The sequence below is a fragment of the Bacteroidales bacterium genome (assembly GCA_021648725.1).
GTDB lineage: Bacteria > Bacteroidota > Bacteroidia > Bacteroidales > JAADGE01 > JAADGE01.
Map to the genome: position 1 here is coordinate 57672 of JAKISF010000003.1, position 112597 is coordinate 170268.

Genomic DNA, 112597 nt, shown 5'->3' on the forward strand with positions numbered 1-112597 from the left:
GTAGGCAAGATGTAAATACAAAACCGATAAAAATTCTCAAATTGAATAACAAAAACATATCCGAAAATTATAATAATATTTCTTGCAATAAAGCAGGTTTAATTTATTTGTCAAAATCTAAATTGCCGCGTATTGTAATTATTGGTGGTGGTTTTGCCGGTTTGTCCTTAATAGAAAGTCTGAAAAACGCAAATGTTCAAGTAGTATTAATCGATAAAAATAACTACCATCAATTTCAACCTTTGCTCTATCAAGTTGCAACAAGCGGATTGGAACCGGATAATGTTGCATTTCCTTTCAGGAAACAAATTTCAAAATATAAAAATGTTACTTTTAGATTAGCAGAAGTAGAAGAGGTAAATACTGAATTAAAAACAATATACACTGATAAAGGTATGCTTCAATATGATTATTTAGTGTTAGCAACAGGAACAACTACCAATTTCTTCGAAATGAAAAATGTTGAAAAAAATAGTTTAGGAATGAAAAGCATACTCGACTCTTTGAATATACGACACATGATGCTGCAAAACTTAGAACAGGCAACAATTACTTGTAACAAAACAGAACGAGATACATTAACCAATTTTGTTATTGTCGGCGGCGGACCCGCAGGAGTTGAAATGGCAGGTGCACTAGCAGAATTTAAAAAATATATTCTTCCAAAAGATTATCCTGAATATCCACCTTCAATTATGAATATTTATCTGATTGAAGGGTCTGACAGACTAATCTCAGCTATGTCTGAAAAAGCATCTGTTAAAACACTATATTATTTAAAAGAACTAAATGTAAAAGTGCTTTTTAACGAAATAGTTACAGATTATAACGGTGAGGTAATAATCACAAAAAGCGGGAAAGAAATTCTTGCTAAGAACTTAATCTGGACAGCAGGTGTAAAAGGGCAATTGCCAAAAGGTATTGATGAAAAGCATATTGTAGCAGGAAATCGATTAAAAACAGATCAATATCTCCAAGTTGAAAAAATAAATAATGTATTTGCAACGGGAGATGTCGCTGCTGTTATATCAAAAGAAACACCAAAAGGACACCCGCAAGTTGCACAAGCTGCAATTCAACAAGGAAAAATTGCAGCTGTAAATATTGTAAACAGACTAAATAATAAAAAATTAATTCCTTTTAATTACAAAGATAAAGGTTCGTTAGCAACTGTTGGTAAACGAAGAGCGGTTGCCGATTTAGGCAAATTGAAATTTGGAGGTTATATTGCTTGGCTACTATGGTCGTTTGTGCATTTAATGTCGATAAGTGGTTTTCGCAATAAATTACTTGTAGGTATTAATTGGGCTGTCAGTTATTTTAGTTATGAAAAGAGCAATCGCATTATTATTAGAAAGTATAAAGAAAATTAATCAACAAATAATTTAAAGTTATGAAAACCACAATAAAAACAGCAATCGACCCGGTTTGCAACATGGTCGTTAAAACGGAAGATTCGTTAACTCTGAAACTGAAAGATACCGATTATTACTTTTGCTCCGATGGTTGTAAACAAAAATTCGAGAGGAAAAGGTCGGATACTCCGAATGACAGTAATGAGGAATTTGATTTAATTATTATCGGAGGCGGGCCGGCCGGGTTAACAGCCGGTGTATATGCATCAATTCTGAAATTAAAAGCATTCTTGATTACCAAAGACTTAGGAGGGCAAGCCATTGACAGCACTAAAATAGAGAACTACATGGGATTCGATTTTATTACCGGTCCCGAGTTAATTCAAAAATTCCATTACCAGCTTGTTAATTCACATTATATCGACCATCTTATAGGTGAAGCGGATTTAATTGAGAAAGATGACAGCGGCGGTTTTGTTGTTACTGCATCCAACGGAAAAAAATTCAAATCGAAAACGGTACTGGTTGCACCCGGAATGAAACGAAGGACTTTAAATATTCCGGGGGAATCTAAGTTTCAACGAAAAGGAATCTTTTACGGTAGTATTCAAGACTTATCTTATCTGCAAAATAAAAATGTTGCAGTTGTCGGTGGTGGAAATTCAGCTCTGCAATTAGTTGAAGACCTTCGTTCTATCTCAAAAAACATTTTTCTGGTTTCTGATACAATTTTAACAGGAGATGCAGTAATTATCGAACGAGTCAGAAAGTTAAAAAATGTTGAGATTTTTGAAGAACATAAGATTAATGAACTTTATGGAGGTAATTTTCTGACAGGTTTGCAAATCAGAAAACTCGGAACCGGTGCAACCAAAACATTAGCTGTTTCAGGAGCACAAATTGCTATAGGATTACGCCCAAATTCGTCTTTGGTTACCAAACTTGTAGAACTGAACAAAAAGGATGAGATAATTATCAATTACGATTGCTCTACATCGTGCCGCGGACTGTTTGCTGCCGGCGATGCAACCAGTGTTTACGGCAAGCGAATAATAATTGCTTCGGGTGAAGGAGCAAAAGCTGTACTGGCAATAAAAAGGTTCATAATAGACAGCAATAAACTTAAGAAAATTTAAAATACAATGAGCGATCTTGTCAGAAATAAATTATTGCTGCCAAACAACATCTTTATCAAAAACATGGTATGCAATCATTGCATATTGGTGGTCAGACAAATTTTCAAAAGTGCCGGGATTGAAGACGTAAATGTACAACTCGGGAAAGTAGAAGTAGAGCACGATATTCCTGACAATGTATTCCGGCAAATTGAGGCGAATCTGAATAAAGTTGGTTTCAAAATTATGAGTAGTCAGGTTATGCAGATGGTTGAACAAATTAAAAACTTATCTGTAAATTATGTATATTTGAACCGGACCGATAGGCAAAAAATTAACTTTTCAACTTTCCTTACATCAAAAATGAATAAGGATTACAACCACTTAAGCACCCTTTTTTATTCAATCGAAAACACAACTATTGAGCATTATTTAATCAACCTTAAAATTGAACGTGTAAAAGAGCTGCTTATTTACGGAGAAATGGTTCTGAGCGAAATTGCCTGCGAAATGGGATACAGTAGCGAAGCACATCTTTCCGTACAGTTCAAAAAAAATACCGGCTTTACACTTTCCTCTTTTAAACTTAAATTTCACCTGCAAAAAACATAATATAACAATAAAATCAACAACATCCATACCCTTTCAAAATTTCATTGTCACTTGCAATGTTTTCCGATAAAGATGAATCCTCCGGTTGCAAAGTTTGTAACTTCGATTTATTATAACAATAGCTTTCAGTTGCTTCTGCTTATTTAAGTTTACAATTTCGATTATTACCAATTAATTTCTTTTTTTAAAAGAAATGCATCAATACCTTTTTTGCAATCGTCTGTTTCTCTTGATTTTGCATTTGCTTCTGCTGCCAAGTTTAAAGCTTCTTCATAACCAAAACTTTGAATTTTGGCAATAAGTTGTTTAGTAATTCTTAAAGAGTCGGCAGAAGTTTTGTCAATAAGGTTTTGAGCAAATTTGTCAACTGCATTTTGAATCTCTTTTTTTTCTTCTATAAAATTAAAAATATTCATATCTGCCGCTTCTTGTGCCGAAATAATTTTGCCGGTAAGAAGCAGTTCTTTTGATTTTGCTTCTCCTATTTTTCGTATTAAAAATACACTTACAATTGCCGGAACAAAACCTATATTTACTTCCGTATAACCATATTTTGCTTCCGGAACTGAAAAAATAAAATCACAAACAGTTGCTAAGCCTGCACCGCCTGCAATAGCATGCCCTTCGACCTGTGCAATAAAGATTTTTTCTGAAGTGTAAATCATTTTATATAATTCCATCAAATTATTGGAATCTTGCAAATTTTCTTCATAAGAAAAGTTTTGTAATTTTTGGAGATACCCTAAATCGGCACCGGCACAAAAAGCTTTGCCTTCGGCTTTTAAAACAATAACTTTTATATTCGCATCATCTTCGGCAAGTTTGATGCTTTGTTTTAATTCATTAACTAATTTTTCATTAAGGGCATTTCTTTTTTCAGGACGGTTTAAAGTTATATAAACTATTCTGTTTTTATGTTCGTACTTAATGTATTGCATCTTTATGTTTTATCGTATTTAATAATTTTATATAAAGTTTTTAAATCAATCAACTTGAAAGTGAAAGCACTTAAAATACCTATTACCAGGGTTGTTGCAAGTGCAATCGGACGACTTATAATATATTCATTAGAAATATATGCAGTTAAAATAATCCAAGCCGTAAAAGCAATTATTGAGAGAATTATTTTATATCCGGGTTTAAAACCGAAAACTTTATGGGCAATATAAACTTGCATTGTTGCCGTCAGGGCTTGTGTTATAAGACTTGCGAGTGCTGCACCGTAAGCTTCCATTTTCGGAATAAGAAGAAAGTTTAAAAGCAAATTTAGAATTACGCCTATTCCTGCCATAATATTTAATTCTTTTAAATTTCCGTTTGCAGTTAATAATGTACCGAAAATATATGATACAGCAATAGGAATAAACCCGAGAATTAATATTCCGAAAACTTTTCCCGACTCCTTAATGTGTTCATTATATAAAACATAAACAATGTCATTTTTATAAAAGAAAAGATTTATTGCAATTATTAAAGCGGGAATAACTAATAGTAAAAATGAGATTTTAACTAATCGAGTAATATTTTCTTTTTTTACTAACATTTTTGCAAACATAGGCAGCAGCAGGGTTGCGAATAACAGAGCATATTGTGATGCAGCATCCAAAATCCTGAATCCGTGAGCATATATACCAGTCTGGGTATCACCGTCTTCCAGCAAGCGTTCAAGCATAACAGAATCTATTCTTGTGTAAGAAGTCATTAATAGTACCAAAAGAGCATAAGGATAACTTTTTCTGAGAATAGCTCTAAAAAACTGAACGTTAAAATAAAGTTTTAAGCCGATTGATTTTGCCCTTACTATTAAAAATGCAACTATTGCAGTAATAATATATGATGCAGATTGTGCATAAATTAACCAATCTACTTTAAAAATCTCTCTTTTATATAATAACAGGTAACCTACTATTAGAATCATTAATAATCTGTCGAGAACAGAAAGAATACTGTCGGTTTTGAAGAGATGCAAACCCGAAATATTTGAACGCATATATAAAATAAGAGAAAGAAGAAATTGATTTCCTGCAAGAATAAACAAAAACTTTATTTGTCTTTCGTTATAACCGATAAAAAATGCTCCGCCTAATATTAAAAAAACATAAAGTAGTCCTAATAAAAACTTCAGCCCAACAATGTTCGAAAAATGCTTGCTCAGAAGTTGATTATGTTGAGCAATATTTCGATTATTAAAATTCGTAATTCCGAGATCGAGAAAAATATTTAAAAGAAGTGAAAAATTAAAAAGAGCAAAATAAAAACCATATTCTGAAGCTCCGACTGTATTTTGAACCGTCATATCAATCCCGAAAATCCAAAAAGGTTTAATCAGAAGATTTAAGGAAACTAAAAAAATAAGGTTTATTATGAACTTTTTTCTCAAATCTGAAAATATTTACAAAATTAATGAACAAAAATAGTAATAATTTGACGCCTGTTTTTAATTTTGAATAATATTTAATATATAATATGAAAATTGCCGTTAATACGCGTTTGCTTATTGAAAATAAATTAGACGGAATTGGTTGGTTTACATACGAAACTCTGAAAAGAATTACAAAAAGCCATCCTGAACATGAGTTCTTTTTTCTTTTTGACCGAAAATATTCCGATAAGTTCATTTTTTCCGACAATGTTACTCCCATTGTTATAAATCCGCCTGCACGTCATCCGGTTTTGTGGTATTTCTGGTTTGAGTTTTCAGTTAAAAAAATATTAAAAAAAATAAAAGCTGATTTATTTATTTCTCCCGACGGATATCTTTCATTATCTTCAACTGTCAGGCAAATCTCTGTCATTCATGACATTAACTTTGTGCATCGTCCGCAGGATTTACCTTTTTTAACTCGAAAATATTACAATTATTTTTTTCCGAAATTTGCAAAAAAAGCATATAAAATAGCAACGGTTTCTGAATATTCAAAACAAGATATTATCCGGCAATATAACATTCCGAACAATAAGATTAAAGTTGTTTATAATGGGTGCAACGAAATGTATGCTCCTGTTTCGGAAGATATAAAGCAAAAAACAAAGCAAAAATATTCCGACGGAAAAAATTATTTTATATTCATCGGAACTTTGCATCCCAGAAAAAATATTGCACGATTATTTAAGGCTTTCGAAAAATTTAAAAGTGAAACAGATTCAGATTTTAAACTTGTAATAGTCGGGACAAAAATGTTTATGACTAAAGATATTGAACAGGCTTTTGCTGATTCAAACTTTAAAAATGATATAATTTTTACCGGAAGGTTAAGCCCCGAAGAACTGCATAATGTTCTGGCAAGTGCTTTTGCAATGACCTTCGTATCTTTGTTTGAAGGTTTCGGCATTCCGCTTATTGAGGCAATGAATTGCAATGTACCCATAATTAGCTCAAACACAACATCTTTACCGGAGGTTGCGGGAAGTTCCGCAATATTTGTAAACCCTTTTAAAGTTGATGAAATTAAAGACGCAATGAAAAAAATAACCGAAAATGAAGATTTGCGAAATAATTTAGTTGATAAAGGCAGAAAAAGAAAAGAGGTGTTCAGTTGGGACAAAGCGGCTGAGAAACTTTGGGAAGTAATAATTGAAAGCACAAAGTCAAAATGATTAAGCTAAAAGTGGAAAAATTTAAGTTTTTTATAAAGTATATTAGGTATAGGCTGTTTTCAAAGCATCGAAAAGGTTACGGTGTGCATTCACCTTTTTTATATCATTTTGTTCGAGAAATTTTGTACGGAAAAAAGTATTTTTATGCTTTTGAAACTATTGCCGAATTACGTTATGATTTACTAGGCTGCCGGGAAGAAGTTACGGTTAAAGATTTCGGAGCAGGTTCAAAAGTAATGAAAACCAATATTCGAAAAATAAAGGATATTGCAAAGCATTCAGCAATAAGTGAGAAGTTCGGTGAAATGCTTTTCAAAATAATTGAACATTACAAACCTCATACAATTGTAGAGCTCGGAACATCTTTAGGCTTGGGAACTCTATATCTTGCAACACCGAACAGCAAGGCAAAAGTTTATACAATTGAAGGCTGCCCCGAAACAGCAAAAAGAGCATTGCAAAACTTCAAAGAACTTAAAGTTAAGAATATCAGCCAAATAACAGGAAATATAAATGAAGAACTTCCTATGCTATTGAAAGATATTGAGAAATTAGATTTTGTATATTTCGACGGTAATCATCAAAAAAATGCAACATTAAGTTATTTCAATAAATGTTTAAAAAAAGCACATAATGATTCAATTTTTTATTTTGATGATATTCATTGGTCGCAAGGCATGGAAGATGCATGGAAAGAAATTAAAGCAAATGAAACCGTAACTCTAACAGTTGATTTGTTTTTTTCGGGTATTATTTTTTTCAGGAAAGAGTTATCTAAAGAAAACTTTGTTGTGAAGTTTTAAATATGTGCCCCAAATTACAAAAATTTGAAAAGCCTTAATTTTGTAGGATGCCCCCGAAATTCAAAAACATATTAAGTAACAGTTTAAGAGTAACGATGGACATTGCTGCGGAAACCGTCGGAAAGAATCCTCAATATTTCAAGGAAATTTTAAATATAAGTTTGAATGAAAAACCTCCGATTAATTGGCGAGCATCACGTGTTATTGCTTTATGTACGGATAAATATCCGGATTTATTTATTCCTTATGTAAATAAAATTGCACAACTTTTTCCAAGTTTTAAGAATGACGGCTTAAAAAGAAGTTATGCTTATGTTTTGTCAAAATATGTTAAATACTTTAATGAAGATAATCAGGCAGGCTTAATAGAAATTTGTTTTAACTATATGCTTTCGGATGAGAAAGTTGCAGTAAAATATAACTGTATGAAATTATTATTTGAAATGACCGAGATTATACCGGAATTAAAAGGAGAGCTGCAAGCAGCAATTGGTTTCAATATTTCGGAAGATATTTTTAGAATGACCGGAGAAATTAAGAAAATTTATAAGGCAATTGATGTTTAAATTTTAACAGTCTCCAAGGCAAATACAGCTGTTTTTTAAAGCAGCAACTCAATTGTTTTTTAATTTTTTGCAACTCTTTTTAATAAAATTGCGTTATTATTGTATATAATTTATTTGATATGCCAAAAAAGATTTTAAAAATAGCTTTTATTGCAATTTTCGTATTCCTTTCAGTAAAAAGTTTTTCGCAAATTGATCAAGAGCAAATTTATAAATTTAACCAAGTTATTGAAAATATAAATAATTTTTATGTTGACAGTATTGATGTTACGAAGTTGGTTAAAAGTGCTATAGTTGCAACACTAAAAGAACTGGATCCGCATTCGGTTTATTTTGATAAAGAAGAACTTGAAGAATTAAACAGAGGACTTGTAGGAAGTTTTGTCGGTGTAGGAATCACGTATGATATTATAAAAGATACTGTTCTTGTACTTTCTGTTACGCCTGACGGTCCTTCCGAAAAAGCCGGTTTACTTCCGGGCGACAGAATTATTAAGGTAGGGAAAGAGGAAATCGCAAACAACGAAATAGATGATAGCAAATTAAAAGATTTGTTGGCAGGAGAGGAAGGTACAAAAGTAACAGTTTTTGTAAAAAGAACAGGGCAAAGAAGATTGAAAGAAATTGAAATACAAAGAAACAAAATTCCTGTTAAAAGTATTGATGCTGCTTATAATATTAGTAATGAAATTACATATATTAAATTAAAGCGATTTTCTGCAACATCAGTTTCCGAGTTTAATGAAGTTACTGAAAAACTATTAATACCCGGTTCAAACAAAATAATTTTAGATTTAAGAAATAACTCCGGAGGATATTTATACGTTTCGGTTAAGTTATTAGAAAAATTTTTAAAAAAGAACTCCGTTGTTCTATACACAAAAGGGGAAAACAGTCCTGAAAAAGAATATAAAACACATTTAAACGGAAAGTTTAAGCATGCGAACCTCGTTGTTCTTATAAATGAATCATCAGCATCTGCCGCTGAAATTGTAAGCGGTGCAATACAAGATTGGGACAGGGGTGTTGTAGTAGGCAGAAGATCGTTCGGAAAAGGATTGGTTCAAAAACCTATTTATTTAGTTGACGGCTCAATGATCAGGTTGACTATAGCAAAATATTTTACACCTTCCGGAAGAAATATTCAAAAACCTTATGATAAAGGTATAGAAAATTATAATCATGAAATTATTGACCGTTTAGACAAAGGAGAGCTGATGAATAAAGACAGTGTAAAATACAAAAATTCATCTATATATCATACATTAAATAATAAAAGAATTATATACGGCGGCGGCGGAATTATGCCTGATATTTTTGTAGAACTGGATACTTCTGAATTTCCTCAGTTTTATAAAGAATTTATTAAATCCGGAAAAGTAAATGAATTTGTTCATTTGTTTGTGGATAAAAATCGTAACTTTTTTAATAAAAGTTATTCGAAATTTAAAGATTTTAGTGCGAAGTATAATGTATATATGAAAAACATCGAAGAATTAATAACATATTTATATGAAGGGGAAGAAGATAATGTATTAGATTATGTTGATGAAATATATACGAACGATTTGGCAATGACTCATATCAAGGCATTAATAGCTTATGATTTATACGGAAGAAATGAATATTTTAAAATATATAACCAAAAAGATAAAATTGTATTAAAAGCTGTTGAAATCTTAAATGATGATAAAAAATATTCTGAAATATTGAACAGTAATATAATCGGGGAATATGTTGAAAAATAAAAAATGTATTTAAACCAACGGATAAAATGCATCTTCAATATGGTCGATTTTAAATTTACCGTTTTCTTCAACTATTGAAATAATATCAAAACGAGCTTCAAAATCAATTTCAAATTTTTCAATATATTCATTTGCAGCTTTAATAATAAATTTTTGCTTCTTTTTAGTAACTGCTTGAAAAGGTTGCTCAAAGTATGTTCCGCTACGGCTTTTCACTTCAATAAAAATAATCTCGTTATTGTGTTCTGCAATAATATCAATCTCTAATTTGCCGAACCGCCAATTTCTTGCCTTTATCTTATAGCCTTTGTTTGCAAGAAAATCAACTGCTGCATCTTCGCCTTTATTCCCCAGTATGTTATGTTCTGCCATTTTAAAGCGAGTGGTTTTTATGTTTGTTTATCATAAGGTTGATTAGTCTTAGGATCTCTGCCGTGTAAACCTATTGTTGCCAATCCGCCCAAAGATGTTTCTTTATACAAACTCGGCAAATCGTGCCCTGTTTGTTCCATAACTTCAACAACGTTATCAAACGGAACGAGATGTCTTCCGTCGGAATGAATTGCATAAAGAGCTGAATCAAAAGCACGTTGAGCACCAAACGCATTCCTCTCAATACAAGGCACTTGCACCAACCCTGCAATAGGGTCGCAAGTTAATCCGAGATGGTGTTCTAAACCGGATGATGCCGCATATTCAATTTGGTAAGTTGTTCCGCCTAACAATTGAGCACAAGCACCGGCTGCCATTGCACAAGCTGTTCCTACTTCTCCTTGGCAACCTACATCTGCACCCGAAACAGAAGCATTTTCTTTTATTAAATTTCCTATTAAGCCGGCAACTGCCAGTGCTTTTATTATTCTTGTTTCGGAAAAATTGTGTTTTTTATAAAACAAATACAAAACAGAAGGCAAAATTCCTGACGAACCGCATGTCGGTGCTGTTACGACTTCTCCGCCTGCAGCATTTTCTTCCGAAACTGCCAGAGCGTATGCAAACAAAAAGGTATCATCTTCGGCAAACTTATTTTGCATTTTTGCTTTTACATAATATGAGGGGGCTTTTCTGTGCAATTTTAAAACACCCGGCAAAGTTCCGTCTGCTTCCAAACCTCTTTTTATTGCAGATTTCATAGTTTTCCATACTTTTTTGAGATATTCCGTGAATTTATCTCCTTCAACTTTCATAACATATTCCCAAAGTGTTCCGCCTTCTGCTTCTAAATGTTTAATAATATCAGCCATTGTTGTATGCGGATAAATATTTTCTTCTGCCGCTTCGCTGCTTTTATCGGCAATTGCTCCTCCGCCGACACTGTACACTTCCCACACGTCTGTTTTTTTGCCGGATTTATCATATGCCTCGAATATCATTCCGTTAGGATGAATCGGTAATTGTTCTTTAAATTTCCAAATAATCTCGGTCGGTTTCGATAATGTTTTTTCAATAATATAGTCTGTCATGTGTCCTTTTCCTGTTAAAGCTAAACTCCCGTAAAGGAAAACTTTAAAAGAAGCGGCATCTTTATTTCTTTTTGCAAATATTTCAGCTGCCTTTTTCGGTCCCATTGTATGGCTGCTTGAAGGTCCGTTTCCGATATTATATAGTTTTTTTATTGATTCCATTTTGATTATAAGTTTAAAGGTAAAAGTATAAAGTTTTTTAATATACTGAATAAATTAGGTCAGAAGTTTTCCGGTTAGTATTTTTATTTCAGTATTTTTTTTACCTTTGTCACATTAATCAGGGGTGCCTTAAATTACAGGCTGAGATTAGACCCTTTGAACCTGACACGGATAATGCCGACGCAGGAAGATAGCCTAATCTGTTCAAATATTATTTCCCTGATGTTTTAAATATTATTAATTTTTAAACATCAAACAATGAAGAAACTTAGTTTATTATTAATTATGTTGATTTTAGGTATGCAAATCTATGCTCAAAAAATCAACGGAATAATTACAAATGAAACCGGAGAAAAGTTACCCGGTGTTACACTTAAATTAGAAGGAACATACTTAATTACAGTGTCTGATAAAGAGGGATATTTTAGTTTTAATAATGTTTCAGCCGGAAATTATAAAATTGAAGCTTCTTATATCGGATATGAAACAGCAAAAAAAGAAGTATCCGTTTCCGGAAAAGATATACAAGTTGATTTTATGTTAAAAGTTTCGGATATTATGGCTGATGAAGTTGTTATAACAGCCTTAAGGGCAGATTTGAAAACACCGATTGCCTTCACAAATATTGAAAAAGAAGATATTGAAAAGAAAAATACCGGAAGGGATATTCCGTATTTGTTAGATATGACACCCTCTGTTGTCGTAACTTCAGATGCCGGAACCGGAATCGGTTATACATCAATGCGAATTCGAGGAACAGATATGACACGCATAAATGTTACTCTTGACGGAATTCCCTTGAATGATTCCGAATCGCATGGTGTTTGGTGGGTAAATATGCCCGATTTTGCATCTTCTGTTAATAATATTCAAATTCAAAGAGGTGCCGGAACTTCAACAAACGGAGCAGCAGCATTCGGCGCAAATATAAATTTTGTTACAAATAATTTGAATAAAGATGCTTATGCTGACGTAAATTGGACTTACGGCTCATTTAATACAAGAAAAGCAACTTACAAAGCAGGAACCGGTTTACTCGGGAATCATTTTACTTTTGATGCAAGGCTTTCAAAAATACATTCCGACGGATTTATCGACAGAGCAAAAAGTGATTTAGAATCTTATTTTGTTTCAGGAGCGTATGTTGATAAAAAGAACTTATTGAAAATAAATGTTTTCAGAGGAACGGAAGAAACATATCAAGCTTGGTATGGTGTTCCGAAAGATTCTTTGGTGTCGGGAAGAACTTATAATCCGTATTCATACGAAAAGGAAGTTGATCACTATACTCAAAAACACTATCAAATGTTCTACACACATACTTTCAATAAAAATTTGAATTTAAATATTGCTTTACACCATACAAAAGGAGAAGGATATTATGAACAATTTAAAGATAAACAGAAATTTGAAAAATACGGATTAGATGCTTTATTAATCGGAAATGATACAATTAATGAAACAAATTTAATTCGCAGAAAATGGTTAGATAATAATTTTACGGGAGGTATTTATTCAATAAAATACACAAATCGAAATTTAAATATTGTTTTAGGCGGTTCTTTGAATAAATATGACGGAAATCATTTCGGAAGAATAATTTGGGCAGAATATTCAATTAATATGAATAAGGGATATGAATGGTACCGAAATATCGGAAGTAAAATTGACATGAATGAATATTTAAAAGTAAATTATTCAATATTTCCTGAACTGAATTTATGGGCTGATTTTCAATTCAGAATTATTGATTATAAAATGGAAGGAATTCATGATGATTTGAGAAATATTACACAAGAGCATAAATACACTTTTTTTAATCCGAAAGCGGGAGTAAGTTTTGATATTTCGAATAATCAAATTTCATATTTTTCTTTTGCAGTTGCAAACAGAGAACCTTCAAGAACAAATTTCAGAGATGCTGCGGAAGATGAGATATTTGTTCCCGAAACATTATACGATTTTGAAGCCGGCTACAAACTTGCATTGAACAAACTTGCTTTAAACTTGAACTTGTATTATATGGATTATAAAAACCAATTAATCTTAACCGGCGAAATTAATAATGTGGGAGCGTATATAATGAGTAATGTGTCGGATAGTTACAGGGCAGGAGCAGAACTGTCGGCAGGCATAAAATTAACCGAGTTTGCGGAATGGAAACTAAATGTAACTTACAGTAATAACAAAATCGAAAACCTTATTGTTTACATTGACAATTGGGATACTTGGGAACAAGAAACTGAAACTTATGAAAAAACAGATATTTCTTTTTCTCCCGATATAATTACCGGAAGTGAGTTGTCATTTGATTTGTTTAAAGGCTTTAACGCAAGTTTAATGTCAAAATTTGTAGGAAAACAATATATTGATAATACTTCAAACGAAGAACGTTCGCTGGATGCATATTTTGTCAATAATTTGAGATTAAGCCACACAATACAAACAAAGAAAGTTAAAGAAATCAATTTATTCTTGAATGTGAATAACCTTTTTAATGAAATATATGAAACAAATGCTTGGGTTTACAGATATAAAACCGGAGGAAATGAATATGTCTTTGACGGCTATTTTCCGCAAGCCGGAATAAATTTCTTAGCCGGAATAAATTTGAGATTTTAGCAACAACTTAAATGTGGATTTTTTAAACCGTATTAAAAATTTAGAGAATATTTTTATTGATGAACTAAATCATTCAACATTTTCTCAATTGATTCTTTATATTTACTTTTCGGGGAAAGAATATACAGTTGCATTTCCTTTTGATTTAATAATTATTTGACCCGATGTCATTATTCTGTTTTGAATATGCTCATTTTTTGCATCAGATGCTTTGTTAATTATTTGAGCAAGGTTTTCAAAGTCAGTTTCAGATATATCCTTAACAACAACATCTCCCATATCATAATTACCGCTTGAGCTGAATTCTTTTTTTACCGGCAAAAACTCAATCTTATCTTTTTTGATTATATAAGAGTTTCCTGATCCGTCTGAGTACTTATAAGTCATGTTTTGTTGTGTATTGCAGCCTGCCGACAGTAATGTTATGCATAATGCTGAAATTAATATCCTTTTCATGGTTTCCGAGTTTAAAATATACTAAACAAAACTAACTAAATATTACGGGAATATCAATATTTAATTAGTTTGTTTTTTCAAACCTGCAATTGCCAATATCAACCCCAAAGCAATTCCTAATAAAGCTGCAAACAGAACCTGAAAATCCGGCGGAAGTAAAAATGTAACTGTATGCACGGGAATCCAAAAAAACGGGATTGTTTTTTTAAACACAAAATGCCATTGCACATCCCAATTAATACTTTTGAAAATTTCGGCAAATTTAATCCTTTTAACGAAACAACTTAATTTTCCGCCGTTGCTTATTATGTGAATATCAGTAACCTTATGAAAAGTCATCATAACAGGTGCATAAATCAGGTTCATTGCAAAACTTACAGAAAATGCGACCAAAATTTTATATGCACTAAGTTTGCCTTTCAACAAATTCCCGGCATTTTCAATTCCGATATATTCTAAAAATACCGGAGTTCCCGAAGCAAAAATTACAAATGCAACTTTAATAGTAATACCCAGAAAACCCCAAACAACAGCACGCGGTAATAATCCGAATCCTTTTCTGTTATAAACCCCTTCTTTTATTCGTAAACCTAATGCCTCCCCGAAAGTTGCCAAAATCGCAAATTTTATAAAAGCCGTTATTAAGCCGTGCTCCTTATTAAAATCGATATAAAAAGAATACACATTTTCAAACATAAAAAAAGGAGAAAGTAAGATTACTGCACCAAAGATAATATATATGTCTTGTCGTTTCATTTTGCAATTTTTCACAAAAGTATTAACCTAATTCGGATTTTATTCCTTTTATTCAACGAAATAATTTTTATTTTTATGCTAAAACTTATATATTAGATGTTTCGACCTTAATTATCGTTAAATTATTTATTGATTATATGATGTTAAAAGGGAAATAAGAAAAATACAATATATTCACAAAAAATAAAAATAATGAAAATAAAAATTATTTTACTGAGCCTGTTAGCGGTTTTTAGTGTAAGTTCAACGGCGTATGCAGATTCACCTCTTACATCTACACATTTTTCAAAAGCTTATGAGGATGAAGCAATTATTATAAAAGCCTCAAAAAGCAATGGAATTTTAACACCTGAGTTGATGAATTATTTAATTGATAAACAAAATCCTGTTGCCGTTAAAATGGCGGTTATTAACAAATTAAGTTGGGATATTAACGGAAAATCAAACACAGGTATTTTTATTGATTATTTAAAAAAGAAAAAACTGTATAAAAATGAGGATAAGTTTATAAAAAAAGGAAAAGGAGATGTTTTGTTGTGTGTTGCTTATTTAAAGGTAATGGATAATTATAACGACATTGATGATGCTCTGAAATATGCAGAATATGCTCTGAAAAAGAACTCGAAAAGTTATACATATAATATAATAGCTGCATTAATTAAAGCACAAAAAGCATTTAACAGCGATTGGTGCAAAGTTTTTAAACTTACCGATAATGTGAGAAACAATAACAGCTTAAAAATTGACATGAAAGTTGAAGCAATAACAATAATTTTTGACTATATGGATTTGTATGAAGCAGAGTGTAATTAGCACCGAATACGACAAAACAACAAATAAATTGATAAATAAATGCAAAAAAACCTTGATTATTAATAAATAGCATTAGCTTTGTCGCATTATATAATTTTTAAAACACAATAATGAATAAAGGAACAGTAAAATTTTTCAATGATACCAAAGGTTTTGGTTTCATAAAAGAAGACGATTCAGACAAAGAATACTTTGTACATGTATCAGGTTTAATTGATGAAATTAACGAAGGTGATGCAGTAGAATATGAATTACAAGAAGGAAGAAAAGGATTAAATGCCGTAAATGTTAAAATTATTTAATATACGCATTCAATTATTTAAAAGAGCCTGTCGTTTTTCGGCAGGCTTTTTTTGTTTAAAAAATAAAGCCGATTCTGAATGTTGTTCTATTATTAAAATAATGACGTTCATAATCTGAGTTCCATCGATCACCTAATACATAATCATAGCTTTCATACGTTTGCTGATGTCTGTATCCTATGCTGAATGTCATTGCAAATTCAGAAGTAAATCGTTTTTTTATTCCAATTCCGCTGCCGAACATAATTCCGCCTTTATATGTTGCAATATAGCTGCTGTTTTCTTCATCTCGAATAAGTTTAAAACCGTAACCGCCTCTGAAATATATAAAAGGTGTCGTATTTCTTTTAAAAATATCTGCTCTTAATTCTCCGGCAACAGGCAAAACAGGTATTTGAAAATATTCTATACCGCTTGTAATTCCTACATAATATTTTTCATTAAAATTATAAGTTCCCGTAATTAATAAACTGATGCTCGCATCATAGCTTCCGCCGAAACCTGCAATTCCCGCATCCATAGTTAAATTGTACGGTATTGTTTTATATTTCTCGTTTTTAGTTGAATTAATACTTTCTATTTTTTGCTTTTCGAAAACTAAAATATTATTGCATTCTGTTTTAATTTTAACAATACTGTCAGGAATATTTTCAATAATTTTACCGTAAATAATACTGCCGTTTTTTAGGTGTAATGAAGATTTATTTTGAGAAATAACAATATTAGTTAATGAAATAAAGAAGATTGTAAGAAATAATAAAGTCTTGTTCATTTGTTTTAATTTATTATCCGGTTTATAAAAGACTGTACGAACAGTAATGATAAAACGATGCAAGAAATATTTTTTTTCATTTTGCATCACATTGAAATAAACTGTCGTATGGTTTGATAAAGGAAAATAAAATCAAACATAAATTAAAAATTATGAACGCAAATAAAAAAACAATCAGTATTATATTCATGATGTTTCTTTTAACAGGAGGTTTCAGTTGTAAAGATAAAGTTTTAGAAACTCGTAAATTTACCGGAAATAAGCCTGTATATCTTTCTTATGAAGATATGCGAAACGGTGTTAAATTTTTGCCGGGAGAAGATTTAAAACAAACCGGCAAAATGTATTTCTACAACGACTATGTTTTTGTAAATGAATACCTTAAAGGAATTCACATTATAGACAATTCAGATCCGAGTAATCCGCAAAACATTAAGTTTATTGAAATACCCGGTAATATTGATATGGTTATTAAAGATAATTTTCTTTATGTTGACAGTTATGTTGATTTAGTTGTTTTAAATATTGCCGATATAAATAATATTGTTGAAATTAACCGCATTGAAGATGTATTTCCGTATCAAGTTCCCGAATATGATTATACATATCCGCTTGCAACTATAGACACAGAAGCCGGTGTTGTTGTAGGTTACACAATAGAAGAAATTGAAGAAACTTATGAAACAAACGGCGGAAATTGGAACTTCAGGTTTTATAAATATGAAACACTGGATGTTCAAACTGCAAACAGTTCATCAAACTATTCAGGAGGAGGTCAAGGGATTGGAATTGCAGGCTCAATGGCACGTTTCAGCATTTATGAAGATAATATGTATTTGCTTAACGAAACTATTTTAAATGTTTATGATATTTCAAATTTAAGAATGCCGACCTATGTTACCGAATTAAACACAACAACAATTGCCGAAACTTTATTTTTATACAACGGAAAGTTATTCATGGGAACACAAACCGGAATGCGAGTTTATGATTTAAGTAATCCTGATGCTCCTGTTTTTGTTTCTGAATTTTCACACATTCAATCTTGTGATCCTGTTGTAGTTGACAGCAACTATGCTTATGTAACACTTCGTTCCGGAAATGCTTGCGGAAGTTTCACAAATCAATTGGATGTTGTAGATATTAGTGTAATAACTTCTCCCGAATTAGTTAAATCTTATGAACTGACAAATCCGCATGGGCTTGGTATTCAAAGTGATAAAACTTTATTTGTTTGCGACGGCGAAGCCGGATTAAAAGTTTACGATGCAAGCGACCCTTTAAGAATAGATGAGAATATCTTATTCCATTTTCCTGAAATGGATGCTTTTGATGTAATTCCTCTCGGAAATTTAATAATGATGATAAGTGAAGACGGTTTATATCAATATAATTTTGAAGGCGGTGTAATGACCCAATTAAGTTTTATACCTATCGGAGAATAAACAATAATATTATGCTGAATAACATTAAAGGTTGCCGTCGGTAACCTTTTTTTGCTTTTGCAATAGTTGTATTTTATACATCTGCAAAAGCAACCGCAAGAATACTTACAATTACATTTTTTGTTTTTAAAAGCTCATTTGCACATGCAACTAATGTTGAACCGGTGGTTATTACATCATCAACCAATAAAATATGTTTTTCTTGAATTAGCTCCGAATTTATTACTTTAAAAGCTGAATTTACATTTTTTCTTCGCTCCTCTATATTTTTCTTAGTTTGTGTTTGTGTATAAATATGTCTGACAAGAACATTGGTCAGACTCTCTTTTTCTAATATTTCGGAAAGCCCTTTGCAAATCATTTCACTTTGGTTATATCCCCTTAATCTTTTTTTTGCAGGATGCAGAGGAACAGGAATAATGATGTCAATGTCTTCAAAAAGAGAGTTTTTAATTTCTCTGCCGGCCATTCTTCCCAACTCAACTCCTAATTCTTTTTGTTCGTTGTATTTTAATTTATGAATAAGAATTTGAAATTTGCTGCCTTTCTTGAAAAAATAAAAAGCTGTTGAATATTTTATTTTTGTTATTCCGTAGAATAATCTGTTTAAAGGATTGTCTTCTTGTTGGTGGAAATTTGTTTTCGGAATTTCATACAAACAGTCTGTACAAAGGGTAGTTTCTCCTTTTATTAAATTTGTATTACATGCTTCACAATTTTTAGGGAAGAATAATCTGAAGAAATGTATGGTATATTCAAAAAATCGATTCATGCTAAAGGTTAAAATCGGCAATTGCAGCCATTAATTTCTCCATCTTTTTTCGGGTATTAGTTGACGAGCCGTTATAATTATTTATTAAAAGCGAAAAAGCAACTTCTCTGCCTGATTTTGTCGTTACATAACCCGCATATGCTCTTACATTTTTTATAGAACCGCTTTTAGCGTGCATATTATTTTCGGCACTTGTTCCTCTGCAAATTCTCCTGACAGTCCCGTCTTTTCCCACTACCGGAATTGAGTTATAAAAATTTTCCGCATATTTACTCTTTGTTTTCATATACATTAACACGGCTGCCATTTGTTTTGCCGTTATTGTATTATATTTTGACAATCCGCTGCCGTCATAAATATTCATTCCTCCGGTATTAACACCCTTTTTTGCCCAAAATTTCTCGGTAAAACTCTTGTCAATTTTTTCAACATTAAAATTGCATGCTTTCAGTTGCGAATGTTTATACATATGTTCGGCAAATAAGTTAATACTTCGAAAATTTGTTTTTCCGATAATTTCAATAAGTTTGGGCGATTTTGTTATATATATCAAAGTGTGGTTTAAAGAATCATTTTTTGTAAGTTCGGGAGATTTTCGGAATGAAGTTGCAGTTCCCGAACTGACATTGTATATTTTTAATTTCTTTTTTAACTCAGTTGCTGTATAATATGCCGGGTCGGGTATTGAGCCTTTTACTTTGTATTCTTTTCTGTTTAACGGTAATTCACCGGAAATATATCTTGAATAAGTATATGGTGCTCCGAAAATATAAGATCTGTCTGAGTAAACAGCATCTGACTTAACGTGGTTTTCAAAAGTCATCCCTTCAATTTTCGGTTCAATTTTAACTATTTCTGTTTTGCTGCCTACTACACTTCCCGTATTAAAATAAAGTGTGTAAAAATTATCATAGACAGAAAGACCGCAAGCACCTGCACCGAAATAATTTCCTATATCTTCCCACGACCATGTCGGCGGAACAATATCATATCCGTAAATTCTTGCATCTGCAATAATATTACCGTTAATATATTTTATTCCTTTTTTTAAAGTTGCCTTTGTCCAATTGTCTAAAAAAGAATGTGTTGCAGTTGACACAAAGTATTTTGAACCTAAAGTAGGGTCTCCTCCTCCTCTTATAATAATATTTCCGTCTAAAATATTTGTGGTTAAATCTATCTTTCCTGTATATTCAACTCTTGTTTCAAATCTGTAACCGGGTCCGAATATTTCTAAAGCGGTTGCCGTAGTTATTAATTTTTGTGTTGATGCAGGAGTTAAAGCTAAATTTGAATTATGTGAAGCTAAAATTTCTCCTGTATTAATATCAATTGCAATAAAACCTATTCCGGCATTTTTTAAATCTTTGTCATATTTTAATATTCGCAATGCTGCATTTAATTCATGTTTTTGCTTGCTTAACTTTTGTGCATTTACCGAAACGACAAGTAAAAAAAACATAAATGACAGAAATATAAATCTGTTTATTTTCATACTGTTTTATTGTGTTAATCAATTTGCAAAACCTCAAATATAAGAACTAATGATTATTTTGCAATACATAAAACTTCTTTTTATTTGAAGGGTATAATTACATAATATATTTTAAATTTTAAATTTTTTTTATTATATTTACAGCAATAAGTTAATCATTTAAAAAATATTATTATGAAACAAACTATTTCTATTTTTTTAACAATTGTAATTTTTGCTTTCGTTTCTTGCGGCGATGGAAACAGTAAAAAAGCTAATTTATCCGAAAAAGGAGAACTCTTAACATCAGTAACCTGGAAGTACGACACAAATGCAAGCATTAAAGGTACAACTGACGATTTGAAAGATACAACCGGTATCACTGCTGATATTGAGTTGAAAGATGATGTTAAAGCAATCGGAGATTTCTTAACGGGAACATTAAGGTTCGGTGTTGATACAAATGACCCGTCTAAACTTTCTTATGAAAGAAAATACGGAAAAGGAATTTTTTCTATTTCAACTCTTGGTTGGTGGGAGTTTAATGAAGATGAAACATCTGTTATTATGAGAGAGTGGGATGATGTAAATAAAAAAGAATTACCTCCTGAAACAAAGCAAATTGTTAAACTTACAAAAGATCAACTGATACTTAAAGAAGAAAGTGGAGCAGAACATTTTTATATACCGCAATAAACTTCTCCTCTATACTATTTAAAGTGTTGATTTAATGGATATTTTGTCGAAGGACCGCAAATTCTTCCGGCAAAATATTCTATTTTTATGTAAGTTAATTGCTGCTTTTCAATAAAATACTAACCCAAAATACACAGGTATGGGAATTTTTAATAAAATTTTTTCAGAGTCAGATTCTGACAAACACCCGGAGAACATACCGAATATTCAATTCGGAAGATATACCGACAGGCATAAAACACCTGAACAAATAAGTTCTTGGGATAAATCCATTGCACTTTATAAAGAAAAAAAATATTTAGACTCTTATTTTGAGTTTTTTAATTATCTGCGAGACCCAAAGGTTGATAATGTAAAAATAAGTAAAGAGACAGATAAGATTAAGTTTGAAATTATCCAAGGATCAAAAGTTGTAAAAGGCTATGCAAGTAATGCAGAAGTTACAGCAAATTCTGAAATTGCTTCTTTCAAAGAAAAACCTCATGTGGCAGTTATGCGAAAACTTCTCGGAGTAAATTATGACTTGTTTTTCAGTAAATTTGCCATTAAAGATAATACATACGTTTTAAAGTTCTCAGCAAATGTTTTAGATGCACCAACGGAAGCACTTTATGCATCATTAAAAGAAGTTGCAAATCAGGCAGATAAATATGATGATGTATTGACCGATGAATTTAGTTTTTTAAAAGAAGTAAATATTGATCATATTGAAGAACTGCCCGAAAGTGAAAAAGAAGTAAAATATAATTATTTGATTACTTCCGTAAATGATACCATAAAAAGAACAGAAGAACTTACACAAAAAGATTTAGCAGGAGCAGGGTCATTTTTATTATTGCAGCTAACTTTTAAAATTTATTATTTACTTGCACCCGAAGGTGTGCTTTTAGATGATTTAAGATATATACAAGGTGTCTTTTTCAGACACGATAATTCAACAACAGCTGAAAAAAATCATCTGATGGTTGAAGAGTTCAAAAAGGTTATCACAAAACCAAAAGATAAGATTCTTAAATCTTTATATAAAGCAAAAGCGACTTTTGCTGTTGTAAAACCCACAAATTATCAAACAGTTGCTGATTTTATTTTTGGAGAACTCAAAAAAATAGAATGGTACAAAAACAACAACTATTTTGACGTTCAACAAGCAATTTGTGATTATATTGTAGCTTATGCTGAATTTTCCTACGGAATGGATGCTCCTGTATATGAACTATTTGAAATATATTGGAAAGCAACAAATGATAAATATTATAAAAATTTAGGTTTTAATGTTGAATATTATAATTCCGAAACAAAAGAATTCAAACAATCAAAAATAGAAAATGACATTCTTAAAATAATATCAAATGCAAAACGTAAATATATTAATTTAGATTTTAAAACACACCTTTTAAAATTTACAAGTCTTCATGAATTTTCAACATCATTTTTAACCGAAATTGAAAAGTTGAATTTTAACATTAAGCAAGCATAAGCCTAAATACTTTAATATAAAAAAATGGAAAATACAATTGATATATACAAAAATGCCATTGTTCAAATAGCAACTCCTTGGGGAACAGGAACAGGCTTCTTTATTGACGAATATAACGTAATTGTAACAAACAGGCATGTAATTCAAGGAACGATAGAGCCGGTAATTAACGGCAAGAAACTTAAAAAAACAATCTCAAAAGTTCTTTACACCGACGGTGTTTACGATTTAGCCTTTTTGGAAGTTCCCGAAGGCAAAGATTTCTCTCCTGTTCCTCTCGGCAATGCAAATGTATTACATGAAGGTCAACAAGTAATGGCTATCGGACATCCTTACGGACTGAAATTTACTGCTACACAGGGCATTATCTCAAAATCAAAAAGGCTTTGGAACGGAACAGATTATATTCAAATTGATGCAGCAATTAATCCGGGAAACAGCGGAGGACCTCTCATTAATGATAAAAATGAAATAATAGGTGTAAATACATTCATTGTTTCCGAAGGAAATAATTTGGGCTTTGCATTACCGGTTAATCTTCTTAAAGAATCTCTTGAAGACTTTAATTCTCTCGGAAAAAAAATATCAACAAGATGCACCGCATGTAAAAATGTTATTGCAAAAGATGATATTTATGATCATTATTGCCCTAATTGCGGACAGAAAATAAACGAGTTTGAATTTGTTGACAAACCTTACATTCCGTCGAAAGCAGGAAAAGATATTGAAGAAATTATTTCATCTCTCGGATATGATATCAGACTTGCAAGAGCAGGGCAAAATTTTTGGAATATTGAAGAGGGAAGTGCAAGAATTAAAATATCTTACAACCCTCAAAGTCGTTATATTTTGGCTTGGGCTGAACTTTGCAGATTACCAAAAACAAATATTGCTCAAATGTATGAATTCATGCTGAGAGAGAATTACAATTTAGAAGGACTGTCATTCAGTGTGATACAACAAGATATCATTTTAACTGCAATGCGAATTTATGATGCCGATTTAGTAATAGAATCAGAAAAGAAATTATTTGAAAATTTATTTAAAAAAGCTGATGATTATGATAATGCTTTACTTAATTTAGGAGGTATTCCGTACTATGAAGAAGAGTAATAAAAGTCAGAAATGAATCAAATTGACCGGTTAATATAAAAATATATTTTCCGGTCAATTTCTTTTTATACTTTTGCAATTATGGTTTTAACGGATACACATACGCATCTTTTTGTTAAAGAGTTTGATAACGACAGAGATAAAGTTATTAAACAAGCAATTAATTCCGGAATCACGAAAATGATTTTGCCCGGAATTAACTCATCATATATTGAAATTCAAAACCTGCTTGCAAAACAATATCCGAAAAATTGTTTCCCTGCAACAGGGCTACACCCTTCTGATGTTAAAGAAAACTATAAAGATGAAATTAGTGTAGTTGAACAACAATTAAAAACAAAAAAATATATTGCAGTAGGTGAAATAGGGCTTGATTTATATTGGGACAAAACATTTCTAAATCAGCAACAAGATGCATTCAAACAACAAATTATATTAGCAAAAGAACACAAATTGCCGATAATAATTCATGTCAGAGAAGCTTTTAATGAAGTTTTTAGAATTGTTGATAACCTGAACGACAACGATTTAACCGGAGTTTTTCACAGCTTTACAGGAAACACGGAACAAGCAAAAAAAATACTTGCTTACGGAGGATTTAAAATAGGAATTAACGGAATCGTAACTTTTAAAAACTCAGGATTAGACAAAGTTGTAGAAAATATTGATATAAAACATCTTGTACTTGAAACAGATTCGCCTTATTTATCACCAATTCCGAAAAGAGGAAAAAGAAATGAAAGTTCACACCTTATACATATCGCACAAAAAATTTCAGAAATTAAAAATATTCCGATAAATAAACTTGCAGAAATTACAACCGGAAATGCTGTTGAAGTTTTCGGAAACAGACTTTTATCTTAACTTTACAAACAACTTATAAAACTTTAGCAAATGCCGGAAAACAAAACTTCAGTTTTAATTATTTACACCGGAGGAACAATAGGAATGATTACAAATCCTGAAACCGGCTCGTATAAACCGTTTGATTTTGATCATATTTCAAAACAAATTCCGGCATTAAAAAGTTTCGGCTACAATTTAGAAACAATTTCTTTTGAAAAACCGATTGACTCTGCTGATTTAAAACCTGATACTTGGGTAAAGCTTGCCGAAATACTCAGAAAAAATCATAATAATTTTGACGGATTTGTTATTCTTCACGGAACAGACACAATGGCATACACAGCATCAATGCTGAGCTTTATGCTTCAAGATTTTTTTAAACCGGTTATTCTTACAGGTTCACAACTTCCGGTTGATATGTTAAGAACAGACGGAAAAGAAAATTTAATAACAGCAATTGAAATTGCTGCAGCACAAAAAAACGGAAACGCAATAGTTCCCGAAGTTTGTATTTATTTCGACAATAAATTATTCAGAGGAAACAGGACTACAAAACAAAATGCCGAATATTTTGATGCTTTTGAATCTCCGAATTACCCTTATTTAGCCGAGGCAGGAATTAAAATAAATTATTTTACAAAAAACATTAAATATCCCGATTATAATAAAATCCCGACTGTTCACACAAAAATTGATACAAATATCGTTCTTTTAAAAATGTTTCCCGGTATTAGTGAAAATTTTGTAAAGTCTGTTTTTAATACCGAAAACTTAAAAGCAGTTATTTTAGAAACATTCGGCTCGGGAAATGCAATTATGGACAATTGGTTTATTAATATTTTAGAAAATGCAAATAATTCCGATATCGTAATTTTAAATATAACACAATGTTTGGGAGGAAAAGTTGTTCCGGGAAAATATGAAACAGGAAAAAAAATGATTGATGCCGGTGTAATAAGCGGTTATGATATAACAAGCGAAGCTGCAGTTACAAAGTTAATGTATTTGTTAGGGTTGAATTTGCCTGTAAACGAAATAAAATCATATCTGCAAAAATCAATAGCAGGAGAACTTACAAAATAAAATTATTGAACCTGCGTTATCAGAAGAACCGATATTAAAACTTCACAGAGAACTGTTAGGGCAAAAATGTATTTTATCAGATTATTTTTTCTGTATTAAATTTTTTTGTTTATTTTCGGCACTTGAAAAGAAAACCGTTTCTCGGTATGTCTTTCTTTCGGAGAGGTGTCCGAGTGGCTTAAGGAGCACGCTTGGAAAGCGTGTGTGCATATTACGTGTACCGAGGGTTCGAATCCCTCTCTCTCCGCTTAAATAACGGATATTAATTAATTATTAAATAAAAATAAATTTAAAAGACATGAAAAAATTATTTGCATTAGCAGCAATTTTGGGAATGTTTGTTTTTGGTGTAAACACGCAAGTTTTTGCACAAGGTGAAGATTCAACAAAAGTTGAAACAAATCTCACTACTCCGGGCGATGACATTCCGGATGATGTTACACAAGCAAACGAAGATGCAGAACAAGGACAATTACACAGAAAAATTAAAGAAAAATTTATTGAAGGGGGCCCTTTCTTTATGAGTTTTGTATTATTGGCTTTGATTCTAGGTCTTGCTCTTTCTATCGAAAGAATTATATACCTTAATTTAGCCGACGTTAATACAGAAAAATTGTTGCTCAATGTTGAAGAAGCATTGGAAACCGGAGGTGTTGAAGCTGCAAAAGAAGTTTGCAGAGACACAAGAGGACCGGTTGCAAGTATCTTCTATCAAGGCTTAAGCCGTGCAGACCAGGGTATTGATGTAGTTGAAAAATCAGTTATTTCATACGGTAGTGTGCAAATGGGATTGCTTGAAAGAGGATTAACTTGGATTTCATTGTTTATTTCTCTTGCTCCGATGTTAGGTTTCATGGGTACGGTTATAGGTATGATTTCTGCATTCGACAGTATTCAAGCAGCAGGTGACGTTAATGCCCAATTAGTTGCAGGAGGTATTAAAGTAGCCTTGATTACAACAGTTTCAGGTCTTATTGTTGCAATGATTCTTCAAATTTTCTATAACTATATTGTTTCTAAAGTTGATGCAATTGTTAGTGAAATGGAAGATACATCAATTTCATTGATTGATATTTTGGTAAAATACCAAAATAAATAAGAGTTTTTTTAAATTTTAAAATATAAAGCTATGACAGATAATATAGCAAAAATAACAAAAATATTACTATGGGTATTAATTGCTCTGTCTGTTTTCTTTGCCATGATGTTATTTATTAACACCTCGGATGAAGATACAACTTGGGTAGCAAACTCACTGTCATTTACGGAAGTATTATTATACCTTACGGCAGGTGCAGCGGTTTTGTCTTCATTATATATTTTTACAATGAAATTAATTGCAAAACCTAAACGTGCTTTAATTTCCTTAATTCCGATAGTATTATTGCTGGTTATTTTTATTATTGCAAAATCGCAAGCAAGCGATGCGATATTAGATATGCCCACTTATGACGGAGATGCAAATGTACCGAGCCAATTAAAATGGTCAGGCACTGGATTAATAATGATGTATGTACTTTTAGGGCTTGCTTTTGTATCAATTATTTATGCGGAAGTATCCAGATTTTTCAAATAAAATAATAACAAGCATGCAGCATATATAATTTGTTGCATGCTTATCTCGTTTATTAATAAACAAATATAATGGCACGAAGACAATTATCCGAAATAAATGCAGGTTCAATGGCTGACATTGCCTTTCTGTTGCTCATTTTCTTTTTGGTAACAACCACTATGAGTACAAATACCGGTATGCAAAGAAAGTTACCTCCGATGGAAGATGTTGAAAATCCTCCGCCTGTTAAAGAAAGAAATGTAATGGTTGTATTGGTTAATCAATATAATGTAATTGCAATTAAAGGGCGACCGATTGCTTTAAGTCAAATTACGGAAAAAGCAAAAGAATTTTTCTCAGGGCAACGAAGAGATGATTTGCCTGAACTTAAAACAAAAAATATTCCTTTTTTCGGTGATTACCCTGTTTCAAAGGGTCTTGTTTCTCTTCAAACAGACAGAAACACAAGCTATGAGAAATACCTTCAAGTTCAGAATGAATTAGTTAGAGCAATAAATGAGTTAAGAGACGAAAAGTCTATGGAAAAATTCGGAATGCACTTTGAAGATCTTGATGACGAAAAACAAGAAGCTGTCGGCAAGGCAATTCCGCTGGCAATTTCAGAAGCTGAACCGAGAAGAATGACAAAATAATAATATTGAAATTATAATATCAGTATAATGGCAAAATTTGCAAAAAAAGGAAATAAAGGAACACCGGCAATATCAACAGCATCGTTACCCGATATTGTATTTATGTTGTTATTCTTTTTTATGACAGTAACAACAATGAAAGAAATTGATTTGAAAATAACAATTCAAAAACCGACTGCTACTGAAATTAAAAAGTTAGAGAATAAAGCATTGGTTAAGTATATTAATATAGGTCCTCCGAAAGAACAATTTCAATCTAAATTCGGAAATGAAGCGATTATTCAATTAAATGATCAGTTTGCAAAAGTACGAGATATCGGACCGTGGGTAAATGCCGAAAGAGGAAAAATGGAAGCTTCCAATCGTTCTAAAATGACAACCGCATTAAAAGTTCATAAAGAAACTAAAATGGGAATTGTTACAGACGTAAAACAAGAACTCAGGAGAGCAAAAGCATTAAAAATAACTTATCTTGCAGATAAAACAACAGAAAAATTAAGATAAAAAAGAGCCTATTAAGGCTCTTTTTTTTATTAAGTAAGTTTAATATTAAGCTATTTATTTTCAGTTATAATAATTTTAGAAAAAAGTTAGCTTTATAAAGTAAAAAACTCTAAATTTGTGTTGCAAAACACATATATAAAAAATCATGTTAAAAAACGTTGATTGCCAGAATTGTTCCAAAGATAAAGATTCTATTTTCAATTTATTGAATAAAGAAGAGCGAGAATTGTTTGAAAAGCATAAACAATGTACCGGGTATAAAAAAGGAGAAATAATTTATAAAGAGGGAGATATGCCCGGAGGTTTAATTTGCCTGTGTGCCGGTAAAGTTAAAATTTTCAAAGAAGGTGTCGGAGGCAGAGACCAGATTATACGAATGGAAAGACCTGTTCACTTTATAGGATTCAGAGCTCTTTTTGCCGGGCAACATTATATTGCGTCAGCTGTTGCTATTGAAGATTGCTCATTGTGTTATCTTGAAAAGTCAGTACTTGAAAAATTAATTAAATCAAACGGTAATTTTGCTCTGAAAATAATTAATATTTTAGCTACCGAACTCGGTTTTTCAAATGAAAGAACAGTTTCTTTAACCCAAAAACATATAAGAGGCAGATTGGCAGAATCATTACTGGTTATGATAAATACTTTTGATTTTGAAGAAGACGGCAAAACAATAAAAGTATATCTTTCAAGAGAAGATTTAGCAAATTTATCGAATATGACAACATCAAACGCAATACGAACTTTATCAACCTTTGCATCTGAAGGCGTAATTTCGATTGACGGAAGAAGAATATCAGTTGAAAAACTTGATGAATTAAAAAGAATAAGTAACTTAGGCTAATTTTAATATAATTAATAATTTTCTCACACCTTATAAAACTCAGTTTAATAACTGAGTTTTTTTATTAATTTTACGATTAACAGGTAATAATCTAAATGTTCAACAAATTATACAGTTTATACAAAACACATTTTTATGTTTTCTATATTGCAACACTTGTTGTAATAGTTGCCGTAATGCCCCATTCGAGAGGGTTGTTAAGTTCTTCGCAAATAGGTTTGGCTGTATTATGGCTTTTAGAAGGTAATTTTAAACGTAAATTTGATAATTTAAAGGCTAATAAATCAATACTTATTTTCAGTTCAATATTTTTTATACATATAATCGGAATTATTTATTCCGAAAACATCGGCTATGCATTAAAAGATTTGAAGATTAAATTACCTCTGCTGCTTTTCCCTGTTGTAATAGGAACATCTGTAAAACTCGGATTTAAAGAAATAAAATTAATTGTTACGGTTTTTACAATTTCGTTATTACTAAAAACGATGTACGGCTTAGCTGTTCTTGTCGGCATTACCGGAAAGGAAATAAGTGATGTTCAGGAAATTGCAGGTAAGTTTTCGCATATACGTTACGCATTATTGCTGAATATTGCTGTTTTTTCAAACTTTTACCTTTTCTTTTTTTCTCCCGAAGATGAAAAGCTAAGAATAAAGGTTTTTCAAATTTCAAGCATTATATGGTTAAGTATTTTCTTGTTTATTTTGCATTCGGTAACAGGTTGGGTTATATTTTTTGTATTATTAATATTCACAAGTCTATTTATTGCATTTAATTCATCCGACAAAAAGTTGCAAATAATAAGTATTTTATCTGTTTTAATAATTGCGGGCGGCTCGTTTACATATTTAGCTTATTCTGCAATAAAATTCTATAAGTCTGACTTTGTTGAAGTTGGAAAAATTAAAAATTACACAAAAAGCGGAAATCCGTATGTAAATAATTTTAAAAGTAATGAGCGAGAAAACGGTCATTTTGTAAATCTTTATTTATGTGAGAAAGAAATAAAAGAGGAATGGAACAAAATAAGTGATTTTAAATATGACGGAAGAGATAAAAAAGACCAACCCATAAAATTTACGCTTATAAGATACCTGACATCTAAAAATTACAGAAAAGATAAAGAAGGAGTGCAAGAACTTACCGAGAAGGATATTGAAAATATTGAAACTGGAATTGCAAATTATATTTATGAAAGAAAATATGCTCTATATCCAAAAATATATGAGATTTTATGGCAAACTGAACAATATATGCATGGTGGAAGTCCTGAAAATCACTCTGTTACTCAAAGAATAGAGTTTATAAAAATCGGAAAAGAAATAATAAAGGGAAATCTTTTTTTCGGAGTAGGAACAGGCGATGTAAAAGATGAGTTTTTGAAACAATATGAAAAATCAGCTTCACAATTATCTAAAAAAAACAGACTCAGGGCACACAATCAATACATTACGTTTTTTATTACCTTTGGAATTGTAGGTTTTATATGGATTATTTTTGCATATATATACGCACCGTTAAAAGAACGCAAATTTAAAGATTACCTTTTTCTTATCGTGTTTATTACCATGTCGCTTTCAATGTTAAATGAAGATACGCTTGAAACACAAATGGGAGCAACAATATTTGCTTTTTTCATGTGCTTGTATTTGTTCAGCAATCCTTTGGAAATTTTAAGGGATTCAGATTAATCTTTTTCTTGTTTTTTTAGCTGAATTGCTTTTGAATATTTAAGAAAGGTTTCAAAAGAAATAATAACGGAAATTAAAAATGTTGTGTAACCTCCTAAAAATCCAAGTTTTAAAAAATAGTTTTTAAAGAACCTGAAAGTAGGGTTTACAATTGCTTTGAAAAGCAGATGTTTTTTATTTTTCTTTACTAATTGTTCTGCTCCTATGGTGCTGAATTTATTCACTTGTAATAAATGTTCTTCAATTGTATTAAAAGAATAATGCAACAAGTTTCCTTTCAAATGTTTTTTCTCGACACCTTCTTTCAAAATAACCGTATCATGAGGATTTATACCGCCCCAAGCACCTTTTCTCTTATTCCACAATCTAATTTTCCTGTCAGGATACCAAGCACCGTGTTTTATTTCTTTTCCGCAATAAATATTTAATCTGTTAAAATAATATGCGTCATATTCAGGTTTTTCTTTTATTTTCTTAATTGAAGTGATTAATTTGGAAGATAAAATTTCATCAGCATCAAGCGAAAGTACAAAATCATTTTCGGCAAAAGTTATTGCTCTGTTTTTTTGTTCAATATGTCCGTCAAATTTATGTTTGAAAAATTTTACATTGTAAGATTTGCAAATATCTTCGGTTTTATCCGCAGAAAATGAATCTAAAACAATTATTTCATCTGCAACATCTTGCAATGACAGCAAACATCTTTCGATATTCTTTTCTTCATTAAAAGTTATTATAACAGCCGATAATTTTATCATTTTTAAATATTAATGTTTCCTGCCGGTTCGTATATCTTCCCGGGTAAACTTCTTACCGCTCCTTTAAATTCCATTTCTAAAAGTAAAGAAGAAACTTTGCTCATATTCATATTTAAAGTTTTGCAAATTTCGTCAATTACTATTTTTTTATGTTGAGATAAAACTTTAAAAAGTTCTTTTTCATCTTCCGAAAGTTCAATAAACAAACTTTTTTGATTGATTTTATTATTACTTTGCTCCCAATTTAAAATATATTCAATGTCGGCGGCAGTTTGCAACAAAAAGGCTTTATGAGTTTTAATTAACCAATTTGTGCCCTCTGAATACTTATCTTCGAGCCTGCCGGGAACGGCAAAAACTTCTCTGTTATATGAATTTGCAATATCAGCAGTAACTAAAGAACCTCCTTTTTTTGCAGATTCCACAACAACAGTTGCTTGTGATAAACCGGCAATTATTCGGTTTCTTCTTAAGAAATTTTGTCTTTCAAATTTTGAACCGCTTATAAACTCTGTTATTAATGCTCCTTTTTCTTTAATTTCTGTTGCTGTTTTTTTATGGTTAGCAGGATAAATTTTATCAAAACCGTGAGCAAAAACTGAAACAGTATCTAAACCGTATTTTAATGCTGCTTTATGAGCACATATATCAATTCCGTATGCTAATCCACTTATAATTATTGGATTATGGCTTGTCTCCGATAAAGATTTAATTAAGTTCTCACAAATTTCTTTTCCTTGTATTGTTGCATCTCTTGTTCCTACAATGCTTATAATTTTTCTGTTATTAAAATCAATATTTCCTTTAACAAAAATCATCAAAGGAGCATCCGGACATTGCTTTAACAGAAACGGATAATCTTTATCTAAATAAAATACCGGCTTAATTTTATTCTTTTCAATAAATCTAATCTCTTTTTCAGCTTGTTTTAAAAAACTTTTCCCTTCAATAACTTTAGATGCCGTGAACGAACCGATGCCGGGAGCTTTCATTAATTGGCTTTTTGTTGCTTCAAAAACTTCTTTTACTCCACCGGTATATGAAATTACGCTTTTAGCTGTAACAGGTCCTAAGCCCGGAATTAAGCCGAGTGCAATTTTATATTTTAACAGTTCATTGTTCATTAATTTTTCGCTGCAGGCTAAACAATAACTTTTTTAACCTCATAATTGTCAATAATAAATGCTGAAATTACGTTATTATCTTCTTTTACCGTTTTTATTATTTTTGAATTTCCGTCAAAGTTCAGCAAATTAATTGTTGCCTCATTTGTTTTTGCAGTTGCATTGGATTCGACACTAAACTTTTCTGCTGTTTCTTTTCCGAATTTTTCTTCAAGATATAATTGCCATTTTTTCTCGGCATACTTTAATTTAAATGTTAAGAGCTTCATATGTATTATAATATTTTAGTTTTTAATGTATTCGTATGCTTGATTTCGGTATGCCGGTATAAACCCGGCTTCTGTTATGGCTTCCTGAATTTGTTTTGCGTTAAAACTGTGGTCGGCACCTGCAACCGAAACAACGTTTTCTTCTATCATAATAGATCCGAAATCGTTTGCTCCGGCGAGCAAAGTAAGTTGTCCTGTTGTTTTGCCTACAGTAAGCCACGATGCCTGCATATTTTTTATGTTGGGCATCATAATTCTTGCTAGGGCAAAAGTTCTGATATATTCATCGGCTGTAACGGTATTTTCTATACCCGATTTTTTATTTAATTCCGTTCCTTCGTCTTGGAACGGCCAAGGTATAAAAGTTGTGAAACCTTCCGACTTATCAGGCTTTTCGGCTTGCACTTCTCTTAATTTAACAAAGTGTTCAATGCGTTCGCGATGTGTTTCTATGTGTCCGAACATCATTGTTGCCGAAGTTACTATATTGAGTTTATGGGCTTCACGCATAACATCAAGCCATTGTTCTGCCGAACATTTTCCTCTCGAAACGGTTTTGCGAATTCTGTCAACGAGAATTTCGGCACCGGCACCGGGCAGACTGTCTAATCCTGCTTCTGTAAGTTGTATGAGAACATCTTTGTATGTTGTTTTTGAAATTCGTGCAATATGGTAAATTTCAGCAGGTCCCAAAGCATGAAGTTTTATGTCGGAGTGCATTTTTTTTATATCGGAAAAGAGTTTTTTATACCATTCCAAATCGAGTTTCGGGTGTAAACCACCTTGCATAAGCAGTTGATTTCCGCCGAGTTTTTTCAAAACTTTTATTTTTTCGTTGTATTCTTCGAGGGTGGTAATGTAAACATCAGATGCTCCGGGTTTTCTGTAAAAGTTACAAAATTCGCATTGGGCTATGCAAACATTCGTAATGTTTACGTTTCTGTCGATAATCCAACCGACTTTATTTTCTTTTTCTTTAGGTTGATTTTGTTTTCTTATTTCATTTCCGATAAACATTAAATCGGAAGTAGGTGCATTTTCGTATAAAAATAATCCTTCTTCTGTTGTCAAAAATTCTTGATTTAATGCTTTTTTATATAATGTATTTAAGTTCATTTTATTTTTTTGAGAGGGGCAAAGTTAATATTTGTATGAAAGAGGCAAACAATTTATTTTCCCAAAGCATCTTCAATCAACAAGGTCATAACTTCTTTAATTGTCATTCCGGCTTTTTGTATCATTTGCGGAACAAGACTTTCATCAGTCATTCCGGGAACTGTATTTGCTTCGAGAAACCAAAATTCGTCATTTTTCAGGATAAAATCCATTCTTACAATTCCTTTGCAGTTAAGCAAATCGTATAATTCGGAGGTTATTTTTTGACATTTTTCCGTTAACTCCGGCGATATTCTTGCCGGAATTATTTCCTGCGAAAGACCTTCGTATTTTGCTTTATAATCAAAAAATTCGGCTTCGGGAACTATCTCAATCAAAGGCAGTTTGTATTCTTTTTCTTTTATTTTGAAAATGCCGCACTGTATTTCGTCGCCTTTAATAAATTCCTCTATTATAACTTCATCGCTTTCTTTAAAGGCATTTTCAATTGCCTGTTGCAAGTCTTCTTTTTTCTTAACTTTTGTAATACCGTAGCTCGATCCTCCGGCATTGGGCTTTACAAAACAAGGCAAGCCGACTTGCGAAATTATTCCTTTACTGTTAAAGGTTTTATTTTTACGAATGAGAACCGACTTTGCAATGTTTACTATACCCGAATTTTCCAAAAAAGTATTGCAATAATACTTGTTAAAAGTTAGTGAAGATGCCAAAACACCGCTCCCGGCATAAGGAATGTCGAGCATATCAAAATATGCTTGTAATAAACCGTCTTCGCCCGGTGTACCGTGAATGGCGGAAATAACGAGGTCAAATTTTTCTTTCTGTCCTTTGTCGGAAAATGAAAAATCATTTTTATGAATTATAAGTCCGCAATTAAGGTCATTTATTAAAGTCCATTCGCTGCCTTTTATTTGAACTGTGAAAACATTGTATTTTTCTTTATCAATTTCGTTTGCAACATTTTCTGCCGATTTTAAAGATATAAAAAATTCGGAAGAATTTCCGCCCGCCAATACTGCTATATTTTTTTTGTTTGCCATTCAGTATTTTTTGCTTTTCTAATTTAAACGGTAAAAATATTTATAATTTTTGAAACGGGGTGTATATTTTTAGTTGAAAGTTTTAAGTTTAAGGTTTCTTTATTTACAATAATTTATCAATATTTCATTTAAACTTCTTTTCGGAACATGATGAATGTTATTTTCATCTCGCCAATAGTCGTAATTTCCGTTTTTTGGCATTTTTTCAATAACAACAGTTTCTTTCGGGACACCGAGAGCCAAAACAAGCAGTATTTCAAGGTGTTCGGGAATGTTAAGTTTTGCTCTTAATTTTTGCCGTTGAATTGCTGCTATTGTGCAACCGCCGTATCCTTTTTCAGCGGCACCGAGAAGTATTGATTGAGCAACAAATCCGCTTGCAACATTATGGTAAGCGTTTTTTACTTTCGGAAGTATCGAGTTATCACCCAAAATTATAACGTATGCCGAAGGTTCTTCGCCTTCTTCGGGTTTATTCCAACCGGCTAAAGCACCTGCCCAACTCAATGTCGGAAATATTTTATCGTTAACCTCATCTGTGTTTGAAATTATAAATTTCAACGACTGACGATTTCGGGGCGAAGGTGTCAGTCTTGCCAAATCAATCAATTCTTTCAGTTCGTTTTCAGAAATCTTTTTATCTTGTTCAAAACGACGATAAGTTCTGTTTTGTTTTATTAAATCGTATAGCATTTTAAAAGGAATTAATAAAGTCAATTAATAATAATGTTAAGTCCTCAAATTCATTTAAAGGTAAATTTTCCGGATTATCATTTATGTTGTGATATTCTTTATATTCCCCTAAGGTATAAATAAAAAAAGATTTTACTCCGTTTGCGTAAAAGAAATAATGGTCGCTGTTTGCTGCTGCACCTCTTATTTTTACGGCAGGGAGGTAGTCGTTTTTATTATTTATTTCGGTTAGTTTGTCAAATTCTTTTTTAAAAACTGAACCGTTCACAACTTTGATACCTTTATCTCCGCTGCCGACCATATCAAGGTTTATCAAAAACTTAATTTTGTTTAAAGGAAACAAAGGATTTTCTGTATAAAATTTTGAGCCTAGCAAACCAAGTTCTTCTCCGGCAAAAAACATAAAAACAATATTATATTTCGGTTTTTTTTGCTTTGAGAAATATTTTGCAAGATTAAGCAACATTGCAATTCCGCTGCCGTTATCATTAGCTCCCGGGAAATATGTGTTATAACCCATGTGCCCTAAGTGGTCATAATGGGCAGATAAAACAATGCTTGTATCTGTTTTGCCTTTTATATATCCTATTATATTTTGTGTTTCATAATTTTCAAGGAATCGACTTTCAATATCTAAGTTTGCTGATTTTATATTTTTAAGCAGGGCATTTCTTTTAACTGTAATTAGAGCGAAGTTTTTTTGTTCTTGAGAAGGGACATAAGTAAGATTATTGTCTTCAATTTTTATTACGGCTTTTGCTTTTAATATATTTTTTTGTGTTATTAAATCGTAAGCTTGTGAAAAGCTTTTTCTTTCAATGCCGGCAGTATCAATTATTATAACTTTCTCGGATAAATCTTTATAAATTAAATTTCTGAACTTTATACTGTCGTCAATTATTTTTTTGCCGATATATATTGCAGGAAATTTTCCTTTAACAGAACATGATTTAGAAGAAATAATATAATCAACTCCCGGTATTAATTTTATATTGTTCAGTACAACTTTGTTATTTCCGTATAGGGTATTTGTGTTTAATGTAAATTTTTGTAAATACGTTTTTGAAACGGGCTTTATATGTTTTTTTTTAAGTTCTTTTATAATATATGCCGAAGTTATTTTATCTCCTCCGAAGCCGTATCCTCTTCCGTGAAATTCCTCAGAGCAAACTTTATTCAAGACTTCTTCTGCATATTCTCTGTTTTGAGAAAATACTTGTTGAAAACTTGATAATAATAATATGTAAATAATAAAAAACGACTTCAAAATTTCTTTATTTTTGTCAAAGTTAAAAAAATATGATTTAAATCCACACAAAGTTTTATATCATAGAGGTCGGGCTTTTAATAGAGTTACAAGATGTAATATTTTTTATTTCTTGTTAAAAAATTAAATCAATAAAATATGTTTTTAGAAGAAAAAGTAAGAACGGCAGGTTGGATTGAGGTTATAGCCGGCTCTATGTTCTCCGGTAAAACTGAAGAGTTAATTCGTAGGATGATTCGTGCTAAAATTGCACAGCAAAAAACTATGATTTTTAAGCCTAAAGTTGATACCCGATATTCTGAAAACAAGGTTGTATCTCATGATTCAAAGTCGATTGACTCTACACCTGTTGCAAAAGCTGAGGAAATTTTATATTTAGCCGAAAAGTATGAAGTTATAGGTATTGATGAAGTGCAATTTTTTAGTGATATTTTGGTGGAAGTTTGCAATAAGCTTGCAGACAAAGGAATAAGGGTTATTGTTGCAGGCTTAGACATGGATTTTGCAGGTAAACCGTTTGGTCCTATTCCTAAATTGTTTGCTATTGCTGAGTATGTTACAAAAGTTCATGCAATTTGTATGCATTGCGGGAATCTTGCTCATTATTCTCATCGGCTGTCGGATAGTGACAAACAGTTTTTGTTGGGCGAGAAAGATTTATACGAACCTCTTTGCAGGAAATGCTATAATCAGGTAAATTTATAAAAGCTTAGAAACATTATACCTTGTTCTTCTTATAGAAAAACGTAATATCTCATTTTTTTATTAATTCAATCTCAAATAGTTTCGGCCATTTTTTTCCGGTAACAAATATCCTGTCGGTTTTACTGTCGTATGCAATTCCGTTTAACACATCTGTTTTATTATTATAATCATTCATAGGTAAAATTCCTGTCAAATCAATATATGCTGTAACTTTTCCGTTTGCGGGATTGATTTTTGCTATTTTTTCATATTGATAGATATTTGCATAAATAAAACCGTTAATATATTCTAATTCATTTAGGTATTTAACCTGTCCTTTGTTATCGTATGCTTGAAGCCTGTCAATTTCAGAGTATGACTGTGTTTCAAGTACTGCAATATCTGCTGAGCCGTTAGTCATATATAGTTTCGAATTATCTGTGCATATTCCCCACCCTTCGCCAAAATATGAAAACTCATCCAATAATTTAAATGTTTCAAAATCATATACAAAGCCTCGTTCAGCTTCCCAACTTAATTGAATAATTTTATTGTCAAACAAAACAATACCTTCTCCAAAAATATCTTTAGGGATTGTAAAACTATGGAGAACCTCTCCTGTTTCAAGTTTAACTTTTCTGATTGTTGATTCTCCTTTTAATCCGGTTGCTTCATACAGAAAACCGTCATAGAAGAAAAGACCTTGCGTATATGCATTAACATCATGTTTGTAAACATTCTTAATTTTATATGTATAGTTTTCCGGGGTTATATCTGATAACAAAACTATATTTTTTTGTTTTCTGAAACGCTTATTATTTTTGTTTAATTCAATCTCTATATTATTTTCTCCGACTTTATAACTTGCTGAATTCCATTCGTATTCATTGTTGCCGACATCCAGTTTTGCTGCTTCTTTTTTGTTAATATATAAAATTACTGTGTCGTTATCATCTATTTTGCTTCCTTTTATTGAGATATTAATTATGTCTCCGATTGTGTTTTTTTTGTCGGTCTCAACATTAAGAATGAGCGGATTTTCAACTTTTTGAATATTACTATTGTCCTTAATATTATTGTTCTTCTTTTTATCTTCTGATTTGCATGAGGATAGGGTAATAATAGCTAAAATTGAAAAACTTAAAAATAATTTAAAATAATTCATCTTTTAAATTTAGTTGTTAGATAAGGTTTTTGGGAGATATGTATATTGTTAATTTGCAAGATTTGTCTTTTATATTTTGCCACTTGCCTTTATATTCTAGAATTGCAACATCAGCTGTTTTCATACTTACAAATTTACCTGATAATATTTCTGTAATTGAAGACCATGTCGGATTATGCCCGAATATCATTATGCTTTTTTTTGATTCGTCAACGTCTTTAATTGCTTGTAATATTTCACTTGTATAACCGAAATAAAAACTTTCATTCCAAATTATATCTTTTTTATATCCTGAATTTTCAGCAACCGCTTCGGCAGTCATCTTTGCTCTTAATGCCGGAGATGAAATTATTAAATCGGGGGTTAGTCCCCTTTTTTTAATTTCTTTTCCTATTAAAGGAGCAGCAGACTTTCCTCTGTTATTTAACGGTCTGTCAAAATCTCTGACAGAGCCGTCTGACCAATCAGACTTTGCATGACGCATTATTAATAATTTTTTCATCTTCTATGATTATTAGTACAAAGCTAAAAAGTTTTTTATAATATTATACAGGAAGGTTTATATTTGCAGGCTTTTTATAAATTTCAGAATGCAAAACATACAAATAGATTGGTTTTTTTATACGATTATATTCACGATTATATACGGCGGAGTTAACTTTATGTATAAAATTGCTGCCCATCACAACTGTTCAAGTCATAAGATTATAAAAATATCAGCTATTACAATTTCAATACTTTCTTTAATAATCATAATTATAACAGCCAGTCCGTTTACTAATTTTAAAATGCTATTCTTTTTTGCTCTGATAAATTCATTCTTTTTCGGTATGGGCAGTATTATCAAAATTCAATCACTAAAATATATTCCCACATCATTTGCTTTCCCCATTACAAAATTGAATGCGGTACTTCTTATTATTTATGCTTTAATTCTGTTTAATGACCGACCGACCGTACTTCAATGGGCCGGAATCGGAACTTCAATTTTTGTTCTGGCTTATATCAGTTTCAATATTAAAACTGAAAATAAGAAAACTAAAATAAAAGACAAAAAACAACTGACAGGAATTTTATTTGCCTTGCTTGCAGCTTTTGCAACCTCAATTTCAATGCTTACAGGAAAATATGCATCAACAGAGGTTTCTAAGATTAATTTTATATTTATTTCTTACACAATGGTTATTGTCTATACAGTCATCATTAATAAGTTTGTTATTAAAAAAGACCAAAAGAAAAAGAATTCCGGCTCAAAAAAAGTTATCTTGTTCGGAATTATTATCGGATTATTAAATTTTGCCGGATATTATTTAGTGTTAAGTGCTTTTGCAACAGGTCCTTTATCTTTAATTCAAGGCATTTCTTCAAACTCATTTATTATTCCGATTGTTCTGTCTGTCATATTCCTGAAAGAAAAATTTACATATAAAAATGCAATTGTCGTTGCTCTTTCAATCTTATCAATTATTCTGATAAAAATAGATTTTTAAAATATTTCTTCTGTTTATCATTCATATCTCTGCAAAATAATTAATTTTATATCCTTTTTTATTAAAAAAGAACTAATAATAATGATTATTGAAATAGGTGATTGTATTTTTGAAGGTATATATTCTTCACATTCAATATTTAATAATATTACAAATTTTATTAATGATGAAAAGAATATTGTTTCCCTGGCAGATGATGAAAAATATTTAAGCCCGAATTCAATAATAATATCAGGAGGTTCGCATAAAAATGTAACTTCAATCATTATTAACAGTGAGGAAATAATCATTGATAAAAAAAGTTTTAATAAAAAGGAATTAAAAAAATACAATGCATCAATTGATTTTAAGAACTCAGAATTTAAAAGTATTATTAAACGGGCTGAAATAATTATTAAAGAGAATATATCCGAATTCAACCCTTTAAGTTTGGCTTTCTTGATTGAGGAAAAACTTGAACAAAATTTTGAAACACGTTTTCAAAAAGCATTTGTAAAGCATATTAAATCAGCATGGAAAGAGATAGAAAAAGGTAAAATAATCAGCGGAGTTAAAAAAGTAAAAGGTTCAGGAATGGGTTTAACCCCTTCCGGTGACGATTTTATTACAGGTATATTATATGCCGTTATTTTGATAGGAGAAAGTAAAAATATTGACACTTCAAAAATTAGAAAAATAATATATGAGGCAGCAAGAAGCAATAATGAAATTTCGAGAAATATGATTTACCATGCTTCAATCGGAGCATATTTCAAACAGTTCAAAGATTTGCAAATTGCATTGATAAATAATGATAAAAATATTAAAGACTATTTAATAAACTTAATTGAAATAGGAGAAACATCCGGTTCTGATATGTTAACCGGTTTTTTTCTCAGTTTAAAATATTTAAAAAATAAAATATGATAAAAGGAATAATAAAAAAAGGAGTATATTTTGATTCCGTAACACTAATGATTGTTTCCAAAGACTTGAATAAAATTAAAGGAGTTTCTGACTCATCAGTTGTTATGGGAACAAACGAAAACAAGTCTATTCTTAAAATGGCTGATTTATACCTAAAGATATTTAATGATGCCGACGATACAGACATGTTAATTTCAATTGATGCTGATAATGATGAAGCATTTAACAATGCAATTAAATTTATTGAAGATGAATTAAAAGCAATTAGAAATTCATCTGACGACACTTCTGATTTTGCACCGAAAAGTTTTGAGAGTGCCTTAAAATTAATGCCCGAAGCAAATCTTTCATTAATTTCGGTTGCAGGGAAATATGCTGTTGCAGAAGCAAATAAAGCATTAGGTGCAAACATTAACGTCATGCTTTTTTCAGATAATATTTCGGTTGAAGATGAGCTGAAGATGAAGCAAAAAGCCGTTGAAAAAGGTTTACTGATGATGGGACCCGATTGCGGAACAGCCATAATTAACGGTATTCCGTTGGCATTTGCAAATGTTTGCAACAAAGGTAACATCGGTATTGTTGCAGCATCAGGAACAGGTTTGCAGGAAGTCAGTTCAATCATTACAAATTTGGGCGGCGGAATTTCCCAAGCAATAGGAACAGGCGGCAGAGACGTGAAAAAAGAAATCGGCGGAATCATGTTTATCGAAGCTCTTAAAGCACTCGAAAAAGATGAACAAACAAAAGTAATTACATTAATTTCAAAACCCCCGCACCCGGAAGTTCTTGATAAAATTGCTTCTGAAATTAAACAATTAAAAAAGCCTGTTGTTGCAATATTTATCGGAGCAGATGTAAAAACAATTGCTGCATCCGGAGCAATTCCTGCCGTAAATCTTGAACAAGCTGCTGTTATTTCAGTTGCTATTTCCGAAAACAAAGATTACAAAGAAGCATTAAACAAGCTGAATGCACGACAAGAAAAAAATAAAACTCTCGCAAAAGAGCTTGCAAAAAACAATAGCGGCAAATATATCAGAGGTTTGTACAGCGGCGGAACTTTATGCGATGAAGCACAACTTCTTTTAAAAGACACACTCGGTTTTACATACAGCAATACTCCGTTAAGCGCTGATTATCAACTTTCTGACATTTGGAAAAGCAAAGAACACACAATTATTGATTTAGGTGAAGATGAATTTACAGCCGGTCGTCCGCATCCGATGATTGATTTTTCATTACGAAACAGAAGAGTTGTAGATGAAGCAGAAGATAAGGAAACCGCTGTATTATTATTAGATGTCGTTTTAGGTTACGGCTCAAATTTAAATCCGGAAGCAGAACTGGCACCTGCATTTGAAAAAGCAAAAAAGACAAACCCGAATTTGACAATTATTTGTTCCGTTACAGGCACAGACGAGGATCCTCAAAATAGAGCAAAAGTGAAACAAACTCTGGAAAATACAGGAGCAATTGTTATGAATACAAATGTAGAAGCTGTGGAACTTGCGGAAAGTATAGTATCACTGTTACAATAAATTTAAACCACATAATACACAAAGATTTTTGAAAAGTAGCAACTATGTGAACTTTGTGGTAAATAAAATAAAAATAAAGGAAAAATGGCAATAAACGATATATTTAATAAAGACCTGAAAGTTATAAACACAGGCATAGAAAGTTTTAAAGAAAACATTGAGCACGCAGGAGCGAAAGCTGTCCATGTGGATTGGAAACCGCCCGTTGATATTGACCCGAAAGTTTGGGAAACGATTAATGCAAAAGAAGGTATTATTAATGCAGCGAATGAAAAAGCATTAGAAATTATCCTTAACGGAAAACCGAATTTAATCGGTATGGATTTAGCAAAAAATGTAATTCCCGGTATGAAACCGAATTTAATTTTGCATTCAGGACCACCGATTAAATGGGAAAGAATGTGCGGACCCACAAGAGGTGCAATTATCGGAGCATTAATTTATGAAGGAATGGCAAAAACACCGGAAGAAGCTGAAAAATTGGCTGCTTCCGATAAAATAGAATATGCTCCTTGTCATGAACATGATACCGTAGGACCGATGGCAGGAATTGTATCAGCATCAATGCCGGTTTTTATAATAAAAAATGAGGAATACGGCAACCAAGCATATTGCACTCAAAATGAAGGACTCGGCAAGGTTTTGCGTTACGGAGCTTTCAGTAAAGAAGTTATCACACGCTTAAAATGGATGGATGATGTGATGTATCCGATTTTGAAAAAGGCAATTGAAAGCCTAAAAAAAATTGATTTAAAAAACATTATCGCACAAGCATTGCACATGGGCGACGAAGTTCATAACAGAAACAGAGCAGGAACTTCATTGTTTTACAGAACAATTGCTCCGGCAATTATTAAAACTTCCGATGATAAACAAAACATGGCAGATGTGCTTGATTTCATTAACGGAAATGACCATTTCTTTTTAAATTTATCAATGCCCGCAGCAAAAGCAACTTTGGATGCTGCAATGAATATCCCGAATAGTTCGGTTGTATTGGCTTTATCCAGAAACGGAACTGATTTTGGCATCAGACTTGCCGGAACAGGCGAAAAATGGTTCACCGGGAAAGCTCCTTTACCTGATGCATTATTTTTCCCCGGATTTACAAAAGAAGATGCCAATCCGGATATCGGCGACAGTGCAATTACTGAAACCGTAGGTTTGGGAGGTTTTGCAATAGCTGCATCACCTGCAATTGTACAATTTGTAGGTGGCTCTGCACAAGATGCAGTAAATTACACACTTGCCATGTATGAAATTTCTGTCGGAGAAAATAACATCTATCAAATCCCATATTTAAATTTCAGAGGTACACCGACAGGTATTGATGTCAGAAAAGTTATATCAAAAAACCTAACACCATTTATTGATACCGGAGTTGCACACAAAGACCCGGGAGTCGGACAAGTTGGAGCAGGTGTTTTATCTGCACCGATTGAACCATTTAAAAATGCGATTGTCGGTTTTGCAAATAAGTTAAAATAAAAATGACTCAACAAGCCAATAACATATTCCAAGAAAAGTTAGAATTTACATTTGACAACCAAGAGTTTGTTAAACTAATTTTAAGTAAAAAAAGGAATAAGAATTCTGATTTAAAGAAAGTCACAATTAAACTTTCTAAAATTAAAGAGGATTTAAAATTATCATTCAATTATACACATAACACAAATGATAAAACTAAAAACTTTGAGATTGAAGAAGGAATTTCAAAGATTCAAGAGTTATTAGATACCGAATTTTATAATGCCGATTTATTTACAACAAAAGAAACAATTCAACTATTTACTAACAAGAAAAACAATTCAAAAATAAAAACAACAGAACCTACTTTCACAACTATACCTAATTTGAGTCATGACAAAATAAAGAAAAAAAGAATTTTATTAGAAAACAATCTTTATTTACAAGAACTCGGCATTACAACAAAAAATTTCAAGATAAAAAAAGATATGCACGACAAATATCGTCAAATCAATAAATATCTTGAAATCATTGAAAGTTTGTTGGATTCATTAAAAGAAAAAAAAGAATTAAAAATTGTTGATATGGGTTCCGGTAAAGGATATTTAACCTTTGCATTATATGATTTTTTAAAAAATAGTTTAAATTTACAACCCAAAATTTCAGGTGTAGAATTCAGGGAGGAATTAGTTAAGAAATCTAATCAGCTTGCAGATAAAGCAGGGTTTAAGAATCTGAATTTCAAACAGGGAACCATAAAACAAACCGAAATTGGTAAAATTGACATATTAATTGCACTTCACGCTTGCGATACTGCAACAGACGAAGCAATTTATAAAGGAATTAAGTCAAATGCAGATCTAATAATTGTTGCACCTTGTTGTCAAAAACAAATACGTAAACAATTTAATGTTCAGAATGAAATGGCATCAATCGTAAAACACGGAATTTTAAAAGAACAGCAAGCAGTTATTATTACGGATGGGTTAAGAGCATTGATATTAGAAGCATTCGGTTATAAAGCCAAAGTATTTGAATTTATCTCAACCGAACACACACCGAAAAACACAATGGTAGTCGGAACAAAACATAACAATAAAATACATAAAAACGAAATATTAGAAAAAATAAATGCAATAAAAGATCTTTTCGGGATTGAATATCATCATCTTGAAAAACTGTTAAAAATATGACTTTTGAACATCCGCAGGATTTCAAAACGTCAAATTCAAAAGCATTATAACAAAAAATATTATATAATTTTAAACAAAAGAAAATGAAAGCAGAAGACGTATTAAAATTTATGAGTAGTGCAAAAATCTACGATTTAACACAAAGATTAAGTATTCACACACCACCATGGCCAAGTTATATGCCCTTGCAATTGCAATATTTCAAAAGAATTGCCGGTGCTCACATGGGACAAGGTGCTAACGGTCAGATTATTAAATCAAGCAACCATGTCGGAACACATATCGACGGTGAAATTCACTTTTTTTCAAGCGGAAAAACTATCGGCGATACACCTCTTGATTTCTTCATGGGACAAGCCGCTGTTGCGGACATTTCTGATTTAGTTTCAGATTTCAGCCTTTACACACCGGAAATGATTATGAGTAAAGTTGAAGTTAAAAAAGGAGATATTTTGATAATCAATACAGGCTACAACAGATTCGGGTGGGATCAACCTGAAAGCGATGAGCTTCGTTATTTTGTAAATCATCCCGGACCGTCACCCGAATTTCATAAATGGGCATTGGAAATGGAAATTAAATGGATTGGTGTTGATGCCGGAAGTGCAGATCATCCGATGAATACAATTATCAGAGATTGGCATCCGAAAGCATTCGAAAAAGCAGAAGCAAAACTAATAAAAGATTATGGTAAAACTTGGGACGAAATGTTCCCTCTTGATGAGTATTATCAAGTTATGCACTTAAATTTATTCCCGAAAGGTTTAATTCATGCAGAAAACCTCGGAGGAGAGATAAACAAAGTCAGTAATAAACGTGTTTGGATCGGTTTATTCCCCTTAAAAGGAATTGAAATGGAATCCTCAATGTGCCGTGTTATTGCTATTGACGGAGACGAATAAAAAAGCAGGCAGTAGGCAGTCAACAGTTTTTCGTTTACAATAAATTAAACGAGAAACTGTTAAACTGCCGACTGTGGACTAAAAATTACAGAAACGGTATTGCAGAACAAAACACTTTACAAAATATTAAATTAGGTCATCACATAACACTATCAATCATGCCTATATCACACGAATTTGAATATTTTAAACCAAAAAACATAGAGGAGGCAGTTAAACTGTTAGGCAAAAATCCTGAAAATACAAAAATAATAGCAGGAGGAACAGATTTAACGGTACATATTAAAGAAGATGTTATTGCACCGGATATTCTTATTGACATAAAGGCAATTCCGGAATTTAAGGATATTTCTTTTAAAAATAATATTTTGTCGCTCGGAGCAAACGTAACTTTTTCTGAAATTGAAGAAAATGAACTTATAAAAAATAATTTCAGAGTTCTTTGGGAAGCTGCATCAACAGTTGCATCAATCGGTGTTCGTAACAGAGCAACTTTGGCGGGAAACATTTGTTCGGCGGTTCCTTCTTTGGATTCTGCACCGGCACTATTTCTTTATGATGCTGAAATATATGTTAAAAGTGCTGAAAATAAACGAATTATTCCAATTGAAGATTGGTTTACGGAACCTAAAAAACCTTCATTGAGAAATGATGAAATTCTTACAAAAATTGTTTTAAAATTTCCTGAAACGAAATCTGCAAGTTGCTATAAAAAACTTGGGAGATATAAAGGAGAAGATTTAGCACAAGTAGGCATGGGAGTTTTAGCATTAGAAAATAAGCAATACAAAATTGCCGTTTGTGCCGTAGGACCGGTTCCGAAAACAGCTAAAAAAACAGAAGCGTTTCTGAACGGAAAAGAATTAACAGAAGAAAATATCAAGCAAGCACAAGATATACTTACAACTGAAATTTCTCCGATAACAGATATAAGAGCAACAAAAGAATACAGAACACATATTGCAAAAGTAATGTTAGAAAGAGGATTAAAAGAAAGTGTAGCTTTACTGGAAGGTCAAAAAGTTAAATCTGATCCGATACTGTAAACCTTGCAGGGTCGACAGACCTGCAAGCGTTTATTTAAAAAGAAATGTTTTAAACAATTTACGCTGTGAGGTTAAAAAAACACTCACAGGAAACAAAAATGGAAATTAAGCAACCTATTACATGCGGAAATTTTTTTCATATCTATAACAGAGGTATTAACAGTTGTGTTATATTTAAGAATAAAGAAGACTTTTATCATTTTTTAAAGTTATATAAGATTTACTTTGCTTCTGTTGCAGACACTTTTGCATGGTGTTTAATGTCAAATCATTTTCATTTACTTGTGAAAATAAAAGAATATAACGAGATAGCTTGTTTAAAACCCGAAAATAAAGATTTTAAAGGTTCCAGAAAATGGGAAGTGTTTTTTCCTGACGAAAGTTATTCTGATAAAAAATTATTAAAATTAAAAAAACCTGTACCGGAAAAACAACTTTCACATTTATTTAATTCTTATGCAAAATGGTATAATAAAAAGTATAATCGAACAGGTAAATTATTCGAGACACGTTTTGAAAGAATTTTAATAAATAATGAAAAATATTTAAAGGATTTGATTTTTTACATCCATAATAATCCTGTTCATCATAATGTAGTAGGAAAAATTGATGAATACAAATGGACTTCTTATATGACAATTTTATCAGATAAAAGGACAAATTTAGAAAGAGAAACAGTAATAGATTGGTTTGAAGATATTGATAATTTTAAATATTATCATAACAGAAATAGTGAATTAAATGAAATTGAAAATTTACTTTTAGAATAGAACCTTGCAGCGTCGTTAGACCTGCAAGCGTTAGCGTTTGCAAATAATAAAAACAGTTTTTAATTTTCGCTATTATCAAAATAAAATATTTACGCTGTGAGGTTCAAAGAACACTCACAGGAAAACATTACAAACAATGAAAAAAATATCTATAAATTTAAACGGAGAGGTTCGTTATATTTATGTAGAGCCTAATGACGTTTTACTCGACGTTTTACGAGATAAATTGGGAATTAAAAGCCCGAAATCCGGCTGTGAAAGAGGAGATTGCGGAGCATGTGCTGTATTAATCGACGGCAAAAGCGTACGTTCTTGCCTGGTTCTTGCCATTGAAGTTGACGGACAAGAAATCACAACCATTGAAGGCTTATCAAAAAACGGGTTAACACCCTTGCAAGAATCATTTATAGAGCATAATGCTTTTCAATGCGGCTTCTGTGCTCCCGGTGTAACAATTTCCGCAACCGAATTATTGAATAAAAATCCGCAACCGAACAGAGAAGAAATTCAAGAAGCCATAGCCGGAAACTTATGCAGATGTACCGGTTACGAATCAATTATTGAGGCAATTGAAAAAATTGCAAAAAAATAACAGCTATGAAAGAATACAAATACATAGGAAAACCCGAAATCCGTATAGACGGAAAAGAAAAAGTATCAGGAGCAGCAATTTATACAGACGATATTAATTTCGGACCCGATTTATTATATGCCTTTATTGTTGAAAGCCCGTATGCTCATGCAATGATAAACAGCATTGATACTTCCGAAGCCGAAAAACATCCCGAAGTTTTAGCGGTTGTAACAGGTAAAGATTTTCCGTATAAATTCGGTCTTTATATGCAGGACAGATTTATTTTTGCACAAGATCGTGTAAGATTTATAGGCGAGCAAGTTGCCGCCGTAGTTGCCAGAAACCCGAAAGCAGCAAAAAAAGCGGCAAAATTGGTAAAGGTTGATTATACAGAAATCCCCGCTGTAATAGATCAAATGGAAGCCATAAAAGAAGGCTCCGATTTACTGCATGAAGACCTTGAAAATTACGACCATGTCCCTTGGTTTTTTCCGAAACCGAAAACAAATATTGCCCACTGGCGAAAAATTCGTAAAGGCGAAACACAAAAAGGTTTTGATGAAGCTGATTATATCTTGGAAGACACCTATGACGTTCCCCGATATGCACATTGTGCGATTGAATACCATGCTGCAACCGGTTTATATGACAAATCAGGACGGCTGACAATTTGGGCATCATCACAATCTCCTCATACTCAAAGGCATCTGTTTGCAGAAGCACTTAAGCCGCTTGGTTTTACTCATAAAGATGTTCGCGTTATAGCTCCTCACGTGGGCGGTGGTTTCGGTTCAAAAGCCGGAGTAACAATGGAAATTCTTGCAGCAGCAATTGCAACAAAAGTACAAGGTCATCCTGTCAGAATTATGTGGTCACGAGAGCAAGAATTTTATAACACATACCAACGTCTCGGCGTAAAAACTTTCTTAAAAATAGGTGTTAAAAAGAACGGAAGAATAACAGCATTAGACCATAAAATTTATTGGGATGCAGGTGCTTATGTTGAATACGGAGCAAATGTCGTTAATGCCGTCGGTCTTTCGGCAATCGGACCTTACAATATTCAAAATGCTTCAATCGATTCTGTTTGCGTTTACACAAACCTGCCTCCGGGCGGTGCATACAGAGGTTTCGGTTATTCCGAATTTCTTTTCGGCTTGGAATCACACATGACAAGAATTGCCAAACATCTCGGGATTGATACGATTGAAATTCGCAGAGTAAACGCCATACGTGAAGGCGATAAAACCGCATACGGTGCAAACATGAACCCCAACGGTTTGTTAAAAGCCATTGATGCCGTTGAGAAAGAAATCGAATGGCATAAAGAATATAAATCATCCGATCCGAATAAAGTTATCGGTAAAGGTTTTTCTCTGTTGTGGAAAGCTCCGGCAATGCCGCCTAATGCATCATCATCTTGCTTTTTGAAGTTTAACGAAGATGCAAGTATAAACCTTCTCGTTTCCGGAATGGATATAGGCCAAGGTTATTTAACCGTTATGGCACAAATTGCCGCTGAAGTTCTCGGAGTTCCGCCTTCAAAAATCAGAACTGAAAACCCTGATACAGACCGTAATCCGTATGAATGGCAAACAGTGGCTTCTCACATTACTTGGGGAAGCGGAAATGCAGTAAAAAAAGCGGCCTTAAACGCTCGCGAACAAATTTTTGATTTGGTTGTCAGAACAAAACATCTGCCCAAAGATTCTCTTTATCTTGAAGATGAAAAAGTTAAGTGTACACAAAACCCTAACTTTGAACTTCCGTTAAGAGAATTTGTTATTGCCGGTATTCAAATGAGCGACGGAACTTTTAAAGGCGGGCCTATTCTCGGAAAAGGAACTTTCTTACCGGAATTTTCCACCGCAAAATCTAATCCCGAAACCGGACAAGGCGGACATCCTAATGTGCACTACACAACCGGTGCAGCGGCAATGCTCCTTGAAATTGATAAGCAAACCGGCAAAATGAAAGTATTAAAAGCCGTTGAGGCAATTGATGCAGGAAAAGCATTAAACCCTGACTTGGTTAAAGGACAAATTATAGGCGGGCTTGTACAGGGCTTAGCAACAGTACTTTATGAGGACATGAGGTATGGTGATAAAGGAAAATTGTTAAATCCTAATTTTACCGATTACAAAATTCCGACGGCAAAAGATATTCCCGAAAAAATAGTTCCTATAATAATTGAAGTTCCGCAACCCGACGGGCCTTTCGGAGCAAGAGGTGTGGGCGAACACACCATGCTTCCGGCAGCACCTATGGTTGCAAATGCTGTTGCAGATGCACTGGACGTCAGAATAAAATCAATGCCGGTTACGGCGGAGAAAATTGTTTTGGCTTATTTGGAGAAGAAAAATAACAGAATGTTGAAATAGATGAAAACAACAAACCCAACCAAAGAACAAATTCAAAGCACTAAAAACCGGAGAACATGACAAAAAAATATCTGAATTCTCTTGGAAATACCACGAAAAAGAAACCCTGTTACATAATTGAAAGAGAAGCAAAAGTCACAACAAAAAACGGATAAAAAATTACATTTTCAAAAGGCAGTTAGGTTGAATTTTAAAAAGAGTTAAAATGTATTTGTAAAATTACAAAAGATATTAAAAAAAAATGCTCGGATAAGAACTTTTTGCATGAAATCTAAAACTCTCATATCCACACTTTTAATTAGGGCTTGCTGAAAAGTTCACAGGCACATTAGATTTCAAGTTTCTCGTTTGAAGTCGTATATAAATACTGCGAAATAAGAGAAATTTGAAAGATAGTGTGCCTGTGGGCAGCTAAAATATTTTACACAAGTGCAGGGAAATAGGGTGAAATGAATAAAGACCTTGCACTTGTATATGTAAATAATCTTATAAATGACTGAAAAATAAATATATTAGCGTTTTTCAGCAAGCCCTAATTATTGCAATATTTTTGCTGAGTTTTAATTTAAGAACAAACGGTGACTGGAAACTTGTAAAAAATAAAGACGGAATAAAAGCATATACAAGAAAAGTTGAAAATTCCGATATAAAACAAGTAAAAGTAACAGCAAATGTTAAAAGCAATTTAACGGCATTAGTTGCAATTGTCAGAGACGTAAGTTCTCATACAAGATGGATATATAGATGTGAAACAGCAATAAATTTAAAGACGGTCAGCGAAACAGAACACTATTATTACAACGAATCAGAAGCATCTTGGTCTGTAAGTAATCGAGATATTATAACACATGCTGTTATTAGGCAAGATGCAAAAACGAAAATTGTTACTATTAGTTCAACAGGTATGCCGAATTTTATCAGAAATATTGACGGAATTGTTCGAATACAAAAACTAAATGCCCAATGGAAATTTACTCCGGAACCAAACGGGACTGTTGATATTGCATTTACACTTCTTATTGACCTCGGAGGAGACCTGCCTGCATGGATTGTTAATATGGCAATTGCCGGCGGACCTTTTGAAACCGTAAGAAATATGAAAACTGAAGTTCAAAAAGCAAAGTACCAAAATACAAAGTATGGTTTTATAAAAGAATTGAATTAGTGTCCGGTAAAAAATAACTTTTATTTGAATTACTCTAAAACATAACCAAATATAATTAACCTTACCCGAAAATATTTACAAGAAATTTTAAATACAATAAGTGAATTATTATTAAATTTGTACAAATTCAAAAAATTTACACTTATGAAATTTCTAAAAAGTATGCTATTGATTTTTAATTTAAAATCAATTATTGTGATTACTTTGGCTATGGCCTCAACCTATGCCTGTATATATTTCGATTACAAAGCAAATTTCCCGTTAACATTAGTCGGAATTGCTGTTGTATTTCCGATTGTATTTTCGATTAGCGGAGCCTATAAACGAAGAGAAGATGCGTTGAGACTATACGGAACAATTAAAGCTCACGGAAGGGCACTATATTATGCTTCAAGAGATTGGGTGCCGGATGAAGATGACAAATATCAAGAGAAATTAAAAGGCTTATTAAGTGAATTTCTAAAAGGTTTAAGAGATTACTTTCAGGCAGATAATGAAGCAGAGAGGGATGAAAAAGAAAAAAATATTTATAAAGTGTTCACAAAGCTTTCCTTATTTATAAAGCAATATAGAGACAGAGGACTGGCAAGCGGCGAAGTTTCCAGATCAAACCAGTTCCTCAGTAAAATAATTGATGCATTTGAGAGCATCAAACATATTTATCAATACAGAACCCCGATTACTTTAAGATCTTACAGTAAAATATTTGTAGTATTAGTGCCGATTGTGTACGGCCCTTATTTTGCTCATATCAGTAAAGACATTACAATGTGGCTGGCTATGATAATGCCTATTTTATTCAGCATTGTTTTAGTAAGTTTAGACAATATTCAAGACCACCTTGAAAATCCTTTTGATCAAGTCGGTGAAGATGATGTGAAAATCAATGCAGAGAAATTTGTAGAGAATCTTGAATATTATAAAGATTTACCGGTTGTTTAATTCGAATTACCCAATTAAAAATTCCGGTTCCGACAGTTTAATTTTTAGTTTGCTTATTATTTTTTTCAGGGAAGGAAACAGAAACTGTATTAGTCTGACATCAATTTCACAACAAATCAACAGTATAGAAACTTTTGCAACATTAACAAAAGGTTGTAATATCAAATGATTAAGATTGGTCATTACCTAATAATGAAGATGTGCCTGTGGGCAGCTAAGGCATTTTACACAAGTGCAAAGGGTTAAGTGAATTAAAAACCTTGCACTTATATATGCAAAAGGTCTTGTAAGTAACCGAAACATAAATGTATTAGTGTTTTTCAGCAAGCCCTAAGATATTACATACTATTTTCTTCTATTTTTGTCAAAATATTTAAATAAAAGATATGAACCAAACAGTAGAATATTTTAGAAACCAAATAGGAAAAGTTATTGAACACACACCATCAGCAGTCGGTATGTGGTTAAAGCCTGTATTAAGAGAAGTTCGTGAAGGCAGCCTTACAGCTGAAATAGTTGTGAGAGAGGAAATGACAAATCCTATGAAGATGTTGCACGGCGGAATTATTGCATTAATTTCAGATGAAACAATCGGTGCTGCTATTGCAACATTAGAGTTGTCTGATTTCTTTCCGAGTGTAAATTTACATACTGATTTTCTTTACGGTGCAAAATTAGGCGAAACAATTACGGCAAAAGCTGAGATTATAAGAAGAGGAAAAAATATTATAAACACAGAGTGCCGTATATATAATTCAGATAATAAACTGATTGCAAAATCAACTTCAAACAGTATTAAATCTAACGGAAAATAATGAATAATTGCAATTATAAATATAAAAACAAACCGGGTAATGTTCGTTACCCCTGAATCTTTTTGTAGTATTCTTTAGATGCTAAGCAACTGTATCAAATATTATATATTTAGTTAGTTTGAACATTTTGCTCATATTCGGTAGTTGCTAAACACCTCAATAATCATTATTCAATAACTTGCACTGAGCTAAGTTGAAGTGCCTCTAAACAAACAAAAAATGTCGTATATCATAACAGGAGCAAATTTAACCATAGAAGATGTTGTAAATGTTGCTCGAAATAATCAAAAAGTGGAATTACATCCGGATGCTTTGGAACGAATAAAAGTTTGCAGAGCAATGATTGAAAAAAAGATTGAAGCCGGCGAAATCATGTACGGTGTAAATACCGGAATAGGCGAATTTTCAGAAACTATTCTCAACGATGAACAGGTAAAAGAGTTTCAAAAGTATTTAATTTATAATCATGCAGCGGGTATCGGTGACCCTATGCCTATAGAGTATGTAAGAGGTGCAATGCTGGGAAGAATAAATGTTCATGCACACGGTAATTCAGGTATTCGCCCTGAAATAACTCAAACTTTGGTAGAATTATTGAATAAAGGTGTAACTCCTTATGTTTGTCAAAAAGGTTCAGTTGGTGCATCGGGTGATTTGGCTCCGATGTCGCAAATTGCTTTATTGATGTTGGGCGAAGGAGAAGCTTATTATAAAGGTGAGTTAATGTCCGGAAAAGAAGCAATGGATAAAGCAGGAATACCTGTTCCGGGACTAAAAGCCAGAGACGGACTGGGAACAATTAACGGTTCAAATGTTTTAACCGCCATGAGTGCAATCTTTTTATATGATGCAAATAACTGGTTAAAACAAGCCGAAATTGCAGCAGCTATGTCGTTGGAAGCTCTTAAAGCAAATATGAAACCTTATACATCCAGGTTACATGAAGTGAGAGGTTTTAAAGGTGCCGTAAGAAGTGCAAAAGCAATTAAAAAGTTAGTTGCAGAAGGTGACTTAGTTTTGGAAAAAGTAGCCCATAAAGTGCAAGATGCATATTCCATGCGTTCAACTCCGCAGGTTATCGGTGCAGCACACGATGCTATGGCTTATGCACGTTCACAAGTTGAAATTGAATTAAACGGAGTAGGAGATAACCCGATTTTCTTTCCGGAAGAAGATTTACAAATATCGGGTGCAAATTTCCAAGGTACGCCGGTTTCTGTTCCTATGGATATGGCAGGCATGTGTATTACAATGATTTCTGTTTTATCTGAAAGACGTATGAATCGATTAAATAATCCTGCTTTAAGTGTTGGCTTACCACCGTTTTTAACAAAAGGTGCAGGTATGTTCTCCGGTTTAATGCTGAGCCAATATACAGCAGATATGCAAATTACGGAGCAAAGAATTTTATCTGCTCCGGCAAGTATCCTTTCGATTCCGGCAGCCGCCGACCAAGAAGATTTTGTATCTATGGGAATGAATACAGCAATTAAAAATTTCCAAATATTGGATAATGCTTACGGTATTCTCGGAATTGAATTTATGGCAGCAGCACAGGCTCTTGATTTCAGAGAATATAAATTCGGCAGAGGAGTTGCAAAAGCTAAGGAGGTTATTCGAAGATATGTTGAGTTTTTAGATATTGACAGACCTTTATATAAAGATCATACAAATATGAAAGAACTTGTAAAATCTTGTGAGATTTTGGAAGAAGTTGAAAAAGAAATCGGTTCTTTGGAATAAAGCAATAAACAACTGTGCTGTATTTCTTCAATATGGCACAGTTGGGGAGTTGTTTCTTAATTTTGCTATAATCTATTCTTGAATATTGGTTCTTTAATGTTCAAATTGAGACAACTCTTACAAAGACACCTTTTTCTCTTTATTAACAATGGGCAATAAAATAATAGAAGCAACACCTACAATTATCATCATAATTGTCATTGAGCCGTGAGTTGCAAGTGCAAAAACATATCCGTCTGATTTGCTGACACCAAAAACAAAAAGTGTTTCTATTACTGCAATATGCCAGGAACCTATTCCTCCGGGTGACGGAAAAACCATCCCGAAAGCAGACATTACAAATACAGTTAAACCTGCCGTTACAGTTAAATTTTCAGTAAAATCAAAACTCCAAAAAATAATGTAAATCATTAAAAAATACATTCCCCAAATAAAAACAGAATGAAATATAAATTCAAACTTTCTTTCCATTTTTAATATTGTTTTAATGCCTTCGGCAAATTGAGAAAAGATGTGTCTTATTTTTTTATATATTTTTAATTTTTTAATTTTTGTTCGATAAACAAACAACAAAACAAAAATTAAAATAAAAAAGCCTGCAAAAATCACTAAAAAAGGAACGGATGATAATATTCCTTCAATTTTAGATTCGAATTCTGAGTTGCTGAATAAATTAATAATTACTTTCATTTGAGACAAAAGAACAATTGCCAACAAAATAAATAACATAATAAAATCAATAACCCTTTCAATAAAAACAGTTCCGAGTAATTTTGTAAAAGGTATTTTTTCTGTTTTGCTCATTACACCGCATCTTACAACTTCTCCGGAGCGAGGAATTGCCATATTTGATAAATACATTATCATTACAGAAAAAAATGAGTTTATTGTTCTCGGTTTAAATCCCAGCGGTTTAATTAAAATATTCCAGCGTATTGCTCGGCTTAAATGACTTAAAAGACCTAAAATTAACGATATAACAATCCAAGTATAGTCGGCTTTTAATAAAGCTATTTTTGTTTTTTCCCAATCTTGGTCTTTTGACACCCATATAAAAATACCGATGCCTACCGAAAAGAAAATAATTATTTTAAGTATATTTTTGAGTTTCTTATTCATATCAATTTGAAACTACAAAAATATTTTTTTATTACTTAAGAAAGAATTTAGGTGTAGTTTTTTTTAATATTGAAGACATTTTAAAGTAATTCGGGGTCATACTTAAGTGTTTTCATAACCATGTCTTTATATGTTCTTCCTATGGGAAGTTCGGTATTATTAATATTTATAATTCGAGAATTGAATGACTTAACTTTAGCAACAGAAACCACGAATGACTTATGAATTCGAATAAATTCATGGTCTTTGAGTTTTTCTTCAATTTTACTTATGGGAAGTTTTGTCATTACTGACTTTTCAAGTGTGTGAACTTTGATATACTCCCTAAAACTTTCGAGATACAAAATTTCATCTAAAAATATTTTATGTATTGTTTTGTCTTCATTAAAATATACAAACTGTTTTCCCGTTTTACCGCCTTCATCAAATATCTGTATTTCTAATCCTTTTTGCTGTTTGTAATATTTATTAATTGCTTTGTAAAACCGGTCGAAAGAAACGGGTTTCAAAAGATAATCAACAATATCATATTCATATCCTTTTAAGGCATAATCACGATATGCGGTAATAATAATAACTTTCGGTTGTTGCTTTAAAGATTTAAGGAAATCGAAGCCTGATACTTTCGGCATTTCAATATCCAAAAAAATCAAATCAACATTTTTTTCGCGAAGTATTTTATCTGTTTCGATAGCATTACTGCATTCTGCAACAATTTCAATATCTTTAAAACTTTGCAGATGGTTTTTTATTACTTTTATTGCTAACGGTTCATCATCTACTATTATACACTTTGTTTTCATTATTAATCTTTTTTCAAAGTTAATGAAATTTAAATTAATATTGAAAAAAAATGACAATTAGTTGAACAGACCTAACGCTCTGTTTAACATCACGTTCAAGTTATTCGTAGAATTATGAGATTATTGCCTAATTTTTATTCAACAGTTACTGATTTAGCCAAATTTCTGGGTTGGTCAACATTGCAACCTCTCATTACCGCAATATGATAAGACAAAAGTTGTAAAGGGACAACAGTAAGCAAGGCAGAAATTGCTTCGTGAGATTTAGGAACTTCAATAACATGGTCTGCCATACCTCTTATAACTTTATCCCCTTCTGTTACAACGGCAATTACTTTTCCGTTTCGAGCTTTCACTTCTTGAATATTACTTACAATTTTATCATAAGAATTATCTTGGGTTGCAATTACAACAACCGGCATATTTTCATCTATTAAAGCAATTGGTCCGTGTTTCATTTCCGCAGCAGGATAGCCTTCGGCATGAATGTAAGAAATTTCTTTAAGTTTTAAAGCTCCTTCAAGTGCAACAGGAAATAAGAAACCTCTTCCCAAGTATAAAAAGTTGCTTGCATCTTTATATAATTCTGCAATTTCTTTAATTAACTTATCCGATTTTAAGATTTCCTCAACTTTACCGGGAACATCTGTAAGCTCTTTTATCAGCTCTAAATTTTCTGTTTCGGAAAGACTGTTGTTTGCTTTCCCCAAAATCATAGCCATCATTGTAAGAACAGTTACTTGTGCAGTAAATGCTTTTGTAGAAGCAACTCCTATTTCCGGTCCGGCATGAGTATATACTCCTGCATGAGTTTCTCTCGGAATACTGGAACCAACCACATTACATATACCCAATACAGTTGCTCCTGCTTCTTTTGCAATATTTATTGCAGCTAATGTGTCAGCAGTTTCTCCGCTCTGACTTATTGCAATAACAACATCCTCTTCAAAAATTATCGGTTTTCTGTATCTGAACTCTGAACCGTATTCAACTTCAACAGGTATTCTTGCAAAGGTTTCAAACAAATATTCAGCAACTAATCCTGCGTGCCATGAAGTTCCGCAAGCAATAATAATTATTCTTTTTGCTTTTTCAAGCTTCGGCATAACTTCGTGCAACCCTCCCAGCCTTATTTCTGAGAAATCTGCTGCTACGCGTCCTCTGAATGTATCAAGAATAGATTTCGGTTGTTCAAATATTTCTTTAAGCATAAAATGCTCATATCCGTTTTTTTCAATTGAACCTATATCCATTGTTAATTTTTGAATTAAGGGTTCAAGCTTATCATTATCAATAGTTTTTAGAGTCAGTTCATTTTTTTTAATTACAGCAACATTATCATTGTTTAAATAAATAACGCTGTCTGTATATTCAATAATAGGTGTTGCATCTGATGCAATAAAATATTCACCGTCTCCTATTCCTATAACCAAAGGGCTGCCCTTTCTGGCTGCAATTAGTTTATCCGGTTCATCTTTTGCAATAATTACAATGCCGTATGCTCCTATAACTTTTGATAGGGCAAGTCTTACGGCTTGTTCGGCATCAATACTTCCTTTTGCTTTTATATATATATATTCTATTAGGTTTGCTAAAACTTCTGTATCTGTCTTGCTGACAAAGCTGTAACCCCTGTCTTCAAGTCTTCTTTTTATCCGAGAATAATTTTCAATAATTCCGTTATGAATAACTGTAAATTTTCCGTTTTGAGAAGTATGCGGATGTGCATTCGCATCATTAGGTTCACCGTGGGTTGCCCAGCGAGTATGCCCTATACCTATTGTTCCTGTTGCATCATTGTCTTGAACCATATCAACAAGATCCTGAACTTTACCTTTTTTCTTATAAATCTTTGTAGAACTCCCGACAATTGCAACTCCTGCAGAATCGTAACCTCTGTATTCTAATCTTTTTAAACCGTTAATTAATATTGGGTAAGCATCTCTATCTCCGATATAACCGACAATTCCGCACATAGTTTTTAGTTAAATTAATAAAGAGATTTTTAAAGTTTGGAAAAAGTAATGTATAGTTTCATCCTGTCTGAATGATTTCCGGTTGTTATAACAGAACGTTCAAAGTTAGAACTTCCGGAGTAGGCAAAAAGTAATAATCCGTTGTTTTCAATTTTCCCGTCTAATATATCTCTAATATATCCTCCTATTTCAAAACTGTAAGAGTTTTCATTTACAGCTACACCTATATACCCACCGGTTGCAGATGTATATTCCGGCAATAAATAATATTCATTCTCAGGATCGTATCCCGCCAACATCATATCTTTTATTACAGGATAATCCGGCTCGCTTGTTAATGAAGAAGGTGCGGTATTAATTACAAGTTGTGCTCGGTAAATTGCTATATCTCCTAATTCATTCAATTGTTCAATAAAGGGAAATATAATCTTTGTTCTTAAACCGCCCATTGCTTGAACATAGGCAACAGAATCTTGCAAAGAAGTTTCATCTCCTATTTGACTATAAAAACTTGTAGTGCTATAATCATGCTCAAACATATTAAATCTTACATTTGAACTTAAATCAGCAGAAACAATAAATGTGTCTTTTACTGCCCCAAGGCTTGAATAAACAGTTATAACAGACTCTTCCCTTAAATCAATTTTTAAAATTGTTCCGTCATTATCCTGAATTTCAGAAGTAACATATATTCCTTTTAAAAAACTCTTAAAATCATCATTTGTAGAAATATCGTCAGGCACAGATTGAAACTCATCAGCAAAAGCTTGGGTTAATTCAATATCAATTGTACGATTTATTGTGTCAAGGTTTACAGCTTTTTGTCCTATTATTGTTCCGTCTAAGAAATCAACAGGGTCATAATCAGCAAAGTATGTTGAATCTTCATAAATAATAACCGGTATTCTGTACAATTTAATATTATGTACTCCGGAAATGTTTCCGTAATAAGGTGTAACGGTATCTAATGTTAATGTCAAAACAACTTTATCTATTGAATAACTTGAAGTGTACTTCGGGTCATCAACCAATCCGTATTGACAAACAAAGCCGGCTTTAGTATAACCGAAAACAGGATCTATATACTCCCCGAAAAGAAGTTTGCCAACATTATTTGTTGACATTGAATCCATTAAGAGAGTATATACTTCTATTGAAGTAGTATCAATAATATTTATATCAAGAATGTCATCTTCGGGTAAAACATCAATCCCGATATCTGTTTTTGTTTCACATGATGTAACAGACAAAAAAATTCCTGCTACAATAAAATATATGATTTTTTTCATTATTTGCTTTTAAAAGATATTGTGTATTTCAAACGAATATTAAACGTAAAAATAATTTATCCGGTATGTATAGAAAAGATTTAACTTAATATGGAGTTATAAAAATCATTATAAGCATTCAAGTATTCATCTTTGTTGTGGTAATTTAAGAAATCTTTCTTTGAAGATTTAACATATTTTGATAAATTACCGTCAATCTCTTCGTTTCCTTGAATAACAGCATCTGAATAATCTATTGCCATTTTTTGAAGATTTAAATAATTTGCCGGTGATAACTTTTTAATATCAGATTGTTTAATACCGTCATACTCTAATTTCTTTTTAACAGAACTGCTGAGGGTACCTTCAAATGCATCATTATAAATTGAATAAATTACTTTTGAGTTTTCAAAAAGAGGATCGTCTTTATATGATTTCTTTATGAATAAGGGTACAAGTGCCGACATCCATCCGTGACAATGAATAATATCGGGAGTCCATCTTAACTTTTTAATAATCTCAATCGCACCTCTTCCGAAAAAAATCATTCGTTCATCATTATCCTCAAACAACTTTCCTTCATCATCCGTAAGAATTGCCTTTCTTTTGAAAAACTCTTCATTGTCAATAAAATAAACTTGCATCCTTGCTTGTTGAATCGAAGTTACTTTGATTATTAAAAAATGATCTGTATCATCAATTATTACATTCATTCCTGATAACCGGATAACTTCGTGCAACTGGTTTCTTCTTTCGTTAATTGTTCCGAAACGAGGCATAAATACTCTTACTTCCTTTCCTTTTTCTTGAATTCCTTGTGGCAAATATCTGCTGATATATGACATTTCTGTCTCGGGTAAGAAAGGCATTATCTCCTGAGAAATATATAGAATTTTTTTATTTTCCATAAAAAAACAACACTTGGGGTTTGTATAATTCTGCAAATATACAATAATTCCTGTTTTTTATCAATACTAATTATAAAAACCTATTTTTTTTCTTATTATTGCAAAATACAATAAGTATCAAACAAATAGATAATTCTTATGTTCAAAGCAAGAACTGTAAAGGAGTTAAACAAAGTACTCAAAGAACTGAAAAGCAATGAAAAACAAATCGGTTTTGTTCCTACAATGGGTGCATTACACCACGGACATCTTTCTCTTATAAAATGTTCAAAAGAAAATAATGATATTACAATAGCCAGCATATTTGTTAATCCGACTCAGTTTAACAATAAAAATGATTTAAAAAAATATCCGAGAGAGGAGCAACAAGACATTATAAAATTAGAACAAGCGGGATGCGATATTGTTTTTATTCCTTCGACAGAAGAAATGTATCCCGGTAAAAAAGAAAAAAAATATGACTTTAACGGCTTAGATAAGGTTATGGAAGGAAAATACAGAGAAGGACATTTTAACGGTGTAGCGCAAATTGTTTCTAAACTTTTTAAAATTGTTAAACCTGACAATTCATATTTCGGACAAAAAGATTTCCAACAAGTTGCAATAATAAACTATTTAAACGAAAATTATTTGCAACATTTAAATATCAATGTAATATCTTGCAATATTATAAGGGAAGAAGACGGTTTAGCCATGAGCTCCAGAAACAAACTTTTAAGTCCTGACCACAGAAATGCAGCACCTCTAATCCAAAATGTTCTGTTAAAGTATAAAAAGCAACATCAAAAACACTCAGTAAGTGAATTAGTGAGGCTTATTGAGGAGGAGATAAACAGCAACACCCTTTTAAAAGTTGAATATATTGATATTGTTGATAATAAAACATTGAAAACTGTAAATAAAATTAAAGAAGGCGAAACAACAGCGTGCATTGCAGTATTTGCAGGAGAAGTTCGTTTAATTGACAATATATCTTTTTGATACACAAATATTATTATGAGAAATAAATTAAAAATAATAAACGACCCCGTTTACGGCTTTATCAATATTCCGTCTGAATTAATTTTTGACATTATCCAACATCCTTATTTCCAAAGATTAAAGAGGCTTAAACAGTTGGGTTTATCATATTATGTTTATCCCGGGGCAACCCACACCAGATTTGAACATGTATTAGGGGTTATGCACCTAATAAGCATTGCATTAAGAGAACTTGAAAAAAAAGGACAAAATATTTCGGAAGAAGAAAAAGAAGCTGTTCTTATTGCAGGGTTGATGCACGATATCGGTCACGGCCCTTTTTCTCATACACTTGAAGGCTCTTTTATTAAAGGAGTAAACCACGAAAAGTTAACTCTCCTTTTTATGGAAGAAATAAACAAGCAACTAAAAAATAAATTATCTCTCGGTATAAAAGTATTTAAGAATGAATATAAAAAGAAATTTCTTCACAGTTTAATAGCAAGCCAGCTTGACATGGACAGATTAGACTATTTAAAAAGAGACAGTTTTTATTCCGGAGTTACAGAAGGTGTAATAGGTTCTGACAGAATTATTAAAATGTTAAAAGTGGTTAATGATGAACTTGCTGTTGAAGAAAAAGGAATATATTCGGTTGAGCAATTTATTGTTGCTCGAAGAATAATGTACTGGCAAGTGTATCTTCATAAAACAGTAATTGCTGCGGAAGAAATGCTGAAAAGAGCAATAATAAAAGCAAAGCAAGAATATTATAAAAAAGGAGTATTTACTACACCTGCTTTAGAGTACTTTTTCAAAACAGACTTTTCAAACATAAATAATGATTCGGGTAAAATGTCCGCAACTCTAAATAATTTTGCTATGCTTGACGATTCAGACATAATTGTTTCTTTAAAAGGATGGATAAATCATACGGATACAACATTGTCAATATTGAGCAAAGGAGTTATAAACAGAGATTTGTTCGAAATTGAAATCAGTTATAAAAAATTCGGTTCTGATAAAATTAAACGAATAAAAGAAAAAATTAAGTCAAAATACAATGTAAAAGATGAAGATACAGATTTCTTAGTATTCACAGACATTATAAAAAACAAAGCATACAGCACTGAAAATGATGTACAAATTAACATCTTATTAAATTCAGGGGAAATTTCGGATATTGCAAAAGCCTCTGACCTGTCAAATATAAATGCCTTATCAAAAACTGTTGAAAAATATTACTTGTGTTATCCGAAAGATTTAATCTGAGAATTTCAATATGTTATCAAAAAAAGAAGGTAAAATCTTAAAATTTGTTAAAAAATATTAAATTTGTAAAAAAATAGAAATGGAGTTTTCAGCTGAACAAATAGCCAATTTATTAAAAGGCAAGGTTGTAGGACAACCCGGCATTAAAGTAAACAACATTTCAAAAATTGAAGAAGGAAAAAAAGGATCTCTGGCATTTTTAGCAAATCCAAAATACACACCTTATATTTATACAACAAAAGCATCAATTGTACTTGTAAATAAAGATTTTAATCCTGAAAAAGAAGTTAAAACAACAATGATATTCGTAGATAACGCCTATGAAGCATTTGCTTCATTATTAGAAGTTTATCAAAATTACAAAACCAATAAGTCCGGAATTTCGAAAAGTGCTGAAATCGAAAAAAGTGCTGAAATCGGCAAAGATGTCTATTTAGGAGCAAACATTTACATAGGCAAAAATTCAATTATCGGCAATAACACAAAAATTTATCCCAATTCTTATATAGGAGATAATGTTATCATAGGAAGCAATACTATAATCTTTGCAGGAACAAATATATATTCCGAAAGCGTAATAGGAAACAATTGTACATTTCATTCAGGTACAGTTATCGGTAGTGACGGTTTCGGGTTTGCCCCTCAAACAGAAACAGAATTTAAAAAAGTTCCTCAAATAGGGAATGTTATTATTGAAGATAATGTTGAGATAGGTGCAAATACTACCATAGACAGAGCTACAATCGGATCTACAATAATAAGAAAAGGAGTGAAGCTGGATAATTTAGTTCAAATTGCTCACAATGTAGAAATCGGGAAAAACACAGTAATCGCCTCACAAACAGGAGTTTCGGGATCAACGAAAATCGGAAAAAATTGCATGATCGGCGGACAAGTCGGATTTGCCGGACACTTGGTTATAGGAAATAATGTTAAAATAGGAGCTCAATCCGGTGTTCACAAAAACATTAAAGACGGAGCAATTATGCAGGGAACACCTGTTTTAGCTTACAGAAACTGGTACAAAGCAGCAGCAATCATAAAACAATTACCCGAATTAAAACAGCAAGTAGATAAAAACACCAAAAATTTGAATAAGTAAGAAGAAGAAAATGTCAGAAAAACAAAGAACTATAATAAGAGAAATCAGCTTAAAAGGTACCGGACTACATACCGGAAAAGATGTTACTATTACATTTAAACCTGCTCCCGAAAACACGGGATATATTTTCAGAAGAGTAGATTTAGAAAATAAGCCCGAAATTAAAGCTTTGGTTGATTATGTTGTTGAAACTTCAAGAAGTACGGTATTACAATATAACGGTGCTTCGGTTGCAACCGTTGAACATGTGCTGTCTGCCGTTTACGGAATAGGAATTGATAATATTTTTATTGAAATTGACGGTCCCGAGATGCCTATTCTTGACGGAAGCTCAATTATGTATGTAAATGTTTTAAAGGAAGTTGGTTTAAAAGAGCAAAATGCCGAACGAAAATACTTTGAACTTGACGAATCTATTTCATTAATTGATGAAGTAAAAGACAGCAAAATTCATGCTTATCCTGCCGAAGAATTGAGCCTTAATGTTATGATTGACTATAACTCTACAGTGCTCGGCAACCAATATGCTTGCTTAAGTTCTTTATCTGATTATAAAACTGAAATAGCACCTTGTAAAACTTTTGTTTTTTTAAAAGAACTTGAAATATTATTAAAAAATAATCAAATAAAAGGCGGTGATTTAACAAATGCATTAGTAATTGTAGATAAAGAATTTACACAAAAAGAATTTGACAGAATTGCTGATTTATTTCACAAAGACCATCAGGTTTATAACGGACGAGGGGTTTTAAATGAAAAAGATATGGTTTTTTCTAATGATCCCGCACGTCATAAACTTTTAGATTTATTAGGCGATATGGCTCTTGCCGGAATGCCGATAAAAGGAAAAATAATTGCCTCAAAACCCGGACATTTTTCAAACATTCAATTTGTAAAAAAGATAAGAGAGCAAATTAAAAAAAATCAAAAAAAGAATAAAATTCCGAAATATAATCCTGACAATAAACCTGTTTATGACATTAATGGAATTAAAAATATTCTGCCGCACAGACCTCCGTTTTTATTAGTCGATAAAATAATTGAACTGACAGGAGATTATATTGTAGGTGTTAAGAATGTTACAATGAACGAACCTTTTTTCTCAGGTCATTTTCCCGACGAACCTGTAATGCCGGGCGTTTTAATTGTAGAAGCAATGGCACAAACAGGAGGAATATTAGTTTTAAACTCAGTAGATGACCCTGAAAACTATTTAACATATTTCATGAAAATTGACAAGGTTAGGTTTAAAAAGAAAGTTGTTCCCGGAGATACCCTAATTTTTAAATTAGAACTGATTTCCCCGATGCGACGAGGAATTGCAAATATGAAAGCTCAAGCGTTTGTAGGAGAAAATTTAGTAACCGAAGGAGAATTAATGGCACAAATAGTAAAAACTAAATAAAAAATAAATCATATACTTGCGAAATTAAAAAAAAACAAATGATAAGTCCTTTAGCAAATATTCATCCGAATGCAAAAATTGCAGAAAGTACAAACATTGAAGCTTTTGTTACAATAAAAGAAGATGTTGTAATAGGAGAAAGGACTCATATTCAGGCAAATGCCGTTATTATGGACGGTGCACGAATAGGTAGTGATGTAGTAATTTTCCCCGGTGCCGTTATTTCGGCAATACCGCAAGATTTAAAGTATGCAGGCGAAAAAACATTAGTTGAAATAGGTAACGGAACGATTATAAGAGAATTTGTAACCGTAAATAAAGGAACTGCTGCAAAAATGAAAACCGTTATCGGTCAAAAATGCTTAATAATGGCATATTCTCATGTTGCACATGATTGTGTTTTAGGAGATAATATAATTTTGGCAAATGGTGTTCAATTAGCCGGAGAAGTTGAAGTTGATGATTTTGCAATTCTCGGAGGAGGAACATTAGTACATCAATTTACCAGAATAGGAGAACACGTTATGACCCAAGGCGGATTATTATTAGGTAAAGATATTCCGCCTTATGTTAAAGCAGCACGAGAACCTGCGTCATTTGCCGGCTTAAATTCTATCGGTTTGAGAAGACGAGGATTCTCAGGCGAGGTAATCAACTCAATTCAAGACATATACAGAATTATATTCAACAGCGGTCTTAACTATAAAGATGCTATTAAAAAGCTTGAAACAGATATTAAAGATTCAGAAGAAAAAACTTTGATATTAGGCTTTATAAAAAAATCTAAGCGAGGTTTAATTACGGGATACTCCTAAGAACCTATTATTATATTTATAAAAAAAGGCAACTTTTCGTTGCCTTTCCTGACTTCGCACACTAAGCACCACGTAAAAAACATAAACACCTGACAATTAGCCGATTATATTTTTTATTTTAACTTATCGGGGTGTAGTGCCTAATTTTATTTATATTTGGTGGTTTGAAAATAATGATTATCTTTGCAACATGTTTGTAAGAAGAAAAACAAGTAAAAATTCGCCTAAAATTGCGATTCAATTAGTTGAAAATATAAGGGACGGCAAAAAGGTTAAACAGAAGATTATCAGGCATTTCGGCACTGCATTGGACGAGCGGGAGGCAAAAATATTAACGCAGCTTGCACTCGTTTATAAAGACAGGCTGCAATCGCAATCATCTCAGATACAGTTGTTTGAGAAAAGCATTTTTGATACGATAGAAAAAATAGTTGAGAGTTCTCAAGCAAAACAGCCCGAAAGATTGGATGTTAATTTACGAAATATTGTAGAAGAAAAAAGAATAACAACCGGAATTCATCAAGTATTTGGGAAAATATTTGATAATGTCGGGTTTATGGAAGTACTGAAAACGCCTTCAAATAAAAAATCATCCGTTCGTTTATTGAAAAATATTGTCATAGGACGCATTGCAGAACCGGCAAGCAAACGCTCAACAGCAAGATTATTATCAGAAGAATATGGAGTAAAAACACAGCTCACTTCTATTTACAGAATGATGGATTTTATTGATGATAAGGCAATTGAAAAGATTCAGCACAAAACATATTCTTACACAAAACAATTAAAAGGCGAAGAGTTAGATGTTGTTTTTTATGATTGCACCGGTCTTTATTTTGAAAGTTTTCAGCAAGACGGACTGATGCAAAATGGTTACAGCAAAGACGGCAAATTTAATCAAGCACAAATTATTCTTTCAATTTTGGTAACAAAACAAGGCTTACCGGTCGGTTATCAGGTGTATTCGGGCAATACCTTTGAGGGCAACACATTGGAAGATGCCGTTAATTTGATAAAAGAAAAGTATAAAATAAATGAAGTCATATTTGTTGCAGATTCGGGTCTTATCAGTCATAAAAACATTCAAGAGCTTCATACTAATGATGTTTCGTTTATTATGGGTGCAAGGATAAAAAACCAAAACAGAAAAATTACAACACAAATTCTTGATAAATCAGATTATAAATTAATAAATAATAAGCAACATGAAACAGGACTTAAATTTAAGCAAATATCAATAAATGAGAATTTTACGATGACAGTAACATACAGTCCGAAACGTGCCGAAAAAGATAAATATGACAGGGAGGCAGCTATTGAAAAATTAAAACAGAAATTAAAAAAATCAAAAAATCCCAAGGGTTTACTGAGTAATTTTGGATATAAAAAATTTCTGAAAGTAGAAGGTAATGCCAATTTAGAAATAGATGAGCAGAAATTGGAAGATGCCCAAAAATGGGACGGACTGAAAGGTATTGTAAGCAATACTAAAAATTTAAGTCCTTTGCAACAAATCACGCATTATGCGGGACTTTGGCAAGTCGAAGAAACATTTAGAATAAGCAAACATGATGTAAAAATGCGTCCTATTTATCATTGGACAGACAAGCGAATAAAGGCACATATTGCCATTTGTTTTATGGCTTTATCTTGCATGCGATTTGCTGAGTATGAGGTTGCTGCAAGATATAAGAAAATTAGTCCGTCAGAAATAAGAAGACAACTTAAACAGGTTCAAACATCAATATTAAAAGACAAATCAACTAACAAATTATATGCCCTGCCTTCAAAAATTCAGGAAGATGCTTACAAAATTTTACGGCTTTATGACATAAAACACATCACAACACCCTACGAAATAATATAGCAAATGTAGTGCCTAATAAAAATGGTACTGCTATGAGAACCAGCGGTTTGGTTTAAAAAATGTGCGAAGTCAGGATATTTATAAAAAAAGGCAACTTTTCGTTGCCTTTTTTTATAAACTCATTTCCGGAATATCACCTTCAACTATTAACCTGCCTTCTGTTGCATTCTTAATATCTTCAACACTTACGCCGGGAGCTCTTTCTAACAATTTAAATCCGCCGCCGACAACAACCTCAAGCAAAGCTAAATCCGTTACAATTTTTTTAACACAAGAAACTCCTGTTAAAGGCAATGTACAGGCTTTTTTCAACTTTGAATTTCCGTTTCTGTCAGTATGTGTGGTTGCAACAATAATATTTTTTGCCGAAGCAACTAAATCCATTGCCCCTCCCATTCCTTTTACTAATTTTCCGGGTATTTTCCAGCTTGCAATATCTCCGGTTTCAGATACTTCAAAGGCTCCTAAAACAGTTAAATCTATGTGTCCGCCTCTTATCATTGCAAAACTTGTTGCTGAATCAAAAAATGAAGAACCTTGCATTGCGGTTACAGTTTGTTTTCCGGCATTTATTAAATCAGCATCTGCTTTTCCTTTTTCAGGAAAAGCACCGATACCCAACAAACCGTTTTCCGATTGCAAAATCACGTCAATTCCTTGCGGAATATAATTTGCAACCAATGTCGGAATTCCTATTCCGAGGTTTACATAATAACCGTCTTTTAATTCTTGTGCTATTCGTTTTGCTATTCCGTTTTTATCTAATGCCATAATATTTTTATAAAGTTGTTTCAAATTCAATTCGTTTTTCATAATCTGTCCCTTGAAAAATTCTTTGAACGAAAATTCCGGATGTATGTATTTCATTCGGATTTAACTCGCCGACAGGAACTAATTCTTCAACTTCGGCAATTGTAATCCTTCCTGCGGTTGCCATCATATTATTAAAATTATTTGCTGTGTTATTATAAATCAGATTTCCGGCAGAATCACCGTATTTTGCTTTTACTATTGCAAAATCAGCAGTCAATCCGAACTCTAATAAATGCATTTTCCCGTTAAATTCTCGAACTTCCTTTCCTTCGGCTACTTCAGTTCCGTAACCTGCCGGAACATAAAATGCAGGGATACCGGCACCCCCTGCTCTTATTCTTTCAGCTAAAGTTCCTTGCGGAACAAGGTCAACTTCCAGTTCTCCGCTTAAAAATTGCCTCTCAAATTCTTTATTCTCTCCCACATAAGATGCAATCATTTTTTTCAACTGTTTATCTCTTAACAAAACACCTAAACCGAAATCATCCACGCCTGCATTATTAGAAATACACGTCAGATTTTTTATCTTAACTCGTGCAAGTTCTTTTAAAACATTTTCAGGTATTCCGCAAAGACCAAATCCTCCGAGCATTATTGTCATACCGTTTTTTATTCCGGTTATTGCTTCTTCTGCATTTTTTACAACTTTATTCATTTTTTTATACATTAAAAAGTTTCTGAATCATTATGTCCTTCAAAAAAAGCATTTTCGCCTTCCCTTTCTTGCATATATTCTCCGCAATCAAGAATAACACCGTCATATAACGCAGGTTCTTTAAAAGGTTCTTTAGAAATACCAAGTTTTTCATTATTATATACTTGTTGCATATATAAAGCCCATATAGGCAAAGCCATATTTGCTCCCTGCCCGTCTGCCGAACTCAAAAACCTGATACTTCTTTCTTCTCCTCCTACCCATACTCCGGTAACTAAATTCGGAACAATTCCGATAAACCAGCCGTCAGAATTATCATTTGTAGTCCCTGTTTTTCCGGCAATCTCATTTGTAAAGCCGTATCGATATCTTAATCTTACACTTGTTCCTATATCAACAACTCCTCTCATTAAATCAATCATTCTGTATGCTGTATTAGGGTTTAATGCTTCCCTGCTTTTTGCTTTAAACCTGGCAATTACATTTCCGTTTTTATCCTCAATACGCGTAACAAAAATAGGTTCAACATGAATTCCTCCATTTGGGTAAGTATCGTAAGCACCTACCATTTCAGCTAATCTTAAATCTGCAGAGCCGACACACAAAGACGGAACTTCCGGCAACCAAGACTTTATACCTGTTTTATGTGCAATTTCCGAAATTCTTTTGGGTCCGTATTTTTTCATAACCCAAGCCGAAATTTGATTTAACGATAACGCTAATCCTGTTTTTAATGAGATCATTTTTCCGTCTAACTTCTCATTTGAAGAGAATTTCGGAGTCCATGTAGGAGGGTCTTGTCCTTCCGGCAAATCTATTGTTATAGGAACATTCGGCACTAAATGACAAGGAGATAATTTATCTTCCATTGCAATAGAATAAACAAAAGGTTTAAACGTAGAACCTACCTGTCTTCGAGATAATGAAACATTATCAAACCTAAAATAATCATAATTAACATCTCCCACATAGGCTCTTACATAACCCGTTTGGGGTTCAAGAGACATTAGTCCTGCATGCAAAAAGAATTTATAGTATTTTATTGAATCCATAGGAGACATAATCGTATCAACTACTCCTTTCCAAGAAAATACTTTCATTTCAACAGGTATATTAAAAATAGAGTCTATTGTTGCAGAGTCTTTTTTTAAATCATATTTTAAATGTTTATACCTGTCTGTTCTTTTTTTAGAAATTTCATATATTTCTTTAATTTTTTTATCCGTTATTTTCCATGAAAAAGGTGCTTTTTTTCTCCCTTTATGCCTTTTATAAAATAAAGGTTGCAAATATCCCCCGATATGCTCTTTAACAGCTTCTTCCGCATATCTTTGCATATCATAATTAATTGTTGTATAAATCTTTAATCCGTCTTTATATATGTTGTAATTTTTTCCGTCAGGCTTTGTGTTTTTATTGCACCAACCGTATAACTGATTGTCTGCCCATTCTGTCGAATCTTCAAGGTATTTGATATACCTTGGTTCATATACGAGCATATCCTTTTTATATTTTTTATATTCGGAATCATTCCATTTCATCTTTTTCGGTTTCTTAGGCTTTTCGGGAGCAACAGGTTCTTTCTTATACATCAGCATTCTTATATACTCTCTGAAATGCCTTGCAATTCCCTTTGTATGTGATTGAACACTATAGTCCAACTTTATAGGCAATGCTCGTAAAGAATCATAATATTCTTTTGATTTAGGAATATAACCGTGAAGATCTTTCAACTTATCTTGATATTTTTCTATTTGAGCAAGAACAGTATTTCTTCTGCCTAATGACCGCTTCGGATTAATTCTGGGGCTGTATCTGGTCGGAGCCTTCAAAAGACCGATTAAAACTGCGGCTTCTTCAAGCTTTAATGAATCCGGTGTTGTATTAAAAAAAGTTCTTGCGGCAGATTTAATTCCGAATGCATTACTTCCGAAATCAACAGTGTTAAGATACATTACCATTATCTCTTGCTTTGTGTAATTACGTTCAAGTCTGACAGCTGTTACCCATTCTTTAAATTTTGTAACAACCTGGTCAGCCTTTCCGGGAAGACCTGTATTATATTCCGAAGAATCTCTTCGCATATTATATAAATTCTTTGCCAATTGTTGAGTTATGGTACTGCCTCCGCCTGCAAGATTTAAGGTCAACACACCTTTTAAAACACGCCCCAAAGCTCTTGCATCAACACCGGAATGACTGTAAAAACGCACATCTTCTGTTGCAATAAGTGCATTTAACACATTCGGGGAAACCTCTTTAAAATCAACAATAGTTCTGTTTTCTTTAAAGAACTTTCCTAATAACACTTGATCTGATGAATATATTTCAGTAGCCAAATTTGTTTTCGGATTTTCTAACTCTTCAAATCCGGGGAGTTTACCGAACACTTCCATATTTACTAAAACAAAAACAATAGTAATTAGTAAAACCGGACTTATTATAAGAATCCAAAATATTCTTTTATATTTTTTATATTTGTTTATATTTTCCATGTATTTTGCTTCAAAATAGATTAAGCAAAGGCTTAACAGACAAAAATTATTAAATCAGTTTTTTTATTTTAAATTGCAAAATTAATAAAAAAATATGAATTGAAATTTTAATCCGAATTATTTAAAGTAAACTCCGACATTTCTCACATTTCACATATAACAAAAAAATTCAATTGTTTATTTTATCATAAAAAATTTGACCGTCGTTTTTTATTTATATTAATTTGCAAATTCTAAATTAAACTGAATTCACTTTTTGAAGAGTTAAGATATGAGCAAAAATCTAGTTATTGTTGAGTCACCTGCTAAGGCAAAAACCATTGAAAAATTTTTAGGGAAAGACTATATTGTAAAGTCCAGCTACGGGCATATCAGAGATTTAGTTAAGAAAAACTACGGAATTGATATTGAGAATAATTATAAGCCTGAATATGTCGTAATGCCTGACAAAAAGAAAGTTGTTGCGGAATTAAAAAAAGAAGTTAAAAAAGCAGAATTAGTTCTTTTGGCATCTGATGAAGATCGTGAGGGAGAAGCAATTGCGTGGCATTTATACGAAACCCTGAACCTTAAAAATAAAAATACAAAAAGAATTGTATTTAATGAAATTACCGATACTGCTATAAAAAATGCTGTTAAAAACCCCGGAGAAATTAACTATGATTTAGTTAATGCTCAACAAGCAAGAAGAATATTAGACAGACTTGTAGGTTTTGAATTATCATCTGTGCTTTGGAAAAAGGTACAATCAAAATTATCTGCAGGAAGGGTTCAATCTGTTGCTGTCAGGCTGCTTGTTGAAAGAGAAAGAGAAATTATCAATTTTAAACCTGAAAGCTTTTTTAAAGTTATTGCAGAATTTATTGTTACAGATGAAAATAACAATAAATCTAAAATGAAATCTGAACTTTCTGAAAAAATAAAAACAGAAAAAGAAGTTCTGGAATTCTTTGAAAATATTAAAAATTCAATATTCTTAATCAGCAAGATTGAAAAAAAACCCGGGAAGCGTTCTCCGTCCGCACCGTTTACAACATCTTCACTTCAGCAAGAGGCAAGCAGAAAATTGGGTTTCCCTGTAGGAAAAACAATGAGGGTTGCTCAAAAATTATATGAAAACGGACACATTACATATATGAGAACAGATTCTGTTAATCTTTCAAAATTAGCTTTGGATACCACAAAAAAAACAATTTTAAAAGATTTCGGAGAAAAATATTACAAAAGAAGAGCATTTAAAACAAAATCTAAAAATGCACAAGAAGCTCACGAAGCAATAAGACCTACTTATATTAATAATAAAACAATTAAGGGAGCTTTCGATGAAGTCAGACTCTACGATTTAATAAGAAAAAGAACTCTTGCATCACAAATGAGTGATGCTGAGTTTGAAAAAACAAATATCGAAATCGACTTTAACCATAAAAAATATAAATTTCTAACTTTTGGAGAAATATTAATTTTTCCCGGGTTTATTAAAGTTTATACCGATGATTTAAATTCAGAAAAGAAATCGGAATTATTACCTCCTGTAAAAAAGGGACAAACTTTAAATGTTGAAAAAATAGATGCTCAGCAAAATTTCAGCAAATATCCTCCCAGGTATTCCGAAGCCGCACTTGTAAAACAACTTGAGGACAAAGGAATAGGCAGGCCTTCTACATATGCTCCTACAATTTCCACTATACAAAACCGAGGTTATGTTATTAAAGAAAGCAGGTTAGGAACAGAAAAAGAATTTACGCATATAAGATTAAAAGACAACATTTCAAAAAAAACAGAAACAAAACACTACGGTACAGAAAAAAATAAATTATTCCCGACTGATATCGCAATGGTTGTTACCGATTTCTTAAAAGATAATTTTGAAAATATAATTGATTTCAATTTTACCGCTAATGTTGAAAAAGAATTTGACGATATTGCAGACGGAGATATTGTTTGGTATAAAATGATAGACAAATTCTACAAAGATTTTCACAAAAAAGTTGAAAAAACAATAAAAGAGGCTGACAGAAATACCGGAGAAAGAATCCTCGGAACTGACCCGAAAACCGGAAAACAAATTTCCGCAAGAATTGGTCGATACGGACCCGTTATCCAACTCGGAACGCAAGAAGGTGAGGAAAAACCTCGTTTTGCAAGTATGAGTAAAGAACAACATATTGAAACAATAAGTTTAGAAGAAGCCCTTGATTTACTTGAAAACTCAGGCAGCGGAAGATTATTAGGAGAAGACCCTGCTACCGGCAAAAAAGTTTATGCAAGATACGCCCGTTACGGTGCTGTTGTTCAACTCGGAGAACCTTCCGAAAAAGATGACAAACCTCAATATGCCGGATTACTGAAAGGAATGAATTTGGATACGATAACACTTGAAGAAGCTCTTGAACTTTTCAAACTTCCGAGAGATGTAGGTGAATTTGAAGGCAAAAAAGTTGTTGCTGCAGTCGGAAGATTCGGACCCTATATAAGACATGATTCAAAATTTGTTTCTTTAAAAAAAACAGACAATCCTCTTACGGTTTCGCTTGAAAGAGCAATAGAATTAATTAATGAAAAAAGGGAAGCCGATAAAAAAAGATTAATAAAAGAATTTGAAGAAAATAAAGACATTAAAATCATTAAAGACAGATGGGGGAAACCTTGTATCTTTTACAAAAAGAAGTATATCCGATTATCCGCCAAAATAAATGCTGAAAAATTAAGCTTAGAAGATTGCTTAAAAATTATTGAAACAGAAATGCCGGAAAAAAACACAACTAAAAAGAAAAAAACTACAGTAAAAAAGGCATCAACAAAGAAAAAGTAGAACTATTGTCTTTTGATGATAATAAAATTAAACTGTAATGATAAATGACATCTTAGATTTCTTAGAGCCGGTCAACACTTCTGATTTTGATATGTCAGATATGAGCAACCAAAAAGACCTAATGTTTGCAAATACATTTTTCCAAAAAAAATCAGAGCCTTTTAATTCAGAAAAAACATTTGATATTGCCATAGTAGGTATTCCGGAAGAAAGAAATTCAAAAAATAAAGGAACGGCAAAAGCCCCCGACAAAATAAGAAGTGAACTTTACCGTCTTTATTCTCCGACAAAAATTAAAATTGTAGATTTTGGCAATATAAAAAAAGGAAAAACAATTAAAGACACATATATTGCTCTTACAGAAATTGTGTATGAACTTCTTAAAAACGAACTCACGGTTATAACAATAGGCGGAAGTAAAGATTTAATTATCCCTGTTTGTAAATCTTATGAAAAAGGAAAAAAACAATTTAACTTATGTGTATGCGAGCCAAAATTTAATCTAAATGAAAACAAAGATATTTTTTCGGACGAAACTTACCTTTCTGAAATAATTAACAATAATAAGAAACTGTTTAATTATACTAACTTAGGATATCAAACTTACTACAACCCTGTTGAAAACATTAACTTCATACAACAAAGCTTTGAAGCCGTAAGGCTTGGCATTTCCCGTTCAAAATTATATCAAAATGAACCTTTTATAAGAGATGCCGACTTTTTTGCAATAGACATTAATTCTGTCAAAAAAACCGATGCCCCCGGAACAATAAAACCCTCAATACACGGATTTTACGGAGAAGAGGCTTGTCAGCTGGCAAAATATGCCGGAATTAGTGACAAAATATCAACATTCGGCATTTTTAACGTCAACCCTAATTTAGACAATAACAATCAAACGTCTGAATTATCAGCACAAATAATTTGGCATTTTATCCAAGCTTTTTACAGCAGAAAAAATGAGTTCCCCGAATCAGTGATAAGAAAAATGAGAAAATATATCGTAAATGTTGACGGCATTGATGAGAAAATAATATTTTACAAAAGTTCAAAAACCGGAAGGTGGTGGATTGATGTTTCATATAAAAAGAAAAAGAAGAAACTTATTTCATGTACATTTGACGATTATATTAAAGCCTCCGGAAATGAAATTCCGGAAAGATGGTGGTTTTTTTTTCAAAAATTAAATTAAATGGGTAACATTGTCGAACCTCGGATATTTCAAAGGATAGAACCTTTTTTGTTTTTCACTTTAAAGCTTTTTTATATACATCAAACATAATTTTAATTGAAAAAATGAGTTTATTTCAAAAATAATTGTTTATTTTGTATTCACATGAAGAAAATATATCTATTAATATTATTGTCGATTTTATCGATAGAGATATTTTCGCAGCAGGATCCGCAATTTGCCCACAACATGGACAATTTGTTATTTACCAACCCTGCGTATGCAGGAATGTCTGACGGAATTTGTGCCACAGCTATAAGCAGGCAACAATGGGTCGGATTTGAAGGAGCCCCGACAACAACATTAGCGAGTATTCACTCAAAAATTAAGTTATTCGGCAAACCTTCGGGTATAGGATTATCAATTACTGATGATAGATTTGAGTTTGAAAAAAACTTTCAGGCAAAGTTAGCATACTCATATCATAAGCGAGTAAGAGGCGGAGTTCTTGGAATTGGTGTTGAAACAGGTATAATCAATAAAGATTTGCAAGGAGAATGGAAATTCCCCGATCCCGACGGGCAAAATGACCCGTTTATATTCATTCAAGACGGGAAAACAAAAGCTGCTTTCTTATTTGATTTAGGAGTCGGGGCGTTTTATAAAGCAGGCAACAGGTTTTATGCAAGTATATCAATATCGCATTTACATAAACCTAAAGTTAAATATTATAATATAGTTGCGGCATCATTCTTGAGAAGACATTATTTTGCAACAGCAGGTTATAATTTCAGGCTTTTAAACAGCCCTGTTGAATTGCAACCGTCTGTTTTTGTAAAATTTGACGGAACAAAAATGCAATATAGCGGGAATATTTCCGCTTTATACAATAAAAAAATTCGCTTAGGCGTTTCATATAGAAATTTGGAATCAATTATTCCGATGCTGAGTTTCGAATTAATAAGCGGATTAAAAGTAGGGTATGCTTATGAATTATCTTTAACAAGAATGATAACCGTAAGCAAAGGTACGCATGAAATATTTGTCGGCTACTGTTTTGATTTTTGGAAAGGAGATAATAATTATAAATATAAAAGCATTCTTTATTTATAGTATAAAACAATATTTTAATTAAATAACACACAGGTATCATGAAAAAGTTAATTATTTTATCTTTTGTTTTTGTTTCATTATTAATCGCAAGTTGCGGAGGAGGCGGAAGCCAAGGCGAACTTATAGGCGTAGGAGATGCAGGAGATTGGTTTGAACCGAACCCTTACGGTATGGTTTATATTCCGCAAGGAAGTTACAATATGGGGCTAAATGACCAAGACATTACTTATGCCCACACTTCACAATCAAAAACTGTTTCAATTGATCCTTTTTGGATGGACGAAACTGAAATTACTAATAGTGAATACAAACAGTTTGTATATTGGGTAAGAGACTCTATTGCAAAAAGATTGTTAGTAGAAAATGATTTTGAAGAGTTCAAAAAAGAAATCGATCCGGATCAATTAACTATAATGGAAGCTGACGGTTATGATCACGATGATGCAGAAAACTGCCTTCTTAACTGGGAAATAGAAGTTGACTATAACAGACCTGACGAAGATTTCCAAACTGCCTTAGCGGATATGTTCCTTCCTATACATGAACGTTTCTACAAACAAAAAGAAATTGATACAAGAAAATTAATCTTTTCTTATGAGTGGGTAGATTTAAAACAAGCCGCAAAAAATAGCAACAGATACTATTACGATCAAGATTTTACAGGGGGAGAATATAAAGGTACCGTTGTGAATGCAAAAGGTGAAACAGTTCCGACTAAAGACCGTTCGGCATTTATCATGAACTCAAAAGTTGACGTATATCCTGATACCTTAGTGTGGATGAGAGATTATACTTATTCATATAATGAGCCTTTCGCCAGAAGATATTTTTGGCATAATGCATACAACAGCTATCCCGTTGTCGGAGTTTCGTGGAAACAAGCTATTGCATTTACTGTTTGGAGAACAGATTTAATGAGAAATTATCAAAAATCACAAAGAGAACCGGTTTACCAAGATTACAGACTTCCTACAGAAGCTGAATGGGAATATGCTGCAAGAGGAGGACTGGACTTATCCATGTACCCTTGGGGAGGTATATACACACGTAATGTACACGGGTGTTTTATTGCAAACTTTAAGCCGTTAAGAGGCAGATACGGAGATGACGGGGCTAACAGAACTTTAGAAGTTAAAAAATTTGCACCGAACGAATATCACCTTTATGATATGGCTGGTAATGTTGCAGAATGGACAAGTAATGCATTTGATGAATCAGCATACAGCTATACACATGACTTAAACCCGGACTACCAATACAATGCAAAAGCAGAAGATCCTCCTGCATTAAAAAGAAAAGTAATAAGGGGGGGCTCGTGGAAAGATATTGCTTATTATATGCAAGTCGGTGCAAGATCTTTTGAATATCAAGACAGTGCAAAATCTTATGTCGGTTTCAGATGTGTTAGATCATATATGGGAAATGACGATTATGCATGGGACGCAAATAACTTTTAACATTTAATTTTGCTGAGTAATTTAATAATAACTAAGGTATTTTTAGAATTCTGAAAATACCTTAGTTTTATACAAAGTATTCTTATTTAATGTTTTTTTACATAAGCTTACATAATAAATTTTGTTTTATATTTATTATTTTTTACCTTTAACAATTATTTAAAAAAATCAATAAATTTATTATTAATTCTAAATATTTATATTATGGCTAATTTCACGGAAAGTCACAGGTGGAAAGTTTTTATGAAGTACTTATACGGATGGGGTGCTTCTGTTGTTTTGGTTGGAGCGTTATTTAAGCTAACCCACTGGCCCGGAGCAAACTTAATGTTAACAATAGGACTTCTTGTTGAAGCAGGAATTTTCTTTTTCTCTGCATTTGAACCTTTACACGAAGAGTTGGATTGGACATTAGTTTATCCGCAACTCGCAGGGCTAACTGATGCTATTGACATTCCTTCAGAAAAAGAAACAACATTACCTGCATCAACTGAAGCATTAGGAAGATTTAATGCAATGATTGAAAAAGCAGGAGACACAAATGTTTTTGAAAAATTCGGCGCAGGAATTGAGAACCTTAGTGATAAAGTATCTCAAATGTCTGACATTTCCGATGCATCTCTTGCAACAAACGAATATACCGAAAACATGAAGGGGGCAGCAGGTGCTGTAGGAACTCTTATCGAATCTTACAATAAATCTGCCGAAGCAGTTTCTTACTCTGCCGACAGTTTATCAGATTCTTTTAACAGTGCTTCTGAAAAAGTATCTAACGGAGGAACTGAATTTGCCGAAGCTTACCAAAGACTTACAAATTCAATGGATTTAGACTTCTCTTCTCTTAAAGAAGGAAACTCTGAATACAATACACATATCAGCAGTTTAAATAAAAATCTTTCTGCATTAAATGCTATATTTGAGTTGCAATTGAACGAAACTGATCTTGACCAAATGATGGCTGATCTTCAAGGTTCTGTTGAACACTCGAAAATATACAATACTGAAATTACAAAATTAGGACAAAAACTTGAAGCTCTTAATACTGTATACGGAAATATGCTAAGTGCAATGAATATTAATATGGATTAATTTTAATCCGTTTTATTTATTCTGAATTTAATTTATTTTATAATTTAAAAAATACAGATTATGGGTCATGGTAATTTATCACCAAGGCAGAAGATGATTAACATCATGTATCTTATCCTTACGGCTTTGCTTGCAATGAACGTATCGGCGGAGGTATTAAATGCATTTGTCTTGGTAAACGACAGTTTAGTTAAAACTGAGGAGGGAATCAATAAGAAAAATTATGACGTTTACACTAAATTTAATAGTATGAACGCCGTTAATCCTACAAAAGTAGGTCCTTGGTTAAAAAAAGCAAGCGAAGTAGAATCTGAGTCCAAGGCACTCATTACATATATTGATACTTTAATAAGTAAGATTATTGTTAACGGAGGAGATGTTTATAGCGTATATAAAAGCGAAGGGACTAAATCAATTACGAAAAAAGATGATAAGGAAGGTCCTTTATATGTGATGTTGGAAGACAAATCACAAGGTAAAATAAGAGCGAATGAACTTAAGGAAGAACTACAGAAATTTAGAGAAAAGGTTTCCCTGGTATTAAAAGGAGTTCCTAAATCTGAGACTATTCTTGAAAGTATGAACAAGAATTTAAATACAGATGATATAATCGGACAAGAAGGGAAAGCTGTAAAATGGGAAAGGGCAAATTTTGACTTACCTATGGTTGCAGTTATAACAATGCTTACAAAGCTAAAAACTGATGTATTAAACACAGAGTCAGACGCAATTAACAGCTTGCTGGAAAGAGTAGATGCCGCAACATATAAGTTTACAGGTTTAAAAGCAATTGTAACCTCAGAAAAAGGTTATGTGTTGAGCGGAGAGCCATATAATGCTAAGATTTTTGTAGCAGCATATGACACAACTATGGAACAGGTTATTCAATTAGATGACGGTACAAAAATTACGGAATTTGATAAAGACGGAAAAGGAATCTTTTCTATAACAAAAGGTCCCGGTGTACATTCATTAAAAGGAACAATTACAATTCCGAAACCCGGTTCAGAAACAGAAGTAGATACTTTTAATTTTGAAAGCGAATACCAAGTTGCCGTACCGAGTGTTAGTGTATCGCCGACAAAAATGAATGTTTTTTACATAGGTGTAGATAATCCTGTTGAGATAACAGCTGCGGGAACTCCTGCAGATAAAATCTCTCCGTCATTAACAAGCGGTTCAATTCGAAGAAAAGGCGGTTCAGAATATATTGTTCGTGTTAAAAAACCCGGAAGAACAAAAGTTGTCGTAAGTGCAAACGGAAGAACATTGGGTTCTAAAGAGTTCAGAGTAAAATCTTTACCAAATCCGGTTACAACAATAGGAGCACCTTCTGCTAGGTATTTTAAAGGAGGAAATATTCCGCAATCAACTTTACTGGCTTTAAGCGGAATAAATGCAACAATGGAGAATTTTGAATTTGATTTAAGGTTTAATATTACCGGGTTTGTTGTAACTTGTAATATCGGAGGTTTTGATGAAAGTGCTAAGGCAAACGGTAGGAAATTTACTACTCAGCAAAAATCAATAATCAGAAAAGCACGAAAAAATTCTCGTGTAATTATTGAAGGTGTCAGAGCAAAAGGGCCTGACGGAAAAACACGGAAAATTAACGACTTAGTTTTTAAACTTAAGTAAGTTCTGTGTAAAGATTTGTAAAAACAAAGAAATATTTTTATAATCTTTGCGTTAATATACAAAGCATTAATAATTGCTTAATACAGGAACTAAACAGTTAAATAAATTTAGCTGTTTAGTTCAAATTTTGAAAAAATAAAATATAAACAGATGAAAAAATTCTTGTATTCGCTTATCGGATTGTTTATTTTCTTAGCTTTTACAACAGATGTTCAAGCCCAAGGAGTAGACGGTGTTTACACTAAGCACATTTCACAAAAAAGAAAACCGCTTCCTTTCCAATTTATAAGAGAGGCTGACGTAATGTGGTCAAAAGTTATATGGAGAAGAGTTAACTTAACAGAAAAAAGAAACTTATCTCTATATTATCCTACTTATGAAATGGAAGACAGAAAAAGTTTAATTCAATTAATGATGTGGGGTATTAAAAATAAAAGTTTAACACCTTTTGCTTCTGATGAATTTACTACTCAATACACTTTAAACGAGATTGATGAAAGGTTCGGTGCAGGGATTGATACTACATACGACATTGATCCCGAAACAGGAGAAACTATCCCGTTGATAACCAAAAAACCTGCTGACATCAGTGAAGTTAAGGAGTTATTAATTAAAGAACGTTGGATTTTTGATAAGCAAAGATCTGTAATGGAACCCAGAATTATCGGGTTATGCCCTATTCGTGTTTATTACAGAGATGATGATTTAGATCAGGAAGACACCAGATTCAGAAAGTTATTTTGGATATTCTTTCCTGAGGCTCGAAATATTTTTGCAAGTCAAGCAATTTATAATGACAATAATCAATCGCAAGAATTAACATTTGACGATTATTTTTTAAAACGAATGTTTGACGGTTACATCTTTCAAGAATCAAACGTACATAATAATCGACTGATTCAAGAATACACAACCGGTTTAGATGTTTTATTGGAATCTGAAAGAATAAAAGATCAAATATTCAGTTTTGAACATGACCTATGGGAATTCTAAAACAGAATTAATAATAAATTATAAAGCCTCGAATTAGCGAGGCTTTTTTTATTTTTGTATATTATCTTTAAAAAACATAAACCTTGTTGATAAAAATCATAGGTTCTATTCACATAAAACAAGTACTTTTGCAAAAAAACAACCAATGGCTTATAAAAAATTATTTGACAAATTTAATTCAGCAACGACCAAAGAATGGGAAGAAAAAATAAACATTGATCTGAAAGGTGCCGATTATAAAAAAAAATTAATTGCAAAAACAATAGAGGGAATTGACATTAAACCATACTACAGAACTGAAGATCTTTCAGATTTAGAATACCTAAGTTCGCTGCCGGGTAAATATCCGTATTCACGAGGGAATAACACAGAAAACAGCAAACATAAAATTCGTCAAAACATTTTCATTGATAAGTATAAAAATGCAAATAAAAAAGCTGTTGAAATTGTCTCAAAAGGGGTAACATCAGTCGGTTTTATCATAGACCACAAAGAAGACATTTCAAAAAAAGAACTTTCTGTTTTATTGAAAGATATTGATGTTTCAAATATTGAGATTAATTTCATTTCAGGAATACATTCTGAAAAAGTTTTTCAATTATTTAAAAACTACATTTTAAGTAACAATATAGATTCCGATACTATAACAGGATCTGTTGGTTTTGACCCGATAGGACATAAAACCGTTACAGGAAACTGTTATAATAAAAACAATTGTAATTTTTCCGACAAATTAAAATCCCTGATTAAAATCTCAGAGAATTATCTTCCGAAATTTAAAATTATTAATATTAATGCACAACATTTCAGAAATGCAGGTTCAACTGCCGTTCAGGAATTAGCATTCGGGCTGGCAATAGGCAGTGAATATATGGCTAAAGCAAATGATGCAGGAATTAAGACAGATTTAATTGCATCGAAAATAATGTTTACATTCGGAATTGCATCAAACTATTTCATGGAAATTGCCAAAATACGTGCCGCAAGAATTCTTTGGGCAAAAATAGTTGATGCTTTCAAAGTCAAAAACAAAGAAAATTGTAAAACATATATTCATTCTGTTACTTGTAACTGGAATAAAACAGCTTATGCACCCTATGTCAATATGTTAAGAACAACAACAGAATCCATGTCAGCATTATTAGGCGGAACAGACTCATTATTAGTTTCCCCTTTTAATGCAACATTTGAAAAACCCGATGACTTCTCTGAAAGAATTGCAAGAAATACTCAAATTATCTTAAATGAAGAAGCATATTTTGACAAACCGGTTGACCCTGCCGGCGGTTCATACTATATTGAAAACCTTACAAACTCAATAGCAGAATATGCATGGAAGTTATTCTTAGAAATTGAACAGGAAGGCGGCTACGAAAAAGCATTTAATAAAGGAATTATAAAAGAAAAAATAGAAAATACTGCTCGTCAAAGAGATATGAATATTGCTCAACGCAAAGAAATAATTCTCGGCACAAATCAATACCCCGACAGAAATGAGAAAATTACTATTCCTAAAAAAGAAAAAAGAACTATTCCTGAAAACGCATTAAGACTATACAGAGCTGCCGAAGCATTTGAAAGTTTAAGGCAAAAAACCGAAAAGGCAAAAAAAACACCTAAAGTATTTATGCTTACAATCGGAAACTCTGTAATGAGAAAAGCTCGAGCAACATTTGCCGGAAACTTCTTTGCTTGTGCCGGATTTAAGATTATTGACAAGTCCGGTTTTAATACAATTGAAGATGCCGTTCAAGCAAGCATTAAAGCAAATGCCGACATAACAGTTATTTGCAGTTCTGATGATGAATACCCCGACATTGTCCCTGTAATATTTGAACGTTTAAAAAATAAATCAATTGTTGCCGTAGCCGGTTATCCTAAAAACAGTATTGATGCACTTTCCGCATTCGGAGTTAAACACTTTATACATCTAAAATCAAATATTTTGGAGACTTTGAAAGAATTTCAGGAAGAACTCGGCATTAAATAAATTTATAAAAACACTATCATGCGACCCGATTTTACAAAAATAAACTTTAAATCAACAACTACTTCAGAGGAAAAAACGAGGAATAAAGGAGAAAAATTCATAACTCCCGAACAAATCGAATTAGATGCTTTTTACACAAAAGAAGACATGAAAGATATGGAGCATCTTAATTTCGCAGCCGGAATTCCGCCTTATTTAAGAGGTCCTTACTCAACAATGTATGTCATGCGTCCGTGGACAATCAGACAATATGCAGGCTTTTCGACCGCAGAAGAATCAAATGCCTTTTACAAAAGAAATCTTGCTGCCGGACAAAAAGGTCTTTCAGTTGCCTTTGACCTTGCAACACACAGAGGCTATGACTCTGACCACGAAAGAGTTGTGGGAGATGTAGGAAAAGCCGGTGTTGCTATTGATTCTGTTCTTGATATGGAAATTCTGTTCAACCAAATTCCTTTAAATAAAATGTCTGTTTCCATGACAATGAACGGTGCCGTTTTGCCCATTTTGGCATTCTATATTGTTGCGGGATTGGAACAAGGAGCAAAATTGGAAGAGCTTACGGGAACCATACAAAATGATATTCTGAAAGAATTTATGGTTAGGAACACATACATCTACCCTCCTCAACCATCAATGAGAATTATTGCCGACATTTTTGAATACACATCGCAGAAAATGCCGAAATTTAATTCAATCAGTATTTCAGGCTATCACATGCAAGAAGCAGGAGCAACAGCTGATATTGAATTAGCATATACACTTGCTGACGGTTTAGAATATTTAAGAACCGGAGTAAAGGCAGGAATGAATATTGACAGTTTTGCTCCGCGATTATCATTCTTTTGGGCAATAGGAATGAATCATTTTACCGAAATTGCAAAAATGCGTGCAGCTCGAATGCTTTGGGCAAAAATTGTAAAACAATTCAACCCGAAAAACCCAAAGTCAATGGCACTAAGAACACACAGCCAAACATCAGGCTGGAGTTTAACCGAACAAGACCCGTTTAACAATATTGCCAGAACATGTATAGAAGCAACTGCAGCAGTGCTCGGACACACTCAATCTTTACATACAAACGCCCTTGACGAAGCCATTGCTTTACCTACCGATTTTTCGGCACGAATTGCCAGAAATACCCAAATATATCTGCAAGAAGAAACCGGCATAACCAAAACCGTTGACCCTTGGGGAGGTTCTTATTATGTTGAAAAATTAACTCACGAAATTGCTCATAAAGCATGGAAACTTATTGAAGAGGTTGAAGAACTCGGAGGAATGTCAAAAGCGGTTGAAACCGGTATTCCAAAAATGCGAATTGAAGAAGCTGCTGCCAGAAAACAAGCCAGAATCGACAGCGGAAAAGATACAATTGTTGGTGTAAATAAATACAAGCTTGAAAAAGAAGCTCCGCTTGACATTTTAGAAGTTGATAATACTGCTGTCAGAAAAACACAAATTGAACGCTTAAAAAAACTGAAAGCCGAAAGGAATAATAAAGAAGTTAAAGCGGCGTTAAATGCCATAACAAAATCAATGAAAACAGGCAAAGGCAATTTGCTGAAATTATCAATTGATGCTGCTAAAAAAAGAGCAAGTCTCGGTGAAATTTCAGATGCAATTGAGAAAGTTACCGGAAGGTATAAAGCCGTTATTCGCTCAATTTCAGGAATTTACTCATCAGAATCTAAAAGTGACATGAATTTTGAAAAAGCAAAAGAATTAGCTGATAAGTTTGCCGAACAAGAGGGCAGACGACCAAGAATAATGATTGCGAAAATGGGACAAGACGGACACGACCGAGGAGCAAAAGTTGTTGCAACAGGCTATGCCGACATAGGTTTTGACGTTGATATAGGACCTCTTTTTCAAACACCCGCAGAAGCAGCAAAACAAGCTGTTGAAAACGATGTTCATATTCTCGGAGTTTCAAGTTTGGCAGCCGGGCACAAAACTCTTGTTCCGCAGGTTATTGATGAGCTTAAAAAACTGGGGAGAGATGATATAATGGTTATATGCGGAGGTGTAATTCCGCACCAAGATTATCAATTTTTGTATGATGCCGGTGTTGTCGGTATTTTCGGACCGGGTTCTTCTGTTTCGGAAGCTGCCGTTCAAATATTAGAAGTATTGTTAAATTAGTTTTTGACATAATGTCACAGATTCGTTTAACATTCTTAATTATATTCACTAAGAATATTTCACTACATCATATTACCTTAAATACCTGCAACATTCTTTTATACAGATAAGTACAGGAATTCATCTTAAATTATGTTTTTTTTGATAATATTTGCCATATCTAAATTATTTATTTCCTTTGCAAAAAATATTTCCGGACTTTAATTTGCGGTATTAAGTCTGAAACAATAATCTAAAAATGAATATACAAGTCTTAAAATCTAAAATTCACAGAGTAACAGTTACGGGAGCAGACTTGAATTATGTAGGCAGCATTACCATAGATGAAGCATTAATGGAAGCCGCAAATATAATAGAAGGAGAAAAAGTTCAAATTGTAAATAATAATAACGGAGAACGTATTGAAACCTACGTTATTAAAGGAAAAAGAAACTCCGGAAAAATTGAACTTAACGGTGCAGCCGCAAGAAGGGTTCAACCGGGAGATATTATTATTATTTTTTCTTATGCAAGTATGGATTTTGAAGAATCAAAAAAATTCAAGCCTTGGCTTGTGTTTCCCGATACAGATTCTAACAGAATAATTAAATAATCATAAAGCACTTTCAAAACGGAGGTGCTTTTTTATTTTGTTTTATTACTTTTGCGAATACTATGGCAAAAATCAAAACAGCATATGTTTGTCAGAACTGCGGAAACAGAGAGGCAAAATGGATAGGACAATGTTCTGCCTGTAATGAATGGAATACTTTCGAAGAAGAAGTTATTGAAAAAAGCAGCAGTATTGTTTCAAGTTCAAACAAAAAAGTTGCAGCAAAGCCTCAACGTATAAAAGATATTACTTTTGAAAAAGAAATCCGAATTAACACTTTAAATGCAGAATTTAATCGTGTTCTCGGAGGCGGTCTTGTTCTCGGCTCAATTGTATTAATAGGCGGTGAACCCGGAATAGGGAAATCAACCTTGGCATTGCAAATTGCTGCTAACTTGGAACATTATAAAACCATGTATGTATCAGGCGAAGAAAGCCTGCAACAAATTAAACTCCGTGCAAAAAGAATTGCATCAGGCGAAAACAATTGCTACATTTTAAGTGAAACAAGATTGGAGGCAATTTTAAGAAATGCCGAAAACCTTAATCCGGATATTATTGTTATAGATTCTATTCAAACAATTTCAACCGAAAAAACAGATTCTTCACCCGGAAGTGTTACACAAATAAGAGAATGCACAACCGAAATCTTAAAATATGCCAAAGAAAACAACAAACCGGTTATTTTAATCGGTCATATTAATAAAGAGGGAAATCTTGCCGGACCGAAGGTTTTAGAACATATTGTTGATACAGTTCTTCAATTTGAAGGAGACAGAAATCATTTATACCGCATTATCAGAGCTACAAAAAACCGTTTCGGTTCAACTTCCGAACTCGGTATTTTTGAAATGAGTAATAAAGGTTTACGTGAAGTTCCGAATCCGTCTGAAATGTTACTTTCACAAAACGCCGAGAACATGAGCGGTGTTGCAGTTTCGGCAACAATTGAAGGAATCCGACCGTTTTTAATTGAAGTTCAGGCATTGGTTAGTACAGCAGCATACGGCACCCCTCAAAGAAGCTCTACCGGCTTTAATTCCAGACGTTTAAATATGTTACTTGCCGTTCTGGAGAAAAGAGCAAGATTTAAACTTGCAACAAAAGATGTTTTTTTAAATATTGCCGGCGGATTAAAAGTCGATGACCCGGGAACAGACCTTTCTGTTGTCTGCTCCGTTTTATCTTCAGATATTGACATTGCTCTTCCAAAAGATGTTTGTTTTGCCGGAGAAATCGGTTTGTCCGGAGAAATTCGTCCTGTTACGCGTGTTGAGCAAAGAATTGCAGAAGCAGCAAAACTCGGATTTAAAAAAATATACATTTCTAAATTCAACAAAAAAGGAATAAACTTTTCAAAATTTGATATTGAAGTTTTCGGAGCATCAAAAGTTGAAGAAGTTTTCAGAGCGTTATTTAAATAAAAAAGCTTATGTTTTTGAGCACTAAGTATAAAAACAAATTTATTTATTATTAAATTTGTAATAAATATATATACTAATCAACAAATTATAATGTTATGAAACATTCAATGAAAATTTTTGCAGCTCTGCTCTGCTTTGTTTTTGTTTTTTCATCATGTAATAAAGTAAAATTTGAAAGTATCAGCGATGTAAAGCTTCAAGTTACATTCGGCAACACAAATGCAACTAAAGCAGATTATGAACTAACAAAACAAACCCCGTCCAATTATTTTGTTGCTCTTAAACGAGTTACGTTGTTGGGAGACGAAGGAACAAACGATTTCGAGATTCTTAATGAAGATAACTTAAACTCTTCTCTTGTATTTGATTTTACCGATACAGAAACAACGCATTCCTTAATGCAAGGAACGACAGTTCCTGACGGGAATTATTCTTCCGTAGAAATTGAAATATATTATTTGCAAATGAAACTAAACATTGCAACAAGTGCCGCAACAGAAGAAAGAAACATAAGAATTTACTTGTCTGATGATGCTGAAACAGAAGGCGGCTTACATCAACCGGGAGATATGACACAAATTAATAATGCCGGAACAGAAGAAGGTTGGTTGCTTGGTAACGGACAAAGCCCTGATATGACACCAATGGCTCCTCGTACGGCAGCATATACAAATGATGAAGATGCTGACGGATTAGGAGACGGAAATATATGGTTTGATTTTGCCGGAAAACCGGGGAATAATTACGGACCTTTCGGAGATACTGATTTTATGAATAATGACCCTCATCCCATTTATTATACTACAATAAACTTTGAATTAATTGATAATAACGGAACAGAAATTATACTGGATTTTAATGTAAATGAATGTTGGCAATTTGAAGACAGAGATTTAAACGGTGCATTCGGAGCCGGAGATCTTTCCGATACTCCGTATCCAACAAAGTGGCACATGGCATTACCGGTAATGACTGTTACTTTACAATAATAGCTCAAAACGAAAAAAAACTCAATTTATGAGGCTTTTTTTATTTGTTCTATATTACTGTATAACAACGAATTTTTTAATTGTTATTGAACCTCCATTCTTAATTTTCACAAAATAGACTCCTTTTGTAAAGTTAGAAACATTAACTTCAAACTTTTTACTTCCTTTTTCTGAATATAATAGTTTCCCCGATATATCAGAAATTAAAATATCAGATATATTGCTTGTTGTTATTGTTAACAAGTTGCTTGCCGGATTCGGATAAACATTAATGCCTGCCGTATTAATGATATTGCTTGTTGAAACAACACCGTTAAACCAATCTATACTTTTTTTAATTATCTCATTTCTTACGCTAACATCTGAAACCATCGGAATATCAAAGCCCAAATAAACAACTTTGTAGTTTCCGTTCGTTGATTTTATTGCGGCACCTTTATTAGAATTATTTAAATAATATAAAAAGACATTTCCGTAACCTACGGCAGACATTTCGTCAGGAAACATATTAGTTCCTCCGTATATGTTAACAAGAGAAGACGTGTTTAAATATCCGAATACATCATCATTCGGATTGGGCGAAATGCTGTTGTTAGAAGTTGAGCCGTCTGCATTAAAAGAAGCATTTAAATAATTTGTATAAAAAGCTTGGGTAATCGTTGTTCCGGTATTTTCCCAGGTATCCCAGCCAAGATCTTGCCCGGCAATAAATAAGTTCCCTCCGTTATCAAGAAAACTTGTTAATTCTGCTGTTATTTCTTCGTTAATTCCCGGGAAAGTCCAAGCAACATTAAAAAATATTGTGTGAATATTATCTAACTTGTTGTTTGCTGCTGCAATCATAAACATATTATACTTACACGAGGTATAATCTTCAACTGAAGCATAATCAAACCCGGCAAAATATTCATCTTCAAAATCAACGGGACTTCCCGTACTCCAAGAGCCCGAATTATGAATTAATAGTGTTCCCGTATTAGCAATGACATAAACTTCAATTTTCTTACTTTGAAGGTTGGGGTTGTTAACCGATACAGCTGTCAGTATATATTTAACAAAGCCTGCTGATGCTCCCGGAGTAATATCAATAGTCATCGCTTCTGTACTTGAACCGTTAATTGTTTCTGTGCCTGTACCGGTATATGTATTTCCGCTTACTGTAAAATTACTGCTCCAGTCAGCCGGTTCGTTTTCTTTTGTCAGAGTAAAAGTAAAATCTTCGTTTGTCAAAAAACCGTTAGTAAAATCAAAAGAAAAAGATGAATTATTCCCTGTTATTCCTTCTTGTATTATTTCAGAAAGATTAGTATATGATCCGATTACATACGTTGTTCCGTTAATTGCCGGAATTTGTATTCCTGAGTAAATTTCTTGATGATCTTCTGTTACAAATACGGCAATATCACAATTGTCAACAATACAAGGAACACTTATAAAATCATTCGGAACGGTGTATGTATATGTTCTTTGTATAAATGTTCCCGAAGTTGTTGTCGTAATTTCTTCGCCCCATTGTCCGGTAATTAAGTCACGCAACATATGGTTGTGAACATAATTGTCTCCTAATCCGCCACCTGTTTGCGGGCCCAAAATACCATTCTGAATTAATGCAATATTTAAAAAATTGCTTGCAGCAGGAGCGTCCGAAGTATAATATAATTCAACATTAATCGTCAGCTCTCTTGTTGTTGTGTTATAGCTTGTTGATGCACCTACATTTACAGGAGAATCTTCTTTCAGCACTCTCCCCGCAGCAGTTTCCCATGCACTTCTGCCCATTGATGTCCCGCCGTTACCCGTTAAATCTGCAAAAAAGTGCCTGTTTACAGAACCGTTCGGATATCCTCCTATTTGAACTTCAGGATCGGCAGCAATAACATCTCCGTATGTTGTTCTGAAATCGGGTTCTCCGCTGTACGGAGCTGCATATCCGCCTGTATGAATATTTATTAAAACCACATCATAAGGATTTGCATCATACATTGCCTGTGCAATTGCATGACCTTCCGGGCAATATACACAATGAATTCCGGTATATTCTTCTAATATAACATTTTTCTTCTCAATATTCGTTGAAACAAGGGTTTGTGCTTGAATAAAACTAAACCCCGCCGTTATAAAACTAATTAGCAATAAAGCTCTTTTTTTCATTGTTCTTGTTTTTGTTTAATATAATCAATAAAAGAAAAATATAAGTCGCTTTTTTTATCATATTTTTTTTTTGATTGAGATTCAATTCTCCAATCATTTTCAGTATATTCCGGAAAAAAAGTGTCTCCGTCAAATTTATGATGAACTTTTGTTATATACATTTTATTTGCTATATTGATGAAGTGATTATAAATAGTTGCACCGCCGCATATAAAAACTTCTTTTTCTCCTTCACAAATCTTAACAGCTTCTTCGGGACTTTGGACAACAACAGCACCTTCAAGGATTAAATTTTTTTGTGAACTTATTACTATGTTTTTTCTGTTCGGGAGAGGTTTAAACGGTAAGGACTCATAGGTTTTTCTTCCCATGATAATTGAATGCCCGGAAGTCAGCTTTTTAAACCTTTTTAAGTCTTCCGAAATATGCCAAATTAAATCGTTATCTTTTCCGATAACATTATTTTCTGCAATTGCCGCTATTATTGATATTGTCATAACTTATACTGATATTGCCCCTTTTATATGAGGATGTGAATTATAATTTTCAAGAGTAAAATCTTCATATTTAAAGTCAACAACCTTTTTAATGTCAGGATTGAGTTTCATTTTCGGAAGTTTCATAGGTTTTCTTGTAAGCTGTAATTTTACTTGCTCAATATGGTTTGTATAAATATGAGCATCTCCCAAGGTATGCACAAAGTCTCCCGGTTCGTAACCGGTTTCTTGTGCAACCATCATAACAAGCAATGCATAAGAAGCAATATTAAAGGGTACGCCGAGAAATATATCTGCACTTCTTTGGTAAAGTTGACACGACAATTTGTTGTCGGCAATATAAAACTGAAACAGAATATGGCAAGGAGGTAAGTTCATTTTGTCTAAATCGCCTACATTCCAGGCACTTACTATGTGTCTTCGGGAGTCGGGGTTTTCTTTAAGTTGTCTGATAACATTTAAAAGTTGATCAATGTGACCCCCGTTTTCGGTTGTCCAAGAACGCCATTGGTAACCGTATATTCTTCCGAGTTCTCCGTCAGGGTCTGCCCACTCATTCCAAATTCTCACACCGTTTTCCTGCAAATATTTTGTATTTGTTGAGCCTTTAATAAACCAAAGCAACTCATGAATAATTGATTTCAAATGAAGCTTTTTAGTTGTAACCGCAGGGAAACCTTCTTGTAAGTTAAAACGCATTTGATGCCCGAAAACACTTATTGTTCCGGTTCCTGTTCGGTCTTCTTTTTTTATACCTTCTTTCAGAACTCTGTCTAATAGGTTTAAATATTGTTGCATATATACCAATTTAAGTTTACAAAAATATCAAATTTATTACAGCTCTTCATTTTTTGAAACAGAATTTTATTAAATTTGTTATCCGGTAGTTTTGAAAGCTTTTGATAATTTTGTGTCGGGTGGGGTTTGGTATAATTTGTGAAGAGTATAAATTTATACAATAATGTTATTTATTTACTTCTATTAAAATAAAAAACTATGAAAAATTTTAACCGATTGAAAAAACTATTAATTGCAAGCAGCACAGCATTAATTCTTGTTTTTGTGTTAATGGCATTTAGTTCTGTTGATAATAATTCCGAAGGAAAAGGATGCCATGTGTACGGAAAAATTAAATTTGTTGATTACGGAGAAGATTACAAAGTGAAATTTGTGGACTATGGTGAAGATTTAAAAATTAAATATGTAGACTACGGTGAAGACAAAGAGGGGCGTTGGAAAACAGTTGACTACGGTGAGGACTATAAAATTAAAATTGTAGATTACGGCGAAGATATTAAAGTAAAAGAAGTTGATTACGGTGAAGGGTGCTAATCAATAAATTGTAAATTTGAAGAAGAAAGGGCATAGATTATTAATTAATACTTTACTACCCGCAAAGTATCCAAATTAAGTCGAATTTTTAGCCACTCTTCCAATGTTTTAGTTTTATTACGAATATGGCTTTTGTAAGTTCCTTTTTTCCAGTTTACAAGTAATGTCGGAATAGTGTCGTATCTGTTCAAACTGTTCAATTCAATGGTTTTTGCAAATGCAAATTGTTCTATTTTGGGATATTGAACTGCCAGCTCTTTTTTAATGTTTTGTAATGGTAGTGTATCTTGTTTTATGTTAATAAGCCGGTTTTCTAAAAATTCAATTTGTGCATTTTTCCCTTGAATTATACCCTCTTGCTTCTTATAAATATCTTCAAGTATTCCTACTCTTAATTTATCTTGAATATCTCTACCGATATTATCAATTTTATTAACCAATGTATCTATATTGTTTTTTTCTTGGTGAAAATTAAGATTCGTAGAATCTGTTACCGTTATTCCTGCCCCTTTGTTTGTTAAACCATAGACTGATAATTTATCTTTAAAATCCTGAATTTGAGCATCAGAAAAAATTAAATCGGTCAGGTATATATCAATGTTTGACAAAGTATCCGAATATACAATATCAGTATAAATTATATCAGATTTATAATTGTTAAAATTTTCTTCGATAAAGCTTTCTGCCCTGAAATTAAACCTGGACTCTTGAATAACATTCCAAAAAATGTTGGCACTCGGAATAATAATAATTAATACAAAAACAATAATATACAGTCTGATTTTCTTTTCTTTTTTCGGACTTACATAGTTCATTAAAGGAAATCGCAAATATTTAACAACAATAAAAGTTGAAATACTTATAAAAACAGAATTTATAAAAAATAAATAGAACGCACCCACAAAATATGACATTTGCCAGGTTGCTAATCCATATCCTGCAGTACATAAAGGCGGCATAAGTGCTGTTGCAATTGCAACGCCGGGAATCACATTGGTTTTTTCTCTGCTCGAACCGGCAACAATTCCTGCCATACCGCCGAAGAAGCCTACAAAAACATCTAATAAAGTAGGCTGAGTTCTTGCAAACAGTTCTGAATTTACTTCTTTTAAAGGAGTTATTAAAAAGTAAACTGTTGATGTTAATACACTTATAATAACGGCTATCAGGAAAAATTTGCCCGAACGTTTAAAGGTATTCCAATCGTTTGTTCCTACTGACAGTCCGATTCCGAGAATAGGTCCCATCAAAGGGGAAATAAGCATGGCTCCTACAACAACAGCTGTTGAGTTTTGATTCAGACCTATAGACGCGATAAAAATAGAAGCTATTAATATCCAAATACTTCTTCCTTTAAAAACAATGTCTCGTTTAATTGTTTCTATTGTTCCGGCATAATCAGTACCTTCATTTATACTGAAAATATCATGAAAAAAATCTGAAATCAAAGAAAAAAGGTTATTGGAACTTTTTGGTTTTTGATTCTTTTCTTCTTCTGAGATTACATTCTGGATTTTATGTGCTTCTCTGTCGTCTAACGGCATGTCAAGGTAATATTAATTGCTTCTTCCGTAAATTTCAGTTATTCTTCTTAAAAATTCCTTGTGTTCAGTCTTTATTTGTTCAAATTCAAAACGATACTCCCAGTTATTTCCTATCGTTCCGGGAATATTAATTCTGTGTTCTTTTCCTTGTTGTAACAAGTCTTGCAATGGTGCTATTGCAATTTTTGCAACCGATGCCCAAATTATTTTCATTAGCAAATGAGCAAAATTTTCATTTGTAAAATTACAATAATCTTTTAAAAAATCAACTTCGTATTCTTGATAATCTTCAAAAACACCTAAACTTGTGTCATTATCATGTGTTCCTGTATAAACTATGCAATTTTTGTCGTAGTTGTGCGGTAAAAACGGATTTGATGCTCCGGAGTTAAAAGCAAACTGTAAAATTTTCATACCCGGAAGTTTGTATTGTTTCAACAGTTCTTTTGCTCCTTCCGATAAGTTTCCAAGGTCTTCCGCTATAATTCTTTCTTTTTCTTTAAGAATTTCGTCTAAAAATTTATTTTCGGGTCCCGGCAACCACTCACCGTTTTGTGCAGTATCATTACCGAAAGGAACGGCCCAAAATTCTGAAAATGCTCTAAAATGGTCAATGCGAACAACATCAAACATCTTCAAATTCATTTTCATACGTTCTTTCCACCATTTATAATTTGTTTTTTTTGAATTTTCCCAATCATAAACAGGGTTTCCCCAAAGCTGCCCGGTTTCTGAAAAATAATCGGGTGGCACTCCTGCAACTTTAATCGGTGTTAAGTTATCATTTAGCATAAAAATCTCAGAATTTACCCACACATCCGCACTATCGCCTGCAACATAAAAAGGAATATCTCCGATAATTTTTATACCTTTTTCATTTGCATAGCTTTTCAATTTAAACCATTGCCTAAAGAAAAAATATTGTATTACTTGGTTTTGTTCTATCCGACTCTTTAAATTACGTTGGTAGGTTTCCAATGTTGTTTTTCTTCTGAATTTGATGTTTTCTTGAAATGTTGATAAAGGTTCTTCTCCGTGTAATTCTTTCAACGCAATAAAAAAAGCATAATCAAAAAGCCAAAAATTTTGTTCTTTCTTGAATTTTTCAAAAGCAGTTTTATCTATATCAGACTTTAAAAATATATCTGCAATTTCATATAACAGCGGAAGTTTCTCTTTTTTAACTTTTTCAAAATCAACCTTATTCGAACAAGCATATTGTAAGTTATTTTCATGAAAAGGTAAAGCCTCAACATCAATAAGCAAAGGGTTTCCGGCAAAAGCCGAATAAGAAGAGTAAGGAGAATTCCCGAAACCGGTATGCCCCAAAGGTAAAATTTGCCAATATGTTTGTTTGGTTTCCGAAAGAAAATCTACAAACCTGCATGCTTCTTCTCCGAAAGTTCCTATTCCGTATTTTCCCGGTAAAGAAGTAATATGCAGTAATATTCCGCTTTTTCTTTCTTCCATTATTATTTCCTTCCCGACAAACTCTTCGGAATTCTTCCCATCTTTATACTTTCCGAACGAAGTCGCCTTCCTACAATTTTTTCAACCGTATTGCCGATTTCTAAAATCTTATCAATATCTATTCCTGTTTCAATGCCCATTTCATCCATCATTACAAGCATATCTTCACCTGCAACCAACCCTACGGCATTTGGGTCTTTATAATAATACTTCCCGGTTCCCGAAACAGGAACACCGCTTACAAAGTTTGCCGGTTGCCCGCCGATGCCTCCCAGTGTTGATTCATATCTTGTAATTCCTGCTTGCAAAGCGACTAAAACATTAGCTAAGCCCCAACCTCTTGTTGTGTGAAAATGAGCAAGATGCAGAGATGTATCCGGCAAAGCGTCCAAAAGCATTGAGTAGTATTTGTAAACTCTGTCCGGAGATGCTGAGCCGTCATGATCGGCATGTTCTATATCATCGGCTCCTATATCTAACCACCTTTTTGTAAAATCAACTGCATCTTTCATTTTTGTAGGTCCTTCAATGGGACATCCCCATATTGTGCTTACCGTTCCGTTAACTTTAATACCGGCATCGTGTGCTTTTTTGATATACTCTTCACTCATTTTCCAATAATCATCATGAGAAAGCCCGGAGTTTTTAAATTGATGCGATTCACTTGTTGAAACCATAAGTAGAATTCTGTCCGGTCCCCACCCTTCTTTTTTTGCTTGAATTGCTCGCTCAATTGCTCGCTCCCTGATAGTTACGACCGTTATTTCAACATCATCTAACTTATCCTTTAACTTTTTACTGTTCCTGATAGCTTTCATCAACTCATCTGCATCTTTAAATTGGGGCATCCCCTTTGGGTTTCCGAAATTTGTAACTTCTATTTTTTTGTACCCGGCTAAAATCAATTGTTCTGAAAGCCAAAGCTTTGCTTCTGTCGGAATAAATTTCTCTTCGTGCTGAAAACCGTCTCTTACGGTAATATCGCCCAAATCTACTTTTTTAGGATATTGCATATTTTTGATATTTTTGTTTAAATTTACATTTTAAAATCGGCAAACAAATATAGTAAACTTTATACAAATAACTTTACCGAATATTTAATGCCGTAATAATCACGGACTTTAGTTAATAACAAAATAAGATGTTGTCGGATATTAATTTAAATAAAACAGAAATAAAGCACATTTTAAAAGAAGTTAAGTGTATTTCCGGTTTTGATTTTTCGGAATATGCACATAGTTTTATTAAAAGGATAACTGAACAGTTTATGATTTCAAATAATATTTTTTCTGATGTTGACTTGATATATCGAATTAATAAATCTGAAGGTTTTGTCGGACAATTTCTTGAAGCGGTATTCGTTCCTCAAACAGAATTGTTCAGAGATGCCGAAATGTGGAATTTTCTTCAAGAAAAAATAATACCCAAATTAGTTTCTAAAAAAGAGTTTAAAATTCATTTACCGTATTCCAAAGGTGGTGAGGAGTTATATTCTTTACTGTATATTCTTAATAAATTTGACTCTTCAAATATAAAAATAAATGTAACTGCAGTTACTGATAAACACTTGAAAGTTATCAAAAAAGGGGAATTTAGTCCAAAACAAACCAAATCCTCAGTAAAAAACATTGAACTTCTTAAATCAGCAGTTGATTCTGACGAAATATTTACAGAAACAAATAATAAATTTAGTGTGAAGCATAATTTCATAGGCGAAATTACTTTTGAAACTTGCGAGTTTTTTAAAGGTCGGTATATTTCAGAATTTGATTTAATATTATTCCGTAATTCAATGATATATTTTAATTCTGCATTAAAAGAAAAATCAATAAAAACGATTATAAGAAGTTTGAAAAAAGGAGCATATCTGATAATAGGAGAAAAAGAAACAACAGGGGCAGAGTCAAGCAAAAAGCTAAAAAGAGTTGATAAAAATGTAAGTATTTATAAAAAGAAATCTTTTGCATAGCAATGGCTAAAATCAAATACATAGTAATAGGCGGTTCTGCCGGAAGCTTTAAGGTTGTAACGGAAATAATTGATGCAATACCAAAGAACTTTCCGTTTACTGTAATTTTAGCTCTACATAGATTAAAGCATATCAAAAACGGTTTTGTAGAGGCATTTGCTCCAAAATCAGAGCTGCCGGTTATTGAACCTAATGATAAAGACCCTATTTCAGAAAAGAAAATTTATATTGCCCCTGCAAATTATCATCTTTACATTGAACCCGACAAAACATTTGCCCTTTCTGTTGAAGAATCTGTAAATCATTCTCGCCCCTCAATTGATTTAACCCTAAGTTCTGCAGGACATTCTTTAAAAGATAAAGTTATAGGAATTATGCTTTCGGGAGCAAATAAAGACGGAGCTGTCGGGCTCAAACACATTAAAGAAAACGGAGGAATAACAATTGTTCAATGCCCGGAAGATTCCATGGTAAGAACAATGCCTGACGCTGCAATAAAAGAAGCAAATCCTGAAAAAATATTAACTTCGCAGCAAATTATTGAATATATAGTAAACCTAAAAAAATAATACTGATGCAAAAATTTTCCGCAAGAAAAATATTATCAGCAATCCTGCTTATTCTAATTCTTGTTTTTGCTTATTTGCTCTTTAAAAAAATAAACCCGGAAGATTCAAACTTTCAAGATATCATATTTTTAGGGGGCATATTCTTTTCCGGCTTATTACTTTTTATGTTAGTTCTGACAAAAGCAACAAGGATTAATAAAGGAATAAATGATAATTCCGAAAAAAAAGAAACAAATATTTCTAAAAATATTGAACAAAAAGAACAACTGCAGAGAGAGCAAATGGAAAACCACACATTAGCAATTATTTCAGATATACAAAAACAAAATAACATTAATGAATTGGCAGAATCTCTTTTAATAAAATTTGCTAAGCAATTTTCTGTTGTACAAGGGGTTGTATATGTCAGACAAAAAGACGATAAAACATTTAAAACAGTTGCAACTTATGCACTTTACGGAGAAACAGATAATTTTGTTGAAGGAATTGGAATAAACGGTCAGGTTGCAATAAATAAAAAACTAAAGCTGATTAAAGAAATCCCGGAAAATTATATTACTGTTATTTCCGGTCTCGGAAGCAGCTCACCAAGCAATTTATTAATACTCCCTTTTGTAAATAAGAACAAAACGGTTGCATTAATTGAACTTGCTGCATTCGATGAATTTCCGGAAATAATTAATGAAATTTATAACGAAATAAATGATTCAATTGCAGAAAAATTTGATTCTCTAAATTAATTAAAATGAACACGTTTATAAACCAATTGATAGATCTAGCAATTGCTGAAGATATCGGCGACGGAGACCACACTTCTTTATCCTGTATTCCAAAAGATGCACAAGGACAGGTACAACTTCTCGTGAAGGAAGCAGGGATTTTAGCAGGTGTTGAGATTACAAAAAAAATAATTAAAAAAATTGACTCTGATCTTAAAATGGAAATCTTTCTAAAAGACGGAACAAAAATAAAACCCGGAGATATTGCATTTAAAATTTCCGGAAAAGTAATGTCTATACTTCAAGCAGAAAGACTGTTACTGAACTTTATGCAACGAATGAGCGGGATTGCAACGCAAACAGCAGTTTATGCAGATTTAATAAAAGATTTACCGACAAAAGTCTTGGATACAAGAAAAACGACCCCGGGACTTCGGCATATCGAAAAAATTGCCGTAGAAATCGGAGGAGGAACAAATCACCGAATGGGACTTTATGATATGATAATGTTAAAAGACAACCATATTGACTTTGCAGGAGGAATAAAATCGGCAATTAATAAAGCAAATGAGTATTTGAAAACAAAAAATAAAGATATAAAAATAGAAGTAGAAGTCAGAAATTTTAAAGAATTGCAACAAGTTCCGGACACAGGAAATGTACACAGAATAATGCTGGATAATTTTACCGTTGAAGACACAAAAAAAGCGGTGAAAATGATTGGCGGAAAATACGAAACAGAATCCTCCGGAGGTATAACATTAAAAACACTGCGAGCTTATGCCGAATGCGGTGTTGACTTTATATCGGTCGGAGCATTAACACATCAAATAAAAAGTTTAGATTTAAGTTTAAAAGCAATTTAACTGAAAAATGGATTACGACGTAATAATAATCGGCAGCGGTCCCGGCGGATATGTTGCTGCAATAAGAGCATCACAGCTCGGGTTTAAAACAGCAGTTGTCGAACGAACTGAACTCGGAGGCATTTGTCTTAACTGGGGCTGTATTCCTACAAAATCACTTTTAAAAAGTGCACAAGTATATGAATATGCAAAACATGCTGAAAATTTCGGTATTGAAATTACGGATGTCAAACCGAACTTCAATAAAATAATTGAAAGAAGCAGAAAAGTTTCTGCACAAATGAATAAGGGCGTTGAGTATTTATTCAAAAAAAACAAGATTACTCTTATTCAGGGTTTCGGAAAACTTGCAGGAAATAAAACAATAGAAGTTACGAATAACAACGAAAAAACAGAAAATTATACGGCAACACACATTATTCTGGCAACCGGCTCGCGTTCTCGAGAACTTCCGAACTTAAAACAAGACGGAAAATATATAATCGGGTATCGAGAGGCTTTAACTTTAAACAAACAACCCGAAAGCATGATAGTTGTCGGCTCAGGAGCAATAGGAACAGAGCTTGCATATTTTTATAATGCAATAGGAACACAGGTTACATTAGTTGAATATATGCCTAATATTGTTCCTCTCGAAGACAAAGATGTATCGGCTCAATTAGGACGTTCTTTAAAGAAAGCAAAAATTAAAGTAATGGTTAAATCCTCTGTCGATAAAGTTGAAATAAAAAATGGCAAATGTGTTGCAACAATTAATTCCAAAGGAAAGGAAATACAACTTGAATCGGATATTGTACTTTCGGCTGTAGGCATTATTCCCAATATTGAAAATATAGGAATTGAGGAAACCGGCATTGAACTTGAAAACGGAAAAATAAAAGTTGATAATTTTTACAGAACAAACATTGACGGTATATATGCAATAGGCGACATAGTACACGGACCTGCACTTGCCCATGTTGCTTCTGCCGAAGGCATAACTTGTGTAGAAAGTATTGCCGGCAAAAACTCGGAAGCTGTTGACTATGAAAACATTCCCGGAGCTGTTTACACAACACCCGAAGTTGCATCCGTGGGTTTAACCGAAGATGATGCTGCAAAAAAAGGTTATGAATTAAAAATTGGGAAGTTCCCTTTCAGAGCATCAGGCAAAGCTGCATCAGCAGGAAATCAAGACGGATTTATTAAGCTTATCTTTGATGCAAAAACAGATTTGCTTCTCGGAGCTCATATGGTTGGGTTAAATGTTACCGAAATGATAGCTGAAATTGTTGTTGCAAAAAAGTTGGGAGTAAAAGCACATGATATTATAAAATCAATTCATCCGCATCCCACAATGTCGGAGGCTATTATGGAGGCTGCTGCTGCTGCGTATGATGAAGCTATACACATATAATCTTAATAATCGCTCATTTCATTTAAACTAAGCATTTACTTTAGGTTGCTGTCTTTTTATATTTTCCGGACCACTCTTTATAACCGTAAATTGCCAACACTAAAAATATTACATATTGGATTCCTGTAAAGCCGTATCCTTTAACAAAATACAAGGGAATAGAAACTATATTTACTGCAATCCAAAATATCCAGTTTTCAAGTTTTTTGTTTGCCATTAGCCACATTGCAGCAAAAGCTGCTCCTGTCGTAAAAGTATCTAAAAAAGGTGTCGCTTTTCTGAATTCCGCTAAACTGCCGGATGTAATTTTTGAAAAAGCATAATTAATAGTTTCTCCAAAACTTAAATCATTAGGTATAACATTATAATATCTGTAAACTGCAATCACAAAAAAAGACGTAAACATAAAAATACCGAATGCTTTAAGCTTATCTTTTTTATCAGATTTTGAAACGGATATATGATTATTTTTACCGTCAACTATTTTGCTCCACATATACCATCCGTAAATGCTCATTAAGGTATAATAAATATTAATAATTAAATCACCGTACAGGCTCCATTGAAATAAAAGGAACACATATAAACCCGTGCTTATGATACCCGAAGGAAAAACGAGAATGTTTTCTTTTTTTGCAAAAAGCACACTTATTACTCCGAATAACGCAGCAATAAATTCTAATGAAATATTAAGTGTTGTCGAATTATTATACGGTTCGGTAAAAAAATCAATTAAGCTCATATCTGCTTATTGTAAATCAGAGTTTACCATTTTCAGTATAAATACAGAAGACGGTATTTTAAAACTTTTTTTAATCTCCTTTGTTAAAATATTCATTACATCGTCATATTTACCAAAAACTTGCGTGCTCATTCCGTTTCGTGAAATTTCAAGCTCTTCGTAATTTTGTAACCGGTGTATAAAGTCTAAAATGGGTGCTTTAAATTCAACTTTTAAAGGATAATAACTTATATCAACTGAAATATTCATAAAATTAAATTATAATTAAGTTTCAAAAGTAATAACAAAGTAATACTTTTATAATTCTAAAATAAAAACAAATTATGACAGTTCAAAATATTATTGCCGCTCAAAAAGTTTTTTTCTTATCAGGGCAAACAAAACCCGTAAAATTCAGAATAAAAAAATTAAAAAAATTAAAAACTGCTCTTCAGGAAAATGAAAAATATTTATATGAAGCAATTTATAAAGATTTCGGCAAATCTGAATTTGAAACTTATGCTACAGAACTTTCCTTAGTATATTCAGAAATTAATTTGTCAATAAAAAAAGTTTCTAAATGGGCAAAGCGGAAAAAACAAAAAACAAATTTGGCAAACTTGCCGGGTAAAAGTTATATTATTCCTGAGCCGCTCGGAACTTGCTTGGTTATAGGTGCTTGGAATTATCCTTATCAGCTTTCTTTAGTACCGCTCGTAGCAGCAATTGCGGCCGGAAATACCGTGATTCTGAAGCCAAGTGAGTTGTCGAAAAATTCTTCTTCAATTATGGCAAAAATACTTAACCGAGTTTTTATTCCGGAAATTATATATGTTATTGAAGGCGGAGTTAAAGAAACAACAGAACTTTTGGAACTGAAATTTGATAAAATATTTTTTACGGGAAGTGTTCCTGTCGGGGAAATAATATACCGGAAAGCAGCAAAAAAACTAATCCCGGTTACACTTGAACTCGGTGGTAAAAGTCCGACATTTGTTTTAAACGATGCAAATATTAAAATGACGGCAAAGCGTATAATTTGGGGGAAATTTTTAAATGCCGGACAAACCTGTGTAGCAACAGATTATGTTTTGGTTGACAAAAAAGTTGAAGAAAATCTTTTGGAAGAATTAAAAAAGCAAATTAATATTCAATTTCCTTCTTTTGAAAAACTTCCTGAAAATTATGTTCAAATTATAAATGACAAAAATTTTGAACGCTTATTAAATTTAATTGATAAAAAGAAAGTTTTTATCGGCGGAACTTTTGATAGAGAAAAACGCATTATTCATCCTACGGTTTTGCATAATATTACATTTGAAGATAATGTTATGAATGATGAAATATTCGGACCCGTATTGCCCGTTATTTCATTTGAAGATTTAGAAAAAACCATTCAAGAAGTTCAAAAAAGACCAAAACCTTTGGCATTATACATCTTCTCAAAAAACAAGAAGATTGTAAAAAACATTCAAGATGAAATTTCGTTCGGCGGCGGTGCCGTAAACGAAACAGTTATGCATCTTACAAACCACCGATTACCTTTCGGAGGAACAGGTTCAAGCGGTTTCGGAAATTATCACGGATATGCAGGATTTCAAACTTTTTCTCATTTTAAAAGTATTTTAAAAAAGCCGTTTTGGTTTGAACCTCCGATAAAATATGCTCCTTATACAAAAAAGAAATTAAAATTGATGAAAAGACTAATGAAATAATATTGTTTATATATTTGCATCTTAATCAATAAATTAATTAAGATTTTGCGACTTTTTAAACGAAACATATACGGCCAAGTTTTATTCCTGAAAAAAGGATTAATCAAATTCTTAGGATATGTTTCTCACAGAAGATACAGCGGATTTAATCAGTTAGAAATTGAAGGTTCGGATATAATAAGAAATTTACCCGAAAACGGGATTATGTTTGTTTCAAACCATCAAACATATTTTGCTGATGTTGCTGCTATGCTTCACGTTTTTAATGCCTCTTTATTCGGAAACGAAAACAGCTTAAAAAGGCCTTTTCGTTATCTTAGAAAACCAAAATTGAACATTTATTTTGTTGCTGCAACCGAAACAATGAAAACCGGTTTGCTGCCGCGTTTGTTTGCGTTAGCGGGAGCAATTACAGTACAACGTACTTGGCGAGAAAAAGGAAAAGATATTGACAGACCTGTGAAACCCTCCGACACAGACCATATAGGCATGGCAATAAAAGACGGCTGGGTAATTTCTTTTCCGCAGGGAACAACAAAGCCTTATAAACCTATTCGAAAAGGAACAGGGCATATTATTAAGCAATTTAAACCGGTTGTAATCCCGATTGTAATAGACGGGTTCAGGCGTTCGTTCGATAAAAAAGGAATATTTATAAAGAAAAAAGGCATTTTACAATCAATGGTAATTAAAAAGCCGTTAGATATAGATTATGAAAAAGAAACAGTTGAAGAAATTGTTGATAAGATTTCTTATGCAATTGAGCAACATCCTTCATTTTTAAGTTCATTCTCACAAGAAGCTTTGCTTGAAGCTGAGAAATTAAATAAAAAGCGTGATTTTTGGGAGTATTAACACTAAAATGATATCCGCATTTTTGAAAATAGTTTAATCATCTTCTTTTTCTTGCGGATAAAAGCTAAAGTTTTTTCCGTTATAGAGCATCAGTTTCGGAATATCGTTTAAACTTTTATCTCTGTTCGTGCCGATTAAAATTCCGTCAATCTCTATTCTTTGCAAACTGTCATTTACAATCATCTTTGTTTTCTTCGGAACATTTTTAATAAAAGAATAATCATCACTAAAATCGTTAAAGGTTATTAATTCACCATATTTTTCTAAGATGTCCGTTTCAACATTAAGAACAATTAGCTTTCTGTTTCCGGTATTAATATTGGTAATAATAAATGCTGCATCTTTTTTATTGTCGGCATTATAATCACCGTAGCAAAATGAATTATACATAGATTTACCCGGTTCGGCAAATATTTGCCATACTTCTTTTTGGTCATCTTTACCGTATAATCTCGCCCTTTCATCTTTTGGTATTTTAGATGTAAATCCGTTCTTTTTTAAGTAACTTGAAATAGCTTTTCTGTATTTTGTTGAAGCAATTAATTTTTTTGCATTTTCATTTCCGAACATTCCCTCAATTGTATAGAATGTTTCGGGTAAAACCAAATATTCAAACGACATGTAACCTTTTTTTTCTCCTACCGAAACTTCTGCCCAGTTATTATCAAGCACTTCATATACTTGAACTTCCGTTCCGAAAGGATAATGCCCTATAACGTATGCATTTTTGTCCTTATCAGACCTTATGTTAAGTTCTTCGCTTATTACCATCATAGTTTTTGACGAAAAATCATCTTTTATTACTTTAATTACCGGACCTAATAACAAATAAACAATAAAAAAGAAAGGAATAATTCCGAACAAAACACCGCTTACAAAAACGGCTTTTGTTTTAAAGGTTTTTTTATCAAACTTTTTTTTTGATTTATTTTTTGAAAAAAGCATCATATCATTTAAATTTATGGTAAATTTGTTTTGTCCAAATTACGACATTAATCATTCAGAACAAAAATAATTTTATTATTTAACCAAACAAAACTTTTACTATGAGAATGAAAATATTAGGTTTCATTCCTATCACAAAAAATCAATTTATTATTTATGAGACAATTCTTTTCTCGTTCTTCTTTTTGCTTACGGTTTTCTTCTTTTCATATAATTTTCCGGAGTATATTGATGATCCTTTAATATTATTTCATGCAAAATATTTAAAGTATGTTACTCTGATTCTAAGCTTTCTTGTTGTTGTCGAAGCACAATATTATCTTAATATTTTTATAGGAAAGCAATTAAAAATTATTGAGAAACAAAAGAAGAAAATTGAATTTCAAAATGATGAAATTAAACAAAGTATTAGATATGCCGGACGAATACAAGAATCAATTTTGCCTCCGAAAGATAAACTGCCGAAAGATTTAAATTATTTTATTCTTTATAAACCTAAGGATATTGTAAGCGGAGATTATTATTGGTTTGCGGAGAAATGCAACAAATTAATAATTGTTGCTGCAGACTGTACCGGGCACGGAGTTCCCGGAGCATTCATGAGTGTTCTCGGAATTTCATCTTTTAACGAAATAATAAACGAAACAGATGAGTGTTTAAATTCCGGCAAAATATTAAATCGCTTAAGAGACCGCATTATTACATCGTTAAAACAAAAAGACGATGATTTAATTTCAGAAGCAGGAATGGACTTAGCCCTAATTATTTATGATAAAGAAAATCGAAAAGTTCAATTTTCCGGTGCAAAAAACCCTTTATTTATTATACGCAAACATACAACTGAAAAAGAAGGTGTTTCGAACAAAAAACAAAAAACAATTTTAGGCTCTTATGAATTAAATCATATTCAGCCGGACAAAATGCCGATAAGTAAATATCCGATAATGGAACCTTTTTCTGTACAAGATATTAATTTACAAAAAAATGACACTTTATATATATTTTCTGACGGTTTTGCAGATCAATTAGGCGGAGAGAGAGGAAAAAAGTTATTAATGAAAAGGTTTAAAGCAATTTTACTTAAAATTCAAGAAAAAAGTATGCCCGAGCAAGAAAAAATTTTAAATGACTTTTTAAACAAATGGAAAAACACGAATGAACAAACTGATGATATTATTGTTTTTGGTATTAAAGTATAAATAAACACAGATTGGACGAAATGACAGAAAAATTCTTTAAACAATATCGTTAAAACATAAATAATTATTCTTTTATTGAAAAATAAATTCAGGGTAAAAATTAAAGTCAGTGTATTATTTGTATACTCAGCATGAAAATATGGGTTCTTATAAAAATTAACATTGATTAAATCATATATTTCATATTTTTAACTTTCTAAATTTACTGAAAATGAAAACAAAACTAATTTTATTTACATTTATAGTTGCTTTTTTTTCTTTAGGTGTTTTTTCTCAGAATAACGTAACCGTAACAGATAATGCATCTCATACTGCTGATGCATCAGCAGTATTGGATATTTATTCAACGTCTAAAGGAATGCTTGTGCCGAGAATGACAACAACTCAAATTTTATTAATCTCAAATCCGGCTACCGGCTTGCTGGTTTTTAATACAGATCTTAATTCATTTTATTTTCACAACGGTTCTGCTTGGCAAAACTTATCCGATCCGAGCGGAGGAATATGGGGGGTTAATACAACTACCGGAGATGTATATGTAAACGACTTACAAACTAACATAGGAATAGGAACAAGTCAACCTGTAAGCAAATTAGCCGTTCATGCAAACTCAGGAGCAAATCCTGACGATCCGCTTTTTGTTATTCAAGATGAGTTCGGAGAACCAATTTTTGCCGTTACATCCGAAGGTGTAAGAATTTTCGTTAAATCCGGGGCAAAAGCACTCTCCGGCGGCTTTGCTGTAGGAAAATACGGTGCTGCAAAAGCGGGAGAAGAGTATTTAAGAGTAACTCCCGACAGTACAAGAGTCTATACCCAATATTCTCCGAAAGCAGTCTCCGGCGGTTTTGCTGTAGGAAAATACGGTGCCGCAAAAGGTGTTGATAACTATTTAAAGCTAAATAATGAAAACTATTTAATGGGGCACAGAAGCGGAAGCAACATTACATCCGGTTTATACAATTTGTTTTTAGGATATGAAACAGGACTTGCCGATACATCAGGAAGTAAGAATATATTAATCGGACATAATGCCGGTTTCAACAACTTATCCGGTAATGATAATATTTTTGTCGGACTTATATCCGGATACAACAACACCGTAGGCAGAAATAATATCTTTATGGGAAATGCTTCGGGCTTTGATAATACAACAGGAAGTTATAATGTTTATATCGGTGATTCTGCCGGCTTCAGAAATCAAGACGGATGGTATAATGTTTCAGTAGGGTATTATGCCGGACATACAAGCACAAATATGAATAACAGTACATTTGTAGGTGCAGGTGCCGGAATGTTGGCGCAAGGAAGTGACAATACCTTTGTCGGAAACAGTGCCGGTTCATTTACAAGTGCCGGTGTCGGAAATACATGTTTAGGTTTAATGGCAGGCTTAAATATAAAAACAGGAAACAATAATGTATATATAGGAAGAAATGCGGGACATGACAATGAAGGAAGTCAAAACACATGTGTCGGAGAATCTGCCGGTTACTCCGGAGTAGGGAGTAATAATGTTTTTATCGGATATGGTGCAGGTGCTTTTGAAACAGATTCTAACAGACTATACATTGATAACAACGCAAACAATGCAAACAATACATTAATATATGGCGAATTCGACAACAAAATATTAGCACTCAATGCAGATGTAGGAATAGGAAAAATAAATCCCGCAAATGCAGCTTTAGATATTATTTCAAATAAAATTGCCGGATGGGCTGCAAAATTTGATAATGACGGAAATGATATATCAAGGTATGGTATTCTGATACAAGCGGGCAACGATAATGCTGTGGGAACTAATTACTTTATTGATTTTAAAGACGGTGACGGAACATACACAGGCTACATACAAGCTGTTGACGGAGTATTATCTTTATTTGATATAGTAAAAAGCAACAAAGAAAGCACAACAAATTCTAAGCTTAACGGTTTAGACATAACAAATAAACTAAATATTGTTGACTATAAATACAAAAACAATAAAATAACCGGTTTTGATGCCGTGCAAGCTAAAGAAATTTACCCTGCAATGATTTCAAAAGATATAAGAACCGGAAATTTAGCAATAGACCAAACAAAACTTATTCCTGTATTAACAAAAGCAATACAAGAGCAAAACTCTGAAATTGAAAAATTAAAGACTGAAAATATAGAATTAAGACTTGAAATGGATGAACTAAGAAAAATAATAGAACAAAAATAAAAAAACATAATATTCTATCAAATGAAAAATTTACAAATATTATTCATTATGTTTCTTTCATTATGGGCAGAAGAAAGTATTGCACAAACGGGAATAATTATTAATTCAGGGGCAAAATTGGAAATTAATAATGCCTATTTAAAAATTAATGACGGAGATTTCATAAACAATTCTTCAGAAAATACGTTTCTCGGAACAATTGTATTTAACGGCAGTTCTGGCCAAACAATCGGCGGAACAACAAACAGTAAATTTGATATGTTGATTATAAATAACGGTAATACCGTAAATTTAGAAAATAATCTATATTTAATAGGCGGAGTAGTTTTTAACAACGGCATTTTAAATGTTAATAATTATGATTTAACCTTAGCCCCCCCGGCTATATTAGACGGAACATTTTCTTCCGGCAGTATGATTAACCTTGACGGAGCAGGGAAAATTATTAAGGAAATTGAATCTAACGATAATATATTGTTTCCTGTCGGAGATTTAACATCGGGAGCAGATTATTCGCCGGTTGAAATAACTTTCAATTCCGGAACATTCAACGCAAATGCTTTCTATACTATTGATTTAGCAAACAGCAAACATCCCGGAAACACAAGTAGTTCTGATTATTTGAACAGATATTGGACAATAACATCAAGCGGAATAACTAATTTTTCGTGTAATACAACTTTTAACTATACAAATAACGATATTGCAGGAACAGAATCAAATATATACGGAGGTATATGGAACGGAACAAACTGGGCATTATTAGGTCAGGCATCAGCTTTGCAGTTTTCAGGAACATTAAATGAATTCGGAGAAATAACAGGTGCCGAAGAAGCTATGCTTGGCGGAATAAATAACTTAACATCTGAAAACATACAAGTTTATTATGATAACGGTTTTATTAAAATTAATACTCCGAATAACATTAACCTATCACATGTCGAAATATATAATTCTGTCGGACAATTAATTACAATTAAAGATTTATCAAAAACTCAACTGAATGAGTTTTCGTTCAACAATGCTAAAGGATATTATTTATTAAAACTTTTTACCGATAAAACATCAATTACAAAAAAAGTATTACTCTAAATTAGGGCTTGCTGATTTTTAAATTAGATGAACATAATTATTTGAGGCACAGCAAAATAATAGCAAAAAACATGTTGAAATATTTGTATAAGTGCAATGCTTTTTATATATTTATAGCATAAAACCTT

At 32.5% G+C, this 112597-nt stretch carries 101 protein-coding genes, 1 tRNA gene and 1 riboswitch; of the genes, 67 read left to right on the forward strand and 35 right to left on the reverse strand.

What is annotated here, in order from left to right; all coding sequences use genetic code 11:
* Nucleotides 1-41: 41 nt before the first annotated feature.
* Genes L3J35_01905 through L3J35_01915 form a run of 3 tightly spaced genes read left to right on the forward strand, consistent with a single transcriptional unit; the run spans nucleotide 42 to nucleotide 3082 of the window.
* A complete protein-coding gene (locus L3J35_01905; protein MCF6364932.1) occupies nucleotides 42-1373 on the forward strand; it encodes an NAD(P)/FAD-dependent oxidoreductase in 1332 nt (443 codons plus the stop codon).
* Between the two features lie 20 nt (nucleotides 1374-1393).
* Nucleotides 1394-2491 (forward strand): FAD-dependent oxidoreductase, encoded by a 1098-nt coding sequence (locus L3J35_01910; GenBank protein ID MCF6364933.1) that lies wholly within the window; start codon nucleotides 1394-1396, stop codon nucleotides 2489-2491.
* Nucleotides 2492-2497: 6 nt separating this feature from the next.
* Nucleotides 2498-3082, forward strand: coding sequence for a helix-turn-helix domain-containing protein (locus L3J35_01915; GenBank protein ID MCF6364934.1), 585 nt, complete (start codon nucleotides 2498-2500; stop codon nucleotides 3080-3082).
* Nucleotides 3083-3246: 164 nt separating this feature from the next.
* On the opposite strand, the gene L3J35_01920 is transcribed toward L3J35_01915, so the two are convergent.
* Together L3J35_01920 and L3J35_01925 are read right to left on the reverse strand one after the other, a co-directional pair.
* Nucleotides 3247-4020: an enoyl-CoA hydratase/isomerase family protein gene (locus tag L3J35_01920; protein MCF6364935.1), complete on the reverse strand. Its 774-nt coding sequence runs from the start codon at nucleotides 4018-4020 to the stop codon at nucleotides 3247-3249.
* A gap of 2 nt (nucleotides 4021-4022) precedes the next feature.
* The gene (locus tag L3J35_01925) at nucleotides 4023-5462 is read right to left on the reverse strand and encodes an oligosaccharide flippase family protein (protein ID MCF6364936.1); all 1440 of its coding nucleotides are present in this window, start codon (nucleotides 5460-5462) and stop codon (nucleotides 4023-4025) included.
* A gap of 86 nt (nucleotides 5463-5548) precedes the next feature.
* Here L3J35_01925 and L3J35_01930 point away from each other — a divergent pair, with 86 nt between their 5' ends.
* From L3J35_01930 to L3J35_01945, 4 genes are all read left to right on the forward strand, one after another.
* Nucleotides 5549-6679, forward strand: coding sequence for a glycosyltransferase family 4 protein (locus L3J35_01930; GenBank protein MCF6364937.1), 1131 nt, complete (start codon nucleotides 5549-5551; stop codon nucleotides 6677-6679).
* Nucleotides 6676-7482, forward strand: coding sequence for a class I SAM-dependent methyltransferase (locus L3J35_01935; GenBank protein MCF6364938.1), 807 nt, complete (start codon nucleotides 6676-6678; stop codon nucleotides 7480-7482). The genes L3J35_01930 and L3J35_01935 overlap by 4 nt, the downstream gene beginning before the upstream one ends.
* 47 nt (nucleotides 7483-7529) lie before the next feature.
* A complete protein-coding gene (locus L3J35_01940) occupies nucleotides 7530-8048 on the forward strand; it encodes a hypothetical protein (GenBank protein ID MCF6364939.1) in 519 nt (172 codons plus the stop codon).
* 119 nt (nucleotides 8049-8167) lie between these two features.
* On the forward strand, nucleotides 8168-9796 hold the full coding sequence (locus tag L3J35_01945) for a S41 family peptidase (GenBank protein ID MCF6364940.1): 1629 nt from the start codon (nucleotides 8168-8170) through the stop codon (nucleotides 9794-9796).
* Nucleotides 9797-9805: 9 nt separating this feature from the next.
* Here the strand turns inward: L3J35_01945 and L3J35_01950 are convergent, their stop codons facing one another.
* Both L3J35_01950 and L3J35_01955 read right to left on the reverse strand, forming a co-directional pair.
* Complete coding sequence (locus L3J35_01950) at nucleotides 9806-10168, reverse strand: YraN family protein (GenBank protein ID MCF6364941.1); 363 nt, start codon at nucleotides 10166-10168, stop codon at nucleotides 9806-9808.
* Nucleotides 10169-10185: 17 nt separating this feature from the next.
* Nucleotides 10186-11421, reverse strand: coding sequence for an L-serine ammonia-lyase (locus L3J35_01955; protein MCF6364942.1), 1236 nt, complete (start codon nucleotides 11419-11421; stop codon nucleotides 10186-10188).
* A 110-nt stretch (nucleotides 11422-11531) separates the two neighbouring features.
* Nucleotides 11532-11627, forward strand: a riboswitch (TPP riboswitch).
* 52 nt (nucleotides 11628-11679) lie between these two features.
* Between L3J35_01955 and L3J35_01960 the strand changes: the two genes are divergently transcribed.
* Nucleotides 11680-14043 (forward strand): TonB-dependent receptor, encoded by a 2364-nt coding sequence (locus L3J35_01960; GenBank protein ID MCF6364943.1) that lies wholly within the window; start codon nucleotides 11680-11682, stop codon nucleotides 14041-14043.
* A gap of 102 nt (nucleotides 14044-14145) precedes the next feature.
* On the opposite strand, the gene L3J35_01965 is transcribed toward L3J35_01960, so the two are convergent.
* Nucleotides 14146-14499 carry a hypothetical protein gene (locus L3J35_01965; protein ID MCF6364944.1) on the reverse strand — a complete coding sequence of 118 codons (354 nt, stop codon included), beginning with the start codon at nucleotides 14497-14499 and terminating at the stop codon, nucleotides 14146-14148.
* 60 nt (nucleotides 14500-14559) lie between these two features.
* On the reverse strand, nucleotides 14560-15255 hold the full coding sequence (locus tag L3J35_01970; protein ID MCF6364945.1) for a hypothetical protein: 696 nt from the start codon (nucleotides 15253-15255) through the stop codon (nucleotides 14560-14562).
* 192 nt (nucleotides 15256-15447) lie between these two features.
* Between L3J35_01970 and L3J35_01975 the strand changes: the two genes are divergently transcribed.
* Complete coding sequence (locus L3J35_01975; protein MCF6364946.1) at nucleotides 15448-16068, forward strand: hypothetical protein; 621 nt, start codon at nucleotides 15448-15450, stop codon at nucleotides 16066-16068.
* Between the two features lie 110 nt (nucleotides 16069-16178).
* Nucleotides 16179-16370, forward strand: coding sequence for a cold shock domain-containing protein (locus tag L3J35_01980; protein ID MCF6364947.1), 192 nt, complete (start codon nucleotides 16179-16181; stop codon nucleotides 16368-16370).
* Nucleotides 16371-16425: 55 nt separating this feature from the next.
* Here the strand turns inward: L3J35_01980 and L3J35_01985 are convergent, their stop codons facing one another.
* Complete coding sequence (locus L3J35_01985) at nucleotides 16426-17142, reverse strand: hypothetical protein (protein ID MCF6364948.1); 717 nt, start codon at nucleotides 17140-17142, stop codon at nucleotides 16426-16428.
* Between the two features lie 152 nt (nucleotides 17143-17294).
* Between L3J35_01985 and L3J35_01990 the strand changes: the two genes are divergently transcribed.
* A complete protein-coding gene (locus L3J35_01990) occupies nucleotides 17295-18587 on the forward strand; it encodes a hypothetical protein (GenBank protein MCF6364949.1) in 1293 nt (430 codons plus the stop codon).
* Between the two features lie 73 nt (nucleotides 18588-18660).
* On the opposite strand, the gene L3J35_01995 is transcribed toward L3J35_01990, so the two are convergent.
* Both L3J35_01995 and dacB read right to left on the reverse strand, forming a co-directional pair.
* Nucleotides 18661-19359 (reverse strand): ComF family protein, encoded by a 699-nt coding sequence (locus tag L3J35_01995; GenBank protein MCF6364950.1) that lies wholly within the window; start codon nucleotides 19357-19359, stop codon nucleotides 18661-18663.
* A gap of 1 nt (nucleotide 19360) precedes the next feature.
* Nucleotides 19361-20854 carry a D-alanyl-D-alanine carboxypeptidase/D-alanyl-D-alanine-endopeptidase gene (gene dacB / locus L3J35_02000; GenBank protein ID MCF6364951.1) on the reverse strand — a complete coding sequence of 498 codons (1494 nt, stop codon included), beginning with the start codon at nucleotides 20852-20854 and terminating at the stop codon, nucleotides 19361-19363.
* A gap of 174 nt (nucleotides 20855-21028) precedes the next feature.
* Between dacB and L3J35_02005 the strand changes: the two genes are divergently transcribed.
* From L3J35_02005 to L3J35_02060, 12 genes are all read left to right on the forward strand, one after another.
* Nucleotides 21029-21529, forward strand: a complete 501-nt coding sequence (locus L3J35_02005; GenBank protein MCF6364952.1) for a hypothetical protein — start codon at nucleotides 21029-21031, stop codon at nucleotides 21527-21529.
* Between the two features lie 139 nt (nucleotides 21530-21668).
* Nucleotides 21669-23006 (forward strand): YbjN domain-containing protein, encoded by a 1338-nt coding sequence (locus L3J35_02010; protein ID MCF6364953.1) that lies wholly within the window; start codon nucleotides 21669-21671, stop codon nucleotides 23004-23006.
* Nucleotides 23007-23030: 24 nt separating this feature from the next.
* Nucleotides 23031-24119 (forward strand): trypsin-like peptidase domain-containing protein, encoded by a 1089-nt coding sequence (locus tag L3J35_02015; GenBank protein MCF6364954.1) that lies wholly within the window; start codon nucleotides 23031-23033, stop codon nucleotides 24117-24119.
* A gap of 81 nt (nucleotides 24120-24200) precedes the next feature.
* Nucleotides 24201-24983 (forward strand): TatD family hydrolase, encoded by a 783-nt coding sequence (locus L3J35_02020; GenBank protein MCF6364955.1) that lies wholly within the window; start codon nucleotides 24201-24203, stop codon nucleotides 24981-24983.
* Nucleotides 24984-25013: 30 nt separating this feature from the next.
* Entirely contained in the window at nucleotides 25014-26048 is a 1035-nt protein-coding gene (locus L3J35_02025; protein MCF6364956.1) for a type I asparaginase, read from the forward strand.
* Between the two features lie 159 nt (nucleotides 26049-26207).
* Nucleotides 26208-26295: transfer RNA gene (locus L3J35_02030), tRNA-Ser, on the forward strand.
* A 51-nt stretch (nucleotides 26296-26346) separates the two neighbouring features.
* A complete protein-coding gene (locus L3J35_02035; protein MCF6364957.1) occupies nucleotides 26347-27147 on the forward strand; it encodes a MotA/TolQ/ExbB proton channel family protein in 801 nt (266 codons plus the stop codon).
* 30 nt (nucleotides 27148-27177) lie between these two features.
* Nucleotides 27178-27624: a hypothetical protein gene (locus L3J35_02040; GenBank protein ID MCF6364958.1), complete on the forward strand. Its 447-nt coding sequence runs from the start codon at nucleotides 27178-27180 to the stop codon at nucleotides 27622-27624.
* Nucleotides 27625-27692: 68 nt separating this feature from the next.
* Entirely contained in the window at nucleotides 27693-28256 is a 564-nt protein-coding gene (locus L3J35_02045) for a biopolymer transporter ExbD (protein MCF6364959.1), read from the forward strand.
* Between the two features lie 27 nt (nucleotides 28257-28283).
* Nucleotides 28284-28760: a biopolymer transporter ExbD gene (locus L3J35_02050; GenBank protein ID MCF6364960.1), complete on the forward strand. Its 477-nt coding sequence runs from the start codon at nucleotides 28284-28286 to the stop codon at nucleotides 28758-28760.
* 145 nt (nucleotides 28761-28905) lie between these two features.
* Nucleotides 28906-29604: a Crp/Fnr family transcriptional regulator gene (locus L3J35_02055; protein ID MCF6364961.1), complete on the forward strand. Its 699-nt coding sequence runs from the start codon at nucleotides 28906-28908 to the stop codon at nucleotides 29602-29604.
* Between the two features lie 95 nt (nucleotides 29605-29699).
* Nucleotides 29700-31298 (forward strand): O-antigen ligase family protein, encoded by a 1599-nt coding sequence (locus tag L3J35_02060; protein ID MCF6364962.1) that lies wholly within the window; start codon nucleotides 29700-29702, stop codon nucleotides 31296-31298.
* On the opposite strand, the gene L3J35_02065 is transcribed toward L3J35_02060, so the two are convergent.
* The 7 genes from L3J35_02065 to L3J35_02095 all read right to left on the reverse strand — a co-directional run bounded on the left by L3J35_02065 (nucleotide 31295) and on the right by L3J35_02095 (nucleotide 37565).
* On the reverse strand, nucleotides 31295-32056 hold the full coding sequence (locus L3J35_02065; protein MCF6364963.1) for a glycosyltransferase family 2 protein: 762 nt from the start codon (nucleotides 32054-32056) through the stop codon (nucleotides 31295-31297). The genes L3J35_02060 and L3J35_02065 overlap by 4 nt on opposite strands.
* Before the next feature lie 2 nt (nucleotides 32057-32058).
* On the reverse strand, nucleotides 32059-33180 hold the full coding sequence (gene dprA / locus L3J35_02070) for a DNA-processing protein DprA (protein ID MCF6364964.1): 1122 nt from the start codon (nucleotides 33178-33180) through the stop codon (nucleotides 32059-32061).
* A 17-nt stretch (nucleotides 33181-33197) separates the two neighbouring features.
* Nucleotides 33198-33449 (reverse strand): hypothetical protein, encoded by a 252-nt coding sequence (locus L3J35_02075; GenBank protein ID MCF6364965.1) that lies wholly within the window; start codon nucleotides 33447-33449, stop codon nucleotides 33198-33200.
* A 15-nt stretch (nucleotides 33450-33464) separates the two neighbouring features.
* Nucleotides 33465-34565, reverse strand: coding sequence for a dehypoxanthine futalosine cyclase (gene mqnC, locus L3J35_02080; GenBank protein ID MCF6364966.1), 1101 nt, complete (start codon nucleotides 34563-34565; stop codon nucleotides 33465-33467).
* Between the two features lie 53 nt (nucleotides 34566-34618).
* Nucleotides 34619-35605 (reverse strand): D-alanine--D-alanine ligase, encoded by a 987-nt coding sequence (locus L3J35_02085; protein MCF6364967.1) that lies wholly within the window; start codon nucleotides 35603-35605, stop codon nucleotides 34619-34621.
* A 99-nt stretch (nucleotides 35606-35704) separates the two neighbouring features.
* Nucleotides 35705-36322, reverse strand: coding sequence for a nitroreductase family protein (locus tag L3J35_02090; GenBank protein MCF6364968.1), 618 nt, complete (start codon nucleotides 36320-36322; stop codon nucleotides 35705-35707).
* On the reverse strand, nucleotides 36300-37565 hold the full coding sequence (locus tag L3J35_02095) for a DUF4910 domain-containing protein (GenBank protein ID MCF6364969.1): 1266 nt from the start codon (nucleotides 37563-37565) through the stop codon (nucleotides 36300-36302). The genes L3J35_02090 and L3J35_02095 overlap by 23 nt, the downstream gene beginning before the upstream one ends.
* Before the next feature lie 138 nt (nucleotides 37566-37703).
* Between L3J35_02095 and L3J35_02100 the strand changes: the two genes are divergently transcribed.
* Nucleotides 37704-38270, forward strand: a complete 567-nt coding sequence (locus L3J35_02100; protein ID MCF6364970.1) for a thymidine kinase — start codon at nucleotides 37704-37706, stop codon at nucleotides 38268-38270.
* A gap of 49 nt (nucleotides 38271-38319) precedes the next feature.
* Here L3J35_02100 and L3J35_02105 read toward each other — a convergent pair whose 3' ends face one another.
* Both L3J35_02105 and L3J35_02110 read right to left on the reverse strand, forming a co-directional pair.
* Nucleotides 38320-39414, reverse strand: a complete 1095-nt coding sequence (locus L3J35_02105) for a glutaminyl-peptide cyclotransferase (protein ID MCF6364971.1) — start codon at nucleotides 39412-39414, stop codon at nucleotides 38320-38322.
* A 16-nt stretch (nucleotides 39415-39430) separates the two neighbouring features.
* On the reverse strand, nucleotides 39431-39916 hold the full coding sequence (locus tag L3J35_02110) for a histidine phosphatase family protein (protein MCF6364972.1): 486 nt from the start codon (nucleotides 39914-39916) through the stop codon (nucleotides 39431-39433).
* 88 nt (nucleotides 39917-40004) lie between these two features.
* Here L3J35_02110 and L3J35_02115 point away from each other — a divergent pair, with 88 nt between their 5' ends.
* From L3J35_02115 to L3J35_02180, 14 genes are all read left to right on the forward strand, one after another.
* Nucleotides 40005-40904, forward strand: coding sequence for a GRP family sugar transporter (locus L3J35_02115; protein ID MCF6364973.1), 900 nt, complete (start codon nucleotides 40005-40007; stop codon nucleotides 40902-40904).
* An 81-nt stretch (nucleotides 40905-40985) separates the two neighbouring features.
* Nucleotides 40986-41810 (forward strand): DUF2877 domain-containing protein, encoded by an 825-nt coding sequence (locus L3J35_02120; GenBank protein ID MCF6364974.1) that lies wholly within the window; start codon nucleotides 40986-40988, stop codon nucleotides 41808-41810.
* Nucleotides 41807-43351 (forward strand): acyl-CoA synthetase FdrA, encoded by a 1545-nt coding sequence (fdrA, locus tag L3J35_02125; GenBank protein MCF6364975.1) that lies wholly within the window; start codon nucleotides 41807-41809, stop codon nucleotides 43349-43351. Before L3J35_02120 ends, fdrA begins: the two co-directional genes overlap by 4 nt.
* Nucleotides 43352-43435: 84 nt before the next feature.
* Nucleotides 43436-44839: a DUF1116 domain-containing protein gene (locus L3J35_02130; protein MCF6364976.1), complete on the forward strand. Its 1404-nt coding sequence runs from the start codon at nucleotides 43436-43438 to the stop codon at nucleotides 44837-44839.
* A gap of 2 nt (nucleotides 44840-44841) precedes the next feature.
* Nucleotides 44842-46011: an SAM-dependent methyltransferase gene (locus tag L3J35_02135; GenBank protein ID MCF6364977.1), complete on the forward strand. Its 1170-nt coding sequence runs from the start codon at nucleotides 44842-44844 to the stop codon at nucleotides 46009-46011.
* A gap of 83 nt (nucleotides 46012-46094) precedes the next feature.
* The gene (locus L3J35_02140; GenBank protein MCF6364978.1) at nucleotides 46095-46913 is read left to right on the forward strand and encodes a cyclase family protein; all 819 of its coding nucleotides are present in this window, start codon (nucleotides 46095-46097) and stop codon (nucleotides 46911-46913) included.
* Nucleotides 46914-47071: 158 nt separating this feature from the next.
* Complete coding sequence (locus L3J35_02145; protein ID MCF6364979.1) at nucleotides 47072-47959, forward strand: xanthine dehydrogenase family protein subunit M; 888 nt, start codon at nucleotides 47072-47074, stop codon at nucleotides 47957-47959.
* A 65-nt stretch (nucleotides 47960-48024) separates the two neighbouring features.
* Nucleotides 48025-48729 carry a hypothetical protein gene (locus tag L3J35_02150; GenBank protein ID MCF6364980.1) on the forward strand — a complete coding sequence of 235 codons (705 nt, stop codon included), beginning with the start codon at nucleotides 48025-48027 and terminating at the stop codon, nucleotides 48727-48729.
* A gap of 136 nt (nucleotides 48730-48865) precedes the next feature.
* Nucleotides 48866-49321 carry a (2Fe-2S)-binding protein gene (locus L3J35_02155; protein MCF6364981.1) on the forward strand — a complete coding sequence of 152 codons (456 nt, stop codon included), beginning with the start codon at nucleotides 48866-48868 and terminating at the stop codon, nucleotides 49319-49321.
* A 5-nt stretch (nucleotides 49322-49326) separates the two neighbouring features.
* On the forward strand, nucleotides 49327-51684 hold the full coding sequence (locus L3J35_02160) for a xanthine dehydrogenase family protein molybdopterin-binding subunit (GenBank protein ID MCF6364982.1): 2358 nt from the start codon (nucleotides 49327-49329) through the stop codon (nucleotides 51682-51684).
* Nucleotides 51685-52234: 550 nt separating this feature from the next.
* The gene (locus tag L3J35_02165; protein ID MCF6364983.1) at nucleotides 52235-52849 is read left to right on the forward strand and encodes an START domain-containing protein; all 615 of its coding nucleotides are present in this window, start codon (nucleotides 52235-52237) and stop codon (nucleotides 52847-52849) included.
* A gap of 144 nt (nucleotides 52850-52993) precedes the next feature.
* Nucleotides 52994-53791, forward strand: a complete 798-nt coding sequence (locus L3J35_02170; GenBank protein MCF6364984.1) for a hypothetical protein — start codon at nucleotides 52994-52996, stop codon at nucleotides 53789-53791.
* Nucleotides 53792-54177: 386 nt separating this feature from the next.
* On the forward strand, nucleotides 54178-54606 hold the full coding sequence (locus tag L3J35_02175; GenBank protein ID MCF6364985.1) for a PaaI family thioesterase: 429 nt from the start codon (nucleotides 54178-54180) through the stop codon (nucleotides 54604-54606).
* 219 nt (nucleotides 54607-54825) lie between these two features.
* Complete coding sequence (locus L3J35_02180; protein ID MCF6364986.1) at nucleotides 54826-56349, forward strand: aromatic amino acid ammonia-lyase; 1524 nt, start codon at nucleotides 54826-54828, stop codon at nucleotides 56347-56349.
* A 117-nt stretch (nucleotides 56350-56466) separates the two neighbouring features.
* On the opposite strand, the gene L3J35_02185 is transcribed toward L3J35_02180, so the two are convergent.
* The 5 genes from L3J35_02185 to L3J35_02205 all read right to left on the reverse strand — a co-directional run bounded on the left by L3J35_02185 (nucleotide 56467) and on the right by L3J35_02205 (nucleotide 62423).
* Entirely contained in the window at nucleotides 56467-57468 is a 1002-nt protein-coding gene (locus tag L3J35_02185) for a flippase-like domain-containing protein (GenBank protein ID MCF6364987.1), read from the reverse strand.
* Between the two features lie 80 nt (nucleotides 57469-57548).
* A complete protein-coding gene (locus tag L3J35_02190; protein ID MCF6364988.1) occupies nucleotides 57549-58271 on the reverse strand; it encodes a LytTR family DNA-binding domain-containing protein in 723 nt (240 codons plus the stop codon).
* Nucleotides 58272-58405: 134 nt separating this feature from the next.
* On the reverse strand, nucleotides 58406-60247 hold the full coding sequence (gene glmS, locus L3J35_02195; GenBank protein ID MCF6364989.1) for a glutamine--fructose-6-phosphate transaminase (isomerizing): 1842 nt from the start codon (nucleotides 60245-60247) through the stop codon (nucleotides 58406-58408).
* A gap of 29 nt (nucleotides 60248-60276) precedes the next feature.
* The gene (locus tag L3J35_02200) at nucleotides 60277-61536 is read right to left on the reverse strand and encodes a DUF4270 domain-containing protein (GenBank protein MCF6364990.1); all 1260 of its coding nucleotides are present in this window, start codon (nucleotides 61534-61536) and stop codon (nucleotides 60277-60279) included.
* Between the two features lie 80 nt (nucleotides 61537-61616).
* Nucleotides 61617-62423, reverse strand: a complete 807-nt coding sequence (locus L3J35_02205) for a glycogen/starch synthase (GenBank protein ID MCF6364991.1) — start codon at nucleotides 62421-62423, stop codon at nucleotides 61617-61619.
* Between the two features lie 138 nt (nucleotides 62424-62561).
* On the opposite strand from L3J35_02205, the gene panC reads away from it, so the two are divergent.
* The 6 genes from panC (at nucleotide 62562) to L3J35_02235 (ending at nucleotide 69844) form a co-directional block, all read left to right on the forward strand.
* The gene (gene panC, locus L3J35_02210) at nucleotides 62562-63404 is read left to right on the forward strand and encodes a pantoate--beta-alanine ligase (protein ID MCF6364992.1); all 843 of its coding nucleotides are present in this window, start codon (nucleotides 62562-62564) and stop codon (nucleotides 63402-63404) included.
* 15 nt (nucleotides 63405-63419) lie between these two features.
* A complete protein-coding gene (locus L3J35_02215; GenBank protein MCF6364993.1) occupies nucleotides 63420-64655 on the forward strand; it encodes an HD domain-containing protein in 1236 nt (411 codons plus the stop codon).
* Between the two features lie 79 nt (nucleotides 64656-64734).
* Nucleotides 64735-65757 carry a UDP-3-O-(3-hydroxymyristoyl)glucosamine N-acyltransferase gene (gene lpxD, locus L3J35_02220; GenBank protein ID MCF6364994.1) on the forward strand — a complete coding sequence of 341 codons (1023 nt, stop codon included), beginning with the start codon at nucleotides 64735-64737 and terminating at the stop codon, nucleotides 65755-65757.
* Nucleotides 65758-65767: 10 nt separating this feature from the next.
* Complete coding sequence (locus tag L3J35_02225) at nucleotides 65768-67162, forward strand: bifunctional UDP-3-O-[3-hydroxymyristoyl] N-acetylglucosamine deacetylase/3-hydroxyacyl-ACP dehydratase (GenBank protein MCF6364995.1); 1395 nt, start codon at nucleotides 65768-65770, stop codon at nucleotides 67160-67162.
* Nucleotides 67163-67200: 38 nt separating this feature from the next.
* On the forward strand, nucleotides 67201-67977 hold the full coding sequence (gene lpxA / locus L3J35_02230) for an acyl-ACP--UDP-N-acetylglucosamine O-acyltransferase (protein MCF6364996.1): 777 nt from the start codon (nucleotides 67201-67203) through the stop codon (nucleotides 67975-67977).
* Between the two features lie 136 nt (nucleotides 67978-68113).
* Nucleotides 68114-69844: an IS1634 family transposase gene (locus L3J35_02235; protein ID MCF6364997.1), complete on the forward strand. Its 1731-nt coding sequence runs from the start codon at nucleotides 68114-68116 to the stop codon at nucleotides 69842-69844.
* A 111-nt stretch (nucleotides 69845-69955) separates the two neighbouring features.
* Here L3J35_02235 and L3J35_02240 read toward each other — a convergent pair whose 3' ends face one another.
* From L3J35_02240 to L3J35_02250, 3 genes are read right to left on the reverse strand one after another with little or no spacing between them, the layout of a single operon-like run.
* A complete protein-coding gene (locus L3J35_02240) occupies nucleotides 69956-70615 on the reverse strand; it encodes a 3-oxoacid CoA-transferase subunit B (GenBank protein ID MCF6364998.1) in 660 nt (219 codons plus the stop codon).
* Between the two features lie 7 nt (nucleotides 70616-70622).
* Nucleotides 70623-71312 (reverse strand): CoA transferase subunit A, encoded by a 690-nt coding sequence (locus tag L3J35_02245; protein ID MCF6364999.1) that lies wholly within the window; start codon nucleotides 71310-71312, stop codon nucleotides 70623-70625.
* An 11-nt stretch (nucleotides 71313-71323) separates the two neighbouring features.
* Entirely contained in the window at nucleotides 71324-73807 is a 2484-nt protein-coding gene (locus L3J35_02250) for a transglycosylase domain-containing protein (protein MCF6365000.1), read from the reverse strand.
* A 271-nt stretch (nucleotides 73808-74078) separates the two neighbouring features.
* Here L3J35_02250 and topA point away from each other — a divergent pair, with 271 nt between their 5' ends.
* From topA to L3J35_02310, 12 genes are all read left to right on the forward strand, one after another.
* Nucleotides 74079-76619 carry a type I DNA topoisomerase gene (topA, locus tag L3J35_02255; GenBank protein ID MCF6365001.1) on the forward strand — a complete coding sequence of 847 codons (2541 nt, stop codon included), beginning with the start codon at nucleotides 74079-74081 and terminating at the stop codon, nucleotides 76617-76619.
* Nucleotides 76620-76656: 37 nt separating this feature from the next.
* Nucleotides 76657-77811: an arginase family protein gene (locus L3J35_02260; GenBank protein MCF6365002.1), complete on the forward strand. Its 1155-nt coding sequence runs from the start codon at nucleotides 76657-76659 to the stop codon at nucleotides 77809-77811.
* Between the two features lie 144 nt (nucleotides 77812-77955).
* Nucleotides 77956-78903 carry a type IX secretion system membrane protein PorP/SprF gene (locus tag L3J35_02265; GenBank protein ID MCF6365003.1) on the forward strand — a complete coding sequence of 316 codons (948 nt, stop codon included), beginning with the start codon at nucleotides 77956-77958 and terminating at the stop codon, nucleotides 78901-78903.
* 38 nt (nucleotides 78904-78941) lie between these two features.
* Nucleotides 78942-80360 (forward strand): SUMF1/EgtB/PvdO family nonheme iron enzyme, encoded by a 1419-nt coding sequence (locus L3J35_02270; protein ID MCF6365004.1) that lies wholly within the window; start codon nucleotides 78942-78944, stop codon nucleotides 80358-80360.
* Nucleotides 80361-80564: 204 nt separating this feature from the next.
* Nucleotides 80565-81449, forward strand: coding sequence for a gliding motility protein GldL (gldL, locus tag L3J35_02275; GenBank protein MCF6365005.1), 885 nt, complete (start codon nucleotides 80565-80567; stop codon nucleotides 81447-81449).
* Between the two features lie 60 nt (nucleotides 81450-81509).
* Nucleotides 81510-83087 (forward strand): gliding motility protein GldM, encoded by a 1578-nt coding sequence (gene gldM / locus L3J35_02280; GenBank protein MCF6365006.1) that lies wholly within the window; start codon nucleotides 81510-81512, stop codon nucleotides 83085-83087.
* Between the two features lie 150 nt (nucleotides 83088-83237).
* The gene (gene gldN, locus L3J35_02285; protein ID MCF6365007.1) at nucleotides 83238-84080 is read left to right on the forward strand and encodes a gliding motility protein GldN; all 843 of its coding nucleotides are present in this window, start codon (nucleotides 83238-83240) and stop codon (nucleotides 84078-84080) included.
* 145 nt (nucleotides 84081-84225) lie between these two features.
* Complete coding sequence (locus tag L3J35_02290) at nucleotides 84226-86070, forward strand: acyl-CoA mutase large subunit family protein (GenBank protein MCF6365008.1); 1845 nt, start codon at nucleotides 84226-84228, stop codon at nucleotides 86068-86070.
* Nucleotides 86071-86088: 18 nt separating this feature from the next.
* Complete coding sequence (gene scpA, locus L3J35_02295) at nucleotides 86089-88215, forward strand: methylmalonyl-CoA mutase (protein MCF6365009.1); 2127 nt, start codon at nucleotides 86089-86091, stop codon at nucleotides 88213-88215.
* Between the two features lie 238 nt (nucleotides 88216-88453).
* The gene (locus tag L3J35_02300; GenBank protein ID MCF6365010.1) at nucleotides 88454-88807 is read left to right on the forward strand and encodes an aspartate 1-decarboxylase; all 354 of its coding nucleotides are present in this window, start codon (nucleotides 88454-88456) and stop codon (nucleotides 88805-88807) included.
* A 62-nt stretch (nucleotides 88808-88869) separates the two neighbouring features.
* Complete coding sequence (gene radA / locus L3J35_02305; protein ID MCF6365011.1) at nucleotides 88870-90231, forward strand: DNA repair protein RadA; 1362 nt, start codon at nucleotides 88870-88872, stop codon at nucleotides 90229-90231.
* 95 nt (nucleotides 90232-90326) lie between these two features.
* Entirely contained in the window at nucleotides 90327-91220 is an 894-nt protein-coding gene (locus tag L3J35_02310; protein MCF6365012.1) for a hypothetical protein, read from the forward strand.
* Nucleotides 91221-91274: 54 nt separating this feature from the next.
* On the opposite strand, the gene L3J35_02315 is transcribed toward L3J35_02310, so the two are convergent.
* From L3J35_02315 to L3J35_02325, 3 genes are read right to left on the reverse strand one after another with little or no spacing between them, the layout of a single operon-like run.
* Nucleotides 91275-93371, reverse strand: a complete 2097-nt coding sequence (locus tag L3J35_02315; protein ID MCF6365013.1) for an Omp28-related outer membrane protein — start codon at nucleotides 93369-93371, stop codon at nucleotides 91275-91277.
* Nucleotides 93368-93868, reverse strand: a complete 501-nt coding sequence (locus L3J35_02320) for a dihydrofolate reductase (GenBank protein MCF6365014.1) — start codon at nucleotides 93866-93868, stop codon at nucleotides 93368-93370. The genes L3J35_02315 and L3J35_02320 overlap by 4 nt, the downstream gene beginning before the upstream one ends.
* Before the next feature lie 3 nt (nucleotides 93869-93871).
* Entirely contained in the window at nucleotides 93872-94666 is a 795-nt protein-coding gene (locus L3J35_02325; GenBank protein ID MCF6365015.1) for a thymidylate synthase, read from the reverse strand.
* A gap of 198 nt (nucleotides 94667-94864) precedes the next feature.
* Here L3J35_02325 and L3J35_02330 point away from each other — a divergent pair, with 198 nt between their 5' ends.
* Nucleotides 94865-95200, forward strand: coding sequence for a hypothetical protein (locus L3J35_02330; protein ID MCF6365016.1), 336 nt, complete (start codon nucleotides 94865-94867; stop codon nucleotides 95198-95200).
* Between the two features lie 44 nt (nucleotides 95201-95244).
* Here L3J35_02330 and L3J35_02335 read toward each other — a convergent pair whose 3' ends face one another.
* From L3J35_02335 to L3J35_02345, 3 genes are read right to left on the reverse strand one after another with little or no spacing between them, the layout of a single operon-like run.
* Nucleotides 95245-96744: a DUF389 domain-containing protein gene (locus L3J35_02335; protein MCF6365017.1), complete on the reverse strand. Its 1500-nt coding sequence runs from the start codon at nucleotides 96742-96744 to the stop codon at nucleotides 95245-95247.
* A gap of 12 nt (nucleotides 96745-96756) precedes the next feature.
* Nucleotides 96757-98214, reverse strand: coding sequence for a 4-alpha-glucanotransferase (gene malQ / locus L3J35_02340; GenBank protein ID MCF6365018.1), 1458 nt, complete (start codon nucleotides 98212-98214; stop codon nucleotides 96757-96759).
* Between the two features lie 2 nt (nucleotides 98215-98216).
* Nucleotides 98217-99227, reverse strand: a complete 1011-nt coding sequence (locus L3J35_02345; protein MCF6365019.1) for a hypothetical protein — start codon at nucleotides 99225-99227, stop codon at nucleotides 98217-98219.
* A 128-nt stretch (nucleotides 99228-99355) separates the two neighbouring features.
* Between L3J35_02345 and L3J35_02350 the strand changes: the two genes are divergently transcribed.
* The 5 genes from L3J35_02350 to lpdA are packed head-to-tail and all read left to right on the forward strand — an operon-like array spanning nucleotide 99356 to nucleotide 103733.
* A complete protein-coding gene (locus L3J35_02350; protein MCF6365020.1) occupies nucleotides 99356-100183 on the forward strand; it encodes a hypothetical protein in 828 nt (275 codons plus the stop codon).
* Nucleotides 100184-100185: 2 nt separating this feature from the next.
* Nucleotides 100186-100752: a chemotaxis protein CheB gene (locus L3J35_02355; protein MCF6365021.1), complete on the forward strand. Its 567-nt coding sequence runs from the start codon at nucleotides 100186-100188 to the stop codon at nucleotides 100750-100752.
* 5 nt (nucleotides 100753-100757) lie between these two features.
* Nucleotides 100758-101492 (forward strand): hypothetical protein, encoded by a 735-nt coding sequence (locus tag L3J35_02360; GenBank protein ID MCF6365022.1) that lies wholly within the window; start codon nucleotides 100758-100760, stop codon nucleotides 101490-101492.
* A 5-nt stretch (nucleotides 101493-101497) separates the two neighbouring features.
* Nucleotides 101498-102337, forward strand: a complete 840-nt coding sequence (gene nadC / locus L3J35_02365; protein ID MCF6365023.1) for a carboxylating nicotinate-nucleotide diphosphorylase — start codon at nucleotides 101498-101500, stop codon at nucleotides 102335-102337.
* 7 nt (nucleotides 102338-102344) lie between these two features.
* Nucleotides 102345-103733, forward strand: a complete 1389-nt coding sequence (lpdA, locus tag L3J35_02370) for a dihydrolipoyl dehydrogenase (protein ID MCF6365024.1) — start codon at nucleotides 102345-102347, stop codon at nucleotides 103731-103733.
* 40 nt (nucleotides 103734-103773) lie between these two features.
* Here lpdA and pnuC read toward each other — a convergent pair whose 3' ends face one another.
* On the reverse strand, nucleotides 103774-104475 hold the full coding sequence (gene pnuC, locus L3J35_02375) for a nicotinamide riboside transporter PnuC (protein ID MCF6365025.1): 702 nt from the start codon (nucleotides 104473-104475) through the stop codon (nucleotides 103774-103776).
* A gap of 6 nt (nucleotides 104476-104481) precedes the next feature.
* The gene (locus L3J35_02380) at nucleotides 104482-104724 is read right to left on the reverse strand and encodes a hypothetical protein (GenBank protein MCF6365026.1); all 243 of its coding nucleotides are present in this window, start codon (nucleotides 104722-104724) and stop codon (nucleotides 104482-104484) included.
* Between the two features lie 74 nt (nucleotides 104725-104798).
* On the opposite strand from L3J35_02380, the gene L3J35_02385 reads away from it, so the two are divergent.
* Nucleotides 104799-106169: an aldehyde dehydrogenase family protein gene (locus tag L3J35_02385; protein MCF6365027.1), complete on the forward strand. Its 1371-nt coding sequence runs from the start codon at nucleotides 104799-104801 to the stop codon at nucleotides 106167-106169.
* A gap of 45 nt (nucleotides 106170-106214) precedes the next feature.
* Nucleotides 106215-107024, forward strand: coding sequence for a 1-acyl-sn-glycerol-3-phosphate acyltransferase (locus L3J35_02390; protein ID MCF6365028.1), 810 nt, complete (start codon nucleotides 106215-106217; stop codon nucleotides 107022-107024).
* A gap of 33 nt (nucleotides 107025-107057) precedes the next feature.
* Here L3J35_02390 and L3J35_02395 read toward each other — a convergent pair whose 3' ends face one another.
* Nucleotides 107058-107972 carry a hypothetical protein gene (locus L3J35_02395; GenBank protein ID MCF6365029.1) on the reverse strand — a complete coding sequence of 305 codons (915 nt, stop codon included), beginning with the start codon at nucleotides 107970-107972 and terminating at the stop codon, nucleotides 107058-107060.
* 98 nt (nucleotides 107973-108070) lie between these two features.
* Here L3J35_02395 and L3J35_02400 point away from each other — a divergent pair, with 98 nt between their 5' ends.
* From L3J35_02400 to L3J35_02410, 3 genes are all read left to right on the forward strand, one after another.
* On the forward strand, nucleotides 108071-109168 hold the full coding sequence (locus L3J35_02400) for a serine/threonine-protein phosphatase (GenBank protein ID MCF6365030.1): 1098 nt from the start codon (nucleotides 108071-108073) through the stop codon (nucleotides 109166-109168).
* Nucleotides 109169-109379: 211 nt separating this feature from the next.
* Nucleotides 109380-111377, forward strand: coding sequence for a hypothetical protein (locus L3J35_02405; protein ID MCF6365031.1), 1998 nt, complete (start codon nucleotides 109380-109382; stop codon nucleotides 111375-111377).
* Between the two features lie 21 nt (nucleotides 111378-111398).
* Nucleotides 111399-112469, forward strand: a complete 1071-nt coding sequence (locus L3J35_02410) for a T9SS type A sorting domain-containing protein (protein MCF6365032.1) — start codon at nucleotides 111399-111401, stop codon at nucleotides 112467-112469.
* The last annotated feature ends 128 nt before the right edge of the window (nucleotides 112470-112597 follow it).

Bases quoted from the DNA above. Each gene is read 5' to 3' on its own strand.
- L3J35_01910 (MCF6364933.1), top strand. From the start codon at position 1,394: ATGAAAACCACAATAAAAACAGCAATCGACCCGGTTTGCAACATGGTC.
- L3J35_01915 (MCF6364934.1), top strand. From the start codon at position 2,498: ATGAGCGATCTTGTCAGAAATAAATTATTGCTGCCAAACAACATCTTT.
- L3J35_01920 (MCF6364935.1), bottom strand. From the start codon at position 4,020: ATGCAATACATTAAGTACGAACATAAAAACAGAATAGTTTATATAACT.
- L3J35_01930 (MCF6364937.1), top strand. From the start codon at position 5,549: ATGAAAATTGCCGTTAATACGCGTTTGCTTATTGAAAATAAATTAGAC.
- L3J35_01935 (MCF6364938.1), top strand. From the start codon at position 6,676: ATGATTAAGCTAAAAGTGGAAAAATTTAAGTTTTTTATAAAGTATATT.
- L3J35_01940 (MCF6364939.1), top strand. From the start codon at position 7,530: ATGCCCCCGAAATTCAAAAACATATTAAGTAACAGTTTAAGAGTAACG.
- L3J35_01945 (MCF6364940.1), top strand. From the start codon at position 8,168: ATGCCAAAAAAGATTTTAAAAATAGCTTTTATTGCAATTTTCGTATTC.
- L3J35_01950 (MCF6364941.1), bottom strand. From the start codon at position 10,168: ATGGCAGAACATAACATACTGGGGAATAAAGGCGAAGATGCAGCAGTT.
- L3J35_01955 (MCF6364942.1), bottom strand. From the start codon at position 11,421: ATGGAATCAATAAAAAAACTATATAATATCGGAAACGGACCTTCAAGC.
- L3J35_01960 (MCF6364943.1), top strand. From the start codon at position 11,680: ATGAAGAAACTTAGTTTATTATTAATTATGTTGATTTTAGGTATGCAA.
- L3J35_01965 (MCF6364944.1), bottom strand. From the start codon at position 14,499: ATGAAAAGGATATTAATTTCAGCATTATGCATAACATTACTGTCGGCA.
- L3J35_01970 (MCF6364945.1), bottom strand. From the start codon at position 15,255: ATGAAACGACAAGACATATATATTATCTTTGGTGCAGTAATCTTACTT.
- L3J35_01975 (MCF6364946.1), top strand. From the start codon at position 15,448: ATGAAAATAAAAATTATTTTACTGAGCCTGTTAGCGGTTTTTAGTGTA.
- L3J35_01980 (MCF6364947.1), top strand. From the start codon at position 16,179: ATGAATAAAGGAACAGTAAAATTTTTCAATGATACCAAAGGTTTTGGT.
- L3J35_01985 (MCF6364948.1), bottom strand. From the start codon at position 17,142: ATGAACAAGACTTTATTATTTCTTACAATCTTCTTTATTTCATTAACT.
- L3J35_01990 (MCF6364949.1), top strand. From the start codon at position 17,295: ATGAACGCAAATAAAAAAACAATCAGTATTATATTCATGATGTTTCTT.
- L3J35_01995 (MCF6364950.1), bottom strand. From the start codon at position 19,359: ATGAATCGATTTTTTGAATATACCATACATTTCTTCAGATTATTCTTC.
- dacB (MCF6364951.1), bottom strand. From the start codon at position 20,854: ATGAAAATAAACAGATTTATATTTCTGTCATTTATGTTTTTTTTACTT.
- L3J35_02005 (MCF6364952.1), top strand. From the start codon at position 21,029: ATGAAACAAACTATTTCTATTTTTTTAACAATTGTAATTTTTGCTTTC.
- L3J35_02010 (MCF6364953.1), top strand. From the start codon at position 21,669: ATGGGAATTTTTAATAAAATTTTTTCAGAGTCAGATTCTGACAAACAC.
- L3J35_02015 (MCF6364954.1), top strand. From the start codon at position 23,031: ATGGAAAATACAATTGATATATACAAAAATGCCATTGTTCAAATAGCA.
- L3J35_02020 (MCF6364955.1), top strand. From the start codon at position 24,201: ATGGTTTTAACGGATACACATACGCATCTTTTTGTTAAAGAGTTTGAT.
- L3J35_02025 (MCF6364956.1), top strand. From the start codon at position 25,014: ATGCCGGAAAACAAAACTTCAGTTTTAATTATTTACACCGGAGGAACA.
- L3J35_02035 (MCF6364957.1), top strand. From the start codon at position 26,347: ATGAAAAAATTATTTGCATTAGCAGCAATTTTGGGAATGTTTGTTTTT.
- L3J35_02040 (MCF6364958.1), top strand. From the start codon at position 27,178: ATGACAGATAATATAGCAAAAATAACAAAAATATTACTATGGGTATTA.
- L3J35_02045 (MCF6364959.1), top strand. From the start codon at position 27,693: ATGGCACGAAGACAATTATCCGAAATAAATGCAGGTTCAATGGCTGAC.
- L3J35_02050 (MCF6364960.1), top strand. From the start codon at position 28,284: ATGGCAAAATTTGCAAAAAAAGGAAATAAAGGAACACCGGCAATATCA.
- L3J35_02055 (MCF6364961.1), top strand. From the start codon at position 28,906: ATGTTAAAAAACGTTGATTGCCAGAATTGTTCCAAAGATAAAGATTCT.
- L3J35_02060 (MCF6364962.1), top strand. From the start codon at position 29,700: ATGTTCAACAAATTATACAGTTTATACAAAACACATTTTTATGTTTTC.
- L3J35_02065 (MCF6364963.1), bottom strand. From the start codon at position 32,056: ATGATAAAATTATCGGCTGTTATAATAACTTTTAATGAAGAAAAGAAT.
- dprA (MCF6364964.1), bottom strand. From the start codon at position 33,180: ATGAACAATGAACTGTTAAAATATAAAATTGCACTCGGCTTAATTCCG.
- L3J35_02075 (MCF6364965.1), bottom strand. From the start codon at position 33,449: ATGAAGCTCTTAACATTTAAATTAAAGTATGCCGAGAAAAAATGGCAA.
- mqnC (MCF6364966.1), bottom strand. From the start codon at position 34,565: ATGAACTTAAATACATTATATAAAAAAGCATTAAATCAAGAATTTTTG.
- L3J35_02085 (MCF6364967.1), bottom strand. From the start codon at position 35,605: ATGGCAAACAAAAAAAATATAGCAGTATTGGCGGGCGGAAATTCTTCC.
- L3J35_02100 (MCF6364970.1), top strand. From the start codon at position 37,704: ATGTTTTTAGAAGAAAAAGTAAGAACGGCAGGTTGGATTGAGGTTATA.
- L3J35_02105 (MCF6364971.1), bottom strand. From the start codon at position 39,414: ATGAATTATTTTAAATTATTTTTAAGTTTTTCAATTTTAGCTATTATT.
- L3J35_02110 (MCF6364972.1), bottom strand. From the start codon at position 39,916: ATGAAAAAATTATTAATAATGCGTCATGCAAAGTCTGATTGGTCAGAC.
- L3J35_02115 (MCF6364973.1), top strand. From the start codon at position 40,005: ATGCAAAACATACAAATAGATTGGTTTTTTTATACGATTATATTCACG.
- L3J35_02120 (MCF6364974.1), top strand. From the start codon at position 40,986: ATGATTATTGAAATAGGTGATTGTATTTTTGAAGGTATATATTCTTCA.
- fdrA (MCF6364975.1), top strand. From the start codon at position 41,807: ATGATAAAAGGAATAATAAAAAAAGGAGTATATTTTGATTCCGTAACA.
- L3J35_02130 (MCF6364976.1), top strand. From the start codon at position 43,436: ATGGCAATAAACGATATATTTAATAAAGACCTGAAAGTTATAAACACA.
- L3J35_02135 (MCF6364977.1), top strand. From the start codon at position 44,842: ATGACTCAACAAGCCAATAACATATTCCAAGAAAAGTTAGAATTTACA.
- L3J35_02140 (MCF6364978.1), top strand. From the start codon at position 46,095: ATGAAAGCAGAAGACGTATTAAAATTTATGAGTAGTGCAAAAATCTAC.
- L3J35_02145 (MCF6364979.1), top strand. From the start codon at position 47,072: ATGCCTATATCACACGAATTTGAATATTTTAAACCAAAAAACATAGAG.
- L3J35_02155 (MCF6364981.1), top strand. From the start codon at position 48,866: ATGAAAAAAATATCTATAAATTTAAACGGAGAGGTTCGTTATATTTAT.
- L3J35_02160 (MCF6364982.1), top strand. From the start codon at position 49,327: ATGAAAGAATACAAATACATAGGAAAACCCGAAATCCGTATAGACGGA.
- L3J35_02170 (MCF6364984.1), top strand. From the start codon at position 52,994: ATGAAATTTCTAAAAAGTATGCTATTGATTTTTAATTTAAAATCAATT.
- L3J35_02175 (MCF6364985.1), top strand. From the start codon at position 54,178: ATGAACCAAACAGTAGAATATTTTAGAAACCAAATAGGAAAAGTTATT.
- L3J35_02180 (MCF6364986.1), top strand. From the start codon at position 54,826: ATGTCGTATATCATAACAGGAGCAAATTTAACCATAGAAGATGTTGTA.
- L3J35_02185 (MCF6364987.1), bottom strand. From the start codon at position 57,468: ATGAATAAGAAACTCAAAAATATACTTAAAATAATTATTTTCTTTTCG.
- L3J35_02190 (MCF6364988.1), bottom strand. From the start codon at position 58,271: ATGAAAACAAAGTGTATAATAGTAGATGATGAACCGTTAGCAATAAAA.
- glmS (MCF6364989.1), bottom strand. From the start codon at position 60,247: ATGTGCGGAATTGTCGGTTATATCGGAGATAGAGATGCTTACCCAATA.
- L3J35_02200 (MCF6364990.1), bottom strand. From the start codon at position 61,536: ATGAAAAAAATCATATATTTTATTGTAGCAGGAATTTTTTTGTCTGTT.
- L3J35_02205 (MCF6364991.1), bottom strand. From the start codon at position 62,423: ATGGAAAATAAAAAAATTCTATATATTTCTCAGGAGATAATGCCTTTC.
- panC (MCF6364992.1), top strand. From the start codon at position 62,562: ATGTTCAAAGCAAGAACTGTAAAGGAGTTAAACAAAGTACTCAAAGAA.
- L3J35_02215 (MCF6364993.1), top strand. From the start codon at position 63,420: ATGAGAAATAAATTAAAAATAATAAACGACCCCGTTTACGGCTTTATC.
- lpxD (MCF6364994.1), top strand. From the start codon at position 64,735: ATGGAGTTTTCAGCTGAACAAATAGCCAATTTATTAAAAGGCAAGGTT.
- L3J35_02225 (MCF6364995.1), top strand. From the start codon at position 65,768: ATGTCAGAAAAACAAAGAACTATAATAAGAGAAATCAGCTTAAAAGGT.
- lpxA (MCF6364996.1), top strand. From the start codon at position 67,201: ATGATAAGTCCTTTAGCAAATATTCATCCGAATGCAAAAATTGCAGAA.
- L3J35_02240 (MCF6364998.1), bottom strand. From the start codon at position 70,615: ATGGCATTAGATAAAAACGGAATAGCAAAACGAATAGCACAAGAATTA.
- L3J35_02245 (MCF6364999.1), bottom strand. From the start codon at position 71,312: ATGAATAAAGTTGTAAAAAATGCAGAAGAAGCAATAACCGGAATAAAA.
- L3J35_02250 (MCF6365000.1), bottom strand. From the start codon at position 73,807: ATGGAAAATATAAACAAATATAAAAAATATAAAAGAATATTTTGGATT.
- topA (MCF6365001.1), top strand. From the start codon at position 74,079: ATGAGCAAAAATCTAGTTATTGTTGAGTCACCTGCTAAGGCAAAAACC.
- L3J35_02260 (MCF6365002.1), top strand. From the start codon at position 76,657: ATGATAAATGACATCTTAGATTTCTTAGAGCCGGTCAACACTTCTGAT.
- L3J35_02265 (MCF6365003.1), top strand. From the start codon at position 77,956: ATGAAGAAAATATATCTATTAATATTATTGTCGATTTTATCGATAGAG.
- L3J35_02270 (MCF6365004.1), top strand. From the start codon at position 78,942: ATGAAAAAGTTAATTATTTTATCTTTTGTTTTTGTTTCATTATTAATC.
- gldL (MCF6365005.1), top strand. From the start codon at position 80,565: ATGGCTAATTTCACGGAAAGTCACAGGTGGAAAGTTTTTATGAAGTAC.
- gldM (MCF6365006.1), top strand. From the start codon at position 81,510: ATGGGTCATGGTAATTTATCACCAAGGCAGAAGATGATTAACATCATG.
- gldN (MCF6365007.1), top strand. From the start codon at position 83,238: ATGAAAAAATTCTTGTATTCGCTTATCGGATTGTTTATTTTCTTAGCT.
- L3J35_02290 (MCF6365008.1), top strand. From the start codon at position 84,226: ATGGCTTATAAAAAATTATTTGACAAATTTAATTCAGCAACGACCAAA.
- scpA (MCF6365009.1), top strand. From the start codon at position 86,089: ATGCGACCCGATTTTACAAAAATAAACTTTAAATCAACAACTACTTCA.
- L3J35_02300 (MCF6365010.1), top strand. From the start codon at position 88,454: ATGAATATACAAGTCTTAAAATCTAAAATTCACAGAGTAACAGTTACG.
- radA (MCF6365011.1), top strand. From the start codon at position 88,870: ATGGCAAAAATCAAAACAGCATATGTTTGTCAGAACTGCGGAAACAGA.
- L3J35_02310 (MCF6365012.1), top strand. From the start codon at position 90,327: ATGAAACATTCAATGAAAATTTTTGCAGCTCTGCTCTGCTTTGTTTTT.
- L3J35_02315 (MCF6365013.1), bottom strand. From the start codon at position 93,371: ATGAAAAAAAGAGCTTTATTGCTAATTAGTTTTATAACGGCGGGGTTT.
- L3J35_02320 (MCF6365014.1), bottom strand. From the start codon at position 93,868: ATGACAATATCAATAATAGCGGCAATTGCAGAAAATAATGTTATCGGA.
- L3J35_02325 (MCF6365015.1), bottom strand. From the start codon at position 94,666: ATGCAACAATATTTAAACCTATTAGACAGAGTTCTGAAAGAAGGTATA.
- L3J35_02330 (MCF6365016.1), top strand. From the start codon at position 94,865: ATGAAAAATTTTAACCGATTGAAAAAACTATTAATTGCAAGCAGCACA.
- L3J35_02335 (MCF6365017.1), bottom strand. From the start codon at position 96,744: ATGCCGTTAGACGACAGAGAAGCACATAAAATCCAGAATGTAATCTCA.
- malQ (MCF6365018.1), bottom strand. From the start codon at position 98,214: ATGGAAGAAAGAAAAAGCGGAATATTACTGCATATTACTTCTTTACCG.
- L3J35_02345 (MCF6365019.1), bottom strand. From the start codon at position 99,227: ATGCAATATCCTAAAAAAGTAGATTTGGGCGATATTACCGTAAGAGAC.
- L3J35_02350 (MCF6365020.1), top strand. From the start codon at position 99,356: ATGTTGTCGGATATTAATTTAAATAAAACAGAAATAAAGCACATTTTA.
- L3J35_02355 (MCF6365021.1), top strand. From the start codon at position 100,186: ATGGCTAAAATCAAATACATAGTAATAGGCGGTTCTGCCGGAAGCTTT.
- L3J35_02360 (MCF6365022.1), top strand. From the start codon at position 100,758: ATGCAAAAATTTTCCGCAAGAAAAATATTATCAGCAATCCTGCTTATT.
- nadC (MCF6365023.1), top strand. From the start codon at position 101,498: ATGAACACGTTTATAAACCAATTGATAGATCTAGCAATTGCTGAAGAT.
- lpdA (MCF6365024.1), top strand. From the start codon at position 102,345: ATGGATTACGACGTAATAATAATCGGCAGCGGTCCCGGCGGATATGTT.
- pnuC (MCF6365025.1), bottom strand. From the start codon at position 104,475: ATGAGCTTAATTGATTTTTTTACCGAACCGTATAATAATTCGACAACA.
- L3J35_02380 (MCF6365026.1), bottom strand. From the start codon at position 104,724: ATGAATATTTCAGTTGATATAAGTTATTATCCTTTAAAAGTTGAATTT.
- L3J35_02385 (MCF6365027.1), top strand. From the start codon at position 104,799: ATGACAGTTCAAAATATTATTGCCGCTCAAAAAGTTTTTTTCTTATCA.
- L3J35_02395 (MCF6365029.1), bottom strand. From the start codon at position 107,972: ATGATGCTTTTTTCAAAAAATAAATCAAAAAAAAAGTTTGATAAAAAA.
- L3J35_02400 (MCF6365030.1), top strand. From the start codon at position 108,071: ATGAGAATGAAAATATTAGGTTTCATTCCTATCACAAAAAATCAATTT.
- L3J35_02405 (MCF6365031.1), top strand. From the start codon at position 109,380: ATGAAAACAAAACTAATTTTATTTACATTTATAGTTGCTTTTTTTTCT.
- L3J35_02410 (MCF6365032.1), top strand. From the start codon at position 111,399: ATGAAAAATTTACAAATATTATTCATTATGTTTCTTTCATTATGGGCA.